96 protein-coding genes and 1 CRISPR repeat array (1 of these 97 running past the window's edge) are annotated in these 115343 nt (G+C 54.1%); of the genes, 46 read left to right on the top strand and 50 right to left on the bottom strand.

Going from position 1 to position 115343, the window contains the following annotated elements; translation table 11 throughout:
- Window positions 1-266: the 3' portion of a ribonuclease T gene (rnt, locus tag B2U47_RS02035; protein WP_296683164.1), read on the top strand. The gene continues 376 nt to the left of window position 1, outside the view; only the last 266 of its 642 coding nucleotides appear in the window; its start codon lies off the left edge, out of view; it ends in the stop codon at window positions 264-266.
- A gap of 38 nt (window positions 267-304) precedes the next feature.
- Here rnt and B2U47_RS02030 read toward each other — a convergent pair whose 3' ends face one another.
- From B2U47_RS02030 to potB, 3 genes are read right to left on the bottom strand one after another with little or no spacing between them, the layout of a single operon-like run.
- A complete protein-coding gene (locus tag B2U47_RS02030) occupies window positions 305-1336 on the bottom strand; it encodes an extracellular solute-binding protein (RefSeq protein ID WP_296683167.1) in 1032 nt (343 codons plus the stop codon).
- 2 nt (window positions 1337-1338) lie between these two features.
- Entirely contained in the window at window positions 1339-2121 is a 783-nt protein-coding gene (potC, locus tag B2U47_RS02025; protein WP_296683169.1) for a spermidine/putrescine ABC transporter permease PotC, read from the bottom strand.
- On the bottom strand, window positions 2105-2977 hold the full coding sequence (gene potB, locus B2U47_RS02020) for a spermidine/putrescine ABC transporter permease PotB (RefSeq protein ID WP_296683172.1): 873 nt from the start codon (window positions 2975-2977) through the stop codon (window positions 2105-2107). Before potB ends, potC begins: the two co-directional genes overlap by 17 nt.
- A gap of 111 nt (window positions 2978-3088) precedes the next feature.
- Here potB and B2U47_RS02015 point away from each other — a divergent pair, with 111 nt between their 5' ends.
- The gene (locus B2U47_RS02015; protein ID WP_296683175.1) at window positions 3089-4585 is read left to right on the top strand and encodes a GTPase; all 1497 of its coding nucleotides are present in this window, start codon (window positions 3089-3091) and stop codon (window positions 4583-4585) included.
- The gene (locus tag B2U47_RS02010; RefSeq protein WP_296683178.1) at window positions 4509-5900 is read left to right on the top strand and encodes a GTP-binding protein; all 1392 of its coding nucleotides are present in this window, start codon (window positions 4509-4511) and stop codon (window positions 5898-5900) included. Before B2U47_RS02015 ends, B2U47_RS02010 begins: the two co-directional genes overlap by 77 nt.
- Before the next feature lie 63 nt (window positions 5901-5963).
- On the opposite strand, the gene B2U47_RS02005 is transcribed toward B2U47_RS02010, so the two are convergent.
- The 4 genes from B2U47_RS02005 to B2U47_RS01990 form a co-directional block, all read right to left on the bottom strand.
- Entirely contained in the window at window positions 5964-6656 is a 693-nt protein-coding gene (locus B2U47_RS02005) for a polysaccharide biosynthesis/export family protein (RefSeq protein ID WP_296683183.1), read from the bottom strand.
- A 222-nt stretch (window positions 6657-6878) separates the two neighbouring features.
- Window positions 6879-7913, bottom strand: coding sequence for a UDP-glucose 4-epimerase GalE (gene galE / locus B2U47_RS02000; RefSeq protein WP_296683186.1), 1035 nt, complete (start codon window positions 7911-7913; stop codon window positions 6879-6881).
- 70 nt (window positions 7914-7983) lie between these two features.
- Window positions 7984-8415 carry a ComEA family DNA-binding protein gene (locus B2U47_RS01995; RefSeq protein ID WP_296683189.1) on the bottom strand — a complete coding sequence of 144 codons (432 nt, stop codon included), beginning with the start codon at window positions 8413-8415 and terminating at the stop codon, window positions 7984-7986.
- An 85-nt stretch (window positions 8416-8500) separates the two neighbouring features.
- A complete protein-coding gene (locus B2U47_RS01990; protein ID WP_296683192.1) occupies window positions 8501-9139 on the bottom strand; it encodes a uracil-DNA glycosylase family protein in 639 nt (212 codons plus the stop codon).
- Window positions 9140-9147: 8 nt separating this feature from the next.
- Here B2U47_RS01990 and B2U47_RS01985 point away from each other — a divergent pair, with 8 nt between their 5' ends.
- On the top strand, window positions 9148-9762 hold the full coding sequence (locus tag B2U47_RS01985) for a YqiA/YcfP family alpha/beta fold hydrolase (RefSeq protein WP_296683195.1): 615 nt from the start codon (window positions 9148-9150) through the stop codon (window positions 9760-9762).
- Between the two features lie 12 nt (window positions 9763-9774).
- On the opposite strand, the gene B2U47_RS01980 is transcribed toward B2U47_RS01985, so the two are convergent.
- Window positions 9775-12051 (bottom strand): GumC family protein, encoded by a 2277-nt coding sequence (locus B2U47_RS01980; protein ID WP_296683198.1) that lies wholly within the window; start codon window positions 12049-12051, stop codon window positions 9775-9777.
- A 231-nt stretch (window positions 12052-12282) separates the two neighbouring features.
- On the opposite strand from B2U47_RS01980, the gene B2U47_RS01975 reads away from it, so the two are divergent.
- Genes B2U47_RS01975 through B2U47_RS01965 form a run of 3 tightly spaced genes read left to right on the top strand, consistent with a single transcriptional unit; the run spans window position 12283 to window position 15318 of the window.
- Window positions 12283-13281, top strand: coding sequence for a GNAT family N-acetyltransferase (locus B2U47_RS01975; protein ID WP_296683201.1), 999 nt, complete (start codon window positions 12283-12285; stop codon window positions 13279-13281).
- A gap of 13 nt (window positions 13282-13294) precedes the next feature.
- Window positions 13295-14482: a glycosyltransferase family 4 protein gene (locus B2U47_RS01970; RefSeq protein WP_296683204.1), complete on the top strand. Its 1188-nt coding sequence runs from the start codon at window positions 13295-13297 to the stop codon at window positions 14480-14482.
- Entirely contained in the window at window positions 14479-15318 is an 840-nt protein-coding gene (locus B2U47_RS01965) for a polysaccharide deacetylase family protein (protein ID WP_296683207.1), read from the top strand. Before B2U47_RS01970 ends, B2U47_RS01965 begins: the two co-directional genes overlap by 4 nt.
- Here B2U47_RS01965 and B2U47_RS01960 read toward each other — a convergent pair.
- The 12 genes from B2U47_RS01960 to B2U47_RS01905 all read right to left on the bottom strand — a co-directional run bounded on the left by B2U47_RS01960 (window position 15273) and on the right by B2U47_RS01905 (window position 32231).
- Window positions 15273-16388, bottom strand: a complete 1116-nt coding sequence (locus B2U47_RS01960; RefSeq protein ID WP_296683210.1) for a glycosyltransferase — start codon at window positions 16386-16388, stop codon at window positions 15273-15275. The two genes, B2U47_RS01965 and B2U47_RS01960, sit on opposite strands and share 46 nt — an antisense overlap.
- Entirely contained in the window at window positions 16355-17797 is a 1443-nt protein-coding gene (locus B2U47_RS01955; protein WP_296683213.1) for an oligosaccharide flippase family protein, read from the bottom strand. The genes B2U47_RS01960 and B2U47_RS01955 overlap by 34 nt, the downstream gene beginning before the upstream one ends.
- A complete protein-coding gene (locus B2U47_RS01950) occupies window positions 17787-18881 on the bottom strand; it encodes a hypothetical protein (protein WP_296683215.1) in 1095 nt (364 codons plus the stop codon). Before B2U47_RS01950 ends, B2U47_RS01955 begins: the two co-directional genes overlap by 11 nt.
- Window positions 18878-19945 carry a glycosyltransferase gene (locus tag B2U47_RS01945; RefSeq protein WP_296683219.1) on the bottom strand — a complete coding sequence of 356 codons (1068 nt, stop codon included), beginning with the start codon at window positions 19943-19945 and terminating at the stop codon, window positions 18878-18880. The genes B2U47_RS01950 and B2U47_RS01945 overlap by 4 nt, the downstream gene beginning before the upstream one ends.
- A complete protein-coding gene (locus tag B2U47_RS01940; protein WP_296683221.1) occupies window positions 19942-21150 on the bottom strand; it encodes an O-antigen ligase family protein in 1209 nt (402 codons plus the stop codon). The genes B2U47_RS01945 and B2U47_RS01940 overlap by 4 nt, the downstream gene beginning before the upstream one ends.
- On the bottom strand, window positions 21150-22934 hold the full coding sequence (locus tag B2U47_RS01935) for a DUF4091 domain-containing protein (protein ID WP_296683225.1): 1785 nt from the start codon (window positions 22932-22934) through the stop codon (window positions 21150-21152). Before B2U47_RS01935 ends, B2U47_RS01940 begins: the two co-directional genes overlap by 1 nt.
- Window positions 22919-23986 (bottom strand): glycosyltransferase, encoded by a 1068-nt coding sequence (locus B2U47_RS01930; RefSeq protein ID WP_296683228.1) that lies wholly within the window; start codon window positions 23984-23986, stop codon window positions 22919-22921. Before B2U47_RS01930 ends, B2U47_RS01935 begins: the two co-directional genes overlap by 16 nt.
- The gene (locus B2U47_RS01925) at window positions 23983-25632 is read right to left on the bottom strand and encodes a glucosamine inositolphosphorylceramide transferase family protein (protein WP_296683230.1); all 1650 of its coding nucleotides are present in this window, start codon (window positions 25630-25632) and stop codon (window positions 23983-23985) included. Before B2U47_RS01925 ends, B2U47_RS01930 begins: the two co-directional genes overlap by 4 nt.
- Window positions 25633-25657: 25 nt before the next feature.
- Window positions 25658-27250, bottom strand: coding sequence for an EAL domain-containing protein (locus tag B2U47_RS01920; protein ID WP_296683233.1), 1593 nt, complete (start codon window positions 27248-27250; stop codon window positions 25658-25660).
- An 85-nt stretch (window positions 27251-27335) separates the two neighbouring features.
- Complete coding sequence (locus B2U47_RS01915) at window positions 27336-28997, bottom strand: hypothetical protein (RefSeq protein WP_296683236.1); 1662 nt, start codon at window positions 28995-28997, stop codon at window positions 27336-27338.
- 91 nt (window positions 28998-29088) lie between these two features.
- Window positions 29089-31542 carry an ABC transporter permease gene (locus tag B2U47_RS01910; RefSeq protein ID WP_296683239.1) on the bottom strand — a complete coding sequence of 818 codons (2454 nt, stop codon included), beginning with the start codon at window positions 31540-31542 and terminating at the stop codon, window positions 29089-29091.
- On the bottom strand, window positions 31539-32231 hold the full coding sequence (locus B2U47_RS01905; RefSeq protein ID WP_296683242.1) for an ABC transporter ATP-binding protein: 693 nt from the start codon (window positions 32229-32231) through the stop codon (window positions 31539-31541). Before B2U47_RS01905 ends, B2U47_RS01910 begins: the two co-directional genes overlap by 4 nt.
- 19 nt (window positions 32232-32250) lie before the next feature.
- Between B2U47_RS01905 and B2U47_RS01900 the strand changes: the two genes are divergently transcribed.
- Window positions 32251-32865, top strand: a complete 615-nt coding sequence (locus B2U47_RS01900; RefSeq protein WP_296683246.1) for an arylesterase — start codon at window positions 32251-32253, stop codon at window positions 32863-32865.
- Between the two features lie 56 nt (window positions 32866-32921).
- Here the strand turns inward: B2U47_RS01900 and B2U47_RS01895 are convergent, their stop codons facing one another.
- Window positions 32922-34667: a protein adenylyltransferase SelO gene (locus B2U47_RS01895; protein ID WP_296683249.1), complete on the bottom strand. Its 1746-nt coding sequence runs from the start codon at window positions 34665-34667 to the stop codon at window positions 32922-32924.
- 146 nt (window positions 34668-34813) lie between these two features.
- Here B2U47_RS01895 and zigA point away from each other — a divergent pair, with 146 nt between their 5' ends.
- From zigA to B2U47_RS01850, 9 genes are all read left to right on the top strand, one after another.
- Window positions 34814-36022 carry a zinc metallochaperone GTPase ZigA gene (zigA, locus tag B2U47_RS01890; RefSeq protein ID WP_296683256.1) on the top strand — a complete coding sequence of 403 codons (1209 nt, stop codon included), beginning with the start codon at window positions 34814-34816 and terminating at the stop codon, window positions 36020-36022.
- Window positions 36022-36426 (top strand): RNA polymerase-binding protein DksA, encoded by a 405-nt coding sequence (gene dksA, locus B2U47_RS01885; protein WP_349675731.1) that lies wholly within the window; start codon window positions 36022-36024, stop codon window positions 36424-36426. Before zigA ends, dksA begins: the two co-directional genes overlap by 1 nt.
- Window positions 36427-36432: 6 nt before the next feature.
- Window positions 36433-36858, top strand: a complete 426-nt coding sequence (gene hisI, locus B2U47_RS01880) for a phosphoribosyl-AMP cyclohydrolase (protein WP_296683261.1) — start codon at window positions 36433-36435, stop codon at window positions 36856-36858.
- 137 nt (window positions 36859-36995) lie between these two features.
- Complete coding sequence (locus B2U47_RS01875) at window positions 36996-37523, top strand: DUF3299 domain-containing protein (RefSeq protein ID WP_296683265.1); 528 nt, start codon at window positions 36996-36998, stop codon at window positions 37521-37523.
- Window positions 37524-37622: 99 nt separating this feature from the next.
- Entirely contained in the window at window positions 37623-38318 is a 696-nt protein-coding gene (locus B2U47_RS01870; protein ID WP_296683269.1) for a metal ABC transporter ATP-binding protein, read from the top strand.
- Complete coding sequence (locus B2U47_RS01865; protein ID WP_296683274.1) at window positions 38318-39184, top strand: metal ABC transporter permease; 867 nt, start codon at window positions 38318-38320, stop codon at window positions 39182-39184. The genes B2U47_RS01870 and B2U47_RS01865 overlap by 1 nt, the downstream gene beginning before the upstream one ends.
- Window positions 39185-39200: 16 nt before the next feature.
- The gene (locus B2U47_RS01860; RefSeq protein WP_296683279.1) at window positions 39201-40100 is read left to right on the top strand and encodes a metal ABC transporter substrate-binding protein; all 900 of its coding nucleotides are present in this window, start codon (window positions 39201-39203) and stop codon (window positions 40098-40100) included.
- Window positions 40101-40107: 7 nt separating this feature from the next.
- Complete coding sequence (locus B2U47_RS01855; protein WP_296683284.1) at window positions 40108-41220, top strand: CobW family GTP-binding protein; 1113 nt, start codon at window positions 40108-40110, stop codon at window positions 41218-41220.
- A 14-nt stretch (window positions 41221-41234) separates the two neighbouring features.
- The gene (locus B2U47_RS01850; RefSeq protein ID WP_296683288.1) at window positions 41235-41873 is read left to right on the top strand and encodes a ZrgA family zinc uptake protein; all 639 of its coding nucleotides are present in this window, start codon (window positions 41235-41237) and stop codon (window positions 41871-41873) included.
- A 28-nt stretch (window positions 41874-41901) separates the two neighbouring features.
- On the opposite strand, the gene B2U47_RS01845 is transcribed toward B2U47_RS01850, so the two are convergent.
- The 5 genes from B2U47_RS01845 to B2U47_RS01825 all read right to left on the bottom strand — a co-directional run bounded on the left by B2U47_RS01845 (window position 41902) and on the right by B2U47_RS01825 (window position 44871).
- Entirely contained in the window at window positions 41902-42087 is a 186-nt protein-coding gene (locus B2U47_RS01845; RefSeq protein ID WP_296683291.1) for a hypothetical protein, read from the bottom strand.
- Window positions 42088-42098: 11 nt separating this feature from the next.
- Entirely contained in the window at window positions 42099-42827 is a 729-nt protein-coding gene (locus tag B2U47_RS01840) for an energy transducer TonB (RefSeq protein WP_296683295.1), read from the bottom strand.
- Complete coding sequence (locus B2U47_RS01835; RefSeq protein ID WP_296683304.1) at window positions 42824-43207, bottom strand: biopolymer transporter ExbD; 384 nt, start codon at window positions 43205-43207, stop codon at window positions 42824-42826. Before B2U47_RS01835 ends, B2U47_RS01840 begins: the two co-directional genes overlap by 4 nt.
- Entirely contained in the window at window positions 43204-43635 is a 432-nt protein-coding gene (exbB, locus tag B2U47_RS01830; RefSeq protein ID WP_296683308.1) for a TonB-system energizer ExbB, read from the bottom strand. The genes B2U47_RS01835 and exbB overlap by 4 nt, the downstream gene beginning before the upstream one ends.
- Before the next feature lie 129 nt (window positions 43636-43764).
- Window positions 43765-44871 (bottom strand): alpha-hydroxy acid oxidase, encoded by a 1107-nt coding sequence (locus B2U47_RS01825; protein WP_296683311.1) that lies wholly within the window; start codon window positions 44869-44871, stop codon window positions 43765-43767.
- Window positions 44872-45051: 180 nt separating this feature from the next.
- On the opposite strand from B2U47_RS01825, the gene B2U47_RS01820 reads away from it, so the two are divergent.
- The 3 genes from B2U47_RS01820 (at window position 45052) to B2U47_RS01810 (ending at window position 49146) form a co-directional block, all read left to right on the top strand.
- On the top strand, window positions 45052-47301 hold the full coding sequence (locus B2U47_RS01820) for a TonB-dependent receptor (protein ID WP_296683315.1): 2250 nt from the start codon (window positions 45052-45054) through the stop codon (window positions 47299-47301).
- An 88-nt stretch (window positions 47302-47389) separates the two neighbouring features.
- Window positions 47390-48073 carry a Fe2+-dependent dioxygenase gene (locus tag B2U47_RS01815; protein ID WP_296683318.1) on the top strand — a complete coding sequence of 228 codons (684 nt, stop codon included), beginning with the start codon at window positions 47390-47392 and terminating at the stop codon, window positions 48071-48073.
- A gap of 65 nt (window positions 48074-48138) precedes the next feature.
- Entirely contained in the window at window positions 48139-49146 is a 1008-nt protein-coding gene (locus B2U47_RS01810) for a Fe(3+) ABC transporter substrate-binding protein (RefSeq protein ID WP_296677289.1), read from the top strand.
- A gap of 8 nt (window positions 49147-49154) precedes the next feature.
- Here the strand turns inward: B2U47_RS01810 and B2U47_RS01805 are convergent, their stop codons facing one another.
- From B2U47_RS01805 to B2U47_RS01785, 5 genes are all read right to left on the bottom strand, one after another.
- Window positions 49155-49718, bottom strand: coding sequence for a TMEM165/GDT1 family protein (locus B2U47_RS01805; protein WP_296677292.1), 564 nt, complete (start codon window positions 49716-49718; stop codon window positions 49155-49157).
- 129 nt (window positions 49719-49847) lie between these two features.
- Window positions 49848-50315 (bottom strand): bacterioferritin, encoded by a 468-nt coding sequence (bfr, locus tag B2U47_RS01800; protein ID WP_296677295.1) that lies wholly within the window; start codon window positions 50313-50315, stop codon window positions 49848-49850.
- Between the two features lie 12 nt (window positions 50316-50327).
- Window positions 50328-50798: a bacterioferritin gene (gene bfr, locus B2U47_RS01795; protein WP_296677296.1), complete on the bottom strand. Its 471-nt coding sequence runs from the start codon at window positions 50796-50798 to the stop codon at window positions 50328-50330.
- 84 nt (window positions 50799-50882) lie between these two features.
- Window positions 50883-52028 (bottom strand): cytochrome-c peroxidase, encoded by a 1146-nt coding sequence (locus tag B2U47_RS01790; protein WP_296677299.1) that lies wholly within the window; start codon window positions 52026-52028, stop codon window positions 50883-50885.
- 206 nt (window positions 52029-52234) lie between these two features.
- The gene (locus B2U47_RS01785) at window positions 52235-52570 is read right to left on the bottom strand and encodes a hypothetical protein (protein WP_296677302.1); all 336 of its coding nucleotides are present in this window, start codon (window positions 52568-52570) and stop codon (window positions 52235-52237) included.
- Between the two features lie 267 nt (window positions 52571-52837).
- On the opposite strand from B2U47_RS01785, the gene B2U47_RS01780 reads away from it, so the two are divergent.
- The 11 genes from B2U47_RS01780 (at window position 52838) to B2U47_RS01730 (ending at window position 65779) form a co-directional block, all read left to right on the top strand.
- Window positions 52838-53044 carry a (2Fe-2S)-binding protein gene (locus tag B2U47_RS01780; RefSeq protein ID WP_296677304.1) on the top strand — a complete coding sequence of 69 codons (207 nt, stop codon included), beginning with the start codon at window positions 52838-52840 and terminating at the stop codon, window positions 53042-53044.
- 17 nt (window positions 53045-53061) lie between these two features.
- Window positions 53062-53259: a hemin uptake protein HemP gene (hemP, locus tag B2U47_RS01775; RefSeq protein ID WP_296677306.1), complete on the top strand. Its 198-nt coding sequence runs from the start codon at window positions 53062-53064 to the stop codon at window positions 53257-53259.
- Between the two features lie 81 nt (window positions 53260-53340).
- On the top strand, window positions 53341-54576 hold the full coding sequence (locus B2U47_RS01770; protein WP_296677311.1) for an imelysin family protein: 1236 nt from the start codon (window positions 53341-53343) through the stop codon (window positions 54574-54576).
- A 146-nt stretch (window positions 54577-54722) separates the two neighbouring features.
- Entirely contained in the window at window positions 54723-56015 is a 1293-nt protein-coding gene (locus tag B2U47_RS01765; RefSeq protein WP_296677315.1) for a di-heme oxidoredictase family protein, read from the top strand.
- A gap of 8 nt (window positions 56016-56023) precedes the next feature.
- A complete protein-coding gene (locus B2U47_RS01760; protein WP_296677318.1) occupies window positions 56024-57154 on the top strand; it encodes an imelysin family protein in 1131 nt (376 codons plus the stop codon).
- 3 nt (window positions 57155-57157) lie between these two features.
- The gene (locus tag B2U47_RS01755) at window positions 57158-58294 is read left to right on the top strand and encodes a DUF1513 domain-containing protein (RefSeq protein WP_296677320.1); all 1137 of its coding nucleotides are present in this window, start codon (window positions 57158-57160) and stop codon (window positions 58292-58294) included.
- Between the two features lie 51 nt (window positions 58295-58345).
- Entirely contained in the window at window positions 58346-59272 is a 927-nt protein-coding gene (locus B2U47_RS01750) for a hypothetical protein (protein WP_296677322.1), read from the top strand.
- Window positions 59273-59364: 92 nt separating this feature from the next.
- Window positions 59365-60378, top strand: a complete 1014-nt coding sequence (locus B2U47_RS01745) for a Fe(3+) ABC transporter substrate-binding protein (protein ID WP_296677324.1) — start codon at window positions 59365-59367, stop codon at window positions 60376-60378.
- A 32-nt stretch (window positions 60379-60410) separates the two neighbouring features.
- Window positions 60411-62006, top strand: a complete 1596-nt coding sequence (locus B2U47_RS01740; protein WP_296677571.1) for an ABC transporter permease — start codon at window positions 60411-60413, stop codon at window positions 62004-62006.
- 124 nt (window positions 62007-62130) lie between these two features.
- On the top strand, window positions 62131-63918 hold the full coding sequence (locus B2U47_RS01735; protein WP_296677325.1) for a PHA/PHB synthase family protein: 1788 nt from the start codon (window positions 62131-62133) through the stop codon (window positions 63916-63918).
- A gap of 148 nt (window positions 63919-64066) precedes the next feature.
- A complete protein-coding gene (locus B2U47_RS01730) occupies window positions 64067-65779 on the top strand; it encodes a proline--tRNA ligase (protein ID WP_296677327.1) in 1713 nt (570 codons plus the stop codon).
- A 32-nt stretch (window positions 65780-65811) separates the two neighbouring features.
- On the opposite strand, the gene B2U47_RS01725 is transcribed toward B2U47_RS01730, so the two are convergent.
- On the bottom strand, window positions 65812-66063 hold the full coding sequence (locus B2U47_RS01725) for a hypothetical protein (RefSeq protein ID WP_296677329.1): 252 nt from the start codon (window positions 66061-66063) through the stop codon (window positions 65812-65814).
- Window positions 66064-66211: 148 nt separating this feature from the next.
- Between B2U47_RS01725 and purH the strand changes: the two genes are divergently transcribed.
- The 5 genes from purH to B2U47_RS01700 are packed head-to-tail and all read left to right on the top strand — an operon-like array spanning window position 66212 to window position 73081.
- A complete protein-coding gene (gene purH, locus B2U47_RS01720; RefSeq protein ID WP_296677331.1) occupies window positions 66212-67798 on the top strand; it encodes a bifunctional phosphoribosylaminoimidazolecarboxamide formyltransferase/IMP cyclohydrolase in 1587 nt (528 codons plus the stop codon).
- 8 nt (window positions 67799-67806) lie between these two features.
- A complete protein-coding gene (locus B2U47_RS01715) occupies window positions 67807-68343 on the top strand; it encodes an anthrone oxygenase family protein (protein ID WP_296677333.1) in 537 nt (178 codons plus the stop codon).
- Complete coding sequence (locus tag B2U47_RS01710) at window positions 68340-68693, top strand: hypothetical protein (protein ID WP_296677335.1); 354 nt, start codon at window positions 68340-68342, stop codon at window positions 68691-68693. Before B2U47_RS01715 ends, B2U47_RS01710 begins: the two co-directional genes overlap by 4 nt.
- Before the next feature lie 58 nt (window positions 68694-68751).
- Window positions 68752-70785, top strand: a complete 2034-nt coding sequence (gene metG, locus B2U47_RS01705; protein ID WP_296677336.1) for a methionine--tRNA ligase — start codon at window positions 68752-68754, stop codon at window positions 70783-70785.
- A 46-nt stretch (window positions 70786-70831) separates the two neighbouring features.
- The gene (locus B2U47_RS01700) at window positions 70832-73081 is read left to right on the top strand and encodes a DUF349 domain-containing protein (RefSeq protein WP_296677338.1); all 2250 of its coding nucleotides are present in this window, start codon (window positions 70832-70834) and stop codon (window positions 73079-73081) included.
- 5 nt (window positions 73082-73086) lie between these two features.
- Here the strand turns inward: B2U47_RS01700 and B2U47_RS01695 are convergent, their stop codons facing one another.
- From B2U47_RS01695 to B2U47_RS01670, 6 genes are all read right to left on the bottom strand, one after another.
- Window positions 73087-74010, bottom strand: coding sequence for a recombination-associated protein RdgC (locus B2U47_RS01695; RefSeq protein WP_296677340.1), 924 nt, complete (start codon window positions 74008-74010; stop codon window positions 73087-73089).
- A 59-nt stretch (window positions 74011-74069) separates the two neighbouring features.
- Complete coding sequence (locus B2U47_RS01690; protein WP_296677341.1) at window positions 74070-75209, bottom strand: DUF1501 domain-containing protein; 1140 nt, start codon at window positions 75207-75209, stop codon at window positions 74070-74072.
- Window positions 75210-75243: 34 nt separating this feature from the next.
- Entirely contained in the window at window positions 75244-76536 is a 1293-nt protein-coding gene (locus tag B2U47_RS01685; protein WP_296677343.1) for a DUF1800 domain-containing protein, read from the bottom strand.
- 66 nt (window positions 76537-76602) lie between these two features.
- Window positions 76603-77628: a hypothetical protein gene (locus B2U47_RS01680; RefSeq protein ID WP_296677344.1), complete on the bottom strand. Its 1026-nt coding sequence runs from the start codon at window positions 77626-77628 to the stop codon at window positions 76603-76605.
- A gap of 10 nt (window positions 77629-77638) precedes the next feature.
- On the bottom strand, window positions 77639-78724 hold the full coding sequence (gene metA / locus B2U47_RS01675; protein ID WP_296677346.1) for a homoserine O-succinyltransferase MetA: 1086 nt from the start codon (window positions 78722-78724) through the stop codon (window positions 77639-77641).
- A 60-nt stretch (window positions 78725-78784) separates the two neighbouring features.
- Entirely contained in the window at window positions 78785-79633 is an 849-nt protein-coding gene (locus tag B2U47_RS01670) for an ATPase (RefSeq protein WP_296677347.1), read from the bottom strand.
- Between the two features lie 87 nt (window positions 79634-79720).
- Between B2U47_RS01670 and dusB the strand changes: the two genes are divergently transcribed.
- Entirely contained in the window at window positions 79721-80710 is a 990-nt protein-coding gene (gene dusB / locus B2U47_RS01665) for a tRNA dihydrouridine synthase DusB (RefSeq protein ID WP_349675733.1), read from the top strand.
- Between the two features lie 55 nt (window positions 80711-80765).
- Here the strand turns inward: dusB and B2U47_RS01660 are convergent, their stop codons facing one another.
- From B2U47_RS01660 to cas13a, 3 genes are all read right to left on the bottom strand, one after another.
- The gene (locus B2U47_RS01660) at window positions 80766-81032 is read right to left on the bottom strand and encodes a Txe/YoeB family addiction module toxin (RefSeq protein WP_296677351.1); all 267 of its coding nucleotides are present in this window, start codon (window positions 81030-81032) and stop codon (window positions 80766-80768) included.
- Window positions 81025-81279 (bottom strand): type II toxin-antitoxin system Phd/YefM family antitoxin, encoded by a 255-nt coding sequence (locus tag B2U47_RS01655; protein ID WP_296677352.1) that lies wholly within the window; start codon window positions 81277-81279, stop codon window positions 81025-81027. Before B2U47_RS01655 ends, B2U47_RS01660 begins: the two co-directional genes overlap by 8 nt.
- 58 nt (window positions 81280-81337) lie before the next feature.
- A CRISPR array of direct repeats spans window positions 81338-81931; the repeat unit is 37 nt; unit sequence GTTGCAGTCCCCCGTCATGTGGGGGTGGTATTCAAAC.
- Window positions 81932-82110: 179 nt separating this feature from the next.
- Window positions 82111-85776 (bottom strand): type VI-A CRISPR-associated RNA-guided ribonuclease Cas13a, encoded by a 3666-nt coding sequence (gene cas13a, locus B2U47_RS01650; protein ID WP_296677354.1) that lies wholly within the window; start codon window positions 85774-85776, stop codon window positions 82111-82113.
- Window positions 85777-85991: 215 nt separating this feature from the next.
- On the opposite strand from cas13a, the gene B2U47_RS01645 reads away from it, so the two are divergent.
- Together B2U47_RS01645 and B2U47_RS01640 are read left to right on the top strand one after the other, a co-directional pair.
- On the top strand, window positions 85992-87161 hold the full coding sequence (locus B2U47_RS01645) for an efflux RND transporter periplasmic adaptor subunit (protein ID WP_296677356.1): 1170 nt from the start codon (window positions 85992-85994) through the stop codon (window positions 87159-87161).
- A complete protein-coding gene (locus B2U47_RS01640) occupies window positions 87158-90226 on the top strand; it encodes an efflux RND transporter permease subunit (RefSeq protein ID WP_296677357.1) in 3069 nt (1022 codons plus the stop codon). The genes B2U47_RS01645 and B2U47_RS01640 overlap by 4 nt, the downstream gene beginning before the upstream one ends.
- 34 nt (window positions 90227-90260) lie before the next feature.
- Here B2U47_RS01640 and B2U47_RS01635 read toward each other — a convergent pair whose 3' ends face one another.
- Window positions 90261-93020, bottom strand: coding sequence for a 2-oxoglutarate dehydrogenase E1 component (locus B2U47_RS01635; protein ID WP_296677359.1), 2760 nt, complete (start codon window positions 93018-93020; stop codon window positions 90261-90263).
- A 172-nt stretch (window positions 93021-93192) separates the two neighbouring features.
- Between B2U47_RS01635 and B2U47_RS01630 the strand changes: the two genes are divergently transcribed.
- The gene (locus B2U47_RS01630; RefSeq protein ID WP_296677361.1) at window positions 93193-93927 is read left to right on the top strand and encodes a hypothetical protein; all 735 of its coding nucleotides are present in this window, start codon (window positions 93193-93195) and stop codon (window positions 93925-93927) included.
- Here B2U47_RS01630 and B2U47_RS01625 read toward each other — a convergent pair.
- Complete coding sequence (locus tag B2U47_RS01625; RefSeq protein WP_296677363.1) at window positions 93909-95411, bottom strand: hypothetical protein; 1503 nt, start codon at window positions 95409-95411, stop codon at window positions 93909-93911. The genes B2U47_RS01630 and B2U47_RS01625 overlap by 19 nt on opposite strands.
- Window positions 95412-95418: 7 nt before the next feature.
- Window positions 95419-97092, bottom strand: coding sequence for a thiamine pyrophosphate-binding protein (locus tag B2U47_RS01620; RefSeq protein ID WP_296677366.1), 1674 nt, complete (start codon window positions 97090-97092; stop codon window positions 95419-95421).
- A 92-nt stretch (window positions 97093-97184) separates the two neighbouring features.
- Between B2U47_RS01620 and B2U47_RS01615 the strand changes: the two genes are divergently transcribed.
- Window positions 97185-100829: a hydantoinase B/oxoprolinase family protein gene (locus B2U47_RS01615; RefSeq protein ID WP_296677369.1), complete on the top strand. Its 3645-nt coding sequence runs from the start codon at window positions 97185-97187 to the stop codon at window positions 100827-100829.
- Between the two features lie 128 nt (window positions 100830-100957).
- Window positions 100958-101503, top strand: coding sequence for a TIGR00645 family protein (locus B2U47_RS01610; RefSeq protein WP_296677372.1), 546 nt, complete (start codon window positions 100958-100960; stop codon window positions 101501-101503).
- Window positions 101504-101506: 3 nt separating this feature from the next.
- Here B2U47_RS01610 and B2U47_RS01605 read toward each other — a convergent pair whose 3' ends face one another.
- Window positions 101507-102160 carry a lysophospholipid acyltransferase family protein gene (locus tag B2U47_RS01605; RefSeq protein WP_296677375.1) on the bottom strand — a complete coding sequence of 218 codons (654 nt, stop codon included), beginning with the start codon at window positions 102158-102160 and terminating at the stop codon, window positions 101507-101509.
- A gap of 275 nt (window positions 102161-102435) precedes the next feature.
- On the opposite strand from B2U47_RS01605, the gene B2U47_RS01600 reads away from it, so the two are divergent.
- The gene (locus B2U47_RS01600; RefSeq protein ID WP_296677378.1) at window positions 102436-103479 is read left to right on the top strand and encodes a substrate-binding domain-containing protein; all 1044 of its coding nucleotides are present in this window, start codon (window positions 102436-102438) and stop codon (window positions 103477-103479) included.
- 188 nt (window positions 103480-103667) lie between these two features.
- Window positions 103668-106370, top strand: a complete 2703-nt coding sequence (locus tag B2U47_RS01595; RefSeq protein WP_296677380.1) for a DUF2339 domain-containing protein — start codon at window positions 103668-103670, stop codon at window positions 106368-106370.
- Here B2U47_RS01595 and B2U47_RS01590 read toward each other — a convergent pair.
- A complete protein-coding gene (locus B2U47_RS01590; protein ID WP_296677384.1) occupies window positions 106312-109059 on the bottom strand; it encodes an ABC transporter substrate-binding protein in 2748 nt (915 codons plus the stop codon). The genes B2U47_RS01595 and B2U47_RS01590 overlap by 59 nt on opposite strands.
- 129 nt (window positions 109060-109188) lie before the next feature.
- Between B2U47_RS01590 and B2U47_RS01585 the strand changes: the two genes are divergently transcribed.
- Together B2U47_RS01585 and B2U47_RS01580 are read left to right on the top strand one after the other, a co-directional pair.
- Window positions 109189-109872, top strand: coding sequence for a response regulator transcription factor (locus B2U47_RS01585; RefSeq protein ID WP_296677387.1), 684 nt, complete (start codon window positions 109189-109191; stop codon window positions 109870-109872).
- On the top strand, window positions 109853-111241 hold the full coding sequence (locus B2U47_RS01580; RefSeq protein WP_296677391.1) for a sensor histidine kinase: 1389 nt from the start codon (window positions 109853-109855) through the stop codon (window positions 111239-111241). Before B2U47_RS01585 ends, B2U47_RS01580 begins: the two co-directional genes overlap by 20 nt.
- On the opposite strand, the gene B2U47_RS01575 is transcribed toward B2U47_RS01580, so the two are convergent.
- The 4 genes from B2U47_RS01575 to B2U47_RS01560 all read right to left on the bottom strand — a co-directional run bounded on the left by B2U47_RS01575 (window position 111216) and on the right by B2U47_RS01560 (window position 115308).
- Window positions 111216-111632: a hypothetical protein gene (locus tag B2U47_RS01575; protein WP_296677394.1), complete on the bottom strand. Its 417-nt coding sequence runs from the start codon at window positions 111630-111632 to the stop codon at window positions 111216-111218. The genes B2U47_RS01580 and B2U47_RS01575 overlap by 26 nt on opposite strands.
- A 104-nt stretch (window positions 111633-111736) precedes the next feature.
- A complete protein-coding gene (locus B2U47_RS01570; protein ID WP_296677395.1) occupies window positions 111737-113299 on the bottom strand; it encodes a class I SAM-dependent methyltransferase in 1563 nt (520 codons plus the stop codon).
- Window positions 113300-113360: 61 nt separating this feature from the next.
- Window positions 113361-113843: a hypothetical protein gene (locus B2U47_RS01565; RefSeq protein ID WP_296677397.1), complete on the bottom strand. Its 483-nt coding sequence runs from the start codon at window positions 113841-113843 to the stop codon at window positions 113361-113363.
- Window positions 113844-113934: 91 nt separating this feature from the next.
- Complete coding sequence (locus B2U47_RS01560) at window positions 113935-115308, bottom strand: leucyl aminopeptidase family protein (protein ID WP_296677574.1); 1374 nt, start codon at window positions 115306-115308, stop codon at window positions 113935-113937.
- Window positions 115309-115343 lie beyond the last annotated feature (35 nt).

The raw sequence follows: 115343 nt of genomic DNA, 5'->3' as shown, positions 1-115343 counted from the left end.
TGAATTTTGTCCACGCTGCATCTGACCGGGTAAAAGCCAGCCGCAATCCATTCCACCCTTTCAGTACGCTGGACACCGTTACCTTGGGGGCAGTGGTCTACGGACAAACCGTATTGGCACGGGTGGTACAGATGGCAGGCATGGGCTGGGATAGCGAATCAGCTCATTCAGCCGTGTATGACGCTGAAAAGACAGCAGATTTATTTTGTCATTTCGTAAATACCTGGCAAACGCTGGATGCGGCGTTCAAGGCCGTCGAGAATTAATAGGGGCGGTTCATACACCGCCCCTACCAGCCACAGTATTATTTTCCAGCTTTTAGCTTTTCCCAGTATTCATTGTAAAGCTTCATTGCTTCACCCACGTCTTTCTGGAATTCACCTTTATCAACCGCCTCAGCAGGCGGGAAAATAACTTTATTATTCAGGTATTTGCCATCAAGCAGATTACGCACTTCACCATTGGGTGTGCTGTAGCCCAGTTCTTCCACCACTTTTTTACCTACATCGGCACGTAGCATGTAGTCGATAAATTTATGCGCATTTTCAACATTTTCTGCACCGGCAGGGATGGAAAAACTGTCTACCCAGAATCCAGCTCCCTCCTGCGGGAAGATGTACTGGATGTCGGGGTTTTCCTGTTGCGCCATGATGAGTTCCCCACTCCAGATCATGCCAAGATTGACATCACCCGACAAATAAGGCTGTCGGGGCGAATCAGCATTGAACACGCGCACATTGGGCATCAGCTTTTGCAGGTCTTCGTAAGCTGTCTTGAGTTCATCCGGGTTGGTGGTATTGGTGGAGTAACCATTCTTTTTCAGTGCCATGTGGAACACTTCGCGCAAATCGTCTATCAGCAGCAGTTTTCCCTGCCATTTAGAATCCCACAAATCTGCCCAGCCCTTGATAGTGGCAGGATCAATTTCCTTGCTGTTGACGGCAATACCGGTACTACCCCACAGGTAAGGGATACTGTACTTGTTGCCGGGATCATAATCCTTGTTCATCAGGCTGATGGAGAGGTTGGGCAAGTTGGTGAGCTTCTTGTGGTCAATTTCCTGAAGCAAACCCTCTGCCCGCATTTTCGACACCAGATAGGTGGAAGGAACCACGATGTCATAACCCTTGCCTTGTTGCAGCTTGAGCTTGGAATACATGGTTTCGTTGTTGTCATAAGTGGAATATTCCACCTTGATACCGGTTTCTTGGGTAAAGGCTGCCAGCGAGTCTTCGGAAATGTATTCCGCCCAGTTGTAAACGACCACTTTTTCCTCGGCATACAGAGAGGTTGCAGCAGCCACGAGCAAGGTAGCAAGTAGGGAAGGCAATTTCATGATCAGTATTTTCTCCTGAGCAGCAAGGTTGATAGGGTGACAAGCAACAAGGAAATGATCAGCAACAGGGTTGCCAGCACATTCACTTCGGGTGAAACACCGACCTTGACCATCGAAAACACCCGGATCGGCAGGATTTCAAAGCTGGGGCCAGTAACAAACGAACTGATGATTACATCATCCAGTGACAGGGTAAAGCTCAACAACCAGCCAGCAATGATGGCGGGAAACACCAGTGGCAGAATAATGAGGCGGAAGATACGGCTTTCGCTGGCTCCCAAATCCTGTGCGGCTTCCAGCAGATGCTTGTCGAAGCCCTTGAGTTGCGCATAGACAGTGATCACCACAAATGGCAGGCAAAACGTGATGTGGGCAATCAGCAGCGACCAGAACCCCAACTGGATGCCCAGCGCAATGAACACCACCAAAAAGGTAATTGCCAGCACAATATCCGGCGACATCATCACCACAAACAACATGCCACTGGCAGTGCCTTTCAGCGGAAAACGGTAACGGTGGATTGCCAGTGCCATCAGTGTACCAATGATGGTGGCAACGGTAGCTGCTAAACCAGCAATCAGTAGCGAATTCAGAAATGCCTGTACAAGCGCTTCATTTTCAAATAACTTTTCATACCATTTCCATGTAAAGCCTTTCCACTCATGACCATATTTTGAATCGTTGAAGGAATTGACCACTAGCAGGACAATGGGCAGGTAAAGCCAGGCGAAAATGGCCGTGATGAAGCTCCATTGGAAAAACTTCCGATTAAATCCCGTCATCATCCAGCCCCCCTTGCCGGTTGATCCGCCGATTGGCAGCAAAATACAACCACAGCAGCATTGCCATCAGCATAATCAGCGCCACACTCAGGGCAGCACCGAAAGGCCAGTCATGCACCACCATGAACTGGTTACGGATAATATTGCCCAGCAACAGGTTTTTTGCCCCGCCCAGCAAATCCGATACATAAAACATCCCCATCGCAGGCAGGAATACAATCAGGCAACCAGCAATCACCCCCGGCATGGTCAGCGGCAACACCACATGCCTGAAACGCTGCCACCACCCTGCTCCCAGATCGCGTGCCGCCTCTAGCAGGTGTTTGTCGAGCTTGTCAAAACTTGCCACTAGCGGCAGCACCATGAACGGCAGCAACACATACACCAGCCCGAACACCACCGCAAAAGGCGTATACAATAATTCCACCGGCTCATCGGTAATCCCCAACCCCACCAGCAAGCTGTTCACTACACCCTTGTTACCCAAGCTCAACTTGATGGCGTAAGTACGGATCAGGCTGTTAGTCCAGAATGGCACAATCATCAAAAACAGCAGCACCCCGCGCCACCACGCAGGCAGTTGCGCCAACACCCACGCAAACGGATACCCGAGCAACAAACAAATGAGCGTGGTCAGACCTGACAACCACAAGCTATACCAGAACACTTCCAGATACAGGGGGTCAAACAGGCGTGCCCAGGAATCCAGTGTCAGCGGCCATACCACCAGATGTTGCGGGTCTGGTGACAGCACACTGACAATCAATACCAGCACATGTGGAACCAGCACAAACAGCCCCAACCAGAACAATGTTAGCGCGATGACGCTGTAGCGAAAGGTGAACAGTGGTTTTATCACGCTTTTTTGCCCATTGAGAAAGCAGGAACCCCCATTATATTTCCCAGACGCATCTATTCAATGGATAATGCAGACCATGAAGCAACAAGCATAAGGACGCCACCAAAAACGATGAAAATCACGCAACGCTTACGCTGGTTACTGGCAGGTGGCATCTTGCTGATGACCCTGTTATTCCTGCTGTTCCTGTTTTTTGCGACCAAAAATTTCCTCGACCTGTGGGATCGCCTGCAACAACTGCCTGAGTGGCTGTTCTACCTCTATAGCAGCCTGATCGTGCTGGTGGTGTTACTGAGTGGCTGGTTAATTTTCAAACTGCTGTTTACAGGCAAACCCAAAGCAGCCATGCAGAACAACAAGCGTATGGTTCCCCCCTCAGAGGAATCCCTGCAAACGGAAATTACCCAGATTGAAGATGCAGGCATGGATACCACCGACCTGCACACCGAACTTGACCGCTGGCAGGAACGCAAGGCCAGCGGACAGGTACACATTGCCTTTTTCGGCGATGTCAGCACCGGCAAATCATCTATCATCAAGGCCCTACTGCCGGAAGCCGGGGTCGAAATCAGCCTGAAGGGCGGCTCTACCCGCGAAATCCGTGAATATGCCTGGCAAACCCTGACAGGCGACCGTTTGCTGCTCACCGACCTGCCGGGGCGCAACGAAGCCGAAGGAACGCTGGATGAAGCAGCTCGTGATGAAGCCATCCGTGCACAAATCGTGGTGTACGTCACCGACTCCGACCTCAACCGCAGCCAGTATCAGGATATTCAAGAACTGGCAACGTTTGGCAAGCCACTGGTTATTGCCCTCAACAAACGCGACCAGTATAGCCATGCCGAACAGCAGCAACTGGCAGAACGTATCCGCTCACGGGTAGCAGGCAAAGAACCTGTCCAGGTTGTGTTCATCCAGTCCGGCGGTGTTGAGGAAGTCGTGCGCGTCTACCCGGATGGGCGTGAAGAAACCCTCCAACGCCCGCGCAAAACCGATGTTTCTGCCCTAACACGACATTTGCAAACCGAGATTGATAACCGCCTGGAACAACTTTCCCACCTGCGGGACAGCAGTGTTTTGCATCTGGTTCAGGAAAAACTCGATAGCACCCGTGCCGAATACCGCCGCCAACAGGCTGCCAAAATCGTGCGCAGTTCTACCCATAAAGCGATTATTGGCGCATTGGCATCGGTCAGCCCCGGCACGGATCTGCTTATTCAAGGCGTCATCGGCACACGCATGGTGCAAGAACTCTGCAAGCTGTATGACACTCCCGTCAACCAACTCGACATTGACCAGTTCCTGAACTTCAGTCAGGGGCAACTGCAAAAAAGTATTCCGCTACTGCTGGCAGTGGCAGGCAATGCCCTCAAAGCCTTTCCTGGCATCGGTACGGTGGCGGGCGGGCTGGTTCATGCGGTGGCTTACGGAATCATTTTCGATGCGCTCGGACATTCGGTCGCACACACACTGGAACAACGCGGCGCATTCAAGGCAGCCCCGGCTGTTGCCACTTTTCAGGAGATGCTGAGTGGAAATCTGGAAGAACGTACAAAAACATTTGCCAGACTGGTTATTGAACAGTATCGGGGCAAACACGACGGCTGAAACCAGCTTGGAAGTAACACCCACGCCCAGCGGTGACACCCACTTGCAGCTTGCCACCGAAAGTCTGCGCCAGTTGTTGGATGACGCACGCATCCCAGACAGTATCCGTGACAGCCTGCGGGATGATTACGCCCAGATCCGGGGGATGCTTGCCAAACTGGAACATGGGCACTTGCATGTTGCGGTATTTGGCAGGGTCAGTGTTGGCAAGTCCTCCCTGCTGAATGCCTTGTTGAACAAACCGGCATTCAGTGTCAGTGTACTGCACGGCGAAACCCGTAGCGTCAACATGCAACAGTGGGAAGAATACGCCGATGGTGGCATCTTCCTGATCGACACCCCCGGCATCAATGAAATTGACGGTGAAGCTCGCGAAAAAATGGCGCATGAAGTCGCCAACCGTGCCGACCTGCTCCTGTTTGTGATCGACAGCGATTTGACGGATGTCGAGTTTCAAGCACTGAAAATCGTCACTGCCACCCATCGCCCCACCCTGCTGGTTGTCAACAAGGCAGACCGTTACACTGAAGACGAACAACGCCAGTTACGCAGCGTCCTGCGTAACCGCACCCAAGGCATCATTACCCCGGAAAACATCATTTTCACCATCGCCCAGACCAACCGCCAAACAGTCATTTATGTGGATGAAAACGGTGACGAAAAGGAAACAGTACGCGAACGCCCTGTCAATGTCGGTGCGCTTAAGGCTCGCTTGTGGGACATCGTGGAGGCGGAAGGCAAAACCCTAGCAGCTCTCAATGCCTCCCTGTTCGCAGGCAACCTCAGCAGTGCAGTCGGGCAACGCATTCTTGCCATCAAGCGGGAACTGGGTGAGAAGACCATTCGCCTCTACTGTCTGGGCAAAGGGGTAGCTGTTGCCCTTAATCCCATCCCTGTTGCTGACCTGGTTGCTGCTGCAGTTATTGACGCGGGCATGATCATGCACTTGTCCAAACTGTATGGTTTGCCCATTTCACGTAATGAAGCCGGTGATCTGGTTCGTACCATTCTGGCGCAAATGGTGCTCCTGATGGGAACCGTATGGGCTGTACATCTGGTATCGGCTGCTCTCAAACTGGGAACAGGTGGCATTTCCACCCTGCTGACAGGTGCTGCCCAAGGTGCAGTAGCCTGGTATGGCACACTGGTAGTTGGGCGGGTTGCTGAAACCTGGCTGGCCAATGGCAAATCCTGGGGAGATGCGGGGCCAAAACTGACTGTTCAACAGATTCTGGATAGCCTCGACCGTGATTCAGTGCTCTCTGATGCACGCGCAGAAATTCTTTCCTATCTGCACAAAACCGTCAAAAGCTAAGCGGATGCTTTAAAAAAATGGGCAGCCGAAGCTGCCCATTGCCGACACATTTGCCCGTGTCAATTAACGCAACAAACCGAATGGTGACAGGATACCGCCCAGGCCACCGAAGTCCTGAAGGGCTTCCTTGGTTCCAGAGGTAGGTACAAAAATCTTGTCACCAGCCAGAACCAGCGGATCTTCTACCTTACCCTGGTTGATGGCTTCCAAGGGTACAGTCCACGGTTTGCCATTACGTGTCAGGGTAATCCTGTCCTTGACGGCAAGGCGGTTGGTACCCTGCGCCATCGCAATGGCCTGAGTTACAGTCACATCCCCAGTCAGAGGGTAAATGCCTGGCGTGTTGACTGCGCCACCCACAGTAATGTTGTTGCTGTTGGATTCCTTGACCAGCACGTTAACCTGCGGGTTATTCATGTAGTCTTTTTCCAGACGGCTGGCGATAAGGCTTTCCAGTTTGGACGGGCTAAGACCTGCCGCACGCACAGTGCCAACCAGTGGCAGGGTAATATTACCACCCTCATCAACCCGGACTTCCTTGGACAAATCAGGCACTTTGAAAACCTCGATTTCCAGCAGATCCTGCGGCGAAATGGCATCACTGGCAGAGCGCCCTACGGGAGCCATTGGTTTAACAGCGCTGCTGACAGCCATGCTTGACGGCAAGGTTTCATACTGGGGGCCAGCCCCACTGGAACAGGCAACCACGCTTGCACTAAACATGAGAGTCAACAACAATTTCCATGCATTTTTCATTGGGTATCTCCCTGATAATAATTTTAGCAATTCACTTTTAAAGGGATTATGGACGGTATCCATCTTTGTTATGGATGGTAGATCCTCTGCGGCTTACAGACGAGTTTTTACCGATTAAGCGTAAGCAAAACACAGACAACAGGAATATAGATGAAGCTCAGGCAGACAACCGGGAGTTGTCCCGGTTTTTCTATCAAAAAGTTTTATTGAATGACAGCTTTGCTATACCTCATAACCGTCAGGGTTACGGCTTTGCCAGTTCCAAGCATCACGACACATGTCTTCCAGAGATTTTTCCGCCCGCCAGTGCAACAATTCACGTGCCAGTGAAGGATCTGCATAACAACAGGCAATATCCCCTGCCCGTCGCGCCACAATACGGTAAGGAACTTCACGGCCACTGGCTTGGGCAAAAGCCTTGACCATATCCAGCACGGAATAGCCTTGCCCAGTTCCCAGATTTACCATCAACAGACCGGGAACATCATTACGCTCGAATGCCTGCAACGCTTTGACATGCCCCTTTGCCAGATCGACCACATGGATATAATCACGCACCCCTGTACCATCAGGAGTCGCATAATCCCCGCCAAACACAGACAGGTGTGGGTATTTTCCGACTGCCACACGGGCAATGTAAGGCATCAGGTTGTTGGGAATGTCCCTGGGGTCTTCACCGATTCTGCCGCTGTCATGAGCACCAACCGGGTTGAAATAACGCAGCAAGGCAACCTTCCAGGCAGGATCAGCCTTATACAAATCCCCCAGCATTTCCTCGATCATCAACTTGGAACGCCCATAAGGATTGGTTGCCGACAAGGGAAAATGCTCCTGAATGGGGGTGGTATGCGGGTCTCCATACACTGTAGCCGAAGAGCTGAAGACAATGCTCTTGACCCCGTGACCTTGCATGGCTTGCAACAGGCTAATTGTACCTGACACATTGTTGTCATAATACGCCAGCGGTTTTTCCACCGATTCGCCCACGGCTTTTAGCCCGGCGAAATGGATTACGCTGTCAATGGCATGTTGTGTGAAAATCTGCTCCAGCAAAGCCGCATCACGGATGTCACCCTTTATAAGCGGTATGCTGTCATGCCCGGCAATATCCGCCGCACGCTTTAATGCTTCGGCTGAACTATTGCAAAGGTTGTCCAGAACGATAACATTGAAACCGGCTGCCAGCAGTTCAATGCAGGTATGGGAACCGATATAACCTGCCCCGCCTGTCACTAGAATTGTTTTTGTATTTTCCATCGTTTATTTCACCTTCTTGTCCGCATGGGCACATGATAGGCTGCCCATGCGACAAGATAGCAGAAAAAACTCAGGACTTGTCAGCTTTTGGTGCTGACTGGTCTGACACCTTGTCGGTTTTCTTGCCTGCTTCAGCTTTATCACCAACCTTGTCATCGGTTTTATTTTCGGTTTTTTCTTCCAGCTTTTTGGCTTTGTCTTCCTTGCTGGTTTTTTCTGCCAAGGTTGTGATTCCTTCCGACAAGGAAATGTCATCCTTGATTTTCTCGAACATTTTGTCGCCAATACCCGGCACTTCTTTCAGATCATCCAAGGTTTTGAACTCACCGTGTTCAGTGCGGTAAGCAACAATAGCCTCAGCTTTTTTCTCGCCGATACCATCCAGGGAATCGAGTGCAGCTACATCTGCCTTGTTGATATTGACCATTTCTGCCAATACCGATGACGCTGTAAACAGGGAAAATACGCAAACAGCTACAGGAGCCAGAATTTTTCTCATCATGGTTTTCTCTCTTTATAGTAAAGTTCGGAAGTCATAACTTTGCCATGATTGCCCCTGAGTTTCCCTGAAAATCTGACAAGCGTAACTACCAATCGTCTGTTTTAACCTGAAGTATTGACCGCCAAGCAGGATGTTCAGCAATAACCTGCATGGCATCCCGCAACAAGGTTTTGCCCGGTTCCATACGGGGCCACGTCGACAAACCGGAGGGATGCGGCAGAGGGACGAGATCAGTTTTACGCCCTGCCAACATGACCCGGTGAGCCTGACCAACCACCTCATCCAGTTTTCTGGCATCAGGGAGAAACTGGTTAATTGCCAACTTACCAATCAGGATAATCAGTTGCGGCTGACAGATACGAATTTCGGTTTGCAACCAGTAGGTACAGTTGGTAACTTCCACCTGCGATGGCATCCGGTCTCCGCCTTTGGGGTTCTTGCCGGGAAAACAACGGCATACCGCCGACATATAAACCCGCTTGCGAAAATTCTCTTCATTCAGGCCAATGCCTTCAAACCATTTGAACAGGGTTTTGCCCGCAGTCCAGCCAAACGGGCGCAGGACTTTGGCTTCGTGAATACCGGGAGCCTGCCCAATCGACATGACCGGGGAAAATACAGGTTCACCGGTAATGACCGGTCTGATCATGTCTGGACAACGGGTACACTGGCGCAATGCCTGCTGGTGGGCGACAAGTTCTGCATGAGGATAAATGATGTTCATGGACAAACATGTTAGCCATCTGGAAAATGACAGGCAACCGTATCAAACCAAACCTGAATAACATCATGATCATCTACATTCACGGCTTCAATTCATCCTCCCAATCTGGCAAAGCGCAGGAGCTGAAACGCTGGCTGGCAGCACGCGAACGGGCGCACGAATGGATCTGCCCTGACCTGCCCCACCGCCCGGCGGAAGCCATTACCCTGCTTGCTAGTCTGATTGAACAAGCTGCAACACCGCCAAAGCTGCTTGGCAGTTCCCTCGGTGGTTTTTATGCAAACTATCTGGCCGGCAAATACGACCTGAAAGCCGTATTGATCAACCCTGCGGTGCATCCGACCTTATTGTTGCGCCCCCTGTTAGGCAGCACGCAAACCGGCTGGCATAACGACACCAGCTATACATTCAGCCAAGCGCATCTGGATGAACTGACCACCCTAGATCAGCTTACCCCCTATAATCCCGGTAACCTGCTGGTCATGCTGGAAACTGCGGATGAAACGCTGGATTGGAGAGCAGCCAACAGCTACTACCGTGATGCACACCAGCTCATTTTTCAGGGTGGCGACCACGGCTTTACCCGCTTTCGGGATGTGCTGGAACTTATTGACCGTTTTTGAGCAATGCCACAATCAGGCTGGCGCGAGATTCAAGCCCTTGCGTTTGCCCTTGGCTGGCTTGGCAGCAGGTTTGCTCTGGATACGGCTCTGATAGCGATCATAATAGCGGTAATCGGTCACGTCTTCTTGCGACTTGACCATCAGGAAACCGACCACATTCTGTTTCACCCGGCGTAATTGCTCGATAACTGTCAGCAAACGCTTGCGGTTGATATGATCTTCATCTGCCACCAGCACCGTTGCCTGCGCCAGTGACGACAGGTAAATGGCATCGGCAAACCCGGCAACTGGCGGCCCGTCGATAATCACGCTATCGAAATGCCGGGTAGCCAGATTCAGCAATTGCGCCATCGCCGGGCTGGACACCATACGTACCGGGTCAGCCATTAGTGTTCCGGCCGTAATCAGGTAAAAACCTTTCACTTCACGGAACGACTGGGTAACACTGGCAATATCTGCATCACCCACCAGAAAATTGCTCAAGCCTTTCAGGTTGGGTAGCCCCATCTTGGCGTGAATGGAAGGCTTGCGTAGGTCAGCATCAATCAGCAGCACTTTCTGCCCCTGTAATGCCTGACTAAGAGCAATGTTGACAGAGGAAGTCGATTTGCCTTCACCCGGATTGACACTGGTAATCAGGGTGATGCGTGGCGCAACCCCGGCAGGCAACACAAAACGCAGGTTGGCTGTTGCCACCCTGTAGGCTTCCGCCAGCAGCGAACCCATGTCACGCACCGCCGCCAGCGCCAGATTGCCTTCGGAAACATTGCGTACATGCGGGATAGTTCCCAACACTGGCAAGCCGCTGAGTGCCTGCAATTCGTTGACCGAAGCAACCGACTGGTTGAGGGTTTCCCGCAGCAATGCTGCGCCAACGCCCAGCATCAAGCCTACCAATGTACCGATGATCAGGTTAAGGGCTTTTTTCGGGCGAAAGACATCTCGGGAAGGGCTGGCTGCATCCACCACACGAATATTGCTACTGGTAACATTAGCGGCAACGTTGACCTCTTTCATGCGTTGCAGCAGGCCGTCATACAAATCACGGCTGGATTCCACCTCACGCTTGAGGGCATTGTATTCAATACTGCGGTCACGCAGGCTGACCAGTTCACCCTTGTAATTGTCCAGTTCCGCCCGCAGGTCGTCTGCCAGCTTTTTGGCAGCGGCATACTCGGCTTGCAGGGATTGTTTCAACCCACCCACTTCTTGTTGTAACTGGCGGCGGGTTTCCTGTATCTGCTGTTGCAAAAGCTGCATGTCCGGGTAAGCGGGCTTGAACATCTTGAGCTTTTCCTGATATTCCGCTTCCATCTTGACCAGATTCTGCTTGATGCCTTCCACTACCGGATTGTTGAGGACTTCGCGCACATTGCCATGCTTGCGCCCCTGGATCATCTGGCTTTCCGCCTGGATACGGGCGCGTTCGGCCTGCCCCAGTGCCGAATAGAGTTCATCCAGCTTGCGTTCCTGGCTGGACTGGCTGTTGTTGACTTCCAGGATGTCGTTCTGTTTGGCGTATTCCAGCAGTTTGGCTTCCTGGGTGGTCAAGCGGATACGCGCCTTCTCCATTTCCTGTTCCAGAAACTCGCGGGCGTAAGTGTCGGTTTCACTTTGTGAACTGATGTTGTCCTTGATAAAAGCCGCAATCAGGGCATTCACGATGTCTGCTGACAATTGCGGGTCGGGGCTTTCATAAAAGACCTTGACCAAATGGGTTTTTTCGATCGGTTCAACATACAGTTTCTGGATAAAAGCATCAGTGTGATCAGCTTCGGCTGCCTTTTCCTCGTCACTGCTTTTGAACGGCAGCACCGCAAACACAATGCGCTTGATGATTTTGAGCAGGGATTTGAACAGATTGGGAGGTTCGGGGCGTTCAAACAGGCGGTTTTTCAAATCAAGATCAGCAATGACCTGCTCGGCCAACTTGCGGCTTTTGAGTTGCTCATACTGGGTACGGAAAAACGGATCCTGTTCGCCCATATCGGGGGAAGCACTGGACAAGGTACCGAAATTGACGATCTGTACCCCTTCCTTTTCAATCTGGATGGTAGCCCCCGAACGGTAACTGGGTGGCGTGCTCCAAGTAATCCAGGCCGTCAGCAAAGTAATCACCAGTGCGGTCAGCAACAGTGTCCATTTCTGCCGCAGCAGACGCTTCCAGACATCTTCCAGTGTCAGGGTATGTACCGGAATACCCGCAGCAGGCACGGCGATATACGGTGCGGTCACGGCACTGGTATGGTGATGGGCTGCAACACTCTTTTTATCGGCGACAGTTAACATGTTTTCTCGTATCGAGATAATTGTTGGTATTGCTGCTTATTCTCCAACACCACACCGCAGACCGCAAAGCCCAAGCTGTATGCGTGGGCATTTTCTGGATAAGCGGACAGACATCACCGCCTATCGCCGCCTACCCCATAAAGCCTTCCGCTAATCTGTCACGGCTGGCATATCTGTGCGGGAACAACCGACAATACCCGGCATCACAAAAATAAACGAACCGGCATATCCATGAGCATCACTATCACCCCTGATACCGCTTCGGGCATTGGTGTCACAAGCGACAATATTTTTGCCAGCCCGGCATTCCGTGCCATCATCGGCAAGGAATTCCGCCTGCAACCCGTGCAAATCAGATTAGAGACAAGCGGACAAAATACTTGTATTCCTGCTTTTTGTCGCTCCAGCCTGTTGGGGAAAAAAACAGTCATCCTTGGAGCCGGATTCGACAAAACAGGCCATATCCCGGAAGTAGCAACCGACGTATACCCACATCTGGTGGAACAACTGGGTCAGGAACTGGCGCAAACCGGCACAGACTGGCTGGAAATCCGCACTACTGCGCACATTCCCTGCCTGCGGGACGAATCCGACAAAGTGGAACTCAATGTCGACATCCAGCCGGACATCGCCACCGTATGGGATAGCCTTTCCACCAATACCCGCAAAAATATCCGCCGCCCGCTCAAACACGGCTTTAGGGCAGTCATTGGCAAAAGTGCGTCCTTGCTGGACGAGTTTTACCAGCTATACCGCATGAGCCTGCATGACATCGGCAGCCTGCCCCATCCCCGGCAGTTTTTTGCCGACTTGCTGGCGGAATGTAGTGAATACCTTGAAATTTTCGTCGGCTACATGGACAACATCCCGGTGGTCTCATCCATCAGTTTCACCAGTGAGGATGAAATTTATGGCGCATGGTCTGGCATCCACACGGACTACAAAAAGCACAATGTGTTTCTCGCCATGTTGTGGCAAATGGTGGAGCATTGTGCCGCCAGCGGGCGCAAAACCTACAATCTCGGGCGCTCCTCCGCAGGCAGCAATCCACACCAGTTCAAACTGAAACTCGCCAACCGCAGCCACAAGATTTACTACTACCGGCTCAGGACAACAGCCCCTGCGCCAGCAGGCTCCCACCTACAGGATGCAGCTTCCTGGCTGATCCGCCATACCCCGGAAATGGTCATGGACGGACTCTCCCGCACTCTCATCCATCGCTTTTACTAACAAGGACAAGTCAATGAAAATACTGGAAGTATGCACCGTCAGCAGTTCAGCCTACGCACTGGTATTCCAGCGTGCCCAACGCCTCAACCAGCGACATGCCGGACAAATGCAGGTAGACATGCTATGTAGCGATGGCTCGGAAGTGGCACTGATGCGTGAACAGGGCATGAAGGTGGTGGTGGCAACCCTGCATCGCAGCCTCAACCCCTGGCAATTGCTGCGCTCGGCATGGAATTTGCGGCGAGCCATCCGTCAGGGTGGTTACGATGTGGTACACCTGCATTTCGGTATTCCGGGGCTGGTGGGGCGCTTTCTGGCTTTGTTCGACCGCACGACCGTGTGGGTTTACCAGAGTCACGGCTATAGTATCGCAGAAAATACCGGAACACTGGCACGCAGGGCTTTCATCCTGATTGAAAAACTACTCAAACATACCGTGCGATATTCGCTGTTCCAGTTGCGCAGCGACATGGAACTGGCGCGGGAATACAAGCTGCTAAATGAAACACAGATGGTGTATTTGGGAAACGGGATTGATTTGGATCGCTTCCGCCCCCCCATCCCCAGCCCTTCCCCCGCAAGGGAGGAAGGGAGTAACTCCCCTACGGTATTTGGGATGGTAGCGCGGTTTGAGCCGATCAAGAATCATGCCTTGCTGCTGGATGCGGTGGAATTGCTGGCAAAGCAAACCCGTGATTTCAGGGTGAAACTGATTGGGCAAGGCCATCTGCAAGCGGCAATACAAACAAGCATCCGTGAGAAAGGGCTGGAGGATGTGGTGGAAATCGCTGCCTACCGCAACGACATGCCAGCCTTCTACCAAAGCATTGATGTCGCGGTACTGACCTCGTTTGCGGAAGGTATCCCCCGCGCCCTGATTGAGCCGATGGCATCCGGCAAACCGGTAATCTGCACCGATGTCAAAGGCAGCCGCGAAGCCATCATCGACCGCATGACCGGCTTCACAACGCCGCTGGATTCAGCGCAAGCATTAGCAGGGCACATGCTGTGGTTCATGCAACACCCTGACCAGCGGCGGGCAATGGGCAAGGCTGCCCGTATCCATGCAGTCAACAACTTCTCGGAAGAACGTGTCATTGACATCCTCGGTGAGCTTTATCTGGCGTGTGCAAAACCTCTTGGCTCCGCCCCTGACAAGGGGAGGCTGGGAGGAGTTTCCCCACAGGAGGCAGAAGCATGATCTTCAGTGCCGACATCGAAGACTGGCAACAATCTGTCTACGACTTTGACCGGGCGGTTTCCAACCGGGTGCTGTTCAACACCAGCCGTCTGCTCGACATCCTTGCCGAACACAAGGTAACAGGCACGTTTTTTGTGCAAGGTATGGTGGCTGAAAAGTTTCCGCGTCTGGTCAAGGCGATTGCCCACGCCGGACACGAGCTTGCTTGCCATTCCTACACGCATCGGCGGCTTTACGACCTGACAGAGGCACAATTTCGTGACGAATTACACCGTTCGGTTGCCATCCTCGAAGACATAAGCGGGGAAAAAGTCATCGGTTTCCGCGCCCCCACCTTTTCGGTACGGGATGAATACCTCGACTGGTATTGCGATGCGCTAAAAACCGAAGGCATTGTGTACGACTCTTCCATCATGCTGGCAACCGTGCGTAGTTGTTACGGTTTCAACGATGATGGCATTCTGCAACGCATCCGCGAGCGCGGGCTGGATACCTACCCGATGAGTGTCAGCAAGTTGCTGGGCAAGAACCTGCCGGTGATGGGCGGCGGCTATTTCCGGCTTTACCCTTACTGGTTTAACCGCTGGCTGGCACGCGATCTGGATCGGGATACCAGCGTGTTTTACATGCACCCGTATGAAACAGATACGCATGAATACCGCGAGGTTTCAAAACTGATGGAGATTCCACAGAAAATGAAGTATCACCAGTTTGCACGGCGCGGGAGTGTTGCTGGAAAGCTGCACCAATTGCTGCGTGATTACCCGTTTACCTCGTTCCGGGACAGGTATTACAGCAATTGTCGGTACGCCCCCACTACCGCATCCAAACTGTAACGTTCCGCCACCCGTTGCTGCGCCCTTGCCCCTAGCGCCTGCCGCTGGGGAGTATCCAACTGGAGCAGGTTTCGCCATGCCAGTGCGAGTGCGCTTGCATCCCCGGCAGGTACAACCAGCCCGGTATCAGCCACACACTCGGCAATATCGCCCACATCGGTGGCTACGCACGGCACTCCCGCTGCCATCGCTTCTGCCAGAAACAGCGGGAAGGCTTCACGCTGCGATGACAGGGTTGCCACATCCAGCGCCGCAATCAGGCGGGCAGCATCCGTGCGTACCCCCAGCAGATGCACCCGCCGGGGTTCCGGCAGGTTTGCCAGCAAGGCGTGCAGAGCCAGGTTTGTCTGATCCATGCCTTCGCCTGCTAGCAGGAAATGGGCATACACACCCTGTACCTGCAACTGGTAAACCGCGTTAATCAGGTTGGGAATATCCTTTTCAGGCACGTAACGGGTCAAGCTGCCAATCAGCAGCGTATCAACCGGGATGCCCAGTTCCTCACGGACACTACGGTAACAGTCTGAAGCCTCACTGCCCTTGCCCAACGGAATGCCATTAGCGATCACCTGCGCGTGGCGGTGGTCATAACCCAGTTCGGTATGGCGTTGCAGGCTGCGTTTCGACACATACACGATATGCTGCGGAAAGCGCGACAACCAGCGCCCCAGTGTCAGCACAACCGCGTGCTGGGCGCGTTCTAGCGTGGCTTTTTCCGGGGTATGGTGCATCCCCCATAGCAGGGTTGGGCGACAGGCTGCCGACATCCAGGCAAACGTGGCAAACAGGTTGCCGTGATGCATCCAGCCGTGGATGATTTGCGGTCTGATCTTCCACACCAGACCTGCCAGCCGTGGCAGCAACAAAGGCAGACGTACCAGCCGGTTCAGTCCCAGCACTGTCACCGGAATTCCAGCTTGTTCAAACTGCTGGCGGATACCATCCACCTCCACCAGGGCAATCACATGCGGCGTGTAATCTGCACTGAAAGCGGAACCGGTCAGGTTCAGCAGCGCTTTTTGCGCTCCACCCACGCTCAGCGAGGTGATGATGTAGAGAATGTTAGCCATCCCAGCCTCCCCTTGAGCAAATGGCGTATGCCACCAATATCCAGCAGCCAGACCATGCCAGCGTAAACCAGCATACCCAGCGGTATTTTCAGCAACAGGTTATAAAGGTGGTTGTGCCAGTCTGGCGCTTGCCCCATCAGCAGGTACATGGTCAACGCCGCCAGTGCTATCTTGCCCATGTCCAGCCACGGCACGGCGACCTGAAAGCTGCCTTTGCCACGCACATAGCCATACACCACGCACAGCAGGTAGGTGACAATCGCAGTGACTGCCGCCCCTGCCAAACCGTATAACGGCAACAACAACACATTCAGGGCAACGCTTGCCACCGCTGCCAGCAAAATAACCTGTACTTCCCGCCCGGTCTGCTTGTTGATCTGGAAAAACAGCGAAATGTAGAACAGGTAAAAAGCGTGGAATGCCACAGCCACAATCACCCACGGGAAAAACTGCAAGGCAGTCGCCACAAATTCCGCACCGATCAGGATCGGCACAAAATCATCGGCAATTCCCAGCAGACCCAATGCACAGGCGGCAAATACCCCGACGTAGAAAATGATGTAGTCACGCATCCTGCTGGCAGCCTGCGCCACCCCCTGCTGTTCCAGTGCATGGATAATCAGCGGGTAAGCCGCCATGTTCAGCGCCCCCGCAATCATGAACAAAATCTGGCGGGGCGGGTTATAGGCCGCTGCGTATTCCCCCACCACATCGTAACCGCTGAACCAGCCAATCAGGGTACGTTCCGCAATCTGGATCACCCCGAACAGGATGGCTGACAGGCTCATCGGGATACCGTACACCAGGATTTTTTTCAGCACCACTCGGTCAATACTGGCAAGCTGCGGGTGCAACAACCGCCAGAAACTGCCGGAAAACAGTAACACCAGCAGATTGCCCAACACTACTCCCAAAGCCGCCCCCCCCCAACCATAACCGAGTTTGACCAGCGACAAGCCGACCCCGACGATCAGCACAGCACGGGCAATTTCTGCCAGCAAATACTGGCGGGTCTGGAAAGTGATGGAATTGATGCGCTGCCATGCCTCATACAAGGCAGTCGCCACGAACAATAGCACCAGCACCCACGCCACCTGCCGTTCCCCCGATACCAGCGCAAACCCCAGCAGCAACACCGCTACCAGCACGGAAGTCACCAGTACGGCACTGCCAATCAGGTTGCGGATAGCCTCTGCCGACACCAGCTTGTCGTTCCAGAAGCGCATGATGCCAGCCTGCAACCAGCCGAGCATCACACTATTGATGCTGGAAGCCACCATCAGCACCGTGGTGTAAACACCGTATTCTGCGGTATCCATCCAGCGCGTATAAAATGCTACTGCCAGAAAACTCGACAAGGCCGGGGCAAGGGTTGCCAGAAAATAGGTAATGCCGTGCTTAAAAAACATGTTCACCTCCCAGCACCTGTGCCAGCGTCTGCCCCACCAGTTTGTCCGGGCGCAGGTGTTGCCGGTAATAGGCATGGTTGTTCTGCATCAGTTGCTGGCGCAAAACCGTGTCGGTCATCAGGCGACTTACCGCAGCCACGCACTCCTCCGGGCTGGTGAATTCCAGATAATGGCTACCCGCAGCAAACCCCTGCGGTGGCGGAAACAGCAGCTTTTCCGAGACAATGGCACGGGAAAACGCCACGTATTCGCCAAATTTCCAGCCTACCGAACCATGCAGGCCGGTGGTGGCAATACAGATCGGATGGTTTTTCAGGATTTGCAGGTAACTGGCCTTGTCAGACGCACCGCGTTCCGGCAACAAGGCATCCGGGTAATGCTTGAGTGCATAAGCACTGTGGGCAAAGCCGCCGTAAAAGCGTTCGCCAAACGTTTGTCGCAAGGCACGTACACACTCAGCCCGCATCTGGTTGACAACATGGCGGTCATGGCGAATGGCTTCCGGTAAATCAGCGACTTCCTCAGGATCCCAGGCGTGCATCATGAACAACACCCGTGGTTCACTGTCCGGGTCGGGCAATGCGTGGATGTTGCCGAGAGTTGGTACAAACAACAGGGGATAGCCACTCGCCTGACTCACCAGCCGTGCCAGATGGCGCAGGGTGTATCGGGAAAGGCTGGGCTGGGCCAGCAGTTTTCTGACATCAGCCCAATCCGCCTTGTCAGGGTAAATTTCATAATTCAGCCCCAGGGGTTTGACTTTCGCCTGCCAAGCCGGTGGTGTATGCGCGGGTGAATAACTGCGCTTGAAATAAACATCGGCAGTTGCCAGTGCCGTTTCATCAAAATCTGCCCCATCCCGTACATCGTAATAGAGCAGATGCTGGTCGTTCAGCAAGGCATACATGCCACCCAGCGGGGGTTGCCTGCGCAGGAAAAGCTGATTCCGCCAGCGGCAGTCAGCAAAGGTGTATTGCAAACTGATCTTGCCTGCCTGCCGCAATAATCTGAAACCGGTATGTACCTGCGACAGGTGCGGGCTATCACTGTGGGCAAGCAGCCTGCATTGGGGCAGCGTATTCATGCCGCCAGCCACGCATCAGCCACCGCCGCAATGTCATTGCCACGCACGGATTCCACCGCTTGCTGACGCATCTGCTGACGTTTGGCATCATCGAAAAACAGTTCATCAATCCCGGCGGCGATGGCCTCCACATTACCTTTTGCCACCAGCAGGCCGTTTTCAGCATGGCGGATGATTTCACGCGGCCCGGTTGGGCAATCCGTCGAAACAATCGGGCAACCGAGGGACAGCGCTTCAATCAGCACCAGCGGATAACCTTCGTAATCGCTGCTCATCACCTGAAACTCGGCTTTTGCCATGTACTTGTAGGGATTGGGGTCAAATCCGGCAAGCACAATCCTGTCTTGCATCCCCAGTGCATGGATACGCTGCTCCAGCATGGCCTGCTGGCTACCACGCCCGACAATCACCAGTTGGCAATGAGGTTGTGTGCGACTAAGGGCAAAGGCTTCGATCAGCAAGTCAAAGCGTTTCTGCTGTTCCAGCCGCCCCACCGCGAGGATAAAGCGCCCGTTAATCCCGACCGGTTCCTGTGCCTTGGCATGGATCAGGCGGGTATTCACCGGGTTATAGATGCAATTGACATTTTTCAGGGAAGCACGTTGTTCCAGCAAAACCTGCATCTGGCGGGAAACCGCAATCACCCGTTTGGCACGTGGGTACAACCAACGGAACGCAAACCACTCGCTACGAGTCATGGTTCCGGGATCCAGATGGATGGACAGCACCGCATCCGGGCAGGCCAACACACACGGCACATTGGCGGCTTCCAGAAAGGAAAAGATATGGTCGAAACGCTCCTGCTGGAACAGCTTGCGAAACTGCCATGCCCGCTGCAACAGGATCACAAGCTGGGTCAGGAAACCACCTGACCTTTCTGGAATGTCCAGATTGATTATCCTGACCGGAATGTCATGCCGGATTGTATCGGGGGGCAAACGGGCAAACTTGACCACGGTTACTTCATATTGGCGCTGCCGAAATTCCTCGGCAAGATCAACAGCCACCTTTTCCGCCCCCCCTGGAGCCGCCAGTTCGGCAATCACGATTGCAATTTTTTTCATGTGTTGACCGCCATTTTGTTGGTACTGGAATATGCCGTTTTTACCGGATTATTGTTGATATAGGCTCCCAATACAGCCAGTGCGTAAGCAAACCAGATATACATCCGGTCTTGCAGGGTCAGGGACATCTGCCCGATTACCACGATCAGCAGCATCAGGCTCAGTAGTAGCCGCTCATCCCCCCTCAAACGCCAAGCTGCTGCAAACGCAACACTGATAACCGCCAAATACAGGACAGTACCGATAATGCCCTGCTCCGCCGTTACCGCCACAAAACTGTTGTGTGCCGTGTAATCCACATTGTAAGGGTTGATGATGCGCCGGAACGAACCGAGACCATGACCGATAATGGGGCTTTCTTCCCACTCTTCATACGCATTTGCCCATATTACGCTGCGTTCATTCAAGGTTCCGCTGGATATTTCCTTGCCGGTCGAAAAAATACGCTCAATGGTTTTTTGTGGAATGACATTCGCAATGCCAATCAGCGCCACCATCACCACCAGCACACTGGCAGTTTTGCCAATCAGCCCGGAACGCAGGATGGCCGGCACAAATCCAACCAGTCCCAGCACCATGATGACAGCACCAGTACGCGAACCGGTAATCAGGATGGTAAAACCGGCCGCCGGTATGTACACCAATCCCAAGACTCGCCACCACCATTGCTGGCATAGGGTCAGCAGATAAATTGCCAGCGGGATGACCATTGCCAGCTTGACCGACACTTCATTAGCATCAAACTGCTTGATTTCATGACGCACGGTGTTACCACCGATCTGGTAATCCTTGACCATCAGGTATACCAGCCAGAAGGAACCCAGTACCAAAGCCACATACAACAGGTTCAGGTCATTCCGGGTTGCTGCCAACTGGAACAGCAGCAAGGCAATCATCAGGATATACAGGTTGCTTTTGAGTGCCTGCTCACTACTGACCGCTTGCGAGGTTTCATATGGCACTGGCATTTCTGACCAGGTATACGACAGCATGACCCAAGCAACGTATAGCAATACAGCAGAATGGAAACCCGGTACGGCATGAATACCATTTCCCATCATCAACAGTACTGCTGCCAGCCCAAATGACATCAAACCAGCAATCTTGACCAGTGACATACCGGCAATTTCCGCCGCACCATCAGTGGGCAACGCAAACACCAGCATCATCATGAAAAAAACAGCCGCTTTCCTGAGGGTATCCATCAGCGTCGTCCTACTGCTGCCAGCCGCTCGCCCAATGCCTGCCTGACCTGCATCAGCAAAGCAGGATTGTTGTCCCAATCACCAAAGTTACGGGCAATGCGCTCAAGTTGCTGGCGGACAAACGCAGCTTCCCCTGCCTGTAACAACAGGTCGATGTACATGTAATCTTCTACCGACTCGCGTATCCATTTCAGGCGCAAGGATGCCAGCGGGCCATCAAACCCGGTTTGTGCCTGCTTGCCCGGATAAGCCAGCAAGCCATCACCGTTGAACACAAAGCCTGGCGGATCGGTACTAATAAAACTGGCAGCATCGTGCCAGATGTCTGCCTTGTCAAACCAGGCGACCGTATCCCAGTAGCCCAGCCCTGTGACACCGTAACGGTGGAACAGCCAGGTCGGGATTCGGTAATTGATGGCAGGAAAATCCAGTTGCCAGACAGGTGGATAATTGCCTTGCAACGCATCGGCACGCGGATTGATATGACGATAATGGTCAAAATCCAGCACCAACGCAGTATATGCCCAGATTTCATCACCTGTTGCCAAACGCTCAGCCGCCACATTCCTGCCCAGATAATCGACATCACGCCACAAGTCATGGAACTTGGGAATCCACACATCCACCGCACCGTGCAGATTGCCAAGCGCCGGGTCTTCATTCAGGGGCGGTTCGCTGACCTGAAAACGGATTTTTTCGCCCTTGCCTTGCGCCTCATCAAAAAACTCACCCCAGTGACGGGCATGTTGGTAGGCAGCGGCACTATCCGGCTCATCCACAAACGACGGGTCGGTATAGCAACGTTCTGCCCCCGCAAACCCCGCACACCAGTCTGCATAATCCCGCATGAAGGCTTGCGCCTGCACCCGCTCCTTACCCAGCGGATCGGCAAACGGATAACTGTCGGCAAACACATAGGTATAGGCGGAAGCGTGCTTGTCCTGCATGTAATGGCGCATGTTGTCTGTCACCGTCCCCAGCCCGGCAACCTTGCGCCCAAAATCAGGCTTGCCGCTGGCATCGGCGTGCGGGGTGGCATCCTCGAAACTTTCCGGAGCAAGGTGGTGATCCAGCAGGAAATCATTCCAGCGGCGGATCAGCCGGTTATCCGCCTCCACTGCCCCCGAGCGGTCAAGCCCGTAGACTTCTGCCAGCCGATAGCCATTCGTGCCAAACACCGTGCGCAAGGGGGAACGCTCCGGCAAGGTGAAATCCCAAACAGTCAACGTTACTGGCAAAGTCAGGGTATCCTGCCCATCAGCACTGACCTGGATGCTGCCGCTGTATTGTCCTGGTGCTGCATCTGCCGGAATGTACACATCCACCCACACTGGCAGGTTTTCCTGTGCAGTCAGGTTCTGTGGAAATGCCCGCCAGGCACTGGCAAGTTTCTGCTGGTTGTTACTGGCTGGCAGCAATATGTCAGGCCATGCCTGCGGTGCATAAGGTGAATGCGGTGATGGCGTGCTAACCTGCACATAACGCTCACGAAATACCTGTATGTCTGCCAGCGTGGCTCCCTGCTGGTTTTTCAGCGGCGAAACGGTCACTTCGACATTGGCAAGCCCACCGGAACCGGCACTGATCACAAACTGGAAACCTTCGTATTCGTTACGGGCAGCCGCAATCGTTACACGGTCAGCCCCCGTCACCGTCTCAAACGGGGCTACCCGATCTAGCACGCCAATCGCCCTGACCTGCCAAGGTGTTTCCGGCACACCACAACCTGCTAATGTTAGTAAAAACCATGCAAACAACAGGTAACGAATCAGAGTGCCAGCCATTTTTCCGCCACCCTCTCAATGTCCAGATATTCAACCGACGGCAGGGTGTTCCGGCAATACACCTCATACACCGCTTCATCCAGACACATTTGCTCAAGAGCCACCGACATGGCTGCCGTATCGTCCACCGGAACCAGCAAACCATTTTCCCCCGGATACACAATCTCGCGGGGGCCGGTTTCACAATCGGTGGCGATCACCGGTTTGCCCAGCCCCAAGGCTTCAATCAGAATGACAGGAAAGCCTTCGTGCAGGCTGGATAAGACTAGGCAATGGGCGTTGGCAATATAAGGGTAAGGATTGTGCATGAAACCCGGCAGCAACACCTGCCGTTCCAGCCGCAACTCACGGATCAGACGTTCCAGACGCGGGCGCTCATTCCCTTCCCCCAGAATCACCAGTTTGAACTGTTTGATCACCTGTGAAACCGCATAAGCACGGATCAAGCCAGTAAAGTTTTTCTCCGGGCTAAGGCGTCCGGCAGCCACGATGTAACGCCCCTCAATGGATATTGCCGGATATTCCAGCGCCAGCTCCCGGATTCGTGCCAGATTCACCGGGTTATACAGACAATCCAGATTCCGCAATTGCAGATGCCTGCTGAAAATCTGCATCCCAGCCTGCGACACCGCTACCACTTTCCTGGCCTTGGGATACAGCCAGCGGGCAAACAACCAGTCGAAACGGGTGAAGTTGCGCTCAGGGTTGCAATGGTTGGCGGCGATGGTGTCACGACTGGCAAGAATGGCAGGAAAATTGGCGTGTTCCATCACGCTGATGATGGTATCGAACTGTGTCACCCGGAAAATGCGCCGCAACTGCAAGGTGCGTTCCAGAAAGTTGAATGCCTTAGAAAAAAAACCATCTTTTGAGGGACAGTTGATGTCGATCAGTTCACCAGCATAAGGGTAATACGGCGAACGGTTGTCAAACAGGATCACAGACACATCATGCTGTTTGGCAAACTGGAAGGATAGGTCAGACACCACCTTTTCTGCCCCGCCCATTCCCAGCGAGTACACCACCAAGGCAATTTTCCTGCGGGACATCATGCGTGTTTCACCAGCCAACGATCCAGCATCCCCAGACGGCGGCGCACATGCACGGCATCTGCCACTACGATGTCCTTGCCGACCCCCAGGGTATGCACCCCATTCATATCATTGCCACCATCCGGCAAGCAACGGCTGACAGTTTCCTCACGATAAAAACGTTCATCAAGCTGCTGGATCAGGTTGATGTTGAGGCCACGCCCGTAAGCACCCGCGCAATTCTGTGAAGGTCGATACAAGCGCCCTTCCACCTCGAAAATGCGCCCGGCGGGACGTGCATGGGAAGCCCGTGCCACCACCGGATTTTGCGGGTGTGGCTGCCAGTTAGTACTCAGCGGATTATCCGCATGGAACAGGTACAGGGCTTCACTGGGTGAGCAACTGGCATGGTTGCGCATACTGACAAACATCCACCAGCGCCCCTGATGCTCCTGCAAGGTGGCATCATAGGCTTCCACATTTTCCATCAGGTTTTTCTCGAACACCCAACGGTGCGGAAATTCTGCGCAGCGATACAACTCAAGGGTATTGTTGCCTGCTGTTTCCGGGATCAGGTAATGCTGCCCCTGATACTCGAAAACAAACGGGTAAGACAAATGGTAGGGCTTTTCCAAGATTTTGACCGGCTCGGAATGGCTGCCATCCGCATTCAGGCGGATGCAGGCTAGATGCCCGATACCACGCGCATAAAACATTTCTTCAAAAAACACGTATTGCCCACCTGCGTGCTCCACCACAAACGGGTCAGCCCAAAAACGGTCAGGCGGTGGTATCAGCTTGCGGAACTGTTCCAGCACCCGCACATCATGCAGATTGCCAGCCTTACCCAGCAGCAGCACCCACTGTTCCGTGCGAAACAATGCCTGATACAACTTGCGGATGACATTGAACGGGTAACGCAACCAAGCTGTCAGCACCAGCCGCAATGCAGGCAAACGCACCACATAGTTTTGCACTAACGGAAAAGTGATCAGGCGAGTCTGAACATGGCGGTAAAACGTTTCCTCCCCTGTCTGGATCAGTTCCTGCAAGCGCTGCGGCATGAAATCCGCCATTTTCCACAGGGTACGCTCAACAGTGCGGTTGAGGGAAACCGGGTCAGTGCTGGTGGTCGCATAAAATAGGCGTTCCGGCTCGTTGCGGGTTTCCATGATGCGTTCCAGCCCGCAAATGATCTCATCCTGCCCGCTGGCATATTCCTGTAAACCGACGAACCGGTCAGACAAGCTGGCAGGTCTGCCGAAGAAATAGCGCCACACGCCCTGACGCGCCCACAGGATGGTTTCTGGCAGCGGCTCCTGCCCGCTCAGGTCGATAACGGCATCCACTGGCTGCTTGCCCAGTATTTCCTGATAGCGTTTGCCCCCTGCGCCACACACGCTGATGTCACCCAGCAAATCCAGTACACTTTGGGCAGTCCGGGCATTCGCAGGACATTTGAACAGATTGGCATCCAGCACTTGCAGACCATGCAGCAACCTGCTGGCAAAACCTTGCAACCAAGGAACGGCCTGCGGCTGGCGCAAGATGACAGCAACCAGTGACACACCTGCCACTGCCTGCAAACGGGCAAGCATCAGATGCTGCCAAGCGGAAACATGTTCACCCTCAATAACAAGGGCAACCCGGAACACTGTAGCTGACATGGGTTGTTCGCCTTATAATTTTTAATCATTTTTGCTGGGTGATTTCACCCTCTACGTAAGTCGCAGCGGTTGCATACACCAGATTCAGGGCGGCGGCTTCATTCACGCCACCGACAATCACCCTGCTGGTTTCGCCCAGACGATGCACCAGCTTGTGCAATTGCCGGGCAGCTTCCGTACTACGAGCCAGCCGTTCTGACAACGCTGCTGACAAACGCACGAAAGCCGGTTTGACTGCCTGCACCAGTTTGACTGCCAGCTCGTCATCATTGACACCATCTATAGCCAAATGGACACCCGTGGCTTTCAACTGCCTGACAACACCCGGCAGTTGCCTGACATGAGTGCTGCAAACCTGATACTGCACACCCAGCACAATCTGACAGGCAGCATCAGGCGAGGCATTCAGCACTTCAAGCAACCGCTTCAAACGCAGTTCATTATTGAAAATAGCCTCTCCAACTGACACAAAAATCAGATAACCGGAAGGTTTAGCGTTTTCAGCAGACAGTTTCAGCGCAACCTGCCCTACACTCCAGTAATCCAGACGGAAACGCCCATCACCTTGGCCCAGTTGTTTGAGCAAGGCATCATGCGTCACCATCTGTCCGTCCTGTTGCTGGAATACCGGCTCCGCCACAAACAGCTCTGGCAAACGCTGGCGCAGGCGCATGGTCTGGGTGAAAACCATTTTCATGCCTGATGGAGTTAGTGCTGCCTTGATTTCCGCCTGTTGTACCTGCAAAGGTGCAATCTGCGCTGCCACTGGCATTCCCGGTTCGGGCATGGCCTGCAAGCGCTGCTCGGTCTTTTCCCAAGGGTTATCCTCACGATGCAGCTCAGGGTTGACCCGTACATGCCGTTCTAGCGGACGCACATGCAACTGGGTGCAACGTTTGCCCTTCAGGACTGCCGGAATGAAACGGATTTCCGCCCGCAAACGTTCCCCGCTCAAGCAGCGCAAGGTGGTCAGCAATCGGTTGGAAGGCTTGTTGCCATCATCCGCCGCCTTACTCATGGTTTCAAACACCTTGCGCTCGGCAGTATCCACCAGATGAGCAACCGGCATGGAACGTACTTCTGCCAGTGACTCGAAACCAAACAGAGTCACATAGGCATTATTGGCATACAGGTGCATTCCCTGCGAAACATAGGCTATGGCTTCCCACGAGTAATCCACCAACCAGTGGCAGCGCAACTCGGCAACCCCCAGCAAATGCTTGCACTGGCGGAACTCCTGTTTGATACCGGAATAATGCAGCAGGAAATCGACGTACTGGCGGAAATAGTCCACGTCATTGAGTGGCAAGGTGCAGGATTCCACCCCGCTCAGCCAGGTGGTCAAACCCTGCCATTCATCACGTGTAACCCACACCAACAAGGTATCAGGAGAATACCGCTGCAAAGCATCCAGCAACGTCTTGTTGCCCTCGCCGTTCCGGCTTTGCGGGCAAAACAGCAAATGCGGCTTCTTGCCCAGAGCGGGCACAATCTGCTGTACCGCCGTAACCGTTTCCATATCCAGGAGTACGTCGGAATCGTGCAACGCCGCATCCAGCGAGGCGGTTACTTCTACATCCCGGTCAATAATGACACACTGTATCTTCTGCTTTTTCATACTTACAGAAGATACGCATCAGGCACTGGCAAACCTACATAAACACCGATTATCGCGTGCTAGTTGTAGACAAACTGTTTTGAGGTTAGAGGGATTGCCACAAGGAGGTGAAATCGTCCTCTTCTTCTTCCACCACTTTCTCTGCCAACGTGGTAAAACGGAAATAGGCAAACGCTCCTAGACATTCATCCAGCAGGATCAGGCGCACCTTTTCCTCGCGTTCGGCAAACTCCAGTTTCACCTCATCACCTACTTGGAACATGTAGGCAGGCAACACCAGTGCCGGGTCAGGGCGAGCACCTTCCACACTGGGCAACATCAGGCCATCTACCGGCAGGGACTGGCGCAAACTGCGGTTGGTCACTTGCAACACACTCAGCACCATCGCCTTGGTGGAGAGCAATTCCACCCCGCAGCACAAACCCTTGCCCCCCACGAACTCCATCCATTTGATGACACCAATCATCCACACCGAGTTTTCCTTGCCCATGTCGCGCAAACCGACGATTTCGCCCACCCGCGCCCCTGACTCCTCCGTGTCTCTCCAGCACAAACCATAACCGCCAACACTGGTATTCATGACTGCCCAAGATTGGACACGTGCGCCTTCATCATCACTGGCCTGGGCAATCACTGCCTGTTTGACATCCTCTTCCGAATCATAGTCACTGGAAACGAACACGTTAAACAGCATGTCTTCTTCTTCGGTACTAACTTCCGCTTTCTGGATGTCGCGGATCACCGCCAGTACATCACTCATGCGCGTGACCATGCCGACCTTTTCCTTTTGCGGAAAACGGTTGAAACTACGATTACGCACCGAACTCAAGTGAAAAATCACCCGTTTGGCAAGATTGCGGCTCAAGCCATCGTGCAGAATCATGGCGGGGATACCATCCACTTCCAGTTTGCGAATATGCCCATCCATCAGTTCCAGCAGGGGATTCAGGTTCAGTACCCGCACCGTCGGCGAATGTGGCAGGTCACTGGCGGGCATCATCACCGCTGCTTCATCATTATTCAGCACCACTACATGGACATACTTGCCCAACGGCTCATCCGCTTCCCGTGTAATCGTGACCAGTGAGGTATGACGGGCAAAATACTGCGTCAGGCGTGCAGCCTCACCCTGACGCAGGCTATAGGGTTTTGCCAGCGCCAGCAGGTTCATCTGGATATAACGTGCCTCAATATTCGGCGCACCGGCAACAGCGTCCTTCATCGGCAACTGATCCAGCCCGTGTTCGGTTGCCAGCAGGTACAGATGATGGATGTCATGCCACAAGGTTTCACGGGTACGGATATAGACTGAATAGGTCAGCAACAACACTCGCCCCATGTAATCCAGCGCCCGGTAAATAGCGGTTTGCAGAGCCTTTTTGTTGCCATCCTGTTTGGTGAGGATGTCCAGTGCTGTCAATTGCCAAGAGCCAGCAAATTCCAGCATCAGCGACTGGGTAAGTTCAAAAATCTTCTGGCTTTTGCGGCTCAGGGGGAAAGCCCGTGCCACCAGATGGCGTTGCAGGTTTTCCAGCGCGACGTCCACAGCCGGACGCAGCAACTCACTGATTGCCAGCCTAGTTTGCGGTGTCAACGCCCGCCGGTTCAAATCCACCAGACCATGAAACACACGCCGGGTGGTTTCGCCAGGATCAGCCAGCGGCAGAGCTGCCACCCAAGCCTTGGCCTTGCTTTCAGAAAGAGGAATGAACCTGGAAGTTGGCGCTTCCTGCTGCGCTATTGCCATAAACTGTGAATCCGCTGTTATTTTTAAACATGTTATATGCGGGAAGTGTAGCAGCAACACAGGCAGGAAACGACCAGCAGGCGACAAGCGTTCAGGCTTTCAACAATGACATCGGTGGCACATCCAGCAAGCCGCGCAGATTCCAGTAGCCTGTCACCCCCACCAGCACACTGCCTGCCACACCGCCTATCAACAGCGGCAACAGGTTCAGTTTCAGGTCGAGGTCAAACAAGTAGTAGCCGAACAGATTTCCGGCGGTCAGTGCCAGCAAGCCCGCCAATAACCCTGCCAGACCGCCCAGCAGCAGGAACTCGCCCCAAATGCGCCGTTGCAATTCCGCCCGCCCTGCCCCCAGCGATTTGAGGATGGCGATTTCGCGCCGCCGTTCGGCTTTTTGCGATTGCAAAGCAGCCACCAGCACTACTACCCCGGCAATCAGGGTGAACACAAAAATGCCCTGTACCGCCATGCTGACCTGACCGACCAGCGAACGCACCTGCCCGACAATCGCCCCCACATCAATCGCCGTCACACTCGGAAACTGGCGAATCAGCTCTGTCACTAGCAGTTTCTGCTCACCCAGATGAATACTGGTGATGAAGGTACTGGGCATTTCCCCCAAACTACCCGGTGCTGCAATTACAAAGAAATTCGGCTGCATACTATCCCAGCGCACTTCACGCACACTGCTGACGGTATCGGTCAGGCGTTGCCCGGCAATGTCGAAGGTCAACTGGTCGCCCATACCAAAGCCCAGGGTTTCGCCAATGCCTTTTTCGATGGAAAACCCCGTGACACCCCGCTCAAACCACTGCCCTTGCAGCAAGGCATTGCTGACTGGCAACTCTGCGAAAGACGACAGGTTGAATTCACGTTCTGCCAAACGCTGCGCACGCGGATTCTCGAATTTGTCAGGGTCAAGCGGCTGCCCGTTCACCGCCACCAAGCGCCCGCGCACCATCGGATACAAGCGGGTTTTGATCTTGCGTTCCGCGAAAAACTGCTCCAATGCATTTACCTCGGTGGGCTGGATATTGATGAGGAAATGGTCAGGTGCATCAGCGGGCAAGGCTTCCTGCCAACGATCCAGCAGATCGGTGCGTACCGTAGTCAACAACAATAGGGAAAACAGCCCGGTCGCAAACACCACCACTAGCAACACTGCCCGACGTGAACGCCCGAGTGAAGGTAGCCAGCGGCTTTGCCACTTGCGCCCCAGCGTTTGCATCAGGCGCAAGGCCAGTCGTGCCAACGCCCAGAACAGCCCGATCCCCACCAGCAAGCCTGCCAGCAACATGGCTGCCAATTTCAGGTCGGAAGCCTGCAACCACAACAACCCGAACACTGCCAGCAGCAAACTTGCCAGCATCACCCAGACCGACTGGCGAGGGCGCTGCAACGCCCCCTGCAAAATCTGCATCGGCGAGGTATCCACCAGCCGCAGCAACTGCGGCAGGGCAAAACCCAGTAACAGCACCACTGCCGTCAGCAAACCATTCAGTGCGGGCAACAGGCTGGGTGCAGGCAAATCCTTGCCTACAAACTGGCTGAGCCAAGCTGCCAACACAAACTGCAACAACAGCCCCAATCCGATGCCGATCACTGCCGCCAGCAAAGCCGTCAGCAACAAAGAAAACGCCTGATCCTGCAACACTTGGCGACGTGACATGCCCATTGCTTTCAGTACCGCCACCCCCGGCAATTCACGCCGCATCAGGCTGGTGGAAGTCAACACCACCGCAGCACCCGCCAGTACCACACTCAACAGCGTTGCCAACCCCAGAAAGCGCCCGGAACGCTGCAAGGTCTGCTGCACCGATGACAAATCTTCATCCAGGGTGCGGATACGTTCAGTCGGTTTCAGCAGTGGGGTCAACGCCGTTTTCAACTGCTTCACCGCGTTACCTTCCCCGGCAAACAACTGGTTGAAACTGGCGCGGCTGGCTGGCGTGAGCAAGCCGGTGGCGGGTAGATCCTCCAGATTCATCAATACCACCGGAGCAAGCTGGAACAGGTTACTACTGCGATCAGGCTCCTGCGTCAGTACCCGCGCTAGCGTGAATGTACTTTTGCCCAGTTGCACCTGCGCTCCCGGCTGCACACCCAGTTCGGCAAACAAACGGGCTTCTGCCCAGATTTCACCACTGGCAGGAAGCTGCCCGCTGACTACCTGCTCCGCAGCACCAGGGACAACAGCAGTTTTCAGTTCACCCTGTAACGGGTAAGTGCGTGACACCACCTTGAGCTGGCTCAGTTGCAACTTGTCACCGCCACTGACCATGCTAGGAAAGGTAATGGTTTCCGCTGTTGCCAGCCCGAGTTGCTGGGCGCGTTGCAAGTAAGTCTGGTCGAGCGGTCGGGCGGAACTCAGTACCAGATCGCCCCCCAGCAACTGACGGGCTTGCGCCTGCATGGCATTTTCCACCCGACTGGTAAAGAAACCGACGGTCGTTACTACCGTAACCGATACCATCAGTGCCAATAGCAACAGGCGCAGTTCAGGCATCCGCCAACGCTGCTGCCAATGCAAGAGCAGGTGCTTCATGCCAGCCTCCCCTCTTCCATCCGGTAATGCCGCTGACACCGTGCTGCCAGCGTTTCATCATGCGTCACCAGCACCAGGGTCGTTTGCACTTGTTCCTGCAAGGCAAACAGCAAATCACTGATTTCATGCCCAGTCGCACGGTCAAGGTTGCCGGTCGGCTCATCCGCGAACAGGATTTGCGGACGGGTCACAAAGGCGCGTGCCAATGCTACCCGCTGCTGTTCCCCGCCGGAAAGCTGGTTGGGGAAATGGCTCAAACGTTCGCCCAGCCCTACCTGTTGCAGCGCTTCTCTGGCTCTTTGCTCCCTCCCCCCTTGCGGAGGAAGGCCGGGATGGGTGGGAGGGTTCAATTCCAGCGGCAGCATGACATTTTCGAGCGCTGTCAGGTTTTCCAGCAAATGGAACGACTGGAACACGAATCCCACCTTGCCCAGCCGCAATGCCGCCCGCTGGTCTTCATCCAGCCCATCCAGCGATTGCCCAAACAGTTGCACTGTGCCACTGGTCGGCAAATCCAGCCCCGCCAGCAACCCCAGCAAGGTACTCTTGCCGGAACCGGACATGCCAGTGATGGCAACTGACTCGCCCTTGTCAATGTGCAGGCTGATACCACGGAGAATTTGCAAATCACGCCCTGCCTGGGGGATAGTTTTCACCAGATTGTTGGTCTGAATGGCTGTGTTGTTCATATTGTAAGGAATTCCGTTGATGTTGCGCGTACTGTACCTGATCTTCGCCCTGCTGGGTGTTTTACCGTCCTCTACTGTGGTTTTCGCTGCCGAGTCACCCAAACTGCTGGTATGGGGCGACAGCCTGAGCGCGGCGTATGGCATTCCGGTCGACAAGGGCTGGGTCAGCCTGTTGCAAGGGAAACTGGGAGACAAATACCGCGTGGTGAATGGCAGCATCAGCGGTGAAACCTCTGCCGGGGGCTTGACCCGCCTGCCGGAGGCACTCAAGCAACACCAGCCTGCTTACTTGCTGCTGGAACTGGGTGCGAATGACGGGCTACGCGGTATCGACCTTGCCACCATGCGTAGCAATCTGGAACAGATGATCAAGCTGGCACAGTCAGCGCAAGCCAAGGTGGTACTGGTGGGGATCAAGTTACCTCCCAACTACGGCACTGTCTTCACCGACAAGTTTGAAGCCACCTATGCGGAACTGGCGAAGCAATATGACACACCGATTGTGCCATTTCTGCTGGAAGGAGTAGCGGATAACTGGGATTTGATGCAGGCGGATGGCTTGCACCCCACGGCAGAAGCGCAACCCAAGGTGCTGGAGAATGTGTGGGAAGTGCTGGAAAAGCAGGTTTTATAGTGGACTTGCCTGTCTGACAAATGCACGTATAACGCTTTTTCGGTTGTTATGCCAGATCAAGAGGAACAGCTATAGTGCGACACCCCGCCAGCGTTAAAAAACGCCTTGGGTTTCAGGCGATAGTACTTATCTTCCACTGCTGGTGATTGCTCATCATAGGGGTGGCTAAATACTGCTTGCAGCTCTTTGACCAACGTGTAGTCACCCTGCATCGCTTGTTGATAGGCGGGAACAATCAACCACTCCCGCCATGTATATTTGGGGTTGATCTGTTTCATTTTTGCTGACACCTCAGCCAAATTGCCAGCGTTGCTCACGAGGTCGCGCCAGCCTTTTAGCCAAGACTGCCATTGCGCATCAAGTTGTGGTGAGGTTTTAACATAAAAGCTTTTTTTCAAGGCTGAAACATCATCCGGGATATGAGATAACTCCCGGAAGAAAAGGGTGTAGTCCACTTCTGAGTCAGTCATCAACTGCACCAACTGCTTGAAGAGCGTTGGATGGAATTCAGTCAGGCCAAGTTTGGCTGCCCACATCTGTTGCATCTGCGCTTGCATCACCTCTGCAAAATCGTGGCGTACTTGATCGAACTGTTCCAACGCTTCGGTATCTTCTGCCAGCAGCGGCCTCACAGATTTCCAGAACATGTGATAATTGGCTTCTGCTGCGGCTGGCTGGTTGAAAAATGAAAAGTGCTGACCGCCGCCAGTCCAAGGTTGAAACGCAGGGTCAAAAATTTCACAAAACCCAAAAGGGCCATAGTCGAGGGTAAAGCCGCCAGCGGCACAGTTGTCACTGTTAAAATTACCCTGGCAGTAACCAACACGTAGCCAATTAGCCACCAGCGAAGTAAGGCGCTGGCGAAACAGTTTAGCCAACACAAGCAATTGTTCTGTAAAAGCAAGGTTCTGATTGATGTCGCGTTTGTATTCCCGCGCAATCAGATACGCCACGATCATGCGCAACTCTTCCAATGCTGTTGGATGCGCATGACGACGCACACGGCGGGCAAATAGCTCCAACTGACCAACGCGCAAAAAGGAGGGGGCAACGCGCGTTGTAATAGCCGCAGGATTGTCCACCATAATATCGGGGTCAGTGAAGTGGGAGTCTTGGGAATACCAGGGTCGGGTAACAGTCTCGGTTTTGGAAACATACAGCGTCAAAGAGCGCGATGTCGGCACACCCAAAGCGTGCATATAATCTTGCGCCAGAAACTCCCGCACACTGGAGCGCAGTACCGCACGCCCGTCGCCACCCCGGCAATACGGCGTTCGACCACCACCTTTCAATTGCATTTCCCAACGCTGACCATTGATGATGCCTTCAAACACGGATATTGCCCTGCCATCACCATAAGCGTTGCCTGTGCCGAATGGGCATTGCTGGGTATATTCGGTGCCATAAATCGACAAGGCATAACCCGTCGCCCAGCCCACCTGACGCATAGGCGCTTGCGTTGCAGACAGGTCGCCGGAAAATACTTGGCGAAACTTTTCATCCAGCGCCAGCTCATCGCCCAAGCCGAGTTCCTTAAAAAAAGTGCTGCTGTGGGTGACATATTCCGGTTCTGGAAGCGGTGTCGGCGTCACGGGTACGAAATGCCCGGAAAACACCTGGCGGGCACGGTGATCATGACCATCGTCGCTAGCGTCAGGATCGGCATTTAGAGTGTCCATCAGGGAATAATCAGCCAATTGCACAAACGCATCGAGGCTTGTGACGCAGGACTCAGCAGCAAGTTTGGATGAATATGACATGATCGCTAGCACCGGTGGATTGTTGGTAAAGGCAAACACCATACTAACCGAAGCTGCCCAAGTAGCATGAGAAGGCACACTTCTGTCGGGTCAACCCTGCAAAGGGATGTCAAAGTGCAACTTAATTGCAAACATAAAGCGACCTCACTACAATCCAATGCAACTAAGTTGCGATACGGATTTCAATAATGCACAACACCACTGACAACCGCCTGCCCGTAACCGTGCTTTCCGGCTTCCTCGGCGCAGGCAAAACCACCCTGCTCAACCACATCCTCAACAACCGCGAAGGCAAGCGCGTTGCCGTCATCGTCAACGACATGTCGGAGGTAAATATCGACGCCGAACTGGTGCGTTCCGGCGGCGCGGAACTGTCGCGTACCGAAGAAAAAATGGTGGAAATGAGCAACGGCTGCATCTGCTGCACCTTGCGCGAAGACTTGCTGCTGGAAGTCGGGCGGCTGGCGCAGGAAGGCAAATTCGACTACCTGGTGATCGAATCCACGGGCATTTCCGAACCCATGCCCGTGGCGGAAACCTTCACCTTTGAAGATGAAAACGGGCAATCGCTGTCCCAGATTAGCCGCCTCGACACGATGGTGACGGTGGTCGATGCCGCCAATTTCCCACGGGAGCTGGATCGTGCCCGTTCCTTGCAAGAGGTTGGCGAATCGTTGGGCGAAGACGATCAGCGCAGCGTGGCGGAATTGTTGGTTGATCAGGTGGAATTTGCTGATGTGATTTTGCTAAACAAAGCCGATCAGGTTTCCCCAGAAGAATGCGCCCGTCTCGAACACGCCTTACGTCAACTCAACCGCGAAGCCGAGATTATCCCCGTGACCTTTGGGCAAGCACCACTGGATAAAATCCTTGATACTGGGCGTTTCAGCTTTGAACGTGCAGCACAAGCACCCGGTTGGTTGCAGGAATTGCGCGGCACACACAACCCCGAAACACTGGAATACGGCATCGGCAGTTTCGTGTACCGCGCCCGCCGCCCATTCCACCCTCAACGGTTGGCAGATGTGTTGGACAATGGTTTGCGCGGCGGTACGTTGCTGCGCTCCAAAGGTTATTTCTGGCTGGCGACCCGCCACCACAGCGCGGGCGAATGGTCACAGGCGGGCGGCTTGCTGCGGCTGGGCAAAGCGGGTTTCTGGTGGGCGGCTGTTCACCGTGATGATTGGCCGGATGATGCGGAATACCGTGAACACATTCTGGCGCAATTTGAGGGCGATTATGGCGACCGCCGCCAGCAATTGGTTTTCATTGGGCAAGGGCTGGATCAAGCCCGCATCACCACCGCACTCGACAGCGCCTTGCTGAATGACGACGAAATGCAACTGGGGTCGGAAGGCTGGAAACGTTTCCCTGACCCGATTCCGGTGTGGGAGTAATGATGACTGAAGCTGAATTACTGGCAATGCCGCCAGACGATTACATGAACGCGCAACAACTGGCGTTTTTCCACCAACGCTTGTTGGACATGCGTCAAGAAATTCTCAATCGTGGCGAAGAGACCATGCAATCCTTGCGCGAAAGCGAATTGCTGCCCGACCCCGCAGATCAAGCCACGCTGGAAGAAGAACATGTGCTGGAATTGCGTACCCGTGACCGCGAACGCAAATTGCTTAAAAAGATCAATGAGGCGTTGGAGCGCCTTGACAGCGGCAACTACGGGTATTGTGAAGAAACCGGTGAACCAATTGGTTTGCTGCGTTTGCTGGCACGCCCGACGGCAACCTTGAGTTTGGAAGCGCAAGCCTACCGTGAAATCCAGCAACGCCAGTTTGCAGGGTAAGCCGTCATGCAAAAAGCGTTTTTCCAGTCCATTGAGACCAGCTCTTGTGAGACACGGTTTCCACTGGATACCTTTCTGGACAACCTGACGTTCAATGAGCAAGGGCTGATTCCGGTCATCACCCAACAGCATGATACCGGGCAGGTGTTGATGATGGCGTGGATGAATAGCGAAGCCATCCAGAAAACACTTTCCAGCGGCAAAATGACTTACTGGTCACGTTCCCGGCAAGCCTTTTGGGTCAAGGGGGAAACCAGCGGTAATACGCAAACACTCAAAACCATGCGGATTGATTGCGACGGCGATGCCTTGTTGTGTCTGGTGGATCAACAGGGTGGCGGCGCTTGTCACGCCCTGCGCTCCAACTGCTTCTATTTTGACGTGGATGCGGCATCTGCCAGCGTTGTTGTCAATGAGTCCCAACCTTCATGAAATACTGCACTTGCTTATTCGTGATTTCGTCCCTACTCCTGTCAGGTTGCGGTGTTGAAACAGCGCCAAGTGGTAGGCAGACAGAGACAACCACCTTGCCCGCAAATGCTCCCGCGCTAGGGACGAAAATCCAGCAATTGGCAAGCTCAGACAGCACAGCCGCATCACCCGCCGACGAATACCCAAAAATTGCCTGGGAGAATCTGGAATTACCGGGGCACGGGCTGGAAGACATCGTAAAAAAATACCAACCCCAAATTGATGCCATCCCGGAAGGCGACCCGGCAGAAGAAGCCGTAATGGAGAAAATGCAGGCTGAGCTAAATACTGCCCCAGTCAATCCGGCAATGAATGGTAAAAAAATCAAATTACCCGGCTTTGTTGCACCGTTGGAAATAGACGAAAGCAACGGGATGGTAGGCGATTTTTTATTAGTGCCCTATTTTGGCGCGTGTATCCATCTGCCCCCTCCGCCCTTGAGCCAAACGCTGTTGGTTAAACCTAAAACAGGCAAAAGCATTGGTATGGAACGAGTTTATGAGCCTGTTTGGGTTTCTGGAACAATTAAGACAGAAAGCACCAAAACTGATCTTGCCGACGCAGGCTATAAGATCGTGGATGCTGCTATAGAAATGTACCAAGAGCCAGACGATGAAACACAATAGTTACCTCAACCATAGCTTGTTGACCGCAGGGCTGGGCTATCGCCTGTTATTGGTGACACTACTGATTGCCCTTTTGTGGCTGGCGGTTGGATGGGTGTTATGGTGAATCCGCCCGCTATCAGCTTTCATGACCTGACGCTGGGTTATGGGAAACATGCAGTGCTACGGCATCTGGAGGCAAGCGTGCCACGCGGGGCATTGCTCGCGGTGGTTGGCGCAAACGGCACAGGCAAATCCACCTTGCTGAAAGCATTGATGGGCGAGCTTAAACCCATGAGCGGCAGTATCCATTTGCAGGGGTTTGGATGGCGCGACCTTGCCTACTTGCCCCAACGGGTGGCGTTGGAGCAGAACTTCCCCATGGATGTGCATGATTGCGTGGCAATGGGGTTATGGCGGCAGGTTGGTGTTTTTGGCGGTGTCTCACCAGCACAGGAACACAAAATTACCGACGCTTTGGCAACAGTGGGGATGGGGGGGATGCAACACAGCACATTATCCCGTTTGTCCGGCGGACAGATGCAACGGGTATTGTTTGCCCGCCTGTTGCTACAGGATGCGCCGGTGATTCTGTTGGATGAGCCATTCAATGCCATTGATACCAACACCACCCTTGATCTGCTGAAGCTAATCCAGCATTGGCATCAACAAGGGCGTACTGTGCTGACGGTGTTACATGACTGGGGGCTGGTGCGCCAGTATTTCCCCGCTACCTTATGGCTGACAGACGGTCAAGCCGTATACGGAAACACGGCAAAGGTGTTGGGGCAACAGTCAGAACGGTGGGTTGCCTAATGCTGTATGACCTGCTGTTTGCGCCCTTTGCGGATTATGTGTTTATGCAACGCGCCTTGGTGGGGACGTGGGCAATGGCATTGGGGGCAACGCCGTTTGGGGTGTTCCTGCTATTGCGACGTATGAGTTTGGTCGGGGATGCAATGGCACATGCCATTCTGCCGGGTATTGCCGTCGGTTATCTGTTGGCGGGCTTATCCTTGACTGCGATGACGCTAGGCGGGTTGGTGGTCGGTATGGTGGTGGCGGTACTAACCAGCATGGTGACACGGCTAACCCGTTTGCCGGAAGATGCCAGTTTGGCTGCTTTTTATCTGGTGTCATTGGCTTTGGGCGTACTGATTATTTCTAGCAAGGGCAGCAGTGTGGATTTGGTGCATGTGCTGTTTGGGTCAGTATTGGCGTTGAATAATGCGGCATTGTTGCTGGTGGCGAGCATTGCCACGCTCTCTATGCTGACTTTGGCGGTTTTGTACCGTCCCTTGGTGCTGGAATGCTTTGATTCCGCTTATTGCCGTTCGGTCAGTACCTTTGGGGTTTGGACACCCGTGGTGTTTCTGGTCATGGTGGTGTTGAATCTGGTGGGGGGCTTCCATGCGCTGGGAACGTTGATGGCTGTAGGCATTATGATCTTGCCCGCTGTCGTTGCCCGTCTGTGGACACAACAATTAGGTACGATGCTGGCATTGGCGGTGACGGTAGCCATGTTGTGCAGTTGGCTTGGCTTGTTGATGTCTTTCCATTTTGACTTGCCCTCAGGCCCGACCATCATCCTGAGTTTGGGGGGGATGTACATCTTGTCGGCCCTGTTTGCGTTACGCCCGCAGCGTGGCAAGGTCGATTCTGTCCGACAGTTTTTACAGTGATTAAGGAGAAAATAGGATGTTAAGTCAATGGTTACGGTGTTGCCTGCTGCTCTTGTTGGTGACATGGCTACCGTGGGTTCATGCCGAGGAAGCCCCACTCAAGGCGGTTGCTACTTTCAGCATTCTGGGGGATATGGTCAAGGCGGTTGGCGGGGAACGCATCCAGTTAACCACGCTGGTGGGGGCTGATAGTGACGGGCATGTTTACCAACCCACGTCTGCCGATGCGAAAACAGTAGCACAGGCGGATATTCTGTTCGTCAATGGCTTGGGGTTTGAAGGCTGGTTGGAACGACTGGTCGAAGCATCCGGTTATAAAGGCAAGGTTGTGACCGCGACAGAAGGCATTACCGGCTTGCCATTAGCTGATGGGGATAATCATGGAGGGGTTGATCCCCATGCTTGGCAAAATCTCGCCAACGCCAAAACGTACATCCAGAATATTACTCGTGCCTTGCAGGATGCTGATCCGGTAGGCAGTGCGGTGTATGCCATCAACCGCGATACTTACCTGCAACAATTGGCTGCACTGGAACAGCAACTTGCCGAAACCATAGGCAAATTACCCGAAGATCGCCGTAGTGTTGTGACCAGTCACGATGCTTTTGGGTATTTTGCGGCGGCGTACCAGCTTAAATTCCTTGCCCCACAAGGCATTAACACCGAAACGGAGGCGACTGCCAAAGATGTGGCTGCCTTGATTGAGCAGATTCGTGCTGAAAAGATCACCGCCGTTTTTGTGGAGAACATGGTATCACCGCGTTTGCTTGAACAGATTGCGGCTGAAAGTGGCGCAACAGTAGGTGGGACATTGTATGCGGATGCCTTGTCGCCTGCGGATGGTGTCGCCGGGACTTATCTGGCAATGATGAAGCATAATATCGAAACCTTGTATCAGGCATTGGCAGCGAAGTGACCTAAGCATGACCCCAACCACACAGCAACACCCGGATGACTTGGTGGACACCCGCTTTCCGATAACCATCCTCAGCGGTTTTCTGGGCAGCGGCAAAACCACTGTCCTCAATAACCTGTTGAAACCGTCATTCTGGGAACGATTGTTGCGCATACCGCCGTTGACGGCGGTGATTATGAATGAGTTCGGCAGCATCGGGCTAGACCACCAACTGGTCGGCGACACGCCGGGGCCGATGGCACTGCTCAACGGTGGCTGCATTTGCTGTGAAATCCAGGGTTCGCTTGTCCCCACCCTGAAAAACCTGTGGATGGGGCGGCGTGACGGCACATTGCCGCCGTATGAGCGTATCATCATCGAAACGACTGGCGTTGCCGACCCGACTTCGGTGATGGAAACCCTGCTACGTTCCGACTGGGTGGCGCGGCGGCATTATCTGGATGGGGTCGTCATCACCGTGGATGCGGTGTTTGCCAATGGGCAACTGGATGTGCATTTCGAGGCAGTGCGGCAGGTCGCCACCGCCGACCGCCTGCTGCTGACCAAAACTGACCTCGCCGATGCGGACAAGATTGCCCAGCTTGAAAGCCGTCTGGCCAAACTTAACCCGTCTGCCCCGATTGTCCCCGTGCTGCACGGCGATGTAGACCCGCAGCATGTGTTTGGCTTGCGTGCCTACCACCAGTCCGAGCCGGTCAAGGCGAAGCAGTGGCTGGCGGCGGACAGTTTCCGTCTGGTCACGCCCGTTGCGCCCAGCCGTCCCGGCATCCGCAACCCCAGCCTACCCGCCGCCCCCGGCATTGATGGTCGCATCCGCAGCTTTTCGCTGACCTTCGAGCAGCCGCTGCCTTGGCAAGGGGTTTCGGATGCGCTGGAAACGCTGTCTAGCTTTTGCAGCCACCGCCTGTTGCGCATGAAAGCCATCGTCAATGTGCAGGAATACCCCGCTCGCCCGGTGGTGCTGCACGCAGTGCAACATTTATTTTACCCCTCGGTGGAACTGCCGCGCTGGCCTGATGACGACCAGCGCAGCCGTTTCGTCTTTATTACCTCTGACCTAGATGAAACCTTTGTCAGCAATTTGCTGTCTTCTTTCACACAAACCCTCGAAAATCAGTAAAACCGGAGAACAATATGAAATTTCCACACATTTTGATCAGTACCCTCAGCCTGTTTGTTGCCTTGTCGCTTGGCGGTGTTTACGCTGACGACCACAAGCACGAAGCAACCCACGATGATAAAGCCAAAACCGAAACGCATGAACATGAAGCCGAAGGCCACGAAGAACACGGCGCACACGAACACGGTGCTGCCACCCTGAGCCTTGCTGCCGGAGTGGATGGTTTGGAGATTGCCCTCGAATCCCCCGCTGCCAACATCGTCGGTTTTGAACACGCCGCCAACAGTGATGAGGATAAGAAAAAGTTGGCGGAGGCTAAAGCCAAATTGGAAGCCGGGGCAGACCTGTTCAGCATCAACCCGGAAGCGGAATGCACCTTCAAAAGTGCCGAGGTGGTTTCTGCCCTGTTAGGCAATGCCGAAAAAGCGGCGGAAGAACACTCCGACCATGAACACAAGGAGGGTGAAACCCACAGTGACATGGATGTGACCTGGACGTTTGCCTGCGCCAAACCCGCCGAATTGAAGGAAGTGACCACCAAATTGTTTGCGGCATTCCCAGAAGGCTTCCAGAAAGTCAAAGCGGAATGGGTGACGGATAAAGGGGCTTCCGCGCAAGAGATGGACAAGGACGCTACGCTCAAGCTGAAATGACCCAACACAGTTTTCCCGATGGAATCATTCAGCGGGAAAGCTTGCCTCCTGTAACCGGTGTATGGAACGTCATGCAGTCATTGAGCGATGTACCACGACAACCATAATTGATCGGCTTAGCATCTGCTGTTTGTTCCTTGACCGGATCGTTGGCACAAGCTCCCAACATCACCAACATGGCAAAGCTGATACACGTTTTGGCTAATAATTTCATCACGGCATTCCTCAATTGATCCTGAAATTCACCGGCACTTGCACGATGGATTCGATATTTTGCCCGCCACGGGTGGCAGGGACGAATGACCAGCCGCGCACTGCTTTCACCGCCGCCGAATCCAGCGAGCTGTTGCCGGACGACTGATGCACCCGTGCGGATGTCACGTTGCCACCAGGGCTAACGTTGGCACGTACAATGGTTGTACCTTCCGTGCCTGATTCCAGCGCACGACGCGGGTAATCTGGTGGGCTGGGTGGGCGGCTGTAACGCGGGTTGGTAATAACCGGCACTGCGTTTTGAGCCTGAGCAGCAGCCCGTGCAGCAGCTTCCTGTGCCTGTTGGTGTTGACGCTCGGCTTCGGCGCGTGCCTGTTCCTGACGGCGCAAATCCTCCAGTCGTTGCTGTTCTTCCCTTTGCCGCTGCAATTCCTTACTGCGTTCACGCTCTTCCTGTTCCTTACGCAAGTCCTTTTCTGGTGGCTTGGGCAAGGGTTTTTCAACCGGCTTGTCCGGCTTCGGTTTGGGTTTGGGTTTTTCCTTGGGTTTTTCCGGCGGTTTGGGCGGCGGTGGCGGGGGAGGTTCCGGTGCTTTTGGCTCGAACATGCTCAATTCCACCGGCAGAACCGGCGGTTCTTCCGGCACTTTATCGTCCGCAAACAATAACGGCATCAGCAACAACGCCAGCCCGACATGGACGGCAGTAGAAATGCCAAAGCCGCTGATATGACAGGTTTTCATGGGTCTTGTTGTGCCTGTATGGAAAGGTTGCTCAACTCTTGTGACTTCAGCAAATCAATCAGCTTGACGAAATGCTCAAATACCGCCGCTTTGTCGATACGCAACACGATCAGGGTTTCCGGCGTAGCCTGTGTTTTGAGTTTCTCTGCGAGTTGTTCCAGCGTGACTTCATCTTCACCAAGGAACAGCACGTTCTTGTCATTGATGGCAATTTCCAGCGGATCTTCGTCTTGCGACGGTTCGCTGACTTGTGCGGCAGTGGGTAAATTCACCGGAATCAGCCCTTGCGACACAAAACTTGCCGTGGTCAGCACAATCGCCAGCAACACCAGCATAATGTCGATGAAGGGGATCATATTGATCTGGTCAAAACGTTTCATGCGTGACCATCCTGCAAGGCAGTCCAGCGGGAAACCAATACATCCACTTTGCGCATTAAACCGTTGTAAAACAGGATGGCGGGAATCGCCACCAGCAGACCGGCAGCGGTGGCTTTCAGTGCCATTGCCAGACCCAGCATGATGGTGTTCACATCCAACTTGCTGCTTTGTCCCATTTCGTGGAAGGTGATCAGAATCCCCAGTACCGTACCTAACAAGCCCACATAAGGCGCGTTAGAGCCAACGCTAGAAATGCTGGTAAGGTTGCGGGTCAAGGCGACCTTGAGTAGCTCAATATGCTTGAATTCCGCCAGCTTGATGCGCCAGAAATAGATGTAACGTTCCACCGCAAATGCCAGCATGATAAAGCTCATGAAGCCGAGCGTGCCCAACACCAGATGATCAAGATAAAGTTTCAGGAATTCCATAGGATTAGCAAAACCTTTTAAAGTTGGAAACAGGGTTTTACTGAACCTTGGCTACCGTGGCTGTAGAGGGCGGATGGCTAGTGGTATCAGGTAAATTTTTGCAAATGATAATTGCTAGTATTTATACTTTCAAGTATTATTTATGGCTAATATATTTGGTGTTATGTCTGATAGTGTCCGGCATCCGCTCAATGCCATTGCCACTTCCATCTCTTCCCATAGCAAACGCAGCACATGCGCAACACCCAGCGCCCCGGCTGTTGCCATGCCGTAAATCATCGGACGCCCAATCAGAACAGCACTTGCGCCCAAGGCAAGCGCTTTCACAATATCCGTCCCACGTCGTACTCCACCATCCAGCAACACCGGCAATTGCCCTTGTACCGCTGCGACAATGCCGGGCAAAACGTGTAGTGTTGCAGGTACGGTATCCAGGGTACGCCCGCCGTGGTTGGAAACGATCAGGCCATTCACCCCCAGTTGCATAGCCAGTTGTGCATCTGCCGGATGAGTGATGCCTTTGAGCAATAACGGCAAATCGGTCAATTGGCGCAGCCGCTCAATATCACGCCATGTCGGTGCATGTGCCATCAAACCGTCGAACACCACGCTTTGCCCTTGCGCCAGCGTCACGGGTGATTGCTGCATCCCCCGTAAATTCACCGCAGCAATGCCATCAGGCAGATGAAAACCTGCACGTTGTTCACGGTTACGTACACCGGCAAGCGGGGCATCCACCGTCACTACCAACGCCCGATAACCTGCCGCTTCCGCCCTTCGCACCAGACTTGAAGAAAATACCCTATCCTGCTGAAAATAAAGCTGAAACCACAAGGGAGCATAGGCATGGTGCGCAATGTCTTCCAGCGTGTGGCTAGCCAAGGTACTTACGACCATGACTGCATCCATCGCTGCTGCGGCGCGTACTGCTGCCAACTCCCCTTCCGGGTGAAACAGTTGCTGGTACGCCACAGGCGCAAGCAATATTGGGTGTTGCAACGTTTGCCCAAACAGTTCCAGGCGTGTATGCCCGCCGCGTACATCTGCCAGTACCCGGTTCAACAAAGCGCATTGATCAAATGCCAGACGGTTGTTGCGGAAAGTAATCTCATCTGCTGCCCCGCTGTGCAGGTATGCCCAGGCGTTGTCATCCAGCCGTTCACGGGCAAAGGCTTTGTAATCACTGACCGCTGCAATGGTGTTGGGAATCTGACTCAGATACGGTTTGACAGGCATTTGGACTCCAGCTAGTAGATCATTGGGCAACAAGCAAATAAAAATAATTTGCATTTTTACCACAAAGACTATTGACTTGAAAAGAAGAACAATTATCATCTGCAACCCAACAAGCATCGTATAGCCCGATAGCCACGGATGCCCTGAACACATTTTCCTTTCAAGTTTTAGGAGTATCACGTGAGCTATCAGAAGAAGCCCGTATTGATCCGGGGTACGGTAAGCCGTGCTGAACAACCCAACATCGCCCTAGCCTCCGCTGCCTTTGTCGTGATGGCTGCTGTCACCCAACCTGCCTTCGCTGCTGAATCCGCCAAAAAAGCAGAAACAGACAAAACCGATGTTACCCAACTTGAAGGCGTAACCGCTCAAGCAAAAAAAGCTGAGCCGGGTTCCAACCCGAATGCTGACCCGGAAGCACCCTATAAAATTGACAAATCCGCCAATGGCAAATTCACCGAGCCACTGCTGAACGTTTCCAAAACCATCAATGTGGTTGGCAAGGAACAAATGAAAGACGCGGGTGTCAGCGCATTGAAAGATTTGATGCGTACCCAGCCCGGTATCACCTTAGGTACGGGAGAAAACGGCAATCAAGAAGGCGACCGTTTTTATATTCGTGGCTTTGATGCTCGTAGTGATACGTTTGTCGATGGTATGCGTGAGCCGGGCATGACTGCTCGTGAAACTTTTGCGACCGAACAAATCGAAGTCACCAAAGGACCAAGTTCTACCTTTGGTGGACGCGGAACGACGGGCGGTGCGGTCAATATCGTTTCTAAAAAAGCACAAGACACTGACTTTACCCGTGGCACATTGACATTAGGCACTGAAAAACGCACCACCTTGGATGCAAATAAAGTGGTCAATGATAAATTAAAAATTCGTGCCAACGTGATGCTGCAAGATTCAAATGTTGCTGGGCGTGACGAAGTATTCAAAAAAGGTCATGGCGTTGCTTTAGCAGCCGACTATCAAGCTACTGATAAAGTCAATGTTAAAGTTGACCTTTACCATCTGCGAAATGAAGCAATGCCTGATCGCGGTCAACCTTATAACGCTGTCGTCGCAAAACTGTATGGTGATGTCGATCGTAACAACTTTTACGGCTACAAAAACCGTGACTTCTGGAATACGGGTGCGGATAGCCTAACCACGACAGTAGACGCCAAACTATCGGATAACACCAGTGTTACCAATACAACCCGTATTGGCGAAACGGCTAACGACTATATTGTTAGCAATCCTGCTAATGTGAGTGGAACGTTGACAGTTACACCCGGCACAACGGCACGTCGCGTCAAAAATAAACTGGTGGCTAACAACACGATGATTTCGCATGAGTTTCACGCTTCTAATAATGTGGAACACAACATCGTCGCTGGTGTAGAAGTTTCTGAAGAGAAAGTAAAAGTCCAATCTGGAACAGTATCAGGAACAAATACGCCGCTGGATTTATATAACCCCAATAACAGTGCAACAGGCGCAACGGTCACATTTACTGCCGCACCGGGGGCTAATACCGCTAAATCACAATCGCTTTACCTCATGGATACCGCAAAACTGAACGAAAAGTGGGAAGTATTTGGCGGTATTCGTCAGGATCAATTCGATATTGAAAAACGCCAAAACGCTGATGTATACAATCCACTCAACAACCAGGACGTTGAAGTAAAGAAAGACTTTACCAATGGACATTTGGGTCTTGTGTATAAACCAAAAGAAAATGGCAGCATCTACGGCTCAATCAGTACCTCATCCAATATTCCATCCGAAGCACTGGATGCAACCAATCCTAACTACGGTGGGATTAATGTCGTCACCAAAGACACTGCACCAGAAAAGAACAAAAGTTTCGAGCTTGGTACTAAATGGAACTTAGCCAACGATGATCTTGCGCTCAGTGCCGCTATCTTCCGCACGGAGAAAAAGAACAAGATTGAAGTGGTCAGCAATACGCCAATGCAAACAGGTGAGGTACGAGTAGATGGGGTTGAACTTGGAGTATCTGGCAACGTGACACCAAAACTGAGTTTGTCCGGTGGCATCGTGTATATGGATACTGAAATTACCAACTCAGCAACCGCTTCTAATATTGGGAAAAAGCTAGGGTCAATTGCTGAAAAAAGTGCGAGCATCCAAGCCAAATACCAAGCCACACCAAAACTGGCACTCGGCGGCACTGTCGTTCATACCGGGAAATTTAAAGGCTCTGATGGCAGTAACTTTGCCGCTAACGATGCCCGCGTTATTCCTGTATCCAACCGTTTAGATGTTATGGCAGAATACAAAATCAACAAAAAACTGAGTACGCAATTAAATGTGAAAAACGCAACCGATAAAACCATCATTGATGCTTCTTATCCTAGCGGTTTTACCTACATTGCACCCGGTCGCACGACCAACGTCAGTCTCACCTATGACTTTTAATCTGACAGTTTAAGTCCTGGTTCCCGCCCCGTGGTCATGAGTCGCGGGGTTGGGTTTAGGGGGTAATATTTTTTTAGGAGCATAGGCAATGCTGATTTGTATACCCAATGTTCTCACCAAAGAACAAGTCGCTTTTTGCCGAAATAAACTGAATCAAGCAGAGTGGATAGATGGCAAAGCCACCACAGGCACACAACCTGCTACCGTCAAAAGCAATGTGCAAATTCCTCAAAGCTCACCTGTTGCACATGAGCTGGGGAATGTGATCCTTGACGCACTGGCGAACAAGCCGCAATTCATTTCTGCCGCTCTGCCTCTCAAGATTTTTCCACCGTTATTTAACCGTTATGAAAATGGTGGGCACTTTGGTATCCATACCGATGGTTCGGTCATGACTGTACCCGGAACCAGCGTTAGGGTACGCACTGACGTTTCCGCCACCCTATTTTTAGCCGAACCCGAAGCATACGAAGGCGGCGAACTGGTGATCGAAGACAACTTCGGTGCACAGGAGGTCAAACTCGCGGCAGGTGACATGGTGCTTTACCCTGCCACCAGCCTGCATCAAGTCCGCCCGGTGACAAGCGGCGCACGGCTTGCATCCTTCTTCTGGATGCAAAGCATGGTGCGTGATGACGGGCAACGTACCCTGCTCTACGACCTTGACCAGAGCATACAGGAATTGTCACTGGAACTCGGTGCAGGGCATCCGCAAACCGTCAAACTCGCCGGGATTTACCACAATCTGGTTCGCCGTTGGGCGGATACTTAGTTTTACCCCCTCACCCCCAACCCCTCTCCCTCAAGGGGAGAGGGGAGTAAGAAGGAGTGTATTTTATGTTGAAAAAGATGATCGCCAGCCTGCTGTTGCTATGTAGCACCCAAGTTTTGGCTAATGAAGTGAATGTGTATTCCGCCCGTGAAGAGCAGTTGATCAAACCACTGTTGGATGCGTTCAGCAAAGACACTGGCGTTAAAGTCAACCTGATTACCGGCGATGATGACCCACTACTGGAACGCCTCAAACGCGAAGGCGCAAACTCCCCCGCTGACGTGTTGATTACCGCCGATGCTGGGCGTCTGCACCGTGCTGTAGAGGCGGGCACATTGCAGCCAACCCAGTCCGCTAAATTGAACCAAGCGATTCCAGCCAATTTGCGTGACCCCGGCAATCAATGGTTCGGGCTAACCTACCGTGCGCGGGTAATTTTCTACAACCCGGAAAAAGTGCAAGCCAACGAACTTTCCACCTACGAAGACCTGGCTGACCCAAAATGGAATGGGCGTGTTTGTGTGCGTTCCTCCAGTAGTATTTATAACCAATCGCTGCTGGCTTCCCTGATTGCTGCCAAAGGCGCGGCGCAAGCCGAACAGTGGGCGCAAGGCTTGGTGGCAAATCTGGCAAAGCCACCCAGCGGTGGCGACCGTGACCAGATCAAAGCAGTAGCAGCGGGACAATGTGACGTGGCGATTGCCAACACCTATTACTATGCACAAATGCTTTACGGTGGCGATACTGCGCAAAAAGCCGCTGCCAGCAAGGTAAAAGTATTCTTCCCCAATCAAGCGGATCGGGGCACGCATATTAATGTGAGTGGCGCAGGTATGACAGCATCCGCCAAAAACAAGGAGAACGCCGTAAAATTGCTGGAATACATGGTACTGGATGACGCGCAACGCTGGTATTCCAACACCAACGGTGAATATCCTGCCAAGCGTGGCATTGCAGCCAGCCCGGAACTGCAAAGCTGGGGCAACTTCAAAAGCGATGCGCTGAACCTGTCAGCACTGGGCAAGCACAATGCCCAAGCCGTCATGATCATGGACAAGGTGGGTTGGCAATAAGCCAACTTTCATCCCCCCAGCAACGCCAACACACCCAACACCGCAAAAATTGCCGCTGCAATGCCATGTACCAGCTTCAGCGGCAGCTTGTGCGCCATCTTGTCGCCCAGCAGCACCGCCGGGACATTGGCAATCATCATCCCCAACGTCGTACCTGCCACTACCCAGAACAGGGATGCGTACTGTGCCGCCAATGCCACGGTAGCAATTTGCGTCTTGTCGCCCATTTCCGCGAGGAAAAACGCCACCACCGTTGCACCGAACACACCGTAATGCGTCGCATCCACTTTGACATCATCGTCATCCAGCTTGTCGGGGATCATGATCCACACCGCCATCGCCAGAAACGACAAACCCAGAATCCAGCGTAAAACATTTTCACCCAGCAAGGTTGTGACCCACGCGCCGATTGCACCCGCGCCCGCATGGTTGAGCAAGGTGGCAACCAGAATGCCGAGGATAATGGGAACGGGTTTACGGAATTTGGCGGCTAGCACCAGCGAGAGCAGTTGGGTTTTATCGCCGATTTCAGCGAGGGCAACGATGCCGGTTGAAACAAGAAAGGCTTCCACAGTGAATATCCCGCAAAAGGGGCTGATTCAAACAAAGACGCGAAGCCATGTCTAGTGAAGAATCCCTGTCTGGGTAATGCGCTGCATCGTGACGACCGCGTGTGCCTGAACAGAGGATTGGGGGAAGGGTTACATCTGTGACTGCAAATAGTTCTGCAAGCCGATCTTGTCAATCAAACCAAGCTGCTTTTCCAGGTAGTAGGCGTGATCCTGTTCGGTATCATCCAGTTGCGCCCGCAGCATTTCACGGGTGACGTAATCCTGCTCTTCCTCACAGATTTTCATCGCGGCTTTCAGCGCACCCACCACATGGTATTCCAGTGCCAGATCGTTTTTGAACATGCTGGGTACATCGGAACCCACATTCAGGTTGTCCTGATTGTTGAGGTCAGGCACACCTTCGAGGAACAGGATACGGCGGATGATGGCGTCAGCATGGCTGCTTTCTTCCTGCCGTTCATGTTCGTAATGTGCGTACAGCTTGCTCAAACCCCAGTCGTCACACATGCGTGAGTGGATGAAATACTGGTCACGCGCCGCCAGTTCACCTGCCAGCAGGGTTTTCAGTACGTCGATTACACGGTCTTTTCCTTTCATATTATTTGCTCCTTAATCGTTCATCATGGATTGCAGGTAATTTTGCAGACCGGCGTTATCCATCGCCCACTGCTGGGATTCGAGCCAGTCGATCTGCTCTTCTTCCTCTTCAAGAATTTCCTGCAACATATCGCGGGAAACGTAGTCCTGCGCCTGTTCGCATTCACCGATGACCTTGCGCAATTCCGCCACCACTTCACCGGCAAGGCGCAGGTCGTTGGCGATGATTTCTGGCACGTCTTCACCGAGGTAAAGTTTGCCAAGGTCTTGCAGATTGGGCAGGGCTTCAAGGAACAGGATGCGTTCGATCAGCTCCTCGGCCTGTTTCATGGCCTTGATCGAACGCTTGTATTCCTTGCTGTTGAGCTTTTCCAGCCCCCAGTTTTTGCACATGCGGGCGTGCAGGAAATACTGGTTGATCGCGGTCAACTGGCTGCGTAGCGCTAGATTGAGCGAACGGTTGATGTCGGGGTTTCCTTTCATAGGCGTCTCCTTTATTGGATGTATCAGGAAACATCATCTTACGCCCATCGCCCGGTGAGTTCACTCCAACATATTACGCTTGTGTCAATCCTGTTCCAGCAGATGCTCATAACGCTGGTCAGTCAGGGTTTGCATAAAAGCCACTAGTGCATCCACTTCACTATCCTTCAATGCCGGGGCTTGGAAATCCTTTTCCTTTAACGCCAGATTTTCATCCACCTCCGGCGCATCCCACGGCTTGCCGGTTTCCGGGTTGAGCTTGCGTTCGCTGTTGTTGAACTGGTCGTAAAACAGCACCACCGTTTTCAGGTCATTGAATACCCCGTTGTGCATGTAAGGGCCGGTAATCGCCACATTACGCAGGGTGGGAACCTTGAACTTGCCTGTTTCCTTGTCATCCTTGACATCCGGGTGTTCCCGCAGTCCCTTGTCCACAAAATCCTTGCCCTTGCCATTAGCCTCACGCACCGCCTGATGGGTTGGCACACCAAGGTTGTGGTACTCGTAATTGCTGAAGGTTTCACCCTCACTGCCGGGGAATGCTTTCAACTGGTGGCAACGATTACAGTTGGTGAACTGGTTGGAAAAGAACAGTGATTCCCCCAAGGATTCCTGATCGGTCAAGTCCACCTCACCACGCAGGTAACGGTCATACTTTGAATCGAACGGGGCAAAACGGTCGGTTTTTTCAAACGCGGCAAGGCTTTCCGCCATCGCGGCATAGGCGACTTCCGGCTGCTCAAACACGGTGTCGCCGAACAACTGTTTGAAAGCGCTGACGTAAGCCGCATTTTCCTTGAGCCGTTCCACCACGGCTGGTTTGTCGGGCATCCCCATTTCAAGCGGGTTGGTGGGTGGGCCACCTGCCTGCCCTGCCAAGTCCTTTTCCCGCCCATCGAGGAATTGTCCGCCCACATACTTGCCCTGTTTGTTCTGGTGGAAATCCGGGCTGAGACTGGCATAAGCCGCCGTTGGCGCATTGCGGTCGCCCAGTGATTTGCCATCATCCCCCAGTGACACCGCCTTGCCGACACTAGTGGAACGGTTATCAACGAAACCGTGTTCCGGGTTATGGCAGGTAGCGCAGGACTGGGTACGGTTTTTCGACAGGTTGACATCAAAAAACAGTTTTTCGCCCAGTTCGGCCTTGGTGGCGACGGGTTTGTCCTCAGCCAGCAAGGGATTGGCAGCGAGGGGCAATAACAGCAGGCAGGGAATGACGGCACGCATGGGTTGAGCTATCCGCAACAGTTCAGGAGTTTCGCAATATAAATGAGAACAACTTGCATTACAATTGATGCAGGTCAACAGACTGACAAGAAATAAAGGGGCTTGCGCCCCCAACGATGTTTCAAAATTCCTAGAGGAACCAGGATTCCTGTCAGGTCAGAGTTATTTTTATCAAGGCTAACCTGACAGGTTGTACACACTTTAACTCAGGCGTAACCCTGCTCATACGCTAGCATGGCAGACTGCTTCGCCCTGAAAGGAATGATCTCCGCACTAGCAGGTGGTGGGAAAAAGCTGCGGTAAATGCTCTCCAATTGTTGCCTTACCTGCTGGGAACATTGTGCCAGCAACAAACACTTGACCAGTTCCTGCTGTACCCGCTGGCTGGGGTTACACAATTCATTCACGCAGAAATCGCCTTGTTCCAGGCATTCCCGCACTTCATCCTTGTCAAACCGCGCCACTACTTCACCCGTGTGGCGGTTATGCAGGCTGATGAAGGGGTCAACCCGATCCAGCCAAGCATTGATGTAAAACGTCATCACGCACCTCCGCGTCTGTATTTGCGAAAAGTGAGTCTGGCTAGCGTGGAGTTACGGTACACATGGCTTGACTACTTTGGTTGCCGTTTTGAGGAGAGGCAAAACCTGTTCGATGGACTAAATGATAATGATCCCTGTTTTTGATTCAAGAATTTTTTTGAGAATTTTTCTCATTTTCACAAATGCACTGAGAACCACTTGCATTTGTAAATAGGGATGGTTATCATCCGCCTTGTTTTAAGAATGATTACTGTTTAGGGGAAGTGTATGTACGTTTGCATTTGCCATTCCGTGACCGACAAAGCCATCAAGAAAGCGGTCAAACAAGGCCACGACACACTGGAGGCCATCCAGCAAGAGCTGAAAGTCGGCACGTGTTGCGGACGCTGCAAACACCATGCCCGCGAAGTAATCGACGAAACCCTCAACCCTGAAACCTTTGACTTCAACCTGATGCAAGGTGCATTCGCATGATGACTGGAGCCTTGAGAATGTCGGATGTAGAACCCAAACGGATCAATCTGGAAGAATTGATGCGTGGTTGCAAAAAGATCATCCTTCAGCACGGCAAGCGTCCTTATTGTCTGACCATTACCCGCCGGGGCAATCTGATCCTGACCTCCGCTGATGATGACGCAGACAAACAGCCAACGCTTGACGACCTGTCTGAATCCCCGCGCAACCAATAACCCTTCAATGCATTCGGTCAAGCCAGCCAGCCTCCTCTGCCCCAGCCAGACCTTTATTTTACCAGCCCGGAAAACCAACTTATGCAACGTATTCGCCAGCTTGTATCTGCTGCCCTGTTCGGAAGCCTGTTAGCCACCACTGCGCCCCTTGTGCAAGCCGATACCATCAGCACCAAAGCGGTCATGGAAACTTACGTCAATATTGCCCATGCCAGCTTTGACGATGCCCTAGCAACCGCCAAAATCTTGCAGGACAAAATCAATGCATTTATCGCCAACCCCAGTGCTGAAACCCACCAAGCAGCCAAAGACGCCTGGCTGGCAGCACGGATACCTTACGGGCAAACCGAAGCCTTCCGCTTCAGCAACAAAAACGTGGATGAGTGGGAAGGTCAGGTCAACGCCTGGCCACTGGACGAAGGCTTGATTGATTACGTCAAGCAGGACAGTTACGACCACGAGGAAGGCAACCCGTTTGCCAGCGCCAACATCATCGCTGGCAAAGACCCGATCAATGTTGAACTGCTGAAATCCCTGAATGAAAAAGGCGGTTCCGAAGCTAATGTCGGCACTGGCTACCACGCCATCGAATTCCTGCTGTGGGGTCAGGATTTCAACGAAAACCCACAGGATGCTGGCAAGCGCCCCCACACCGACTACGCCAAGGCTGATGCCTGCACCAACGGCAACTGCGAACGCCGCGCGGAATACCTGAAAGCCGCCACCGACCTGCTGGTTGCCGACCTGCAAACCATGGCGGATGACTGGGCATCCGGCAAAGAAAACTACCGCAAAGCCTTCCTCGCCATCGACGAACAGGAAGCCGTGCGCCGCATGTTGTTTGGCATGGGCAGCCTCAGCCTCGGCGAACTGGCTGGTGAGCGCATGAACGTAGCGTTGCTGGCACGTTCACAGGAAGACGAACATTCCTGTTTCAGCGACAACACCCACCACGACATCGCCGAAAATGCCCGCAGCATCCAAAATATTTTCAACGGCACTTACACCCGCACCAACGGCACAACAGTAACCGGCACAAGCCTTGCCCAACTGCTTGCCGCCAAGGATGCCAAAGTCAGCGAAACCCTGGTGGGGAAACTTGCCGACACCCAACAAAAGGTCGAAGCGATTGTAACCGCCGCGAAAAACGGCGAACATTTCGACCAGCAAATTACTGCCGACAACAAGGATGGCAACAAACGCATCAAGACAGCGATTGCGGCACTGCGCAGCCAGACCGGTGACATTGAAGCGGCTGCCAAAGTGCTGGGCATTGACAACCTCAACCCGGAGAGCAGCGACTCATTTGGTGGATGAAAAGAACCCCTCACCCCAACCCCGCACCCAGCCCCCTGAGGGGTCGTCCCTCAAGGGGAGAGGGGCTAAGAGGTCATCATTCTTGTTCCCCCTCGCCCCTTGAGGGAGAGGGGGTTAGGGGGTGAGGGGTTTCTTCAAGGATAACTATGAGATCAACAATAGCCATTGCCCTGAGCAGCCTGTTCATGCTGCCAGGGCTAGCCAATAGCGGTGACAAACCTCAGCAGCACGAAGATTTCGCCGTTGGCGGCGCATTCTTCCAGCAACCGTGGGTGATTGCGCCTGCCTCAACCAGCGCACGGGATGGTTTGGGGCCACTGTTCAAAGCCAATAGCTGCCTTGCCTGTCACATCGGGCACGGGCGCGGGCATCCACCCCTGACAGATACCGAGCCTTTTATCTCAACCATCGTGAAACTGGGTATTCCACCACAAAGCGCCGAACAACAGACACAAGCTAAAACACTGGGTATTGCACCTGACCCGGTATATGGCGACCATTTGCAGCCCTTCGGGATTAAAGGTTTGCCGGGGGAAGGTACACCACGCTTCACCCATACCGAAGTGCACGGGCAATTTCGGGATGGTGAAAGCTATACCCTGCTGAAGCCACAATTGCACATTGAACAGCCCAACTACGGTGCATTTGCCGCTGATACCCGTTTTTCTGCCCGCGTTGCCCCGCCACTGGCGGGGATGGGCTTGCTGGAAAGTATCCCGGCAGCAGAGATCCTTGCCAATGCCGACCCTGACGACCGCAACGCTGACGGCATTTCCGGCAAACCCAACCACATTTGGGATATAGCCGCGCAGAAAACCGTGTTGGGGCGGTTTAGCTGGAAAGCCAATCAGCCAAGCATCCAGCAGCAAAGTGCCGATGCCTTCCGTAATGACATTGGTATTACCTCTAGCCTGTTCCCTGTGCAGCCCTGCACTATTGCGCAACGTGATTGCCTGAAACTGCCGGAAGGCGGTAAACCCGAAATCCCTGACGACCTGCTGGCAACCGTGGTGTACCACGTGACCCACCAGCCTGTGCCACCACGCCGCGAAGTGAATGACCCGCAAGTGTTGCAAGGGCAGAAACTGTTTCAGCAAGCCGGTTGTGCCGCTTGCCATATCCCCGACTTCCCGGCGTTAGCAAACCAGCCGCACCAGCCTTATTCCGACCTGTTGCTGCATGACATGGGCGAAGGTTTGGCAGACAACCGCCCGGAATTTGCCGCCAGTGGCAGTGAATGGCGCACACCGCCACTGTGGGGGATTGGCTTGACCGCAACAATCAGCGGACACACCCGTTTCCTGCATGACGGACGCGCCCGCAATCTGCTGGAAGCCATTCTCTGGCACGGTGGCGAAGCCGAAAGCACGAAACAGAACGTACTATCCATGAGCAAACCCGAACGGGAAGCGCTGCTGCGTTTCCTGAATTCCCTGTGAGAATGACGATGTTGAAAAAACTTTTATTCTGCTTGCTATTCCTGCCCACTCTTGTTGCAGCAGAAACCACCCCCAACCCGGCAGTACCCCTAACAGATACCGAGGTATTACTAGGCAGACTGGTGAATAACGCCATCATCCCGCTGTACCGCGAACTGCAAGTCACTGCCAACACCCTAGAGCAACGCAGCAAAGCCTTTTGTAGCGAGCCAAACGCGGAAAAATTCAAGGTGTTGCGTGAAGGCTGGGGTGAAACTCTGCTGGCCTGGCATCGCACAGATGCCCTGCTGTTTGGCCCGGCAGTCGAAGAGCAAGTGGATTTCCGCATCAACTTCAATCCACCTAAAAAGTTGATCATCAGCCGTCTGCTGACCGATGACTTGCCCATGACGCCGGAACTGGTCGATAAATCCGGGGTTGGCGGGCAAGGTTTGGGCACGCTGGAGTTTCTGTTGTTTGACCGTGACAAAACCGAAACCGAGCAACTCTCCGCCTTTCAAGGTGAGGCAGGCAAACGCCGGTGCGCCTATGTGCAAGCTGCCAGCCAACTGCTGCACCAGGACATCAGCACCATTGCCGATGGCTGGCTGAAAGACAGCAAGGGTTACGCTACCGCCTTCCGCACACCTGGCAATGCCACCTTCGCCAATGCGCAACAAGTGATTGACCTGCTGGTGGGTAAGTTATACCAGTCTGCCGAGAAAACCACCAAAAACCGTATCGGCAACCCGCTGGGCAAGGGTGTCGACCTCAATACCGGTGGCAAACAGGAAGTCATCAACACTTCCAACGCCTACCAACTGGAAGCCTGGCGCAGCGGCTATTCCATCCAGGTGATACGCGCCAATGTGGAAGGTATGCAACGCATCCTGCGTGATGGCGGCTTGCTACAGTGGCTACGCGAACATAACCGTAGCGGGGCGGAAAAATTTGTCGCCGACGCGATGGAACAACGTCTGGACAACTATCTCAAGCTGCCACAACCCCAGACAGACCCGTTCACGCTGGTCAGCACCGGGCAAAGCAAAGAACTGGAAGGCTACTATTTTCTGGGCAACGACATACTCAACGGGGTCAAGTTGCAACTGGCAAAAATCCTCGGGGTAAACCTCGGCTTCAACGACAATGACGGGGATTAAAGCATGAACCGCCGCACTTTCCTGTGGCTGACCACTGCCGGAGTCTTAGGCACAGCCATTGCCGTCAATGAACTAATGAAACGTGCTACTGCCGCCCCTCCTGCCCCCAAACGGCTGTATTCCGCCAACGATAACCCGGCAGGTGGGCATTTTCTCAGCCGTGTGGAACTTGCAAGCGGACAGGTGCAGACGGTTGCTGTGCCGGTGCGGGGTCATGCGGTACTACCATTGACGAACAACAGTGCCTTGCTATTTGGGAGACGACCTGCTTTTGAATGCGCCGTGGTAGAATTCGTCCTCTCTTCCCCTGAGGGAGAAGGCACGGGGGTGAGGACTATCTCCGCGACAGCGGGGCGGCATTTCAACGGTCACGGCTGCTTCTCAACCAATTGTGATGTACTCTTCACCACTGAAAATGCCTACGACGAAAAGCGCGGGGTACTCGGTATCCGCGACAGCCACACCTTCCAACCTATCGGTGAATACGACACTTACGGGCTTGATCCTCACGATCTACAGTTGATGCCCGACGGTAAAACCCTGGTGGTTGCGAATGGCGGTATCGAGCAACACCCCGATTTCGGGCGGCGCAAACTCAACCTCGATACCATGCAACCCTCACTGGTCTACATTGATGTGCAAACCGGCAAGAAAATCGACGAATACCGCTTGCCCGACCACCACCTGAGTATCCGCCACCTGATTGCTACTGCTGATGGCTGTGTTGGGGTGGCGTTGCAATACGAAGGCGACTTGTACCGTAAGCAACCGGCCTCGCTGGTAGCTTGGCAGGAACAGGGCGGCGATTTGCAACTGCTTGACATCAGTACAACGGATGTTGCCCGCTTCAACGGCTATATGGCAGATTTGGCGTATGACCCGCAACAACAAATACTTGCGGTATCGTCACCGCGCGGCAACCACACCAGTTTCTGGAGTACCCGCGAACGCCGCTTTCTGCACGCCCACCCACTACCAGAGCCGAGTGGCATTGCCTTTCTGCCCAATCATCGCCAGTTTTTGGTATCAGATGCGACCGGTGGTATTCATACCTTTCCCTCACAAACACTGGCTAGTTCTGCCAGCCTGTTACACCAGTTCCAGGACAAGCTTTGGGACAATCATCTGGTACTGGCATAAAAAAGCATCAACCGATCTAACCTTTTAACCGACAATTTATAGAGCATGATGATGAAAAAACAACTACTTACAACCCTGATAGCAACAGCCCTGACTACTCCTGCACTCGCCGTCGAGGTCAGCGACCAACTGGAAGTATTCGGCACAATCGAGCTGGAATACGGCGCAAACCGGGGCGACTCGGGCAATGATTATGGCACTGCCCTAGCAACAGGCGCATTGGGTGCAGTGATAAAGCCAAATGACAAATTCGACATCACAACCTCATGGCTATACGAAGAAGGTTTGCACGAAGTAGAAACACCGCTGGAAATCGACGAAGCCTTCGTTACATGGCACGCCCTGCCCGATGAAAAACTGGACATAACGACCGGTAAAAAATACTTGCCGTTTGGCAAGTTTGAAAGCGCTATGGTTTCTGACCCATTGACCCTGGATTTAAGCGAAACCCGTCTCGACAAAGTATTGGAAGCCTCCGGCAAAAACGGCAACATCCATGCCAGCATTTATGGGTTTGAAGGCGAAGCAGAAAATGGCTACGGCGCACGGGTTGGCTACAGCACAGAAAAGGCTAGTGTTGGCGTTGACTATCTTTCCAGCCTAATGGATTCTGAGGTTCCTGCCATTGGCCTCAACGGCTCTGTCAAGCTTGGGCGCGTTACCCTGCTGGGCGAACATGTCACTGCCAGCAAATCATTTAAGGCAGGTGACTTGGATGGCAGCATCACTACTGATGCCAAGCCCTCTGCCACTCATTTGGAAGCTAATTTTGATCTGAACAATGACCGCACGGTCGCGCTTGCATGGAACCAGACCAAGGAAGCCGAAGACATCGGTTTGCCCAAAGAATACTACGGTGCTGCTTACCGGCAGCCTATCTACAAGGACATTTCCGGGGCAGTCGAACTAATCCGTTCCAAAAGCTATCAGGGTGAACAAGACAGAACCCTCACCGCACAACTGTCTTACGCATTTTAACCCTTGGTAATGAGAAATACTTGCATTCAAGATGATTTTGTAGATAATGCAAATCCATCTTGTTTGCATTCTTAGACCATAGGAACTCTCAAATGCTGAAAAAAATCACACTAGCTATTTTGGTTGCCAGCCTTGCTGCCCCTGCCTTTGCCGATGGCGAAGTTAATGTCTACTCTTCCCGCAAGGAGCAACTGATCAAGCCACTGTTTGACAAATTCACCGAATCCACCGGCATCAAGGTCAACCTTGTCACCGGCAAAGACGATGCTCTGCTGGAACGCCTCAAACTCGAAGGTGAAAATACCCCTGCTGACCTGCTGATGACTGCTGATGCGGGTCGTTTACACCGTGCGGTGGAAATGGGTCTAACCCAGCCAGTGGAATCCGAAACCCTGAAAAAAGACATTCCCGCAACGCTGCGTGATCCTGCCAACCAATGGTTTGGCTTGACCTCCCGCGCCCGCCCGATTTTCTACGTCAAAGACAAGGTAAAACCGGAAGAACTTTCCACTTACGAAGCCCTGACTGACGAAAAATGGAAGGGTCGTATCTGTGTACGCTCATCCGACAATATTTATAACCAGTCCATGCTAGGTTCGATGATTGCGGTCAACGGGGTGGAAAAAACCCAGGCGTGGGCAGAGGGTTTCGTCAGAAACTTTGCCCGCCCACCCGAAGGTGGCGACCGTGACCAGATCAAGGCAGCAGCGGCTGGACAATGCGACATTGCCTTGTCCAACACCTATTACTACGGGCAGATGCTGACAGGTGAAGAAGCAGAAGACAAAGCTGCTGCGGAAAAAGTTGCGATTTTCTGGCCTAACCAGCAAGACCGTGGCGTCCATGTCAATATCAGCGGCGCGGCTGTCACCAAGGTTGCCAAAAACAAGGATAACGCCGTCAAACTGATGGAATTCCTCGTCAGCGACGAGTCGCAGAAATGGTACGCCGAAGCCAATCAGGAATACCCGGTGAAAGCCGGTGTTGCCGCCAGCGAGATGCTCAAGAGCTGGGGGGAATTCAAAGCGGATAGCGTAAACCTCAGCGAACTCGGCAAAAACAACGCCGAAGCAGTCAAGATCATGGATAAAGCCGGTTGGAAATAAAACCGTTGTTGTGGCGCGCCGTGCTGTTGGGCATGGCGCTGCTTACTGCCCTGCCTATCCTTGCCGTGTTTGGCTATGTGTTTGTGCCTGCACCTGAAGTTTGGCAGCACTTGCGCGATACCGTATTGACCGATTACCTGCTGAATACGCTGTGGCTGGTCTTAGGTGTCGGCTTTGGCGTATTGCTGCTGGGTCTTCCCGCTGCATGGCTGAACAGCATGTGCAGCTTCCCAGGGCAGCGTCTGTTTGAATGGGCATTGCTGCTGCCGCTGGCGATGCCTGCTTACATCATCGCGTACACCTACACCGGGATGCTGGATTTTTCCGGCCCGCTACAAAGCCTGTTGCGTGAGGTAACGGGCTGGAAATATGGCGATTATTACTTCCCGAATGTGCGTTCACTCGGTGGGGCAGTCACCATGCTGTCGCTGGTGCTGTTTCCCTATGTATATTTGCTGGCACGCGCCGCGTTTCTGGAACAGTCGATTTGTGTGCTGGAAGTCAGCCGTACATTGGGGGCAAACCAGTGGCAAAGTTTCTTCCGGGTTGCCTTGCCGTTGGCACGCCCGGCGATTATTACCGGCTTGTCGCTGGCATTGATGGAAACACTGGCGGACTTTGGCACGGTGCAATATTTCGGAGTTTCCACCTTTACCACCGGCATTTTCCGCACCTGGTTCGGGCTGGGTGATCATGCGGCGGCTTCGCAACTCGCAGCATTGCTGATGGGCTTTGTGTTCGTGCTGATCCTGTTGGAACGCTGGTCACGCAGCCGGGCGCGGTATCACCATACATCCAGCAAGTACTCGCGCATCCCCAAATACCGTCTGACGGGGAGCATGGCATGGCTAGCGGTGTTGGTTTGCGCCCTGCCTTTGCTGCTGGGTTTTGTCATTCCAGTTGGGCAATTACTGTATTGGAGCGTGACAGTTGCCAAAGATGGGGTGGATGGCGATTTCATTAATCTGGTGTGGCACAGCCTGATGCTAGCAAGCCTTGCTTCCTTGTTTGCACTACTGTTGGCATTGATTCTGGGTTATGGCAAACGCCTGAACAATGACCCGTTGACCAGCCTGAGTGTGCGGGTGGCGGCAATGGGTTATGCCGTACCGGGAACCGTGATTGCGATTGGGGTGCTGATCCCGTTTGCCTGGCTAGATACCCAACTGAACCACCTCAGCAAGCAATGGCTAGGAAGCAGTGTCGGGCTGCTGCTAAGCGGTACACTGTTTACCCTGCTGTTTGCTTACAATGTGCGTTTTCTGGCGGTGTCGCTGCAAACGGTGGAAGCCGGTTTGGGCAAGATCAAACCGACTGTGGATAATGCCGGACGTTCGCTAGGCTTGAGTGCCTTTGGGGTGTTGCACAAACTGCATTTACCGCTGATGAAAGGCACATTGCTGACTGCCCTGCTGCTGGTGTTCGTGGATGTACTGAAAGAATTGCCTGCCACCCTGATCTTGCGCCCGTTCAATTTTAATACGCTAGCTGTGCGGGCATATGAACTGGCGTCGGACGAACGTCTGGCGGATGCTGGTTTGCCGTCGCTGATGATCGTGGCAGCGGGGATTATTCCGGTGATTATTTTAAGCCGCTCCATCGGTAAATCACGAGCAGGCGAAAAATGAAGAGCTACCTACGCTGCGCTTGCCAACGATACATCTCTATAAAATTGTCGACAATCACCCCATAAAGTGGTTATTGTCACATACCTATCATTTACCCCAGCTTGCACTTACGGAATCCCTGACTATGCAACAGCTTGCGCAAAAACCGACACATTCAACCGATCCGGTGTTGTTACAAACCAATGTCATGACGGCATTATTGCTGTGGCAACAATTCATTGCCCGCTTTCTGGTGACTGCCAGCAACAATGCCAAAGATGCTGCCGCGCCCAGCGACACCAGCTTTACCAAGGCAATGACCAAGTGGGGCATGAACCTGTTCCTGCACCCCAATGCCGTCATGCAAGCCAACCTGGAACTGTTCAAAAACCAGACCAGCCTATTGCAGCATACGACTGCCCGCTGGCTTGGTTTCCGCCACTTGTCACCTGATTTACCAGCTGTGACGGACAAACGCTTCAAACACCCCGCATGGCAAGAACACCAGTTCACCGAAGTATTGATTCAGTCTTACCTGAACTTGTCGACATATTGGAAAACCCTGGCACAAACCGCCAACGGTCTGTCTGAGCAGGATGCGAAAAAAGCCGAGTTCTTCATCAACAGTATGATTGACGCACTTGCCCCCAACAATTACTCCCATACCAATCCGCAGGTATGGCAAGCCATCCTCGATAGCAATGGTGAAAATCTGGTGAAAGGGATGCGCAACCTGCTGGATGATTTCCAGGATGGTCAGCTACGCATCCGCATGACGGATATGCAAGCGTTTGAACTGGGGCGCGATATTGCCACCACCCCCGGCAAAGTGGTATTCAAAAACGAACTGCTGGAACTGATCCAGTACACTCCCACGACTGCTACAGTACGTCAGCGCCCGATTCTGATCCTGCCACCTTGGATCAACAAGTATTACATCCTCGACCTGCGCGAAAAGAACTCGTTTGTGAAATGGGCAGTTGATCAAGGCAACACCGTATTCATGATTTCATGGGTCAACCCGGACAGCCAGCACCGCGACCTGAACTTTGAAGACTACATGCAAGCCGCTATTGCCGCGATGGATGCCGTCGAGGCTGCGACAGGCGAACGTGACCTCAATCTGATAGGCTATTGCCTCGGCGGTACGCTGACCGCTGCCACCCTTGCCTACCTGAAAGCCAACGGCGATGACCGGGTAAAAAGCGCCACCTTCTTCACGACCTTGCTGGACTTCTCCGAACCCGGCGAAATCGGCGTTTTCCTCAGTGAACAACAAGTCGGCTCACTGGAAAAACGCATGGATAAACGTGGCTACCTTGATGGCAAGGATATGGGCACTGCCTTCAACATGTTGCGTGCCAATGATCTGATCTGGTCATTCTTTGTAAACCTGTATTTGCTGGGCAATGACCCGATGCCATTCGACCTGCTGTACTGGAACTCAGACAGTACGCGGATGCCTGCGGCGATGCACAGCTACTACCTGCGCAACATGTACCTGAACAACTGTCTGTGCAAACCCAATGGTATAACCCTGTCTGGCACGCCAATTGACCTGAGCAAAGTCGACACTCCGGTCTATTTTGTCTCCACCCATGATGACCACATCGCCCCATGGCGCAGCACTTATGCAGGTGCAAAACTGTTCGCTGGGCCGGTACGCTTTATCCTGGGGCAATCAGGTCACATTGCCGGTATCGTCAACCCTGCTGCTGCCAACAAATACGGGCATTGGGTGAATGATACGCTGGAAGCCGATGCAGATGACTGGCTGTTTGATGCCACCAAAGTGGATTTGTCATGGTGGCATGACTGGAACCGCTGGGTAGGCACGTTCTCAAGCGAAGAAGTCGATGCCCGCATCCCCGGTTCTGGTAAGTTGCCAGCTATCGGTGACGCCCCAGGCACTTACGTGCGGGCAAAAATCTAGACCCTTTCCGCCAGCAGCACGGTACAACCTGTCAAAGCGTACCGTGCTGCACTGGCAACATCCCTCAACAGACAGTCTATCAGGGGTTCCGAAAAACCCTGGTCAATCCTATAATCGCTGGTTTCCCATACCGGATAAAGATACCACCATGCGAGTTTCCCGATTCCCCCTCACCACCCTGCGCGAAACCCCGGCAGACGCTGAAGTCATCAGCCACCAATTGATGCTGCGGGCAGGCATGATCCGCCGCCTCGCTTCCGGCCTGTACACCTGGATGCCGTATGGCCTGCGGGTATTGCGCAAGGTCGAAGCCATCGTGCGCGAAGAAATGAACAATGCCGGTGCAATCGAAGTACTAATGCCATCGGTACAACCCGCCGAACTGTGGCAGGAATCCGGTCGTTGGGAAAAATACGGCTCAGAACTGCTGCGCATCCGCGACCGCCACCAGCGCGATTTCTGCTATGGTCCAACCCATGAAGAAATCATCACCGACTACGCCCGCAAGGAACTGAACAGTTACAAGCAGTTGCCGATCAATTTCTACCAAATCCAGACCAAGTTCCGCGATGAAGTGCGCCCACGTTTCGGCGTGATGCGGGCGCGGGAATTCCTGATGAAGGATGCCTACTCCTTCCACCTGACCCAGGAATCCTTGCAGGAAACCTACGACGCGATGTATGCCGCTTACTCACGTATCTTCCAGCGGCTGGGGCTGGATTTCCGCCCGGTACAAGCCGATACCGGCTCCATCGGTGGCAATGCCTCCCACGAATTCCATGTGCTGGCAGATTCGGGTGAAGACGCGATTGCCTTTGCCTCTGGCAGCAACTACGCCGCCAATATCGAGCTGGCGGAGGCCGTTTGCCTGATTGCGGAACGTGCTGCACCAACCGAAGCCATGCGCGAAGTCGATACCCCCAACGCCAAAACCATTGAAGAACTGGTAACGCAATTCAAGCAGCCGATTGAACAGACCGTCAAAACCCTGATCGTGGCAGCGGCGGAAGACAGTGAAGCCGACTTTATCGCCCTACTGGTGCGTGGCGACCACACCCTCAACGAAATCAAGGCGGAAAAACTGCCGGAAGTCGCTGCCCCCTTGCGCTTCGCCCGCGAAGACGAAATCCGTGAACTGATCGGTGCTGGCCCTGGTTCGCTTGGCCCGGTGGGCTTGAAGATTCCGGTCATCGCTGACCGCACCGTGGTGAACATGTCCGACTTCAGTGCTGGCGCAAACGTCGATGGCAAACACCTGTTCGGCATCAACTGGGAACGCGATGTCGCCTTGCCCCAGATTGCCGACCTGCGGAGCGTGATGGAAGGCGACCCCAGCCCGGATGGTTGCGGCACACTCTCCATCGTGCGCGGTATCGAAGTCGGTCATATATTTCAGTTGGGCAAGAAATACTCCGCAGCAATGAATGCCACCGTGCTGGACGAAAGCGGGCGGGCGCAAGTCATGACCATGGGTTGCTACGGCATCGGTGTTTCCCGCGTGGTGGCGTCTGCCATCGAACAAAACAACGACGAATTCGGTATCCGCTGGCCTGCGGCGATTGCGCCGTTCACCGTGGTGATTGCCCCGCTGAATATGCAGAAATCGCCCGATGTGGCTGCAAAAGCGGAAGAACTGTACGCACAACTGCAAGCCACCGGGGTGGATGTGCTGCTGGATGACCGGGCGCTGCGGCCTGGGGCAATGTTTGCCGACCACGAACTGCTGGGGATTCCGCATCGGGTCATTATCTCTGAGCGTGGCTTGCAGGCTGGCGAGATGGAGTACAAGGCGCGTAGTGGCGGCGATGCGGTGAAAGTGCCGGTGGCGGAAATTGTTGGGTTTATTCAGGGGAAGTTGTAGAAGAAAACCCTCCCCCTCTTCACATCAACTTACTATTTTGGCGCAACCTGCTCCGCTGCTGCTGGCGGTTGCGCCTCCAGCTTGTCCTGCTGCATCCGGGTCATGGCCGAGGCCACCCCCATCAGCACGATCAGCACCGCAGCCACAAAGGTGTACAGCAGCGCAGGGTCGCGCTTGCTGAACTTGCCAGAAAGCACTAGCAGGCTTGCCACCATGAATAGGCCACAGCCAAACCATACCAGTGGGTGGCTCAGGATATAGGTCAGCAAACTCATTTCCGCCATGCGTCTCTCCTTGTCAACGGTCGGGTTGAAAGCGCCGCAGTGTAACAGATGGCAAGCCGCGACTAAACAACACCACTGATGGCGGCTATTCCGTGCTTGCCCGCAAACCGCTACAATAGCGCGTTTTTCGCCCCAGGATTCACACACGATGACCACTGCATCCAACCTGCCCGTAACCCGCGCCCTGCTGAGCGTTTCCGACAAATCCGGCGTCCTTGAATTTGCCCGCTTCCTGCATTCACAAGGTGTGCAACTCCTCTCCACCGGCGGTACGGCAAAACTGCTGGCAGACAACGGCGTGGCTGTCACCGAAGTGTCCGACCACACCGGCTTCCCGGAAATGATGGACGGGCGCGTCAAGACCCTGCACCCGAAAATCCACGGCGGCATCCTCGGGCGACGTGGCACGGACGACGCCGTGATGGCAGAACACGGCATCGGACGCATCGACCTGATCGTGGTCAACCTGTATCCGTTTGAAGCCACTGTTTCCAAACCCGGCTGCTCGTTTGAAGACGCCGTGGAAAACATCGACATCGGCGGCCCGACAATGGTGCGTGCTTCCGCCAAGAACCACGCCCACGTCACCATCGTCACCGAACCGGGTGATTACGCACGCATCCAGGCCGAAATGGAAGCCGACGGCAACTGCATCAGCCCGGCAACCCGTTTCGACCTCGCCATCAAGGCATTCGAGCACACTGCCCGCTATGACGGCATGATTGCCAACTACTTCGGCGCACGGGTGGATGGCGCAAGCCACGAGCAACCGACCCAGTTCCCGCGCACCTTCAGCCTGCAAGTGCAAAAGAAACAGGACTGCCGTTACGGTGAAAACAGCCATCAGGCCGGTGCGTTCTATGCCGAATACAACGCCCCCGCTGGCAGCATTTCTACCGCTACCCAGATTCAGGGCAAGGAACTGTCCTACAACAATATCGCCGACACCGATGCCGCTCTGGAATGCGTGAAGCAGTTTGATGGTGTTCCAGCTTGCGTGATCGTCAAGCACGCCAACCCGTGCGGGGTAGCAATGGGTGCAAACCTGCTGGAAGCCTACAACCGCGCCTATAGCACCGACCCGGAATCAGCGTTTGGCGGCATCATCGCCTTCAACCAGCCATTGGATGGTGAAACCGCCAAAGTCATCGTTGACCGCCAGTTTGTGGAAGTGATCATTGCACCGGGCGTTTCCCCCGAAGCAGTGGCAGCGGTGGCGGCGAAAAAGAATGTGCGCCTACTGACGGTGGACATGTGGGGTGCGGGTGACGCCAACCGGCTGGATTTCAAACGTGTCAACGGCGGCCTGCTGGTGCAAACTGCCGACATCGCTTTGCTGGACGACCTGAAAGTAGTCACTACCCGCCAGCCAACCGAGGCAGAACTGCGTGACCTGCAATTTGCGTGGAAAGTTGCCAAGTTCGTCAAATCCAACGCCATTGTTTACGCCAAAAATGACATGACCATCGGGGTAGGTGCAGGCCAGATGAGCCGGGTGAATTCAGCGCGGATTGCAGGTATCAAAGCCGAACACGCGGGTCTGGAAGTGCCGGGTTCCGTGATGGCTTCCGATGCTTTCTTCCCGTTCCGTGATGGCATCGACAACGCAGCAGCCGCAGGCATCAAGGCCGTGATCCAGCCAGGTGGCTCCATGCGTGACGAAGAAACCATTGCCGCCGCCAACGAGCATGGCATGGCGATGGTGTTTACCGGAATGCGCCACTTCCGCCATTGAGTGCAATCATGACACCCAAATTTCTCATCATTCCCCAAATTGCTGCGGTCATCATGACTGGTCTGCTGTCCGGCGTATTCCTTGGTAATACGCTGGATCTTGCACCTGCCATGCAACAACTGGATGCGTCCACCTATATCCAGCTACAACAAAAGCTGAATCAGACCATCAGTAATTACGGTTTTGCCCTGCTGTTTTTTGGCGCAGTTATCTTTCTCTTCCTCTCTGCTGCGATGGCAGCATGGCAAAGCTGTCGGCGTATGGCCATGTATTGGCTATTTGTTGCCCTGCTCCACTTTGTGGGGGTGTACTGGGTAAGTGTTATCACCATCATTCCGTTGCATCAGGAAATGCTGGCGTGGAATCCCTCAGTACCACCGTCTGACTGGCAAAGCCTGCGTGATAGCTGGGTCAACAGCAACGGGGTACGCACACTGGCTGAACTGGTTTGTTTCCTTGCCTCGCTGATACTGGTGGTCATGTGGGAAAAAGTTGCAGCACCGTCCAAATACGTCATGCGCAAACCTGAATGGGAAAAACCGTGATTACCTTGCCCCAAGTTTTGCAGGCATGGGCAACACCTGATTTTTCCCGCGTCTTCGCAGAAGCCGTTCAGCAACTCGATGTTGCTGAATTGCCCCTGCAACAGGCATTGGCTCATAGCAGCCATGTCAGTGATAGCCCGCGCCGGGTCATTGTCCTGCAAACCACGGCAACCGCCAGTTTGCTGCAAATCAAGGCTGGAATTTTCTATGCAGGCGTCATCGCCGGGAGCTGCTGTGCCGATGACCCCACACCCCTGTGCGAACAAACCGAATACTGTGAAGTGGAAGTCAGGATAAATCGCCTCACCGGAATGACCCGAATCAGCTTGTTACCGGATTCATCCATGTAGCGAAACACCCTGCAACCTGCTACCCTTTCCGGCTCATCAAGGAATGCCGAATATTGCCATGAAGACAAGAAAAATCCTCATCACCAGTGCCCTACCTTATGCCAATGGCCCGATCCACATCGGTCACATGGTGGAATACATACAGACTGACATTTGGGCACGTTTCCAGCGTCTGCGTGGTAATGAATGCTACTACGTATGCGCCGATGATACCCACGGCACACCGATCATGTTGCGTGCGCAGCAGGAAGGCATTACCCCGGAACAGCTAATCGCCCGCATTGGTGAAGAACACCAGCGTGATTTCGCCGGTTTCAAGGTTGGCTTTGACAACTATTACAGCACGCATTCCGACGAAAACCGTTATTTTGCCGAGTTTATTTACAAGGCAGCACGTGACAACGGGCATATCGAAAAGCGCACCATCCGCCAGGCTTACGATGAACAAGCGAAAATGTTCCTGCCTGACCGTTTCATCAAGGGTGAATGCCCTCGCTGTGGGGCAGCAGACCAATACGGTGACAACTGTGAGGTGTGTGGTGCAACCTATTCGCCGACCGACCTGAAAAATGCGGTATCGGCAATTTCAGGAACCAAACCTGTCGAGAAAGAAACCGAGCACTATTTCTTCAAACTGGGGCACTTCGAGGCGTTCCTGCGCGAGTTTTTGTCCAGCGGCGCAGTACAGAAAGAAATCGCCAACAAGCAGATGGAATGGTTTGAATCTGACAATGGCCTGAGCGACTGGGACGTTTCCCGCGATGCGCCTTACTGGGGTTTTAAAATCCCGGATACAGACGATAAATATTTCTACGTGTGGCTGGATGCGCCGATTGGCTATCTGGCGAGCTTCAAGAACTTGTGCAATCGCACTGGCCTGGATTTCGATGCATTCTGGCAACCGGGTTCTGATGCCGAGGTCTACCATTTCATCGGCAAGGATATTGCTTATTTCCACACCTTGTTTTGGCCTGCGTTGTTGCACGGGGCAGGGTTCCGCACGCCGACTGCTGTCAACTGCCACGGTTTCCTGACCGTTAACGGCACGAAAATGTCCAAGTCACGCGGCACGTTCATTCAGGCAGAAAGCTACCTCAAGCACCTGAACCCGGAATGGCTGCGTTACTATTTCGCCAGCAAACTCAGCAACGGCGTGGATGACATCGACCTCAACCTTGAAGATTTCGTAGCACGGGTCAACAGTGATCTGGTTGGCAAAGTTGTGAATATTGCTTCACGATGTGCTGGTTTCATCAACAAGCGTTTTGACAACAAGCTGGCAGAGGCGCTACCAGATGCCGCTTTATATCAGGAATTTAGCGACGCTTCCGAACGTATTGCCGAGCTTTACGAAACCCGCCGCTACAATCAGGCCATGCGTGAAATCATGGCGTTAGCTGACAAAGCTAACCAGTACGTTGACGAACAAAAACCGTGGGTATTGGCAAAAGACCCTGAACGCCTTAGCGATGTGCAAACGGTTTGTACGCAAGGCATCAACATGTTCCGCGCCATTATCACCTACCTCAAGCCGGTATTGCCCCAACTGGCAGCAGACGCAGAAAGTTTCCTGAATGCTGGTGAACTGGACTGGAACAGTATTTCCCAGCCGTTGCTAACCCAAGAAATTGCCACCTTCAAAGCCCTGATGACACGAGTGGAACCTGCAATGGTAGAAGCCATGCTCGAAGACAACAAACAGGCTATACCTGCCCCGACAGAAGTTGCCAAACCCACCGGCCCGCTGGTGGATGACCCGATCAGTCCGGTGATTGAATACGGCGACTTTGCCAAAATCGACCTGCGTATCGCCAAAATCATCAAGGCAGAACACGTCAAGGGGGCGGACAAACTGGTACAATTGACGCTGGATTTGGGGGGCGCAACCCGTAATGTATTCGCGGGCATAAAATCAGCGTATGATCCTGCCGATCTTGAAGGTCGCCTGACAGTGATGGTCGCCAATCTTGCCCCCCGTAAAATGCGCTTCGGTGTATCGGAAGGTATGGTGCTGGCGGCAGGCCCCGGCGGCAAGGATTTGTTCATTCTCACCCCGGATAACGGCGCAACACCCGGAATGCGCGTGAAATAAGTATAAAAAACCGAACCTTGCGGACAAAAGCAGAAGTGAAGTAGCGATGTTAGGGAATTTTTTCAAGCCAAAATGGCTGCACAAGGACGCCAAAGTCCGTATTCAGGCAATAAACAGTCTGGCGGGCGACAGTGTGGAACTGATCAAGCTGGCACAGACCGACCCCGACATGTCAGTGCGGATGGAAGCCGTTGTGCGCCTTGCACATCTGCCGACCCTGGTGCAACTGGGGCATACGTCCGGCTCTATCGGTGAGCGTGCCCGCCAGCGCCTGGTTGGGCTGGCAGCAACTGACCACCATCACGACCATCTGCTGGCAGACGTGTTCCACTGGTTGCAAAACCCTACCCTGCTACGCAGCATTGCTCGTGACTTCATGCGGGGTGTCAAACTGCGCCATCAGGCTATTGGTTCTCTCAACGACGAAGACATGTTGTTTGACATCGCCAATACGGATCCTTCCAAGGAAATCCAGTTTCTGGCAGCCAGCCGGATCAGCGATATTGAAAAGCTGAAAACACTGGAAAAAAGCCACGGCAAAAACAACAAACGTCTGCGCCAGTTGTTCAAGGAACGCAGCGAACAACTCCAACAGGAACAACAACGTCAGCAACATATTGAAAAACTGTGTGCCGAAGCTGTATCTCTAGGGAAAAACGCCTCATGGGAACAGGAAAAGACCCGTTCCCGCGTCCTCCAACAAAGCTGGGCCAGCATCACTACACAAGTATCCACTGAACAACAGGAACGCTTTCAGAATGCCCTGAGCACCTTCCAGCAGCAACTTGCCATCTATGAAACGGAACAGGCGCAACTGGCACAGGAACGGGCAACTCAGGCAGCCGAACAGGCTCGATTACAAGCTGAAGCCGCCGCCCTTGCCGAACAGGTCGCCCAAAACGAACGCGAACAGCAGGAACGCGAGCAACAAGCCAAAACCAGGGAACGCCAGCAACAACAACAGCAACAGGCTCATCTGGAAGAAACACTCCAGCACCTGCGAGACGGCTTGCAAACCCTGGACAAGCACCTGGAAGCCGAGCAATACGGCGAAGCAATTGACATCTACCATGCCCTGCACCAGCGCCTGAAAGAAACCACGGGCATTCCCCACAAGCAACTGGCTTTCTGCCGCAACCGCTTGCAGGCACTTACACCTTATATCCGCGAGCTGCAAGACTGGCGACGTTGGGGAACAGATCAAGTACGCAAGCAGTTGATCGAAACAGCCGACCATTTGCGTAATGACGCAGAGCTTGACCCACAGGAACGCGCCCGCAAGGTACAATCCCTGCGTGACGAATGGCGCAAACTCGCCCACATGGAGCCGGGGCAGCAACGCGCCTTGTGGAAAACCTTCGATGCCAGCGTAACGGCTGCCTACGAACCCAGCAAGCAGCATTTCAACGAACAAGCCCAACAGCGTGAAACCAACCTTGCCCAGCGCAATGCCCTCTGTGCCCAACTGGAAAGCATGGAAAGCACCACCGACTGGGCAAATGTAGTCGACTGGCGGCAGCAACAGGCTGAAGTCAACCGGTTGCGCACCCAGTGGAAAGAAACCGGCACAATCAGCCACAAGGACTGGAAAACCGTCAACCAGCGCTTCAATGCTGCGATGGACGCGCTGGAAACCCACTTCCAGAGTGAGCGCCAACGCAACTGGCAAGAACGAGTTCAACTGGTGGAAGAAGCCAAAACCCTGCTGGAATACCCTGATGCTGCCCAAGCCATAGAACAGGTCAAGCCATTGCAAGCTCGCTGGCAAATTACGCTTGCCGCACGCCCTGCCGATGAACAACGTTTGTGGAAACAGTTCCGTGAACCGATTGATGCCCTATTTGCCCGTTCCCGCGAAGAGCGTCAGCAGAAACGCGATGAATATCAGGCACGTCAGGCCGAAACTGCCCGACAGGAAGCAGAACAGCGCCAGCGCGAACAGGAACGCAAGCAACAGAAACAGGCTGAGCTGGACGCACTGTTTACCCAGTCTGACCTGAACAAACAGGTCGAAACCGACACGGCTACCCAAGCAGCCAACCAGTCGACCGGTGAAAGCCTGTGTCTGCAACTGGAAATCCTGCTGGAACTATCTAGCCCGGCAGAATTCCAGCAAGTACGGATGCAATACCAGCTTGCCCACCTATCGGAAGCCATGCTCAGCCGCAAGGAAACCCGCAGCCCGACAGAGCAAGCCATGCCGTTGCTGAAACAGTGGCTTGCTTTGGGGGGGATGCCAGCAAGTGCTCTTGCCAGCCAGACAGCCCGGATCGAAACAATCAGGGCTGCCCTGTAATACGTTTAAGGCTTGGTTGCTTCGGGCTGGTCGGCAATAAAGCATTTCATCAGGTCAGCCAGCAACTTGCTGACTTCGCCGGTCATAAGGCTGAATTCAATATCCAGTTTTTCGGCGTGTGACTGTGGGTCAGCATCCTTGAGGCTGTCTTCCAACACATCGAGGAAACGTACCCGGCGAATGCCCAGATCTTCACTCAGGATGAAACTGATCTTTTCATCCCACACCAGCCCCAGTTTGGAAACGGTTTTGCCTGCGGCCAGATTGGCTTGCACTTCTTCTGCCGTCAGCTCGTGACGCTTGAATACAGCCACGCTTTGCTCTTCCCCCTGACTGCGCAATTCACAATCTTCACCCAAGGCAAACGGTGCAGGCAGGCTGCTTTCATCAGCCAGCCACTGGGTCATCAGGGTGACAGGGGTGACATCGGTTTTGGGTGGTACAACCGGCAAACTGCCAATGGTGTTGCGCAACAGGTGGGTCAAGCGTTCGCCTTGGGTGCTGGAAGAAGTGTTGATGATCATCCAGCCGTGCTGCGGATCAATCCAGGCGTCAATTTTTTTGGTGCGGGTGAAGGCTTGGGGCAATAGTTCAAATTCGATTTCGTCACGCAAATCCTGCTTTTCGCGTTTGCCGAGCTTGCGCCCTTCTTTTTCCTCGATTTCTGCAACCGTGGCTTCCAGCTCTTCGCGGATAACCGAAGCAGGCAGCATTTTTTCCTGATGCGCCAGCGTCAGCAGGATGTAGCCATTGGCAGCATGTACCAGTTGTTCACTGTTGCGCCCCAGTGGTGATACCCAGCCGGACGCCTCACGCAACTCCTTGCCACAACCCAGAAACGGGCGGGATGACAAAGCATCATGCAACTCTTCGGGGGACATGGCGAATTCGCTACTGAAACGCAGCAGGTAGAGGTTTTTGAACCACATGGCACGGCCTTTTTATTGATAACTGGAAGGCGGATTATGCCGGAAACCGCCAACCAAACTCAAACAAACGGCACTGTGCCAAATGATGACCAAGGGTTGCGTTGACGCAACCAGTTTTGCGTCAACGTACCGTAGACTGCCCGGTAGTCGAGTGTATGATGCAAATTGCCATCTGCGTCCAGTTCTCGCAGGCGTGGTGCTTCGCCGTACAGGCCGCCACGTACTTTGCCACCCATGACCATTTGCACGGAAGCCGTACCGTGGTCTGTTCCCCCGGCATGATTTTCCTGCACACGCCGCCCGAATTCGGAATAGGTAACAACCAGCACGTCATTCCAGCGACCACCCCGCTTCATGGCCTGGGCAAACGAATCCAGCGCCACACCCAGACGGTTGAGCAGGTTGCCCTGGGTATTGACCTGACTAGCGTGAGTATCAAAACCATCCAGTGTTACCATGTAAACCGCTGCGTCCACACCGCTGAGAATCATTTTGGCAACAGATTCCAGATCACGCCCCAAGTCACTGGTTGAAAAGTTGACGCCCAGCGCAACCGGACGTGCCAGTTTGCTGCGCAATTGCTGGCCTGCATCATACAATTGCTGCTGGATATTGGTCAGGTGGGCAAGTGCGGGAGTTTGCCGATTGGGTGTAATATTATCAACTAAATCAATCTGGCTCAGGAATACCTGCGGGCTTTGCATGGCAACCGTATGACAATCCTTGCCTGCCAGCGGCCCCATGCTTTCGCCGAGGATAATGCCGTGCAAGCCGGATTTGTATCCCGGCATGACCTGAGCCAGCCAGCCCTCGCTCGCATATTCGTTTGCCCCACAACCTGCCTCCCAAATATCAGAGGAGCGGAAGTGGGACAAATCACTGCCTGGGTAGCCTACGCCCTGGACAAAAGCCAGTTCTCCCGCATCCCAGGCTGGTTTGAGCGCTTTCATGTAGGGATTCAGCCCCATGTTCTGCCCAATGTCTAGCACCTGATGCTTGGGGACTGCCACACGTGGGCGATACTGGTAATACAGCGGATCAGTATATGGAACCAGTGTATTCAAGCCATCATTGCCACCCGCCAGCTTGACTAGCACCAGCACCCGCTGGCCTGCGGCAGCAAGTGCCTGTTCCGGCAACAGGCCCATGAACGGCAGCGCGGCTGCCACTCCCAAAAACTCGCGTCGATTCACTTGCACACACCCTCAACTCAAAAAATCGCAAGACCCGTATTCAGGTCACCTGAAAAGCAGGATCCAGCAGCAATGCCCTGACTAACCGACGGTCGCCCGGAATATCCGGCAATGACCGCAAAGGTTTGACCGGCAACAGCCATTCCATTAGCTGAGCCGGAGGCACATCGGGCAAATTCAGACCTGTCTCAACACGCTCGTTGAGATTGCCACGTGAAAGTTTGGACAAATAGGAATGGCGGATCAACAAGGTTTGCGTACTGACCCAGTGATCGCCACCGACCCAACCCTTGACATTGGGAGGATCAAACAATTCTTGCCCCAGCAAGCGGCACAGGTTCAACAATTCCGTGGTGGATTCACGCGGGTAAGGAATCATCCGCACCGTACCGACCAGAATGTCGATAGGGGATTTGACCAAGGTTCCCCGGTTACGCACATCCCAAAATGTCTCGCTATTCAGCACCGTGCGCATCAAGCCCCTGATGTCGTAACCAGAAGCGCGGAAAGACTGCCCCCAACTCTGGATGACTGCCGGATTCGGCGGGCTGCTGCTGATAAAACCATTCCACACTTTCTCGCAAATGCGTTCTGCCGTGCGGGGATGCGCCAACAGGATGTCGATGATACTGTCACCATTGAAACTGCCGGTTTTGCCCAAAAATGTCACCGTGCTTTTGTCATGCAAATCCGCTCTGGTGACAAACTGACCGTTACTATTGTCTACATTCCAGCCAGTAAATGCCTTGGCAGCCGCCTTGATGTCTGCTTGGTTGTAATGACCACGCCCGAGAGTAAACAACTCCAGCAACTCACGCGCAAAGTTTTCATTGGGGTGATCCTTGACGTTCAGATAACCATCTAGGTACACCAGCATGGCTGGATCCTTGGCGATGGCTTTCAGGAAAGTAGAAAAATTACCCAATGCGTGCTGGCGGATCAACAGGTTCTGTTTGTGCAACAGGCTGGGTTGCAGGGTTTTCTGGATGGAAGACGTGAAATGACTGTGCCAGAACAAAGTCATGCGCTCGATAAAGGGCGAGCGGGTTGCCAGCATCTGTTCAAGCCACCATGCCTGCAAGCGTTTGCCTTCTCCCTGGGAAATCATCCATGCCCGCTTGCGGCTTTCCGCATCCGTCAGACGCATTGGCTCCAGCTTGTACCATGGTGTCATGTTGGGCGGTGGTTTGAGCGGAGAAGGGGTAACGTTCAGGATATGCTCAACCGCATCCTGACGATTTCTACCTTCAAGCTGTTTAATCACTTGCCATTCCGCACCAAACCCGGTGCGAGAAACCAAGTGGGAAGCTTCTGCAAAGGTGAGAACTGACATACATTCCTCAAGCCCATCGACGACATACGGGCATTATTAACCGACCAAACCTGAAGGCTTAATGAATCAGGTGGTAAAAATCCGGCGGAAATTCCCCAGTGATGCCAATGTTGCCAGAAATGAAACAAATGTCGCAATTAAACTGATTAATAATTCTACTGTCTTACGTAACACACGCATGGAGCCAATCGCACTTTTACCCAAAAACTTGAGCACGCCCTTGGTCTCAGCACCATACTTAAGACTGAGTTTTTCCAGTCGCATCAAATCCTCGCCACTATCAACGTATTTTAGCATATGCACCACGTCTGTCGTAGAACTGGCCTTGCGAATGTTGTTAACCTGTTCCGCTGTCTGGGTCAGTGCTTTCACGGCTTGTGGGTTGTAGGCTTTGGTAGCAGCCTTGCCAACGCCATCCAGACTTTTTTCAGCCCGTGCTGCCAGCATGAATCCCTTGTAATCAAACACATCACTGCCCTGCTTGAGCAGGTAACGCTGGAAATCGGGTGTCAGTTTGCCTGCCCGCGCCGCCAGCTTGGTGGTGGAAACCCCACCCTTGGCGGGTGTTACCGTTCCAGCACTGGCAAGCGTAGCAGCAGTCAAACCCACCCCAACGCCTGCCAATGTCACGATCAGTTCGTTGACAGGTTCGTTTTTAGCATAAAGCTGGTATTGCTCCCACAAGTCACGCACGTCACCGACCACCGTGAAGTCAGAGGTAATCGCTCCCGCCACACCTGCACCACTTTCTGCCGTACCATCCACGAAACCACTGGCAAATTCGCTGACACTACGGCGTGCGCTGTTCAGGGGGGATTCGAGCTCCTGCAAGCGTGGTTCATAAGCGGCAGTATCCAGCGGGTAGCCAAAGGTTTGGGCAAGCCGCAAATACATGCGGGCATCTGCCGGATTATCCTTGGCAATGGATTCTTCCACTTGCTGGTGAATCTGCTCAGCACTGACCTGATGCAGCATCATCTGAGCTACATCCGGGGCGATTTCGTCATATTGCCAGTAATCCAGCAATGCCTTGATGCTGCCCGCCAGCAGCAGCACCGATACAACGAACAAGGTAAGGTTCCAGATTCTCATGCCCACGAGCTTAGTCCATTTCCGCCTGTTTGCGCAGCCCCAATGGGTCATCAGGGTCTACCCAGTCCATGAAAGGCCTGCGCCGGTCATTGTTGGTGATCTGGTAAACCTTGCCAATCCAGTTGCTGTAGAACACTTTTGCGGTATCGCGCCAGGTATTGTGCAGCATGGGCAACAGCAACTTTTCCGGGAATTCCGGCATGGGTTTGCCCTGACGTTTGCCCAGCTCTTGTGCAAGCCGGTATTCGTTGAGAACTGCCTTGGCCTTGGGGCGCAAGTAGTTTTCCGGGAATGGCGGATAATCCAGCCGCGTGCCATCAAACCAGCGGGTCACTTCACGCCGGTATTCCTTCAGCAGGCTGACCGCATCGTATTCCGGGTGGCCTTGCATGAATACCATGCGGAACAGGTCGGGGCTGACCGCCATGTGCACCCCGGCTTCAGCACTTTCCACCAGTACCTGCACGCCAACGGCTTCCAGCAGCTCACGGTCGATCTGGTTGAAACGCGAATGCGGTACATCGAAACGGGTATTAAGGTCTTTGACCAGAGGATGCTCCGACATGGTGACAGCATGGCTGTAGACGCCCCAGCGCTTGAAACCCAACGGGCGGCGGCGGATACCCCACAAATGCTGCACCAAGGCATGGCTTGCCAAACAGGAACACAGGGTGGAAGTAACATTTTCCTGCGCCCAGGCTGCCACTTCGCACAAACCATCCCAGAACGGCTCATCTTCCAGATGCTGTGCTACCGGGTTTGCGCCGGTAATGATCAGCGCATCCAGCCCCTGCTCCTTGAGGTTGGCAAAGGTATCGTAATACTGGCTGACATGCGCCTGCGCCTTGTCACCACGCGGCAAACCATCCAGCGTGAAAGGGTGAAGGTGAAACTGTGCAATCAGGTTGGATTCACCTACCAGCCGGAAAAATTGCCGTTCGGTAGCCTCCAGCGCAGCATCCGGCATCATGTTGAGGAAACCGATATGCAGCTCGCGGATGTCCTGATTGAAAGCGTAATCCTCACTCAGGACAGTCTGACCCTCCTCTCGCAAGCGTGCGAATGTCGGCAATGCCGTATGTGCGACTAATGGCATGGTGTGTTTCTACCCCTCCCCTGTAGCCCCTCTCCCGCCAAGAACGAGAGGGACAAAACATCAAGCATGGCGGGCAATCGCCATTTCGATCAGTGCGTTGAAATCATCTTCGTTACGCACCTGCGCGGCTTCCTCAGACGTTACGGTATAACCGTAGTCACGGGCAATCGCTTCATAGCGTGGCAAACGTGAATGGAACAGACGTGGAAACACCCAACGGGTAAACTCGTCCGGCTCCATTTCCGCTGCGTATTGCAAGGCTTTTTCCTGCAAGTACACCGCCAGATGTTCCTTGAGGAAATTTGGGCGGTAATACAGCGGTTTCGGATCGCTGCGGGCGCGGTCAATCAGCTTCTGTTCCTCTTCCTTGGTTGTCACCTTGATGTAGAGGATCAGGGTGTTTTCCGCCAGGGTGTCGAAGACGGCAGGGTCTTCCAGTTCACACAGACTCCCCCCGGCATCATTAACGAAGTGGGAATAGCCGTAGATCAGTTGCGCCTTGCGGATAAATTCGGGTACATCGTGCATGGCAGCAATTTCGGCTTCGCGGTACATGGCCTGACGACGCATGAAATCATCTAGCGCTACGCCGCCCAGTTCCGGGTTGCCCAGCTTGCCAACGAAAGACAGCACTGGCCCCAGATCGTTGACACGGATGTTGTTGCGGATGTAAATCCAGTCATTGCGCAGCAGCTCGCGCAGGAACGGTACTTTCATGGCCTGTTCCTTGATCAGGTCAAGGATGTCCTCGTCCAGATAGCGCGTACCGATACGGTAGTCGCCGGAATAATGGAACCAGTTATGGTTGCGCAACATGCTGGAAATATAGGTTTTACCAACGCCAGACATGCCCAGCAGGGTGATTCGTTTGTTTTCCCAGTTGCGGTATTGCTCTACGCTCAGACGCACACTTGTTCTCCGTGCAGATGGTTTATTCAGTGGGCAGATACTTTACCACAAGCAGGCAAATTTGCTGTGGTAAACTGCTACACCATGATAAAGATTGGCCCTTACACCCTTGATAATCCGTTGATCGTTGCCCCGATGGCGGGGGTCACTGACCGCCCGTTCCGCACTCTGTGCAAACATTTTGGCGCAGGCCACGCCATCAGTGAAATGATGACGGCGGACATGACCCTGTATGCACAAAAGAAGTCTCTGTACCGCGCCAACTTTGACGGTGAACTCGCCCCTGTTTCTGCACAGATTGCCGGTTCCGAACCGGAAATACTCGCGGAAGCCGCCCGCTATCAGGTTGCCAACGGCGCACAGATCGTTGACATCAACATGGGTTGCCCTGCGAAAAAAGTCTGCCGCAAACTGGCTGGTTCTGCCTTGTTGCAAGATGAAGAACTGGTCAAACGGATTCTGAATACCGTGGTGGCAGCGGTCGATGTGCCTGTCACCCTGAAAACCCGGCTGGGCTATGTCAACGGTGAGGAAAACATCCTGCGGGTGGCCGCGATGGCAGAACAGGCAGGCATTGCCGCATTGGCAATTCATGGGCGTACCCGCGAACAGATGTACACCGGGCAGGCACGCCATGAACTGATCGGTGAAGTCAAACGCAGCGTGCACATCCCCATTATCGCCAACGGCGACATCGACAGCCCACAAAAGGCCAGACAGGTACTGGATGTTACCGGTGCAGACGCCATCATGATCGGGCGTGCTGCGCAAGGGCGACCGTGGATTTTCCGTGAAATCAGGCATTACCTGCAAACCGGAGAAACGTTGCCACCACCTGATGTGGCTGAAATCCACGCTGTCTTGCTCCAGCATCTGGACGACTTGTACCAGTTTTATGGTGAATATTCCGGTTGCCGCATCGCCCGCAAGCACATTGCCTGGTATACCAATGGTCTGCACAACAGCAATACTTTCCGCCAAACCATGTATGCGCAGGAAAGCACGGCAGAACAGGCACGGGTCGTCGATGCCTATCTCAAGGCTTTGGAAGCGGCAGGCGTGGCGACACTGCCGTAAATATTGCTGCCATCCGGTGGATTGTGGTCATGGTCGTGGTTGCGGTGGTGCACGGTCAGTTTTCGTAGTGGTAGCAGCAGGCAATGATAGTGAGGTATTCATCGTCAACGGCATAAACCACACGATTGACGTCATCTATGCGACGCGACCAGAAGCCTGCCAGATTGTGGCGCAACGGCTCAGGTTTGCCGATACCTTCAAAAGGCGTGCGTTTGCTTTCTTCGATCAGTTTATTGATGCGCTTGAGCGTTTTTTTATCTTGCGATTGCCAGTAAAGATAATCTGCCCAAGCGGCATCTGTCCAAGCCAACTTCCTATTCATGCAACAAATCCCGTGGGGTGATTTTACCCCGGCGGAACTGTTCGATGGATTGTTGGAGATGGGCAGCGTTGGCGGGTGTTTTCAGCAGATGTAGGGTTTCCATCAGACTGTTGTAGTAATCCAGCGACATGACCACGGCATCCTCCGCGTCACGACGGGTGATGATGGTGCAATCGGCATCTTCAACCACGCGGTTGAGCACTGCTTTCAGGTTGTTGCGGGCTTCGGAAAAGGTAACGACTTGCATGAATTATCCTGACTTGTCCTATCTTGCAGACAAGTTTAGGTGATCAACCTCACCGGTTCAAGCAATCCCCCGCCATGAGAGGGTGGTATTCAAACGAACGCCGCGTCCGTCGTCGAGCCGCGTTGTTAGGTTGCAGTCCCCCGTCATGTGGGGGTGGTATTCAAACCGGGAACGATTCAGGATGTAGCGGAAAAAACCGGTTGCAGTCCCCCGTCATGTGGGGGTGGTATTCAAACACAACGGAATTCAAAATGTTGTTGGATACGGCAGTTGCAGTCCCCCGTCATGTGGGGGTGGTATTCAAACGTATCATACGCTGTTAACGACGAGACCAATATGGTTGCAGTCCCCCGTCATGTGGGGGTGGTATTCAAACCCTGCGCGACCAAAACAGTGACATAGGAAGTGGGTTGCAGTCCCCCGTCATGTGGGGGTGGTATTCAAACAGACACATCAGGCGCAAGCGAGGTATCAGAATGTTGCAGTCCCCCGTCATGTGGGGGTGGTATTCAAACCATTAAAACTTGGCTGAATAATATACAATTGGTTGCAGTCCCCCGTCATGTGGGGGTGGTATTCAAACTCAAGTCATCAATTCGATCCGATAAAGCGATTGTTGCAGTCCCCCGTCATGTGGGGGTGGTATTCAAACCCCAACCTGTCAAGAATCGCCTTCAGGATCAACAAGTTGCATGACTTTTCTATCTATATCAAAAGAGATATGCCGAGTTAGCATTTCCATCTCAAATACAGATAGCCAAATCATTGAAAACAAAGCTCACCATTCAGCTTCCTCAATCGGAGTTGATGCCCGCCATTCTGCCTTTTTTCTTATAATGTTGCATCCTTTTTCACCCACTTGACCGTATTCAAATCCAGCGTACTGATGTCTTTCACGTCTTCTGCAACTGCACCAAATGCATGTGCCAACAGTTTTACCATTCCCACTGAGTGCAGATTTTCGCGGATTGTCAATTTCTTGCGCTCATCCTTAACCAACGGGAAACGCTGTCCACCCAAATGCTCAACCTGACGGGATTGCAGCTTTGGACTACACAGTTGGTGGTTCGTGTCCATTTCCCATGTAAGAATGAATCCCTCTCGCTCCATCAATTCAATGATGGATTGGCTCACGGCATTTTTGAGTTTGCGGTCGTAAGACATGAGATTACGAGCACAATTAACCCAACAGGTTAAGTTTAACCCTTGGGCAGCCGGACATTTAATGACCCTGTTGGTGGCACTTTCAGTGGTACGTTGTTTACCATACAGCATATTGAAATGGGCAAAATCATTACGAACAGAACGGTGCACATCAAGATTGACCTGTCCCACAATTTGATGCTTTAGTGCATCCCTACATGCCTGCACTTTGCCCAAAGCCTCGATAACTTGACCATTCTTGAACAAGGTCAAACCGTCTTTTTCTAGCTCACCTCTATTGTTGTACCTGGGTGGATTATCAATCACAAAGAAATCTTCGGGCTGCAATTGATGCTCATGCAAGGCTGCCAGTGTTACAAATGTAAGATCACGCTCAAACAGGCCAGAAAAATCTGCCAGCCGCGCCAGTACTTTCATCACAATACGGTGTGCAGCCACATGATCTACCAGACGAATATGATTGGAAAGCTGGCGATGCACCACCACTGTTTGCAAAGCTGCCGCATAATCACGGTATGCTTTGAACTGTTTACGCTCCTTCACCCATTCTCCGTGCAACGTTTCACGGCGCTGTTGTGCTTGTGCAACAGGCGAGAGTTTGCCATTGGCAGGCACAGTTTCCTGCTGCAAACAATGCGTCACATCTTGTGCCGTGATTTTATCCTTCACCAGTGCCTGCAAAACAGGGACATGCCCAAATCGCCGGATTTCACGCAACCCCCGCTGTGGCAAATAACGAGCACCATCACGCCCGTTGCCCTGATCTTCAAATACCTTGTCCAGCCCATTGCGTGTTTCATAAAAGGTGGCAAAAGTATCCAACACTGCACGTTCCACTGCTGGCATGGATTCTGCCCCCGTGTAGTGGCTGTCGTGCATGTCCAGATACAGTTTAAGTGTCTGCTGCAATGCGTGGAGACGCATCCCTTCTTCATCTGTCCGCGCCTGTTCCGGCTTGGCAAGAATTTCCCACTTTGCCAATTGGTGCAGCAATTGCGATACCTCTCCCACTGGCATCAAATGCAACAGGAAATACAAGACGGGTTGCCAAGCGTTTGACCGAGGAGCTATCGCAGGAAAACGGATATGTTCCATCAAGCAACAGCGGGTTTCCCGTAATTCCTGCTGTGGATCAATATCCAGCAACCAGTCAAAACCATTGGCACGGATAAACTCCCTGAACGCCAGTGCCACCACATCACGCAGTAACTCATCAATGTATTCAGCCTGTTCCCGTGCTTTCCCGGCATCACTGGCATAACCACGCTGAACACGCATTTCACTTGCTGTGGCTGCCGACAAATCATAAAAAAACTGGCGGATACTTTTTTCCTTACCCTTCCCGCCCTTGCTCCGCATGGAAATTGGCAACTTGGCTGCCCGCGCCATTACCAACTCACGCTCATGTTGCGACTTTCCCTGTACATTCGGGTTGTTGCGTGCTGCATTGGTAGTACGTTCCAGTGCTGTCTCCAACCAGACACTGAACACCTCATCGGTAGTATTTTCCAGCCATACACGGAAAGCCCGTTCATACAACAGCTTTAGCATCACATACTGACACTTGCGTGCCGGGTGTTGCTCCATTGCCTGACGGTTGCCCCGTACTGGCAAGTTTGTACCCAACCGGGCATGATGATTACGCTCGATAACCCTGCCAAAACGTGGTAATGGCAACTCCCCCGCTGATACATTACCCAAAGTATTGACCAACTGCTGTACTTGTTCCTGTGTGCACACATGAAAAACATGTGCCCCTTCCAAAATCTTCAGTAAACGTGAACCCTGTTGGTTTTGAGCTTCATCCCACAGCTTGGACAACTGCATTTGCAAACCCGATTGCGCAGCTTGTGGCAGGTCATTTTCCAGTGCCTGTAAAAACTTGGCGCGTCCTTTAAAGTGGAAAGCGGCATTGCGTAGTGCACCACCACACTTATGTGCCAGTAAAATGCTTGCCTTGCGGGTCTCATCATCACTCTGGAACAAACCAGCAGCATCACCAAACAACAAATGAAGATTTTGATCAAATACAGTGCGGCGACTATCCAGACCTATATCCGTCGCAAACAGCTTGCCATTTATATGAGTAGAAAAGTGACCAAAGAAACTGTCACCTCCCCACAAATCAGCGGGCGAAGCCAGTGATGCCCAATTCGCCAACGTTAAATTTGCCTGCCCCAAAACATGCCGCCATACACGTACAAAGGCTTCTGCCCGTTTGATTTCTGCCTGCCCATCACTACCCCAAAAACGGCTGTTTGCCAAAGGAACCACTTCCCCTTGTGCTTTACGGTAATACTGGATTTTGCCTAAACGGATACGGGCAGCGACATCTGTATTTTGTAATTTCTGCGTCAGTTTTTCCTGTAATGCCTTTTTCTTCTGGGGTAACAGAAACTTGACCAAGGTTTCTTCTTTTCTGTTGCTATCAAACAGGCGGGTATAAAAATCCTTTACAGCCATATGTAAGGCAAATAATCCTGCGGCATGGGTTTTGGCCTCACTGATACGTGACTTGCCATCACTGCCTTTGAACACTTGTGCCCAATGTTCAAACAGGAGCTTGCCTGCCAGGCTGCCGTCAATGCGCCATTCGGGCTGTATGGGTTGTTTCTTTTGGCGTGCATCCTGCTTTTGTTCAAGCCGGTACTTGGCTTCAAGATAGATACGTTCTGCTACATCATAACGGTTGTAGGCCGACCAATCGGCCTTGCTCCATGTCATTGGTGGCACTACCGGGTGCAAAGTATTATTCGTAATCGTTTCTGCCTGCGCCTGAATACTGCCTTTGCGACGTGCACTAACTTCGGGATTGATACGCAGTGCTGCTTCATACAAATGTAGGTGGATACGTTCTGCCACTTGCTTTGCCAAAGCAACATCAACATTTTCCGGTAGAACATCACCTACAAACCGTTGATACCAACGCCCTTGCAGAGGTATTGCTTTTTCCTGTTCTTGTGTTTGTTTACCGTAGGGATGAATCTTCGAGTACCACAATGTTTCCAGATACTGTTGCCGCTGTGCATCCATACCCGGTGACAAATGTTTGAGAACTTCGACCCAGGCCGCTGTTCCCAATATGTCGCGCAACTGGTACTGCCCTGCCGTTGGCAGACCGCACTTACCTGCATTCTTGCCATTGGCATGAGGCTTTCGCGCAATCTTGTCAATCACTGAAATCCACTGGGCAACAACCAGTTCGGCATGTTCATGAACAAACTGCGAAATATCATGTTGCTGCTGGTTTTTATCCTGTAGCTTGCGCTGGGTTGGTTCACCTGTACCGGTGTCTACAACACTACGTCCATAAGGCTTGATAATTTGCATCATGCATGTCCATTCAACGATAAAACGTTTCCATTATCCTAAAAAACACACCGATTGTCAGGACAGCTTGACGGTGAAATATCCTTGCGCAGGATTATTGCCTAGCCCAAATTCACCGTGTCACCCCGCTAGCAACAGCGCTCTTTCCATGTCAAACTGGACAACTGACCAATGGTCATCTAATCTTGCCGACAAACAATTGACTGGCAGTCATTAACATGAAGAATACCCTCTCGCTCGCTACCCTCATGCTTGCCCTATCACTGGCAACGATAGTATCCCTGCCGCTCTCCCATGCCGAAGACAAACCGGCTGATGTTCCCCCAACCAAAGCCGCACTGGCTGTCACGGTTGCCAGCCCACAGACGCAGGACTGGAACAGCACCATTACCGCCAGTGGCGCACTGACTGCCTGGCAAGAAGCCATTATCGCTTCTGAAATCAGTGGTCTGAAAATCACCGATGTGCTGGTTGATGTTGGTACAGAAGTCAAAAAGGGACAGGAACTCGCCAAACTATCGCAAGCTTCGGTCAAGGCCGATGTCGCCCAGGCGCAAGCCAGACTGGACGAAGCCCGCGCCAATGCCACCCGCGCCCGCAGCCTCAAAACCAGCGGCGCACTGCCTGCCCAGCAGATCGACCAGTACCTGACCGGCGAAGCGGTGGCGCAAGCCGCACTCGAAGCCCAGCAAATCCGCCTCGCGCAAACCCGTATTCTTGCCCCCGATGACGGCGTAATCGCCGCCCGCACTGCCACCCTCGGTGCGGTGGTGCAAACCGGCACGGAACTGTTCCGCATGGTGCGCCAAAACAAGCTCGAATGGCGGGCAGAAATTGCCGGACGTGACGCTTCCCGCATCCAGCCAGGCCAACAGGCACACCTGACCCTGCCCGGCGGCGAAAGCGTCAGCGGCGAAGTGCGCATGGTTTCCCCCACCCTCGACCCCAATACCCGTAACGCCATCGTTTACATCAGCCTGCCCAGCGACAGCCCTGCCAAGGCTGGCATGTTTGCGGAAGGTGCCATCCTCACCGGCTCTGCCAAGGCCATGACCCTGCCACAGTCAGCGGTGATCCTGCGTGATGGCAACTATTACGTGTTTGAAATCGGCACAGAAAACAAGGTAGCCCAGCGTCAGGTCAAAGTCGGCAGGACAGCGCAAGGCCAGACTGAAATCACCGATGGCGTCGACGCCTCTGCCCGCGTGGTCGTCACCGGTGGCGGCTTCCTCAACGACGGCGACACTGTGGAAATTACCCCCCTCCCTAACCCTCCCCCGCAAGGGGTGAGGGAACAAGACGCCCCTTCCGCTCCTACCTCTTCGCTCCCTTCCCCCCCTGCGGGGGAAGGGTCGGGGATGGGGGGTAATAGCGGGGACAAATCATGAACGTTTCCGCCTGGTCGATCCGCAACCCGGTTCCCGCCATCCTGCTGTTCGCGCTGCTGACCTTCCTCGGCATCAAGGGTTTCCAAGCACTCGGCATTCAGAACTTCCCTGACATTGACCTGCCAACCATTGTCGTCACCGCCTCGCTAGAAGGCGCTGACCCGGAACAACTGGAAAGCGAAGTCGCCCGTAAGATCGAAAACCAGCTTGCCACCATCACCGGCGTCAAACACATCCGCACCACCCTGACCGATAGCAGCGCCAGCATTGCCACCGAATTCGCTATCGAAAAAGATACCGAAGTCGCCCTCAACGAGGTACGCAACGCGGTCGACACCATCCGCGCCAACCTGCCGCAGCAGATGAACGACCCGATCGTGTCGAAAATCACCACCGCAGGCAGCCCGCTGGTCACGTTCACGGTGGCTTCCGCCAGTATGGACGAGGAGGCCCTGTCCTGGTTCGTCGACAACGACATCACACGTGCCCTCATGTCCGTCAAGGGCGTGGGCAAAGTAGCTCGGGTTGGCGGAGTCAACCGCGAAGTACGCATCGACCTCAATCCCGCATTGATGGCTGGCCTTGGTGTCACCGCTGCTGACGTATCCAATCGTCTGGGGCAAATGCAACAGGATGCACCCGGTGGGCGCGGCGACGTAGGCGGTGGCATCCAGTCCGTGCGTACCTTGGGGCGGGTCGAAACAGCGGCGGAACTGGGCGCTATCGACATTCCGCTGTCCAACGGACGGCATGTGCGCCTTGACCAAATTGCCCAAATCAAGGACACCATCGCTGAACGTTCCACCCATGCCCTGTTCAACGGCAAATCCGTGGTCGGTTTCCAGATCACACGAGTACGCGGCGCGAGTGAAATCGACGTGGTAAACGGGGTACGTGCCGCTGTTGCCAAATTCTCCGCCGATCACCCGCAGGTGCAGATTGACGAAGCCTACGACACCATCGAGCGTATCCAGGCCAACTACACCGGCTCCATGCACCTGCTGTACGAAGGCGCTGCCCTCGCCATCCTGGTGGTGTTCCTGTTCCTAGGCAATATCCGCGCCACACTGGTATCCGCCGCTGCGCTGCCACTGGCGATCATCCCCACCTTCCTAGCGATGCAGTATTTCGGATTTTCGCTCAATATCCTCACCCTGCTGGCGCTGGCACTGGTGGTTGGTGTACTGGTGGACGACGCTATCGTCGAGGTGGAAAACATTGAGCGCCACCTGCGTATGGGCAAAACCCCGTATCAGGCAGCAATGGAAGCCGCCGACGAAATCGGCCTCGCGGTGATTGCCACTACCTTCACACTGGTCGCCGTGTTCCTGCCCACCGCATTCATGGGTGGCGTGCCGGGCAAATTTTTCAAATCGTTCGGCATTACCGCAGCGGTAGCGGTGTTTTTCTCGCTGGCAGTCGCACGCTTGCTCACGCCGATGATGGCGGCTTATTTCCTCAAGCCGCACCCGGAGAAGGAGCAAAAAGACGGCTGGTTCATGCGCAATTACATGGCAGCCGCCGCATGGTGTTTAAAGCACCGTTTCATCACCCTGTTTGCCGCGATTGCGATTTTTGTCGCTTCGCTGCAAATCGTGCCGTTGCTGCCAAAAGGTTTCGTGCCACCTGCCGATACCGCTCTGACTTCCGTGTCAATGGAAATGCAGCCGGGGACGCCACTGGAAGAAACTTACGCTGTTGCCGAACAAGCCCGCCAGTTGCTTGCACCGTTGCCTGACGTGAAGAAAGTCTTCACCGTGGTCGGCGGTGGTGGCGGGGTCAGCAGCGGTCCGTTTGCGGAAGCCAGCGGCACGGATTCCCGCAAGGCGACTCTGACCCTGCAACTGACCACCCGCGAAGAGCGTTCACGCAAACAGACCGAAGTGGAAGCCGACATCCGCGCTGCCCTCAAGCCACTACCAGGGGTGCGTTTCACTGTGGGTTCCGGCGGGGCGGGCGACAAGATGCAGGTGGTACTGGCGAGTGACGACGGCGACACGCTGATTGCAGCGGCACAAGCGGCTGAACGCGACCTGCGCACCGTGCAGGGCATCGGCAATGTGGTGTCAGGCGCAAGCCTGCAACGCCCGGAAATCCACATCACACCGGATTACGCCCGCGCTGCCGAACTGGGCGTCAGCACCGAAACCCTAGGGCAAGCAGTGCGGGTCGCCACCAGCGGCGACTTTTCCACCCGCTTGCCGAAGCTGAATTTGCCGCAACGGCAAATCCCGATCCGCGTGCAATTTGACGAAGCGGTGCGTGCCGACCTCGACACCATCCGCCAGTTGCGGATTCCGGGGCGCAATGGCTCCGTACCGCTGGCGGCGGTGGCAGATGTGAGCCTCGGCAGCGGCCCGGCGCGGATTGACCGTTTCGACCGCAAGCGCAATGTGAGCATTGATGTGGAACTGAATGGTTTGCCGGTGGGTCAGGTGACGGCGATGGTGGACAAACTGCCTGCGCTGAAGACCCTGCCGCCCGGTGTGGAACGGCAAAGTTCCGGCGATGCCGAGCGCATGGCGGAACTGTTCGGCGGCTTCGGTGGAGCGATGCTGATCGGGGTAATGTTCATCTACATCGTGCTGGTGCTGCTGTTCCACGACTTTTTGCAACCGATCACGATTCTGGCGGCATTGCCGTTGTCGGTGGGCGGGGCATTTGTGGCCTTGCTGATTACTGGCAGCAGCTTTTCGATGCCTGCGGTGATTGGCCTGCTGATGCTGATGGGGATTGTGACCAAGAACTCGATTCTGCTGGTGGATTATGCGGTGATGGCGCGGGAACGTGACCAGAGCGGGCGCATCCCAGCCTTGCTGGATGCTTGCCACAAACGGGCGCGACCGATTGTGATGACCACGATTGCCATGGGTGCGGGGATGATGCCAACCGCGCTGGGGCTGGCGGCTGACCCCAGCTTCCGCCAGCCGATGGCAATTGTGGTGATTGGTGGGTTGATGGCTTCGACGTTCTTGTGCTTGCTGGTAATTCCAGTGGTGTTTACGTTTATTGATGATATTTTGGTGGGATTCAGGAAGGTGCGCGGGAAATTGCATCATGGATGAACAACTTCCCGCGTTGCAGCGGCTGACAACCTGCTTACAGACCTAACGCTTCCCTGACCAATGCCTGTTGCTGGCGCTGGTGCATGTACAACGAACCGACCGCCGGGGCTGCCATTGCCGGGCGGCTGACACACACCACTTCGGCACGTTCATAAGCCTCGAAGCGGTGTTTGATGCCGTTCCATGCGCCCTGATTGACTGGCTCTTCCTGACACCAGATCGCGGTTTCAGCATTGGGATAGTGAGCCATTACCTCTACCAGTTCCTGCGCTGGGAATGGATAGAGCTGTTCAATACGCACAATCGCAGCATCAGTCAGGTTCTGTTTGCGGCGCTCTTCCAGCAGGTCGTAATAGACCTTGCCGCTGCACATGATGACGCGCTTGACTTTGGCTTTGGCTTCGGCACTGGTAATGTCCACATCATCTATCACCAGCTCGAACTTGCCTTGGGTGAATTCATCCAGCGCACTGACCGCCAGCGGGTGGCGTAACAGGCTTTTCGGCGTAAACACTACCAGCGGCTTGCGGTATTTGCGCAGCATCTGCCGCCGCAGCATATGAAATACCTGTGCCGGAGTGGATGGAATACAAATGTGCATGTTTTCCTGCGCTGCCAGTTGCACAAAGCGCTCCAGACGCGCAGAAGAGTGTTCCGGCCCCTGGCCTTCCAGACCGTGTGGCAGGAACATGACCAGCCCACACAGGCGCTGCCATTTCTGCTCACCAGAACTGATGAACTGGTCGATAACCACCTGCGCACCGTTTACGAAGTCACCAAACTGCGCTTCCCAGATCACCAGCGTTTCCGGCTCGGCAGTAGCATAGCCGTATTCAAACGCCAGTACCGCTTCTTCCGACAACACCGAGTCGATGACCGTGAATTTGGCCTGAAAATCAGCAGTATGTTGGAGCGGAACCCACTGTTCGCGGCGCTGCTGATGGTGCAACACGGCATGGCGGTGTGAAAACGTTCCCCGTCCGCAGTCCTGCCCGGAAAGGCGCACATCAAACCCCTCTTCCAGCAGGGTGGCATAAGCTAGGTTTTCACCAAAACCCCAGTCAGCCAGTTGCTTGCCCTGCCCCATCGCAGCGCGTGATTCCAGCACCTTGAAAACACGCGGATGCACCATGAAATCCTGTGGAATATTGCTAACCCAGCGTTCACTGATGTGACGGACACGTTCAGGCGTGCAGCTCGTGTCCACTTCCTGCCGCCACGGTTTGTCGAGATAGGCTTTCCAGTGGGTCTGCAATTCGGGCGGCAAACCGGAACGGGTTTGGCTGTTGCAGCAGGTAATGCCGCCGTTGGAAAGTTTGGTGCGGTAAGCATCCACCAGCCCGTTCGCACCTTCCATCGACACCACGCCCTCATCTGCCAGCCGTTTGGCGTACTTGGCACGGGTCGTTGGCAGGCTACGGATAATGCTGTACATCACCGGCTGGGTCATGTTTGGCTCATCGGCTTCGTTGTGTCCCAAACGGCGGTAACAGACCAGATCAATCACCACGTCTTTCTGGAACACCTGGCGGTATTCCAGCGCCACTTGTGCCGCATAGACCACCGCTTCCGGGTCATCGCCATTGACGTGGAAAATCGGCGCATTGATCATTTTCGCCACGTCGGTGGGGTAATAGGTGGAACGGCTGTCCGACACCGTGCTGGTGGTGAAACCGATTTGGTTGTTGATGACAATGTGGATGGTGCCACGGGTACGGTAGCCACGGGTCTGCGCCATGTTGAAGGTTTCCATCACCACACCCTGCCCGGCAAACGCTGCGTCACCGTGGATGGAAATGCCTAGCACCTGATCACCGTCCTTGTCTTCACGCCGATCTTGCCGCGCCCGCACCGAGCCTTCCATCACCGGACTGACGATTTCCAGATGCGATGGGTTGAACGCCAAGACCAGATGCATCGGGCCGCCGGGCGTGCTGACATCACAGGAATAGCCCTTGTGGTATTTCACGTCACCGGTATAAGTGGCGTCGACCTTGCCCTCGAATTCCTGAAACAGATCCCCGGCGGGCTTACACAGCACATTGGTCAGCACATTAAGCCGCCCACGGTGCGCCATGCCGATCACCATTTCCTGCAAACCTTGTTTGCCACCTTCGTGGATGATGGTTTGCAGCAAAGGAATCAGGCTTTCGCCCCCTTCAAGACCGAAGCGTTTTTGCCCGACATAGCGCTTGTGCAGGTATAGCTCGAAACCTTCGGCGGCAGTCAGTTGTTCTAGTATCTTGCGGCGTTCTGGCTGATGGAGGCGGGGTTTACCCATATCCAGCTCAATCCGCTTCTGCAACCAGCGCTTTTCCTGGATGTCGAGGATATGCATGTATTCAAAACCGATGCTGCCCACATAGGTTGCACGCAATGCTTGAAGAATGTTGCCCAAGGTCGGTTTGACACTGATATTGAAAGAGCCGGGATCAAACAGGGTATCTTGGTCAATATTCTCAAGGCGGTGATGCTCCAGCATCAGTTGCGGCACTGCAACCGTGTAGGCGTAATCGCCCAGTGGGTTGGTGTTGGCTTCCAGATGCCCTAAATAGCGGTAAGCATTGATCAGGCGCGACACATTCAATTGCTCGCTGCGATGCGTCATCACCTGCCCGTTCCCACTACCGGCTTGGGTTGTCGCGGTACTGGCATCCAGTCGCTGGAAATAGCCTTGCCATTCTTCCGCCACACTCTGCGGGTTCTGCTGGTACTGGTGGTAGAGCTGTTCAAGGAAACTGGCGTGTTCGCCGTCGAGGAAGGATTCGTCCATACCCTGTTGTATATTACTCATGCGTTTTATTCTCCAGCCTGTTGGGGGAAATTTTACCCAACCGTGATGCTTTAGTGTTTGTTATGTGTGTGCTGGAGCATTATAGCCCAGTGAGGCAGGATTGGCAGAGAAACAACAACACCCGTAAAAGCATACTTGACAGCCAAACTGATCTTGCGGAGGATAACGCCCCATGTCCCAGTCACTTTCCCGGATTTTCCTGCTCAGCCACATGCGTGCCTACACCAGCTTGCTGGGGCATATCCTTGGCTCACACCCGCAGATCAACGGCTATTACGAAATGCAGCAGGGCTACACCTCGGTGGATGATTTGACGCGGCAAGAACAGGAATACGCCCGCCACGATGCGCTCAAGCCCGGTAGCAGCTACCTGTTCGACAAGTTGCTGCACAACGGTTACCCCCTGAAGCTGGAAACACTGTCCTTGGCAGATGTCACCATCCTGCTCGCCCTGCGCCAACCAGAAGCGGCCATCAAGAGCATCATCAAGCTGTTTGCGGACAAAAATACCAACGCCTTGTATGCCGACCCGGCAGAAGCCACGCACTATTACATCCGGCGGCTGGAACAGTTGGCAGCCTTTGCCTGCCGATACCCGCAGCGTTATTACTATTTCGATGCTGAATTGATCCGCATGGATACCGGCAAGATGCTGGCGACCTTGGGGCAATGGCTGCGGCTCAATACACCGCTGTCCGCCAACTACCAGCATTTCAGCAAAACCGGGGTAGCGGGCGCGGGCGATACCTCACCTGCGATCAAAAGCGGTACGGTGCTCAGTACAGCCAACCCCTATCCCGATGTCGTGCTGGAAACCGGATTACTGGCGCAAGCCAGACAGGCTTATCAGGAATGCCGCCAGCAACTCGTGGCGAATGCACTGGCACATTACCAGGCAAACAACTGATCCCACACTGCCCGCTCCGCCCGGTAATTCATCAACGCATCCAGAATCTGCTGCTTGCGCTGTTGCCGATGCGCGACCGACTGGATTTGCCCCCACGCAGGCGACTGGTCACTGAAATTCCGCCCGATATTGCCGAGGAATTGCAACACCTGCTGCATCGCTGGCGTCCCGTGCCACCAATGGTGCGGCTGTTGCACCCACTGTTCCAGCTCCAGCCGTCGCGCATTCACCGCCGCGTGTTTGCTGGCATACAAGGTCAGCAATTCCGCTTCGACTTTTGCCAGCACTTGCGTCAGTAAATCAGTGTCACTGAGTTGGTCAAGGTGGTACGTTTTCAACCACTCCACCACCGAAAACAGCATCAAATCGCCGAAAAACTGCCGCTCGAATTCATCGGAAATATCAATCGCCGCGTCGTGCTGTTGCTCCACACCGGGGCGGAAACCGTCATCCTCATCCGTGGTGCGCTTGTGCAGCATCGGCAGGTTGGCGGAGGCAAAGCGTGCGCCGATTTCCGCTTGAATCAAGCGCCCCGCCGTCGGCCCTGACATCCGCAACCGCAAATGCCCGAACGGGATGATGTATTTCAGCCCGTCGAAATTGACGATGTAATTGCCGGGGTAAACTGTCCGCGCCGGGGAGAGTTGCAGCACATCCGCAGCGGGCTGGAACGCGGTTTTGCGGGTCAAATGTTCGCCCGAAAAGAACGCGGACAAACGCACGGCAAAATGCGCCAGACAAGCCGCATGGTCATGTTCGCCGTGCAAAGGGCAACGGTAAGCGAAATGATCCACCTGTTGCCCCAAACCAAACAGTGGCGCCATGTCGTGATAAGCCGCATCGCCCGGTAATGGGGTATCACGGTGGAACTGGCATTCGCCCTGCCCGGCATAACCGCCGATTTCATGCAGGAACGCCCCCACATCATCCAGAAAATTTGCCGCCATCACCGCAGGCGATACCGGCGGGTCGCCCACCAGTTTCCCGGTCAACATCGTGGTGTTGGTGGTCTGGAAAATGCGGTTGATGGTGTGGAAATAATCCAGTTCCGGCAAAAACAACTGGTCGCTATCCACCAGATAATACAGGGTGCGGGTTTTATCCTCGGTCAGCTCCAGCATTTTCAGGTAGCTGAGGTTGCGGTTGGCTGCTTGCCCTTTGCGGTAAAAGTGTTCGGCGGGTTGGGTCGTCAATAACCTGCCCAACTGTTGCCGTTGCGATTCAGGAATGCTTTGCAACACCCGATATTGTTCCGGCAAATCAAAGTGAATCACCGCCAGCCCTTGTGCACGGTATTCCGCCACTAGGGCTTTGTGCGCGGCGATGTGGCGCGGTTCGCGGCTGTCTTCGGCGACCACCACCGTGATGTTGCCGGGGTAGCCGTACAATGCGCGTTGCTGCTGGATGCTTTCCAGACAGTGGCGCAAATGCGCGGGGCGGTCAGCGACCGGGATGCTGAGGATAAAATCAAAGGTGGCAGACATTGGCATCTTAACGGCGTGAGGAATAATTCGGGTAAGCGTCGCGGTCAACCAGCAATTCAATCAGGTTGATGCCGCGCTGGAAATCGGCTTGCGCAAACACCTGTTGGCAATCGGCAGCCGTTTCCACCCGGAAATGGTTAATGCCAAAAGATTTTGCCAGCAGTGCATAATCGGGGTTTTGAAAATCGCAATCGAGGAAACGCGCCTGATATTGCTGGTGCTGGTTTTTGCGGATCAAACCCAGCGTCTGGTTATTGAACAGCACGATATTGAGCGGAATCTGGTAATTCACCGCCGTCATGATTTCCATGCAGCACATCTGGAAACCGCCGTCACCGAGAATGGCGAAAGTCGGCATAGCTTGCGTGAAACGTGCGCCAATCGCGGCGGGTATTGCATGACCCAGCGACGATACCCCGGTATTCGGCACGAAGTTGTCGCCGTCTTTCACCCGGTAAAAGTTCTGCGCAAAAATGATATTGTCATCCACCAGCACAATGCCTTGCTGGAAATGCTGCTCCAGATGCGCAAACAGGGTTTTCACCAGATCGAATTTTTCGTTGAAAATGATTTGCCCGCTGTGGGCATTGTGCTGGTCGATGCGCTGTTTGAAGGCTGCCAAATCCGGGCGCGGTTTCGGCTCAAGCCCTTGCGGGACACAACAGGCATTGATGGAGCGTAGGAAATCGCCCAGATCGGACTGGATCGCCAAATCCGCCTTGAACACCTTTTCCAGTTGCGCCACATTGCGGTCAACCTGGATGATTTTCTTGTTGTGCAGGATACCATTGCTCCACACATAGCTGGTGCGTTCGTTGAAACCCGCGCCGAGCAGGATAATCAGGTCGGCTTCTTGCAGAAAATAGTGCATGGCATGACCGCTGGAGGTCACGCCCAGACTGCCTAGTGACAAGTCGGAACGCTCATCAATCGCGCCCTTGCCCTTCAAACTGGTGGCAACGGGGATGTGCAGGTGGTCACTGAATTTGCGCAATTCGGCACGGGCTTGGGCAGATTGCACGCAACCGTAGCCCGCCAACACCACCGGACGTTGCGCTTGGCGGATCATGTCGGCGCACTGTTCCAGCAATTGCGGTGGAATTTGCAGCTTGGGCGGCGGCTTCAGGGTGGGCAATTTGTCCAGAATCGACACATCCACCAATTCCTTTTGCACATTGACCGGGATGCTCAACACCACCGGGCCGGGTACATCCGACACCAGTTGGCGGGCAGCCTGGTTCAGTACATTGGTGATGTAATCGGTGCGTTCGATCAGCTTGTGATAGCGGGTGACGCCGGAAAACAGCGCGGTCTGGTCGATGCTGCCGCCTTCGCCGGAGCTTTCCTGCAAGCCACCGCGCCCAAAGATGTGGGTGGGGGCTTCGCCGGTAATCACGATCATCGGCAGCTTGTCGGCGTAGGCATTGGCAATGCCGGTAATCAGGTTGCTTGCCCCCGGCCCTGCGGTGGTGATGCACGCACCGATGCACCCACTCACGCGGGCATAGCCACCCGCCATGAAGGCCGCCCCTTGTTCGTGCTTGACCAGCACGGTCTGGATGCCTGAATCGTATAAATCATCGTATACCGGCAGGATGTGCGCCCCCGGCATTCCGAAAATGGTGTCGATCCCCAGTTGTTGCAGGAATCTGACGATGAGTTGGCTGACCTGGATTTTCATGGGGGGTGATTATAACCCTGAACCAAAGCCGTGCAGCATAACGCTGATATAATCCGGCGAAATAGGCAACCTCAAACCCCTGGAGCATCCCCATGACCCAAGCCCGCTGGCAATTCTGGATCGACCGTGGCGGCACATTCACCGACATCGTGGCGCACACCCCGGACGGCACATTACGCACCCACAAACTGCTATCCGCAAACCCGGAACGCTACCCCGATGCGGCGATTCAAGGCATTCGCGATTTGCTGGGGCTGGAGGCTGGGCAAGCCATCCCCACCGCACACATCGACACGGTGCGGATGGGTACGACCGTTGCCACCAACGCCCTGCTGGAACATCAAGGCGAACCCGTGCTGCTGGTGACGACGCGCGGTTTCGGCGATGCTTTGCGGATTGGCTATCAGCAACGCCCCGATCTGTTCGCGCTTGACATTACATTGCCGCAAATGCTCTACACCGACGTGCTGGAAATCGACGAACGCATTACTGCTGACGGTGAAATCCTGCAAGCACCGGATGCGGCGCAAATCCGCCCTGCCCTGCAAGCCGCTTACGCCAAGGGTTTGCGCTCAGTAGCGATTCTGTTTATGCACGCTTACCGCTACCCGCAGCACGAAACCTTGGTGGCAGCGATTGCCCGCGACATTGGTTTCACCCAGATTTCCACCAGCCACACGGTCAGCCCGCTGATCAAATTCGTCGGGCGCGGCGATACCACGGTGGTGGATGCGTACCTCTCCCCGGTGTTGCGCCGTTATGTGGAGCAAGTGGCGCGGGAATTGCCGGATACGAAACTGTTTTTCATGCAATCCAACGGCGGCTTGACCCATGCGGATCACTTTGCGGGCAAGGATGCGATTCTCTCAGGGCCAGCAGGTGGCGTGGTCGGCATGGTGCAAACCGCACAGGCGGCGGGTTTCGACAAGCTGATTGGCTTTGATATGGGCGGCACATCCACCGATGTGTGCCACTTTGCAGGCGAATACGAACGCACGCTGGAAAGCCACATTGCCGGGGCGCGGATTCGTGCGCCAATGATGTTGATTCATACTGTTGCTGCGGGTGGCGGTTCGATTTTGCATTTCGATGGGCAACGTTTCCGCGTTGGTCCCGATTCTGCCGGAGCCAATCCGGGGCCTGCGGCGTATCGGCGTGGTGGCGAATTAACCATCACCGATTGCAATGTGTTGTTGGGTAAATTGCAGGCGAATTATTTCCCGCATATCTTCGGGCGCGAAGGCAATGAACCGCTGGATGTGACGGTAGTGCGAGAAAAATTCACCAGACTGGCTGAACGCAGCCGCAGCCTCACACCCGAACAAGTCGCCGAAGGTTTCATCAGCGTTGCTGTTGAGAATATGGCAAATGCGATTAAAAAGATTTCGGTACAACGCGGTTATGACGTGAGCGCATACGCGCTGTGCTGCTTTGGCGGAGCGAGTGGACAACATGCGTGTCTGGTGGCGGAAGCGTTGGGAATGCGCAAGGTGTTTTTGCATCCGTTGGCGGGCGTTTTGTCAGCGTATGGCATGGGGCTGGCGGATGTGCGCCATATTGTGACGCGCAGTGTGGAAACGGTGTTGGATGATGCGCTGCTGGTGGGTTTGCAGCAACGACAGGTAGAATTGGTGGCGGAAACGGCGGCGCATATTCGTAGCCAAGGTGTCAACACGGCGCACATACGACATGAAACGCGCTTGCATTGCCGATATGCGGGATCGGATTCGAGCTTGCTGGTGGCATGGGTTGGTGAGGATGCGGCGGGGATTCGGGCAGCGTTTGAGGGGGGGCATCGGCAGCGATTTGGATTTACTGCGGCCGAAAAAGCGGTGGTGGTGGCGAGTGTTGAGGTGGAGGGGATTGCTGTGGGTCGGGCTGAAGCCCGACTTTCCCCCTTCCCCGACCCTTCCCCCGCAAGGGGGGCAGGGAGCGAAGAGTACATCACTTCGCATCAGGTGTTTATGCGCGGGGAATGGCGGGATACGCCATTTTATCAACGGGATCATTTGTGTGTTGGACAAATAATTACAGGGCCAGCAGTAATTCTGGAAAGTACCGGGACGGTGGTAGTTGAACCTAATTGGAAAGTTCAACTAACCGAACTCGGCAATCTTGAGATGTGCTCTCTCCCCTCCTCCTCTTCACTCCCTGCCCCCCTTGCGGGGGAAGGGCTGGGGATGGGGGGGAGCCACAGGCACGATACCCCCAACCCCATCCGCCTGGAAATCTTCAACAACCTCTTCATGTCCATCGCTGAACAAATGGGCTTCGTACTGGAACAAACGGCAGTATCGGTAAATATCAAGGAACGGCTGGACTTTTCCTGCGCGATCTTCGACCCTTCCGGCAATCTGGTGGCAAACGCGCCGCACATGCCGGTGCATCTGGGCAGCATGAGCGAAAGCATCAAAGCCGTCATCAGTGCTAACGCGGGGCAAATGCAAGCAGGCGATGCCTACGTCCTCAACGACCCGTATCACGGCGGCACGCACTTGCCCGACATCACCGTCGTCAAACCAGTGTTTGAAGCAAGTGGCAACACCATCATTTTCTACGTCGCCACCCGTGGGCATCATGCGGATGTGGGCGGCATTACCCCCGGCTCGATTCCCCCGCAAAGCCGCACGATTGACGAAGAAGGCATCCTCCTCACCAACGTCAAACTGGTGGAGCGTGGGCATTTCCGCGAAGCTGAAATTCGTGCATTGCTGGCATCGGGTGCGTACCCGGCGCGGAATATCGACTACAACATCGCCGATTTGAAGGCACAACTGGCGGCGTGTACCCGTGGTGAAACCGAGCTTACCGGCATGATTGCACAAATGGGTTTGGCAACGGTGCAAGTCTACATGCGCCATGTGCAGGACAACGCAGAAGCCTCGGTGCGGCGTGTGATTGGCAATCTCAAAGATGGCAGTTTCCAGTATGACATGGACGATGGCAGCCGCATTTGCGTGCAAATTACCGTGGATGCGGCAAATCGTTCCGCTACGCTGGATTTCAGCGGAACCAGCCCGCAACACCCCGGCAACCTGAATGCGCCAACTGCGATTACCCGCGCTGCGGTGCTGTACGTATTCCGCTGTCTGGTGCAAGACAATATCCCGCTCAACGAAGGCTGCTTGAAACCGTTGCACATCATCATTCCCCCCGGCTCAATGTTGAACCCGCAATACCCGGCGGCAGTGGTGGCGGGCAATGTGGAAACCTCGCAATACGTAGTCGACGCGCTGTTCGGCGCACTCGGCACTATGGGTGCGGCACAAGGCACGATGAACAACGTGACGTGGGGCAATGCACAACACCAATATTACGAAACCCTGTGCGGCGGCGCGGGAGCAACGGCTAAAGCAGACGGTGCAAGCGCGGTGCATACCCACATGACCAATTCACGTCTGACCGACCCCGAAATTCTGGAAACGCGCTTTCCGGTGCGGCTGGAAGCGTTCCACATTCGCCCGCATTCTGGCGGTAAAGGCAAACAGCGCGGCGGCGATGGTGTGGTGCGCAAAACCCGGTTTCTGGAGCCAATGACCGTGAGCATTGTGTCGGGGCATCGCAAGGTTGCGCCGTATGGGATGGCGGGCGGCAGGAATGGGCAGTGCGGCGTGAATCGTGTATTACGTGCCGATGGCTATTTGCAAACGCTGGAAGGCATTGCGCAGGTGGAGGTAGCAGCGGGGGATGTGTTGACGGTGGCTACACCGGGTGGCGGGGGTTATGGTGAGGGCTAACAATTCACCCAGTTCCCACCTGTCGTATTGTCCATTGCCGGGTTCAGAAGATTGGGTGGTTGCTTGCTGGCAACCCATGCGACCGCTATGATTGCCCGGTTTTTAGCTACCCCAAGAAGATTCCCCACATGAAAAAACTGGAAAACCACTTTGAACACTTCCTGTTTACCAGCCGCTGGCTGATTGCCCCGGTCTACCTTGCATTGGTGCTTTCGCTGGTCGTCCTGCTGGTCAAGGCAGGCAAGCAGTTATGGTTTTTGCTCTCCAACCTGTTCACCGCTTCCGATAATGAAATCATTATGGGGGTGCTTTCCCTTGTTGACATCTCCCTAGTCATGAACCTGCTGGTCATCATCATTTTCAGCGGCTATGAAAACTTCGTCTCCAAGATGGAAGACCTGCACGGGCACGCCGACCGACCGGACTGGATGGGGCACATCGGCTTCACCGACCTGAAGCTGAAACTGATCGGCTCTATTGTTGCCATTTCCGGGGTGGAGCTACTCAAAACCTTCATGGGTGTTGACAACTATACCGACCGTCACATGGCTTGGATGATTGGCATCCACCTGACCTTTGTAGTTTCCGGCGTGCTGTATGCAGTCATGGACAAAATCAGCCACCACAGCCACAGCGGTCATGGCAACCAGACCAACCAGCGCGACAGCCACTAACCCTTAACCCTCGCTGCGTACCGCTGCCCGGATCTGTTGTTCACAGCGGGCAGCCACGCTCTTGCGATCCATGCCGCTGGTTTCCACCAGTGGCAGGAAATGCACCTCTGCCCGCAGCCCCGTTTCCCCCAGCACTGCCTTGAGGTTATCCATCAACGACTGGTTATCCACATAAGGAACCAGCGGATGGGTCAGACCATCCGCCCCGGGATAGCGCAACGCCACCGGCTGTACCGGCACTGCCGCATCAAACGCCGGGGCAAACAGACGCGCATGGAAAGTACGCACATCGTTGCCAGTCGTGGTCGTGCCTTCCGGGAACAGCAGCACCCCCCTGCCCGACTGCAAGGCTTGCAGGATGGTGGAAGCCGCTTGTGCCGCCGCCCCTGCTTGCCCACGCGTGATGAATAGCGTACCGGATTTAGCTGCCAGCCAGCCAATCACCGGCCAGTGCCGCACCTCCTGCTTGGAAAGGAAACGCGGGTTGGCAGCGCCCCCCAGCACCGCGATGTCCAGCCAGGAAATGTGGTTGGCAACCATCAGCACCGCCTGTCCTGCCGGTTCACCGGTCACACTGACCCGTATGCCCATCAGGTGCGGAATTCGCCCCAGCCACCAACCAACCAGACGTTTGAAAAAGGGGGTATCAAATGACATACGCAACAATCCCGCAAACAACAGAGTCAGGAAAACCCCGTTCAAAATGTGCAGTACCAAACGGATTAGGCGAAAAATTCGGCGAATTGGCTTCACTACTTGCTCCTTTTTATGGGTTCTGCCGACATTATCTGCCTATGCTGGCAAGCAAAAGTCTGCAACGCAATATTTTTCCGATTGTCACAAAGCTGTCATATTTGCACCGTAGAGTACACCACAGTTCAGCCGAAAATGGTTGACAAAGAATTCGACATGCAAATTTTGGAGATTTTCAAATGAAGAAAATTGTTCTGGCAATCACTGCCGCTCTGGCGCTGTCTGCTACTGCTGCTCAGGCACGTGACAACATCGAAATCGTTGGTTCTTCCACCGTTTATCCATTCACCACGGCTGTTGCTGAACAGTTTGCCAAGAAAACCGGCAACCCGGCTCCTAAAGTTGAAGCAACCGGCACTGGCGGTGGCATGAAGCTGTTCTGTGCAGGCGCTGGCATCGAAACACCAGACCTGACCAACGCTTCCCGCCGCATCAAAAAAAGCGAGTTTGAAGACTGCAAAAAAAATGGCGTTGATGCCATCACTGAAATCCACATGGGTTACGATGGCCTGACCATTGCACAATCCAAAAAAGGCCAGGAGTTCAAAAACTTCAGCCTGAAAGACCTGTACATGGCGCTGGCAAAAGACGTGCCTAACGACAAGGGCGAGCTCGTACCCAACACCGCCAAAACCTGGAAAGATGTCAATCCTGAGCTTCCTGCTGTCAAGATCGAAGTTCTCGGTCCGCCACCAACCTCCGGTACTCGTGACTCGTTCAACGAACTCGGCATGGAAGGCGGTTGCAAGAAAATCGACTCCCTGAAAGCGTTGAAAGAAAAAGACGAAAAAGCCTTCAAAGCGGCTTGCCAAACTATCCGTGAAGATGGTGCTTACATCGAAGCAGGCGAAAACGACAACCTGATCGTGCAAAAACTGGAAGCCAACCCTGATGCACTGGGCGCATTTGGTTTCAGCTTCCTGGAGCAAAACGAAGACAAGCTCAACGGTCTGGGTATTGATGGGGTGAAACCTTCCGCCGAAGCCGTGATCGACAAAAGCTACCCGATGTCCCGTTCCATGTACGTTTACGTGAAAAACGCCCACGTTGATCAAGTAAAAGGCATCAAGGAATTTGTTGCTGAATACGTCAGCGAAAATGCAATGGGCGTGGATGGTTATCTGGCTGACAAAGGTCTGGTAACAGTCGCGGCAGACAAACTGCCAGACATCGCCAAGAATGCGACTGCCCTGACCCCAATGACCGGCGATGATTTGAAATAAGCAATAGCATTCTCCGCTGAGAATACCAATAAAGGAGTTAGGGAGCGCACTGCGCTCCCTTTTTCTTTGCCCAAAGTAGCGATATTCGCTACTGACAGCGCCAAAAATCTCCACCTATCCTGCTATTGCTGCCCACCGCCTGCAAGCTCCCTATACTTGAGCCCGTGATCAACCCGCAGGTGACTGCCATGCTTGTACTGTTCAGCCTGATTGCTGGAGCCGCCCTGTTTACGGCTTTTGACGAATCCCCCATCACTGGCGGGCTGCTTGGCCTGTTGCTGGCCTGGGTTTACCAGTTGTCCGAACAGGTCAGGCATCTGCAACAACGGCTGACGCATAGCCCGCAAACCAGCGAGATTCCCCACCAAGCCACAACACCTGTGATTACCCGTACCAGCCATGAACATGTCGCAGAACCTGCCCCCATAACAGCGACACCTACACACAGCAGCATCCAGCCAGATGGCGACAGCGAACAGTGGATAGCAGCGCCAACCCGCCCACAACCCGAGCGGCAACCGGCACCACCGCAAGGAACAGTGTTGGACAAGGCATTCACTGCCGCCTGGGACTGGCTGGTCGGCGGCAACCCGTTTGTGCGAGCAGGTATCGTGCTGCTGTTCATAGGCGTGGTGTTCCTGCTGCGCTACTCACTGGAACACAACCTGATTCCGGTGGAAATGCGCCTAGCCGGAGCCGCTGCCGGAGCACTGGCCTTGCTGGCCTATGGCTGGAAACTGCGGGAGCGTGCCGGGTCATACGGCCTGATTTTGCAAGCAGGCGGGGTTGGGCTGCTGTACCTGACCGTGTTTGGCGCATTCAGCCTATATCACCTGTTACCCGCTACCCCTGCGTTTGCCTTGCTGGTGGTGATTGTTGCCGCAGCCGCTGGGTTGGCGGTCATGCAAAACAGTCTGCCAATGGCGGCTTATGCCACGGTGGGCGGGTTTCTTGCGCCGCTGCTAACCTCAACCGACAGCAACAATTACATTGGCCTGTTCAGCTTTTATGCCATCCTCAACGCTGGAATTGTCGGCATTGCCTGGTTCCGCTCGTGGCGCTTGCTGAACCTGCTGGGGTTTGTGTTCACGTTCGTGATTGCCAGCTTGTGGGGCTGGCACAGCTATCAGCCGGAAAATTTCAACACCACCGAACCCTTCCTGATCCTGTTCTTTGTATTTTATGTGGCGATTGCAGTGCTGTTTGCCACCCGTACCCCGGTCAGCTTCAAGGACAAGGTGGATGGCACACTGGTATTCGGCACACCCTTGCTGGGCTTTGGAATGCAGGTGGCGCTGGTACAGCAGTTTGAATACGGCATCGCCATCAGTGCAGCGGTCGTTGGTGTGTTCTACCTGCTGGCGAGGTGGGGAATTCGGCTGCGTTTTGGCAAGGCGCAGCAATTGCTGGCGGATACCTTCCTGGCACTGGGGGTCATTTTCCTGACGCTGGCCATTCCGTTTGCGGTAGATGGGGTTGCCACTTCCTCAGCCTGGGCGCTGGAAGGGGCTGGTATCCTGTGGATCAGTATCCGCCAGCAGCAATGGTTACGGCGACTGTTTGCCATCCTGCTGCATTATGCAGCCTTGTTGGCGCTGCTGTGGGGCATGGCATTCAAACCACTGCCTGCCGGGGCGATGGCGTTTTTCAACGAGCATTTCCTGACCATGCTGCTGGTCGCGCTTGCCATGCTGGTATCCAGCCGCTTGCTGTCAGCCCATTTTGTGGGCAAACGGGGCTATGAACAACCACTGGCCATTGTGTTGCTGTTGAGTGGCTTGTTGTTCCTGACCGCGCTGTTTGAGCTACAGATTGTGCGTTTCAGTCTGGATACGCAGTTTATCGACCTGCATCTGGCTTATGCATTGCTGGTTTGCCTCCTGCTGCTGGCAATGGGCTGGCTGGCGGAATGGAGCCTGTTGCGCATCCTGCTGCTGTTGCCAGTGTTGCTGGCAGGTATGGCGCTGCTGGAGTTGGCGACACGCGAGGAATCATTGCTGCTGGCGCAGGGCTGGTGGCTGTGGCCTGCCAACATCGCTGGCCTGTACGCAGTGTTGTTCCGCTATCAGCAACGTGGCTGGCTGGGCGAGTGGCTGGTATTCATGCAGGTAGCCGTTATGTGGCTGGTGCTCCTGTTGCTGAGCCATGAAACCCATGTGCAGATGCTGGCACATTTTGTGACCACCAATGCCTGGTATGTCGCCAGCCTGCCACTGGCAGGTATTGCTGGCCTGTGGTGGCTGATGCGTGGCAAGTGGTGGCCTGTTCCGGCTTACCAGTCTGGTTTGCTGCTGGGGGTTGGCATTCCGCTGGCGGGCTTGCTGGCACTCTGGCTGCTGGCATCACTGCGCTTTGCTGGTGACAGCAGCCCGTTGCCGTGGTTGCCGTTGCTGAACCCGCTGGATGCGGTGGCCTTGCTGCTGGGTGTCACCTGCCTGTCACTGTACCGCACCTTTACCCGGCAACAGATATTCCCGGCACTGGCAGTGGATGGCGCAAGCGGCAAGACGGTGCTGCAAGTGTTGCTGGTGCTGGCTTTCCTATGGCTCAATGTTGTCTGGCTGCGTGTCCAGCATCATTGGGGTGGCTTGCCGTGGGTATTCCCGGATTTGCTGGCGGAACCCAGTACCCAGACCGGGCTGGCTATCTTGTGGACACTCACAGGGCTGGTGCTGACCTGGCGTGGCAACCGCACCGGAAGCCGTCTGTTGTGGAGTAGCGGGGCTACCTTGCTGGCAGCGGTAGTACTGAAACTGTTTGTGGTGGATTTCGCCTCGTCTGGCACGCTAGCACGGATTGCGTCTTTCCTGAGTGTGGGCATCCTGCTGCTGTTCATTGGCTATCTTGCGCCACTGCCACCTGCGAAAAAGCCAGCACCGGATGCTGGCTGAGCGGCTTGTCTACCCACTGCAACAGGATTGCCTGCAACTGCGCCACTTCAAACGGTTTGGCAAGATAATCACTCATGCCACTTGCCAGACACTGGTCACGGACTGTTGTAGTGGCATGAGCCGTCAGGGCAATAATTGGCAGGGTCTGCCAACGCGAATCCTTACGCAATTGCCGGGTTAGCTCGTCACCTTTCATACCGGGCATTTCAACGTCCATCAGCACGGCATCAAACGTTGCCTGCTCCAGTATTGCCTGGGCTTCAGCCGCGCTGCTGGCGCTCTGTACCTGACAACCGAAAATGTGCAGCAACTCCTGAGCCAGCATACGGTTCAATGCCTCATCATCCACCAGCAAAATCCGCTTGCCTGCCAGACCTGATGCCATACTTTCAGACCTGACCACTGGCCGGTTTGTCAGCGTAGTATGCCGGGCTTCCACGCCGAAATCGGCGCAAAACGAAAACTCGCTCCCCACACCGGGAATGCTTTCCACCCGGATGCTGCCCCCCATCAGTTCAATCAGGCGACGGCTGATGGAAAGCCCCAACCCCGCCCCTTGCGTGCCCGGATGCCCTGATTCCAACCGCACAAACGGCTCGAACAAACGTTCCCGCTGGCTGGCAGAAATGCCTATGCCGGTATCCCGCACGCTGAACTGCAAACGGATCTGACCATCGGTTGCCGCTTGCTGGCTGACATGCAGCAACACGCTGCCCTGCCGGGTAAACTTGACCGCATTGCCCAACAGATTGTTTAGCACCTGACTCAAACGCAAAGGGTCGCCCACCAGTACCGGCGGTATGCTGGTATCCAGCTCCAGATGAAACAACAGTCCCTTGGCTTGCACCTGCCCCTGAATCATATGCCCGACACTTTGCAGAATACCCTGCAAATTGAATGCTGCCGGACGCAACACCACTTCCCCCGCTTCGATACAGGAAAAGTCCATGACATCTTCCACAATCCCCATCAACAGCCGCGAAGAGCTGTAAAGCTGCTCAACGTAATCACGCTGCCTGCCATCCAGCCCAGCCTGTTGTAACAACTGGGCAAGCCCGGTAACAGCATTCAGGGGGGTACGGATTTCATGGCTGATATTCGCCAGAAAAATGGATTTGGCGCGGGTGGCCGCATCCGCCTGGTCCTTGGCCTGTTGCAGTTTTTGCTGGGTATCGACCTGTGAAGTAATATCCATGATCAAGCCTTCCAGCAATTGCGGTACACCTGCTGCATCCCATTGCACACCATGCCCCTGTTCCCACACCCAACGCCATTCGCCCAAACGGTGGCGAATACGGTAGGTTAGCTGGAAAGGCTGTCGCGCAGTGACTGCCGTATCAACAAGTTGCCAGACCCGATCCATATCGTCCGGGTGAATCAGGTTGGCATAATCCAGCCTGTGCGTACCCGTCAGCATGACTGGCGGATACCCGGTCAGGGATTCGCAGCCTTCACTGACAAATTCCATACTCCAGTCACGGTCATGACGGCAACGGTAAGCCATGCCCGGCAAATTGCCGACCAGACTTTGCAGGGAACGCTGGCTTTCCTGCAAGCGCTGGTCGGTCTCCTGCTGCGCCTGTATGGCCTGTTGCAACAAGGCATTCTTTTCCTGCAAACGCCCATTCAGCCAGCCAACCACACCACTGACAAAGAAACCGACAGCAACCGCAATACCCAGCACCCCCAGTGTCCACCATACCCAGGCATAATCCGGCTTTTGCCCGTTGTCATACAGAAAGCCGTCCAGATAAGTGGTGTCATTCACCATACCCAGTTTTACAAAGGTATCCGCCATACGCCGCCAGCGCTCCCGGTTCATGTGCCCGATTTGCACAATGTCTGGCCTAACCAGTTCGCGGATTTTTTCAGCCTCGAAATTCAGCGCATCACGCTCAAGGTCGGGATAACGCTCCAGCATGATATTGATGATTTCATCCGGGTTATCCAGTGCATACTGCCAGCCGCGCACCACCGCACGGCGCAAGGCAGCCACCTGCTCGGGATATTCCTGTATATGCCGTTCGGTGGTGAACAGGGTGTCGCCATAGAAATCGACCCCGTAGTTGATTGGCTGGATGTAATGTATCTCACGTCCTGCCTGCTGGTTGCGGAAAGGATCCGTGGTCATGTAACCGTAGTCGGCATCCAGCTCCCCTTTGGCAAGGGCATCCATACCAACCGCATTGGAATGCAACGCCAAGGCATCCAACTTGACGCCCTCGTTGACAAAAATGGCAGCCATTTCCACGATGGGTTTGCCGCCCACCAGAATACCGACCCGCTTGTATGCAAGGTCGTGCGGGGTGCGCAAACCGGAATTGCTCAGCGTCATCAACACTGCCGGGGAATGCTGGAAAATGCTTGCCAGCGCCACCACCGGTTTACCCTGCAAGCGGTAATACACCAGTTCGCCTGCGTCAATAGCGTATTGCGCCCGCCCTTCCATCACCTCGGTTAGGGGCGCAATCGCTGGCCCACCGGGAAGCAGGCTGACATTCAGACCTTCCTCATGAAAGAAGCCTTTTTCCTGGGCAGCGTAATAACCGGCAAACTGGAACTGGTGGCACCATTTCAGTTGCAGGGTCACATTCTCCAGTACTGGCTGGGAAGCCAACCCGCTAGCAGGCAGTAAGCAGGCCAACATCATCCATGTCACTACCCGCAACAAACCTTTATGCAACAACATTATTTGCATTACATCCTGTTGTGTTTTCATGTCTGTCATTTTACACAAAAGCCCATGACTTGCGGAAAACAGGCAACATTAACAATCCGTCACTTCCCAAATCCGCTTGTTGGTTTATGCTTGTAAACCATGAACATACTGATCGTTGAAGATGACCGCCAAACTGCCAGTTTCATCCAGAAAGGGCTGATGGAAAGTGGCTATGTTGTTGACCACGCTGCCGACGGCGAGGATGGCCTGCATCTGGCTCTGCAAGGTCACTACGATGCCCTGATCGTCGACCGGATGCTTCCCAGACGGGATGGGCTTTCCCTGATCCAGACCCTCAGGGCGCAAGGGATGCAGACCCCGGTGCTGATCCTCAGTGCCCTCGGCGAAGTCGATAACCGCGTGGAAGGCTTGCGTGCCGGAGGGGATGACTATCTGGTCAAACCTTATGCTTTCAGTGAACTACTGGCACGCTTGCAGGCATTGTTGCGCCGCACCCAGCCAACGCAGGAACAGACCTTCCTCAAGGTACGTGACCTGGAAATGGATCTGCTCAAGCGGCGTGTGACTCGCAACGGTGTCCCCATTCCCCTGCAACCCCGCGAATTCAACCTGCTGGAATACCTGATGCGCCATGCTGGGCAGGTCGTGACCCGTACCATGCTGCTGGAAAAAGTGTGGGACTACCATTTCGACCCGCAAACCAATGTCATCGACGTACACATCAGCCGCTTGCGCAGCAAGATCGACAAGGATTTCGACACACCGTTGCTACACACCATCCGGGGCGCGGGGTACTTGCTGCATGATCCGCAAACTGTTTGAAACCTCGGTTTTCCGCTTGTCACTGGTGTACGCCCTGCTGTTCAGCATGGTAGCGGCGGGTGCACTCGGTTTCATTTACTGGATGGCGAAAGCGCAAATGCAGCAGCAAACCGACACCCGTTTGCAACTGGAAACCGATGTCCTGCTGAGCCGTTACCGCACGTCAGCAGTAGAAGGTCTGGTACAAATCATCCAGATCCGCAACAGTGAAGGTGGTTCGGGTTTCTTGATTTCCAATCTGGTACACCGCCAACAACAGGATTTGACCCGAGAACTCGATTTCGAGACCCTCAGTGGTGACCATACCCAGGCATTTGCCACCGTACCACTGGGTAAGATTACCGGCTCCAGCCAGCAAACCCAACCGGTGCGTCTGTTGTGGACGCAACTTTCCGGCGGCTACCAGTTGCTGGTTGTTACTGACCTGAAAGAACAGCATACCCTGCTGGATCGCCTGCTCCAGACCGTGATTGCCGCGATTGCCACCATTGTGGCACTGGCACTGCTAGGCGGCAGCTTCATGGGTTACAACGTGCTGCGACGCATTAATGCAGTCGGTAAAACCGCCAATGACATCATCAGCGGCAATCTGGCACGACGGATGCCAGTCACCAGCCGCAACGACGAATTCGACCGCCTCAGCCGGGTGCTAAATTCCATGCTGGAACGCATTGAACAACTGATGCAGGGAATGCGTGAAGTCACTGACAATCTGGCCCACGACTTGCGTAACCCGCTTAACCGCTTGCGCAACCGGCTGGAAGCCAGCCAGTACGAAGCACAGGACAAGGCCGATTACCCCGCCCTGATCCAGGACACCATGCAGGATCTGGATGAATTGATCAAGACATTCAATGCCTTGCTGAGCATTGCGCAAATGGAATCTGGGGTGCAACGTGAAGACTGGGCGGAAGTGGATGTTGCCACCCTGACCGACGAGCTTGCCGACCTGTATACTGCCGTTGCCGAGGAGGCTGGTCTTGCCCTGACCCATCAGGCCGAGCCGGGCCTGTATGTGCATGGCAACCGGCAACTGCTGGCGCAAGCCATTACCAACCTGCTGGACAATGCGGTGAAATACACTCCCGCCCCCGGCACTATCAGCCTGAGCGTTACCCGTCAGGGGGAACATGTTGTCGTCACGGTTGCTGACAACGGGCAGGGGATTCCTGCTGACAAGCGCGAACAGGTCTTCAAACGCTTTACCCGGCTGGACAACGCCCGCAGCACACCGGGCAATGGGCTAGGTTTAAGTCTGGTGAAAGCGGTTGCTGACCTACACGGGGCGACCATCCTGCTGGACGACAATCACCCCGGTCTACAAGCCAGTCTGCGTTTTCCACTCAATACGACACGCTTTTCTGGATGACTTGATGGACTGTATCAGCCGTGGCACGATTGACTGCCTGTACCAGATCGTTGGCAGGAATGGGCATTCCATTGATCAGCATTGAGGTGGGGGTATTGGCATATTCACCCATCGCATTGCGGTAGTCCATGTCCTGGCTGCTCTGGGCATAAATGCAGACAGCTTGTGACACCTCACCCTGCGGCTCACCTACCAGTGAAAAATCCAATGTCACCTGAAGTTGCGAGCCTTGCTGTTCGGTCTGCTTTTCCGCGTGCCATACCACGCTCTTGTCACCTGCCAGCACTGTCGTAATGGCCTTGCAGGTCTTGATTGGGTTGTCCAGATTGTGCCCGCCGGAACAAGCACTCAACAAACCGACCGTCAAACTGATCGCTACCCACTTGTGCATTTTCATGTTCTCCTGTATTTCCCAAGTCAAGCCAGACCATTGCATCATACAGAAATTATCTTTCTTATCAAATAAATAGAACTTTTCCCTAACCAAACACGGGTTTAAACCAGCAAACCATGCCGTACAAAAACCTGAAGCAGGTGTTGCACATTGTCTGCCAGCTCTTTTTCCAGACCCTTGCCTTTCGCTTGTGCCTGCTTGCCACCGGGAACCTGCAATGTACCGGCCTGTACTTCCGCCAGCAGACAAGCCGTCACTTCGCCAGCCGTGCGTGAACCATCCAGCAGTTCCAGCAAACGCCGCGCAAAGCCATCCACACTCAGAGCCAAATGATGCACAGTGGCAACACTGCTCCAACCTTCCCTTGCCTGCAAACGTACCAGAGTGGCTACCTGCGGACGTTCCGGCAAAACAGGCTGCACATGGCAAGGCTGCAAATGCCCCAGCACCGCCCGGTAGCTGTACAGGCTGAATAGTTCGCTGACCAGTTCCCCGCTTTCCTCCGCATAACGCTTGCCACCCGCTGCACTAACCTGTGCACTGGCAATTTTCAGCAATTCGGCAAAATCAGGCGTATACGGGTGAACATCGCGCAAATGCAGTAACGCTGCCTTGGTAAGGGGGTGGGCAACATTCAGTTCCGTATTGTCCGGGTACAGGAAAGTGGCGGGCTTGTTGTTGGCAAGTTGCACTTTGCCCTTGGGGCGCAGGTTGGCACTGAAGAAAAACGTCTTGAATACGTCGATGTCGATTTCCCGTTCCAGCGGCAAGTCGGCACGGCACAACAGGCTTTTGCGGAAAGTACGCATCCGTACAAAATCCATCCATTGCTCATGCTGCAAGGGGTCATCAATATCTGCCAGAGCGGCTTGTGCCGGGGCTGGCAAGGTTGTGTCGAACAGGGTATTCAGGTCGGTTTCACACACATACTGCAAACCCTGCCGCTGAATGTCTGCCAGAAAATTGCTGAACAGAAAGGCATTGTTTTCCCCGGCAAGGTATTCGTGCAACAGGTAACTGGGGTGCGCCTTGAGCAGATAGCCGATTTCCTTTTGCACATAACGGCTGCTATCAGCTTCTGTACCTTGCAGGGATTGTTGCAGGCGCTCCAGTGCCACAATGGCAGCCGCATGTTTGGCAACCGCGCCCTCTGCATCACGGGTGGCATACAGTAACAGGTCACGCAGGCTGCCACGCATCCGCCAGCCGGGCAGTACGTTGTAGCTGATATAGGCAATACCGTTAGGTGTAAGGCATTCGCGGGTCAGTTGCAGGATTTTTTCCCTGACCATGGCTGGAACCCAGGAATACACCCCGTGAGCGATGATATAATCAAACTGCCCAATCTGTGCAGGATCAAGCTCCAGAATGTCGCCAACCTCCAGACGGATATTCCCCAGCCCGACAGCTTGGATAATTGCCTGACCGATGCCTACCTGAGGCGCTGATAGTTCGACCCCGAAAAACTCACTATCCGGCAAGTAATGCGCCATCGGGATAATGTTGCCACCTGTGGCTGAACCCAGTTCCAGTACCCGGCAACGCTGTGCCGGAGCAGTCGGGATGCCAAACAGACGCCCCAGTGCCGCCAGATTGCCGGGATGTGTTTCAGGGAAAGGGTTGGTTTCGTAGGTAAGTTCGTCGTAGAAATCGACCATTGCCATGTATCCTGTGGTTGCAGCCGCTTATTTTCATGGATTTTGGCTGCAAGGCATAGCCCTGAATTCAGTTTACTGGCAAGGCAACTACCATCTGGAATGCAAGCAGGGAACCATCCTGTACCGACAAATGGAAATTTTGCACTGCATAGCGGCGGTCAGCCTTCAGCAAGAATTGCAGGTTATGCTTGTCAGCTTCGCCCAATGCTGCGGGTTTGAGCGGGAAATGGGCAGTTCCCCACACCGCAAAGCCAGTCTGCTTGTCCAATATCCAGGCTGAACCTTGCCCGGTATCCAGATGGTATTGCGCCTGCAACTGCATCAGTTCCGTTGTCAGAGCGGCATCAGCTACCGGCACGAATACCCCGGATTCCGTGTATTCCAAACGCCCCAGCAAGCCGTCCAGCAATTGCGCCTGTTCATCCTGCCCTGTGGCTGCCTCCGCCTTAGGCGGAAACAGCAGGAAAAAGATGATCATCAGCGCATAGATAAACAAAACCAGCCAAACCAATTGCTTGACTGCCGTAAACCGCGAAGAAGAGGACTCCATACACACACCCTCGTTGGAACCATTAATAGTATTGATTATAGAGCACAATCATGAAACTGAATGCTACCTTAATGGGTATGTCGTGCGTTGTTTAGGTATGGTTCAGATAAACGGTCTCAAAATACGCATAAACGGCAAACAAACCCATCGCCTCCCCTCCAACAGGACGCCCCGGACGTGAACGGGTATTCCATGCCATCACATCGAAATGCGCCCAGGGAATGTTTTCCGGGACAAATTCATTCAGGAACAACGCCGCCGTGATTGCCCCCCCGTAACTGCCACCGCTGTTGGTAAAGTCGGCACACTGGCTTTTCAGTTGCTCGAAATAAGGTTTGTGCAAGGGCAGATTCCAAATCAACTCCTGAATTTCTTCAGAAGCAACTTGAAGTTTTTCTTTCAGAAATTTGTTATTTGAGAAAAAAACTGGAACTTCCGTACCCAGTGCCACCCGTGCCGCTCCTGTCAGGGTGGCAAAATCCACAATCAGACCGGGTTGCTGTTCGGCAGCCACACACAAGGCATCGCACAGGATCAGGCGGCCCTCAGCATCGGTATTGTCCACTTCCACCTGCTTGCCTGCACGGGTAGCGAGGATGTCACCGGGGCGAAAAGCATCGCCTCCAATCGCGTTATCCACCGCCGGAATCAGCACCCGCAGCCGCACTGGCAATTGCAGGTGCATGATCAGCTTTGCCAACCCCAGCACATGCGCAGCGCCCCCCATATCCTTTTTCATCAGGCGCATAAACTGGGAAGGTTTGATGTCCAGCCCGCCAGTATCAAAACAGACCCCCTTACCGACCAGCGTCAGGGTCGGATGGTCAGGATTACCCCATTCCAGCTCCAGCAATCGCGGCGCATGGTGACTGGTACGCCCCACGGCATGGATAGCTGGATAATTGTGTTGCAACAGATCATCGCCCACCAACTGTTGGAAAGTGGCAGCATATTCATCAGCCAGACGTTCCGTAGCAGCGGCCAGTTGTTGCGGCATCATGTGGTTGGCGGGCTGGTTGACCAAATCGCGTACCAGCGTAATGGCGCTGATGAAGGCCTCACTCCGCCCGGTATCTATCCCTGTATACAATACAGGCGATGGTCGGGTCTCTGTCTGGCGAAATGCATTGAATTTGTAGCACCCCAACCCCCAGCCCACCGCAGCATCGGCACGTTCCTGTGGATTCCAGTCACATTCCAGATGGTAATTTCCCTCAGGCAACAAGTCAGGTAGGCTTGCCAGTGCCCAGCGGGTTCCTTCGCTGGCATCGTAGACGGTCAGTACCTTGCCAATATTGCCGCGAGCATCCGGCAGCAGGCAGTTTTGCCCAGGCTTGCCCTGAAAACGGTTGTGGCGTAGCCAGTTGCGTTCCGCCTCTGCAAAGTTGGCGTGTACTTGCTGCCAGTCTGTGCTGGCAATGGGAAAAATCGCGGTCGATGTAATCGCCTGTATTTGTGTAAACATTTTCACCCTGTCGCTTCCCGGTTGACATCCGGCGG

The organism is Thiothrix sp. UBA5583, assembly GCA_002425225.1.
Classification (GTDB): domain Bacteria; phylum Pseudomonadota; class Gammaproteobacteria; order Thiotrichales; family Thiotrichaceae; genus Thiothrix; species Thiothrix moscowensis.
This window is presented reverse-complemented; position numbering and strand designations above follow the sequence as displayed.

What these genes read in the sequence shown, in the direction of transcription:
- B2U47_RS02030 (WP_296683167.1), bottom strand. Translation starts at nt 1,336, where the DNA reads ATGAAATTGCCTTCCCTACTTGCTACCTTGCTCGTGGCTGCTGCAACC.
- potC (WP_296683169.1), bottom strand. Translation starts at nt 2,121, where the DNA reads ATGATGACGGGATTTAATCGGAAGTTTTTCCAATGGAGCTTCATCACG.
- B2U47_RS02015 (WP_296683175.1), top strand. Translation starts at nt 3,089, where the DNA reads ATGAAAATCACGCAACGCTTACGCTGGTTACTGGCAGGTGGCATCTTG.
- B2U47_RS02005 (WP_296683183.1), bottom strand. Translation starts at nt 6,656, where the DNA reads ATGAAAAATGCATGGAAATTGTTGTTGACTCTCATGTTTAGTGCAAGC.
- galE (WP_296683186.1), bottom strand. Translation starts at nt 7,913, where the DNA reads ATGGAAAATACAAAAACAATTCTAGTGACAGGCGGGGCAGGTTATATC.
- B2U47_RS01995 (WP_296683189.1), bottom strand. Translation starts at nt 8,415, where the DNA reads ATGATGAGAAAAATTCTGGCTCCTGTAGCTGTTTGCGTATTTTCCCTG.
- B2U47_RS01990 (WP_296683192.1), bottom strand. Translation starts at nt 9,139, where the DNA reads ATGAACATCATTTATCCTCATGCAGAACTTGTCGCCCACCAGCAGGCA.
- B2U47_RS01985 (WP_296683195.1), top strand. Translation starts at nt 9,148, where the DNA reads ATGTTAGCCATCTGGAAAATGACAGGCAACCGTATCAAACCAAACCTG.
- B2U47_RS01980 (WP_296683198.1), bottom strand. Translation starts at nt 12,051, where the DNA reads ATGTTAACTGTCGCCGATAAAAAGAGTGTTGCAGCCCATCACCATACC.
- B2U47_RS01975 (WP_296683201.1), top strand. Translation starts at nt 12,283, where the DNA reads ATGAGCATCACTATCACCCCTGATACCGCTTCGGGCATTGGTGTCACA.
- B2U47_RS01970 (WP_296683204.1), top strand. Translation starts at nt 13,295, where the DNA reads ATGAAAATACTGGAAGTATGCACCGTCAGCAGTTCAGCCTACGCACTG.
- B2U47_RS01965 (WP_296683207.1), top strand. Translation starts at nt 14,479, where the DNA reads ATGATCTTCAGTGCCGACATCGAAGACTGGCAACAATCTGTCTACGAC.
- B2U47_RS01960 (WP_296683210.1), bottom strand. Translation starts at nt 16,388, where the DNA reads ATGGCTAACATTCTCTACATCATCACCTCGCTGAGCGTGGGTGGAGCG.
- B2U47_RS01955 (WP_296683213.1), bottom strand. Translation starts at nt 17,797, where the DNA reads ATGTTTTTTAAGCACGGCATTACCTATTTTCTGGCAACCCTTGCCCCG.
- B2U47_RS01950 (WP_296683215.1), bottom strand. Translation starts at nt 18,881, where the DNA reads ATGAATACGCTGCCCCAATGCAGGCTGCTTGCCCACAGTGATAGCCCG.
- B2U47_RS01945 (WP_296683219.1), bottom strand. Translation starts at nt 19,945, where the DNA reads ATGAAAAAAATTGCAATCGTGATTGCCGAACTGGCGGCTCCAGGGGGG.
- B2U47_RS01940 (WP_296683221.1), bottom strand. Translation starts at nt 21,150, where the DNA reads ATGGATACCCTCAGGAAAGCGGCTGTTTTTTTCATGATGATGCTGGTG.
- B2U47_RS01935 (WP_296683225.1), bottom strand. Translation starts at nt 22,934, where the DNA reads ATGGCTGGCACTCTGATTCGTTACCTGTTGTTTGCATGGTTTTTACTA.
- B2U47_RS01930 (WP_296683228.1), bottom strand. Translation starts at nt 23,986, where the DNA reads ATGATGTCCCGCAGGAAAATTGCCTTGGTGGTGTACTCGCTGGGAATG.
- B2U47_RS01925 (WP_296683230.1), bottom strand. Translation starts at nt 25,632, where the DNA reads ATGTCAGCTACAGTGTTCCGGGTTGCCCTTGTTATTGAGGGTGAACAT.
- B2U47_RS01920 (WP_296683233.1), bottom strand. Translation starts at nt 27,250, where the DNA reads ATGAAAAAGCAGAAGATACAGTGTGTCATTATTGACCGGGATGTAGAA.
- B2U47_RS01915 (WP_296683236.1), bottom strand. Translation starts at nt 28,997, where the DNA reads ATGGCAATAGCGCAGCAGGAAGCGCCAACTTCCAGGTTCATTCCTCTT.
- B2U47_RS01910 (WP_296683239.1), bottom strand. Translation starts at nt 31,542, where the DNA reads ATGAAGCACCTGCTCTTGCATTGGCAGCAGCGTTGGCGGATGCCTGAA.
- B2U47_RS01905 (WP_296683242.1), bottom strand. Translation starts at nt 32,231, where the DNA reads ATGAACAACACAGCCATTCAGACCAACAATCTGGTGAAAACTATCCCC.
- B2U47_RS01900 (WP_296683246.1), top strand. Translation starts at nt 32,251, where the DNA reads ATGTTGCGCGTACTGTACCTGATCTTCGCCCTGCTGGGTGTTTTACCG.
- B2U47_RS01895 (WP_296683249.1), bottom strand. Translation starts at nt 34,667, where the DNA reads ATGGTGTTTGCCTTTACCAACAATCCACCGGTGCTAGCGATCATGTCA.
- zigA (WP_296683256.1), top strand. Translation starts at nt 34,814, where the DNA reads ATGCACAACACCACTGACAACCGCCTGCCCGTAACCGTGCTTTCCGGC.
- dksA (WP_349675731.1), top strand. Translation starts at nt 36,022, where the DNA reads ATGATGACTGAAGCTGAATTACTGGCAATGCCGCCAGACGATTACATG.
- hisI (WP_296683261.1), top strand. Translation starts at nt 36,433, where the DNA reads ATGCAAAAAGCGTTTTTCCAGTCCATTGAGACCAGCTCTTGTGAGACA.
- B2U47_RS01870 (WP_296683269.1), top strand. Translation starts at nt 37,623, where the DNA reads ATGGTGAATCCGCCCGCTATCAGCTTTCATGACCTGACGCTGGGTTAT.
- B2U47_RS01865 (WP_296683274.1), top strand. Translation starts at nt 38,318, where the DNA reads ATGCTGTATGACCTGCTGTTTGCGCCCTTTGCGGATTATGTGTTTATG.
- B2U47_RS01860 (WP_296683279.1), top strand. Translation starts at nt 39,201, where the DNA reads ATGTTAAGTCAATGGTTACGGTGTTGCCTGCTGCTCTTGTTGGTGACA.
- B2U47_RS01855 (WP_296683284.1), top strand. Translation starts at nt 40,108, where the DNA reads ATGACCCCAACCACACAGCAACACCCGGATGACTTGGTGGACACCCGC.
- B2U47_RS01850 (WP_296683288.1), top strand. Translation starts at nt 41,235, where the DNA reads ATGAAATTTCCACACATTTTGATCAGTACCCTCAGCCTGTTTGTTGCC.
- B2U47_RS01845 (WP_296683291.1), bottom strand. Translation starts at nt 42,087, where the DNA reads ATGAAATTATTAGCCAAAACGTGTATCAGCTTTGCCATGTTGGTGATG.
- B2U47_RS01840 (WP_296683295.1), bottom strand. Translation starts at nt 42,827, where the DNA reads ATGAAAACCTGTCATATCAGCGGCTTTGGCATTTCTACTGCCGTCCAT.
- B2U47_RS01835 (WP_296683304.1), bottom strand. Translation starts at nt 43,207, where the DNA reads ATGAAACGTTTTGACCAGATCAATATGATCCCCTTCATCGACATTATG.
- exbB (WP_296683308.1), bottom strand. Translation starts at nt 43,635, where the DNA reads ATGGAATTCCTGAAACTTTATCTTGATCATCTGGTGTTGGGCACGCTC.
- B2U47_RS01825 (WP_296683311.1), bottom strand. Translation starts at nt 44,871, where the DNA reads ATGCCTGTCAAACCGTATCTGAGTCAGATTCCCAACACCATTGCAGCG.
- B2U47_RS01815 (WP_296683318.1), top strand. Translation starts at nt 47,390, where the DNA reads ATGCTGATTTGTATACCCAATGTTCTCACCAAAGAACAAGTCGCTTTT.
- B2U47_RS01810 (WP_296677289.1), top strand. Translation starts at nt 48,139, where the DNA reads ATGTTGAAAAAGATGATCGCCAGCCTGCTGTTGCTATGTAGCACCCAA.
- bfr (WP_296677295.1), bottom strand. Translation starts at nt 50,315, where the DNA reads ATGAAAGGAAAAGACCGTGTAATCGACGTACTGAAAACCCTGCTGGCA.
- bfr (WP_296677296.1), bottom strand. Translation starts at nt 50,798, where the DNA reads ATGAAAGGAAACCCCGACATCAACCGTTCGCTCAATCTAGCGCTACGC.
- B2U47_RS01790 (WP_296677299.1), bottom strand. Translation starts at nt 52,028, where the DNA reads ATGCGTGCCGTCATTCCCTGCCTGCTGTTATTGCCCCTCGCTGCCAAT.
- B2U47_RS01785 (WP_296677302.1), bottom strand. Translation starts at nt 52,570, where the DNA reads ATGACGTTTTACATCAATGCTTGGCTGGATCGGGTTGACCCCTTCATC.
- B2U47_RS01780 (WP_296677304.1), top strand. Translation starts at nt 52,838, where the DNA reads ATGTACGTTTGCATTTGCCATTCCGTGACCGACAAAGCCATCAAGAAA.
- hemP (WP_296677306.1), top strand. Translation starts at nt 53,062, where the DNA reads ATGTCGGATGTAGAACCCAAACGGATCAATCTGGAAGAATTGATGCGT.
- B2U47_RS01770 (WP_296677311.1), top strand. Translation starts at nt 53,341, where the DNA reads ATGCAACGTATTCGCCAGCTTGTATCTGCTGCCCTGTTCGGAAGCCTG.
- B2U47_RS01765 (WP_296677315.1), top strand. Translation starts at nt 54,723, where the DNA reads ATGAGATCAACAATAGCCATTGCCCTGAGCAGCCTGTTCATGCTGCCA.
- B2U47_RS01760 (WP_296677318.1), top strand. Translation starts at nt 56,024, where the DNA reads ATGTTGAAAAAACTTTTATTCTGCTTGCTATTCCTGCCCACTCTTGTT.
- B2U47_RS01755 (WP_296677320.1), top strand. Translation starts at nt 57,158, where the DNA reads ATGAACCGCCGCACTTTCCTGTGGCTGACCACTGCCGGAGTCTTAGGC.
- B2U47_RS01750 (WP_296677322.1), top strand. Translation starts at nt 58,346, where the DNA reads ATGAAAAAACAACTACTTACAACCCTGATAGCAACAGCCCTGACTACT.
- B2U47_RS01745 (WP_296677324.1), top strand. Translation starts at nt 59,365, where the DNA reads ATGCTGAAAAAAATCACACTAGCTATTTTGGTTGCCAGCCTTGCTGCC.
- B2U47_RS01740 (WP_296677571.1), top strand. Translation starts at nt 60,411, where the DNA reads ATGGCGCTGCTTACTGCCCTGCCTATCCTTGCCGTGTTTGGCTATGTG.
- B2U47_RS01735 (WP_296677325.1), top strand. Translation starts at nt 62,131, where the DNA reads ATGCAACAGCTTGCGCAAAAACCGACACATTCAACCGATCCGGTGTTG.
- B2U47_RS01730 (WP_296677327.1), top strand. Translation starts at nt 64,067, where the DNA reads ATGCGAGTTTCCCGATTCCCCCTCACCACCCTGCGCGAAACCCCGGCA.
- B2U47_RS01725 (WP_296677329.1), bottom strand. Translation starts at nt 66,063, where the DNA reads ATGGCGGAAATGAGTTTGCTGACCTATATCCTGAGCCACCCACTGGTA.
- purH (WP_296677331.1), top strand. Translation starts at nt 66,212, where the DNA reads ATGACCACTGCATCCAACCTGCCCGTAACCCGCGCCCTGCTGAGCGTT.
- B2U47_RS01715 (WP_296677333.1), top strand. Translation starts at nt 67,807, where the DNA reads ATGACACCCAAATTTCTCATCATTCCCCAAATTGCTGCGGTCATCATG.
- metG (WP_296677336.1), top strand. Translation starts at nt 68,752, where the DNA reads ATGAAGACAAGAAAAATCCTCATCACCAGTGCCCTACCTTATGCCAAT.
- B2U47_RS01700 (WP_296677338.1), top strand. Translation starts at nt 70,832, where the DNA reads ATGTTAGGGAATTTTTTCAAGCCAAAATGGCTGCACAAGGACGCCAAA.
- B2U47_RS01695 (WP_296677340.1), bottom strand. Translation starts at nt 74,010, where the DNA reads ATGTGGTTCAAAAACCTCTACCTGCTGCGTTTCAGTAGCGAATTCGCC.
- B2U47_RS01685 (WP_296677343.1), bottom strand. Translation starts at nt 76,536, where the DNA reads ATGTCAGTTCTCACCTTTGCAGAAGCTTCCCACTTGGTTTCTCGCACC.
- B2U47_RS01680 (WP_296677344.1), bottom strand. Translation starts at nt 77,628, where the DNA reads ATGAGAATCTGGAACCTTACCTTGTTCGTTGTATCGGTGCTGCTGCTG.
- metA (WP_296677346.1), bottom strand. Translation starts at nt 78,724, where the DNA reads ATGCCATTAGTCGCACATACGGCATTGCCGACATTCGCACGCTTGCGA.
- B2U47_RS01660 (WP_296677351.1), bottom strand. Translation starts at nt 81,032, where the DNA reads ATGAATAGGAAGTTGGCTTGGACAGATGCCGCTTGGGCAGATTATCTT.
- B2U47_RS01655 (WP_296677352.1), bottom strand. Translation starts at nt 81,279, where the DNA reads ATGCAAGTCGTTACCTTTTCCGAAGCCCGCAACAACCTGAAAGCAGTG.
- cas13a (WP_296677354.1), bottom strand. Translation starts at nt 85,776, where the DNA reads ATGATGCAAATTATCAAGCCTTATGGACGTAGTGTTGTAGACACCGGT.
- B2U47_RS01645 (WP_296677356.1), top strand. Translation starts at nt 85,992, where the DNA reads ATGAAGAATACCCTCTCGCTCGCTACCCTCATGCTTGCCCTATCACTG.
- B2U47_RS01640 (WP_296677357.1), top strand. Translation starts at nt 87,158, where the DNA reads ATGAACGTTTCCGCCTGGTCGATCCGCAACCCGGTTCCCGCCATCCTG.
- B2U47_RS01635 (WP_296677359.1), bottom strand. Translation starts at nt 93,020, where the DNA reads ATGAGTAATATACAACAGGGTATGGACGAATCCTTCCTCGACGGCGAA.
- B2U47_RS01630 (WP_296677361.1), top strand. Translation starts at nt 93,193, where the DNA reads ATGTCCCAGTCACTTTCCCGGATTTTCCTGCTCAGCCACATGCGTGCC.
- B2U47_RS01625 (WP_296677363.1), bottom strand. Translation starts at nt 95,411, where the DNA reads ATGTCTGCCACCTTTGATTTTATCCTCAGCATCCCGGTCGCTGACCGC.
- B2U47_RS01620 (WP_296677366.1), bottom strand. Translation starts at nt 97,092, where the DNA reads ATGAAAATCCAGGTCAGCCAACTCATCGTCAGATTCCTGCAACAACTG.
- B2U47_RS01615 (WP_296677369.1), top strand. Translation starts at nt 97,185, where the DNA reads ATGACCCAAGCCCGCTGGCAATTCTGGATCGACCGTGGCGGCACATTC.
- B2U47_RS01610 (WP_296677372.1), top strand. Translation starts at nt 100,958, where the DNA reads ATGAAAAAACTGGAAAACCACTTTGAACACTTCCTGTTTACCAGCCGC.
- B2U47_RS01605 (WP_296677375.1), bottom strand. Translation starts at nt 102,160, where the DNA reads ATGTCATTTGATACCCCCTTTTTCAAACGTCTGGTTGGTTGGTGGCTG.
- B2U47_RS01600 (WP_296677378.1), top strand. Translation starts at nt 102,436, where the DNA reads ATGAAGAAAATTGTTCTGGCAATCACTGCCGCTCTGGCGCTGTCTGCT.
- B2U47_RS01595 (WP_296677380.1), top strand. Translation starts at nt 103,668, where the DNA reads ATGCTTGTACTGTTCAGCCTGATTGCTGGAGCCGCCCTGTTTACGGCT.
- B2U47_RS01590 (WP_296677384.1), bottom strand. Translation starts at nt 109,059, where the DNA reads ATGTTGTTGCATAAAGGTTTGTTGCGGGTAGTGACATGGATGATGTTG.
- B2U47_RS01585 (WP_296677387.1), top strand. Translation starts at nt 109,189, where the DNA reads ATGAACATACTGATCGTTGAAGATGACCGCCAAACTGCCAGTTTCATC.
- B2U47_RS01580 (WP_296677391.1), top strand. Translation starts at nt 109,853, where the DNA reads ATGATCCGCAAACTGTTTGAAACCTCGGTTTTCCGCTTGTCACTGGTG.
- B2U47_RS01575 (WP_296677394.1), bottom strand. Translation starts at nt 111,632, where the DNA reads ATGCACAAGTGGGTAGCGATCAGTTTGACGGTCGGTTTGTTGAGTGCT.
- B2U47_RS01570 (WP_296677395.1), bottom strand. Translation starts at nt 113,299, where the DNA reads ATGGCAATGGTCGATTTCTACGACGAACTTACCTACGAAACCAACCCT.
- B2U47_RS01565 (WP_296677397.1), bottom strand. Translation starts at nt 113,843, where the DNA reads ATGGAGTCCTCTTCTTCGCGGTTTACGGCAGTCAAGCAATTGGTTTGG.
- B2U47_RS01560 (WP_296677574.1), bottom strand. Translation starts at nt 115,308, where the DNA reads ATGTTTACACAAATACAGGCGATTACATCGACCGCGATTTTTCCCATT.